Source organism: Pradoshia sp. Z3_51, from assembly GCF_058215915.1.
In genome coordinates this window covers 1-80,908 of sequence record NZ_JBZAJC010000014.1, presented here as the reverse complement: position 1 = coordinate 80,908, position 80,908 = coordinate 1, and the positions used below count along the sequence as shown (strand labels likewise).

The 80,908-nt window shown below is 37.6% G+C and carries 79 protein-coding genes, 1 pseudogene and 1 riboswitch; of the genes and pseudogenes, 50 read left to right on the top strand and 30 right to left on the bottom strand.

Going from position 1 to position 80,908, the window contains the following annotated elements; all coding sequences use genetic code 11:
* Window positions 1–412, top strand: a 412-nt coding sequence (locus AC4BHA_RS17415; protein WP_490558975.1) for a class I SAM-dependent methyltransferase, incomplete at its 5' end; no start/stop codon positions are given.
* Window positions 413–492: 80 nt separating this feature from the next.
* Here the strand turns inward: AC4BHA_RS17415 and AC4BHA_RS17410 are convergent.
* Window positions 493–1,677: a M20 metallopeptidase family protein gene (locus tag AC4BHA_RS17410; protein ID WP_066108069.1), complete on the bottom strand. Its 1,185-nt coding sequence runs from the start codon at window positions 1,675–1,677 to the stop codon at window positions 493–495.
* Window positions 1,678–1,934: 257 nt separating this feature from the next.
* The gene (locus tag AC4BHA_RS17405; protein ID WP_066108066.1) at window positions 1,935–2,675 is read right to left on the bottom strand and encodes a MerR family transcriptional regulator; all 741 of its coding nucleotides are present in this window, start codon (window positions 2,673–2,675) and stop codon (window positions 1,935–1,937) included.
* Window positions 2,676–2,762: 87 nt separating this feature from the next.
* On the opposite strand from AC4BHA_RS17405, the gene AC4BHA_RS17400 reads away from it, so the two are divergent.
* On the top strand, window positions 2,763–3,458 hold the full coding sequence (locus tag AC4BHA_RS17400) for a CPBP family intramembrane glutamic endopeptidase (protein ID WP_066108063.1): 696 nt from the start codon (window positions 2,763–2,765) through the stop codon (window positions 3,456–3,458).
* A gap of 250 nt (window positions 3,459–3,708) precedes the next feature.
* Complete coding sequence (locus AC4BHA_RS17395; RefSeq protein ID WP_066108060.1) at window positions 3,709–4,218, top strand: GNAT family N-acetyltransferase; 510 nt, start codon at window positions 3,709–3,711, stop codon at window positions 4,216–4,218.
* 143 nt (window positions 4,219–4,361) lie between these two features.
* Here the strand turns inward: AC4BHA_RS17395 and AC4BHA_RS17390 are convergent, their stop codons facing one another.
* Window positions 4,362–8,768 carry a S8 family peptidase gene (locus AC4BHA_RS17390; RefSeq protein WP_180350015.1) on the bottom strand — a complete coding sequence of 1,469 codons (4,407 nt, stop codon included), beginning with the start codon at window positions 8,766–8,768 and terminating at the stop codon, window positions 4,362–4,364.
* Between the two features lie 934 nt (window positions 8,769–9,702).
* On the opposite strand from AC4BHA_RS17390, the gene AC4BHA_RS17385 reads away from it, so the two are divergent.
* Complete coding sequence (locus tag AC4BHA_RS17385; RefSeq protein ID WP_139063869.1) at window positions 9,703–10,398, top strand: GntR family transcriptional regulator; 696 nt, start codon at window positions 9,703–9,705, stop codon at window positions 10,396–10,398.
* A gap of 383 nt (window positions 10,399–10,781) precedes the next feature.
* Window positions 10,782–12,134 carry a branched-chain amino acid transport system II carrier protein gene (gene brnQ / locus AC4BHA_RS17380; protein WP_373925501.1) on the top strand — a complete coding sequence of 451 codons (1,353 nt, stop codon included), beginning with the start codon at window positions 10,782–10,784 and terminating at the stop codon, window positions 12,132–12,134.
* 104 nt (window positions 12,135–12,238) lie between these two features.
* Here the strand turns inward: brnQ and AC4BHA_RS17375 are convergent, their stop codons facing one another.
* A complete protein-coding gene (locus tag AC4BHA_RS17375) occupies window positions 12,239–12,991 on the bottom strand; it encodes a DUF975 family protein (protein ID WP_139892683.1) in 753 nt (250 codons plus the stop codon).
* A gap of 187 nt (window positions 12,992–13,178) precedes the next feature.
* Between AC4BHA_RS17375 and AC4BHA_RS17370 the strand changes: the two genes are divergently transcribed.
* The 12 genes from AC4BHA_RS17370 (at window position 13,179) to AC4BHA_RS17315 (ending at window position 24,298) form a co-directional block, all read left to right on the top strand.
* A complete protein-coding gene (locus AC4BHA_RS17370; protein WP_490558974.1) occupies window positions 13,179–14,426 on the top strand; it encodes an acyl-CoA dehydrogenase family protein in 1,248 nt (415 codons plus the stop codon).
* The gene (locus tag AC4BHA_RS17365) at window positions 14,404–15,183 is read left to right on the top strand and encodes an SDR family oxidoreductase (protein ID WP_490558973.1); all 780 of its coding nucleotides are present in this window, start codon (window positions 14,404–14,406) and stop codon (window positions 15,181–15,183) included. The genes AC4BHA_RS17370 and AC4BHA_RS17365 overlap by 23 nt, the downstream gene beginning before the upstream one ends.
* 33 nt (window positions 15,184–15,216) lie before the next feature.
* On the top strand, window positions 15,217–16,827 hold the full coding sequence (locus tag AC4BHA_RS17360; protein WP_490553509.1) for a long-chain-fatty-acid--CoA ligase: 1,611 nt from the start codon (window positions 15,217–15,219) through the stop codon (window positions 16,825–16,827).
* 36 nt (window positions 16,828–16,863) lie between these two features.
* Complete coding sequence (locus AC4BHA_RS17355) at window positions 16,864–17,433, top strand: TetR/AcrR family transcriptional regulator (protein WP_490553494.1); 570 nt, start codon at window positions 16,864–16,866, stop codon at window positions 17,431–17,433.
* A gap of 137 nt (window positions 17,434–17,570) precedes the next feature.
* Complete coding sequence (locus tag AC4BHA_RS17350; RefSeq protein WP_139892680.1) at window positions 17,571–17,969, top strand: acyl-CoA thioesterase; 399 nt, start codon at window positions 17,571–17,573, stop codon at window positions 17,967–17,969.
* 32 nt (window positions 17,970–18,001) lie between these two features.
* Window positions 18,002–19,072, top strand: coding sequence for a phosphotransferase family protein (locus tag AC4BHA_RS17345; RefSeq protein WP_180350014.1), 1,071 nt, complete (start codon window positions 18,002–18,004; stop codon window positions 19,070–19,072).
* 1 nt (window position 19,073) lies between these two features.
* Complete coding sequence (locus AC4BHA_RS17340) at window positions 19,074–19,820, top strand: 2-phosphosulfolactate phosphatase (protein WP_139892678.1); 747 nt, start codon at window positions 19,074–19,076, stop codon at window positions 19,818–19,820.
* 1 nt (window position 19,821) lies between these two features.
* Window positions 19,822–20,589, top strand: a complete 768-nt coding sequence (locus tag AC4BHA_RS17335; RefSeq protein WP_490553490.1) for an SDR family NAD(P)-dependent oxidoreductase — start codon at window positions 19,822–19,824, stop codon at window positions 20,587–20,589.
* Window positions 20,574–21,383 (top strand): enoyl-CoA hydratase/isomerase family protein, encoded by an 810-nt coding sequence (locus tag AC4BHA_RS17330; RefSeq protein WP_490558972.1) that lies wholly within the window; start codon window positions 20,574–20,576, stop codon window positions 21,381–21,383. Before AC4BHA_RS17335 ends, AC4BHA_RS17330 begins: the two co-directional genes overlap by 16 nt.
* A gap of 19 nt (window positions 21,384–21,402) precedes the next feature.
* A complete protein-coding gene (locus tag AC4BHA_RS17325) occupies window positions 21,403–22,383 on the top strand; it encodes a quinone oxidoreductase family protein (RefSeq protein WP_490558971.1) in 981 nt (326 codons plus the stop codon).
* A gap of 225 nt (window positions 22,384–22,608) precedes the next feature.
* The gene (locus AC4BHA_RS17320) at window positions 22,609–23,409 is read left to right on the top strand and encodes a DUF368 domain-containing protein (RefSeq protein WP_066108029.1); all 801 of its coding nucleotides are present in this window, start codon (window positions 22,609–22,611) and stop codon (window positions 23,407–23,409) included.
* Between the two features lie 181 nt (window positions 23,410–23,590).
* Window positions 23,591–24,298: a DUF4352 domain-containing protein gene (locus AC4BHA_RS17315; protein WP_490558970.1), complete on the top strand. Its 708-nt coding sequence runs from the start codon at window positions 23,591–23,593 to the stop codon at window positions 24,296–24,298.
* 81 nt (window positions 24,299–24,379) lie between these two features.
* Here AC4BHA_RS17315 and AC4BHA_RS17310 read toward each other — a convergent pair whose 3' ends face one another.
* The 3 genes from AC4BHA_RS17310 to AC4BHA_RS17300 all read right to left on the bottom strand — a co-directional run bounded on the left by AC4BHA_RS17310 (window position 24,380) and on the right by AC4BHA_RS17300 (window position 26,206).
* Window positions 24,380–24,814: a ferritin-like domain-containing protein gene (locus tag AC4BHA_RS17310; RefSeq protein WP_066108023.1), complete on the bottom strand. Its 435-nt coding sequence runs from the start codon at window positions 24,812–24,814 to the stop codon at window positions 24,380–24,382.
* 156 nt (window positions 24,815–24,970) lie between these two features.
* Entirely contained in the window at window positions 24,971–25,456 is a 486-nt protein-coding gene (locus AC4BHA_RS17305) for a QueT transporter family protein (RefSeq protein WP_066108019.1), read from the bottom strand.
* Between the two features lie 7 nt (window positions 25,457–25,463).
* A riboswitch (PreQ1 riboswitch) is annotated at window positions 25,464–25,508 on the bottom strand.
* Window positions 25,509–25,675: 167 nt separating this feature from the next.
* Window positions 25,676–26,206: a DoxX family membrane protein gene (locus AC4BHA_RS17300; protein ID WP_148631075.1), complete on the bottom strand. Its 531-nt coding sequence runs from the start codon at window positions 26,204–26,206 to the stop codon at window positions 25,676–25,678.
* 374 nt (window positions 26,207–26,580) lie between these two features.
* On the opposite strand from AC4BHA_RS17300, the gene nadE reads away from it, so the two are divergent.
* Both nadE and AC4BHA_RS17290 read left to right on the top strand, forming a co-directional pair.
* Entirely contained in the window at window positions 26,581–27,399 is an 819-nt protein-coding gene (nadE, locus tag AC4BHA_RS17295; RefSeq protein WP_066108014.1) for an NAD(+) synthase, read from the top strand.
* A gap of 328 nt (window positions 27,400–27,727) precedes the next feature.
* Entirely contained in the window at window positions 27,728–30,487 is a 2,760-nt protein-coding gene (locus AC4BHA_RS17290) for a GTP-binding protein (protein ID WP_139892676.1), read from the top strand.
* Window positions 30,488–30,554: 67 nt separating this feature from the next.
* On the opposite strand, the gene AC4BHA_RS17285 is transcribed toward AC4BHA_RS17290, so the two are convergent.
* A complete protein-coding gene (locus AC4BHA_RS17285) occupies window positions 30,555–31,619 on the bottom strand; it encodes an AI-2E family transporter (RefSeq protein ID WP_066108011.1) in 1,065 nt (354 codons plus the stop codon).
* 199 nt (window positions 31,620–31,818) lie between these two features.
* A complete protein-coding gene (locus AC4BHA_RS17280; protein ID WP_490553482.1) occupies window positions 31,819–32,673 on the bottom strand; it encodes an STAS domain-containing protein in 855 nt (284 codons plus the stop codon).
* 247 nt (window positions 32,674–32,920) lie between these two features.
* On the opposite strand from AC4BHA_RS17280, the gene AC4BHA_RS17275 reads away from it, so the two are divergent.
* The 3 genes from AC4BHA_RS17275 to AC4BHA_RS17265 all read left to right on the top strand — a co-directional run bounded on the left by AC4BHA_RS17275 (window position 32,921) and on the right by AC4BHA_RS17265 (window position 35,186).
* Complete coding sequence (locus AC4BHA_RS17275; RefSeq protein ID WP_490553481.1) at window positions 32,921–33,739, top strand: basic amino acid ABC transporter substrate-binding protein; 819 nt, start codon at window positions 32,921–32,923, stop codon at window positions 33,737–33,739.
* A 71-nt stretch (window positions 33,740–33,810) separates the two neighbouring features.
* The gene (locus AC4BHA_RS17270) at window positions 33,811–34,467 is read left to right on the top strand and encodes an amino acid ABC transporter permease (RefSeq protein WP_066108002.1); all 657 of its coding nucleotides are present in this window, start codon (window positions 33,811–33,813) and stop codon (window positions 34,465–34,467) included.
* Entirely contained in the window at window positions 34,464–35,186 is a 723-nt protein-coding gene (locus tag AC4BHA_RS17265) for an amino acid ABC transporter ATP-binding protein (protein WP_148631073.1), read from the top strand. Before AC4BHA_RS17270 ends, AC4BHA_RS17265 begins: the two co-directional genes overlap by 4 nt.
* A gap of 34 nt (window positions 35,187–35,220) precedes the next feature.
* Here AC4BHA_RS17265 and AC4BHA_RS17260 read toward each other — a convergent pair whose 3' ends face one another.
* Together AC4BHA_RS17260 and AC4BHA_RS17255 are read right to left on the bottom strand one after the other, a co-directional pair.
* Window positions 35,221–35,388, bottom strand: coding sequence for a hypothetical protein (locus tag AC4BHA_RS17260; RefSeq protein WP_175354307.1), 168 nt, complete (start codon window positions 35,386–35,388; stop codon window positions 35,221–35,223).
* 63 nt (window positions 35,389–35,451) lie between these two features.
* On the bottom strand, window positions 35,452–35,685 hold the full coding sequence (locus AC4BHA_RS17255) for a hypothetical protein (protein WP_066107998.1): 234 nt from the start codon (window positions 35,683–35,685) through the stop codon (window positions 35,452–35,454).
* 281 nt (window positions 35,686–35,966) lie between these two features.
* Here AC4BHA_RS17255 and cls point away from each other — a divergent pair, with 281 nt between their 5' ends.
* The 3 genes from cls to AC4BHA_RS17240 all read left to right on the top strand — a co-directional run bounded on the left by cls (window position 35,967) and on the right by AC4BHA_RS17240 (window position 41,207).
* Window positions 35,967–37,421: a cardiolipin synthase gene (cls, locus tag AC4BHA_RS17250; protein ID WP_066107992.1), complete on the top strand. Its 1,455-nt coding sequence runs from the start codon at window positions 35,967–35,969 to the stop codon at window positions 37,419–37,421.
* A 159-nt stretch (window positions 37,422–37,580) separates the two neighbouring features.
* The gene (locus AC4BHA_RS17245) at window positions 37,581–40,343 is read left to right on the top strand and encodes an ATP-binding protein (RefSeq protein ID WP_490553477.1); all 2,763 of its coding nucleotides are present in this window, start codon (window positions 37,581–37,583) and stop codon (window positions 40,341–40,343) included.
* A 21-nt stretch (window positions 40,344–40,364) separates the two neighbouring features.
* Window positions 40,365–41,207, top strand: a complete 843-nt coding sequence (locus tag AC4BHA_RS17240; protein WP_257469175.1) for a CheR family methyltransferase — start codon at window positions 40,365–40,367, stop codon at window positions 41,205–41,207.
* A gap of 830 nt (window positions 41,208–42,037) precedes the next feature.
* Here the strand turns inward: AC4BHA_RS17240 and AC4BHA_RS17235 are convergent.
* A complete protein-coding gene (locus AC4BHA_RS17235; protein WP_490558969.1) occupies window positions 42,038–43,180 on the bottom strand; it encodes a SpoIIE family protein phosphatase in 1,143 nt (380 codons plus the stop codon).
* 202 nt (window positions 43,181–43,382) lie between these two features.
* Window positions 43,383–43,736, bottom strand: a pseudogene (locus AC4BHA_RS17230) (DUF4064 domain-containing protein).
* Between the two features lie 160 nt (window positions 43,737–43,896).
* Between AC4BHA_RS17230 and AC4BHA_RS17225 the strand changes: the two are divergent.
* Genes AC4BHA_RS17225 through AC4BHA_RS17215 form a run of 3 tightly spaced genes read left to right on the top strand, consistent with a single transcriptional unit; the run spans window position 43,897 to window position 44,994 of the window.
* Entirely contained in the window at window positions 43,897–44,145 is a 249-nt protein-coding gene (locus tag AC4BHA_RS17225; RefSeq protein ID WP_066107980.1) for a spore coat associated protein CotJA, read from the top strand.
* Window positions 44,142–44,405, top strand: a complete 264-nt coding sequence (locus AC4BHA_RS17220) for a spore coat protein CotJB (RefSeq protein ID WP_066107978.1) — start codon at window positions 44,142–44,144, stop codon at window positions 44,403–44,405. Before AC4BHA_RS17225 ends, AC4BHA_RS17220 begins: the two co-directional genes overlap by 4 nt.
* Before the next feature lie 19 nt (window positions 44,406–44,424).
* On the top strand, window positions 44,425–44,994 hold the full coding sequence (locus AC4BHA_RS17215; RefSeq protein WP_066107973.1) for a manganese catalase family protein: 570 nt from the start codon (window positions 44,425–44,427) through the stop codon (window positions 44,992–44,994).
* 574 nt (window positions 44,995–45,568) lie between these two features.
* Here the strand turns inward: AC4BHA_RS17215 and qoxD are convergent.
* The 5 genes from qoxD to AC4BHA_RS17190 form a co-directional block, all read right to left on the bottom strand.
* The gene (qoxD, locus tag AC4BHA_RS17210) at window positions 45,569–45,856 is read right to left on the bottom strand and encodes a cytochrome aa3 quinol oxidase subunit IV (RefSeq protein WP_066108542.1); all 288 of its coding nucleotides are present in this window, start codon (window positions 45,854–45,856) and stop codon (window positions 45,569–45,571) included.
* A 4-nt stretch (window positions 45,857–45,860) separates the two neighbouring features.
* Entirely contained in the window at window positions 45,861–46,457 is a 597-nt protein-coding gene (gene qoxC / locus AC4BHA_RS17205; RefSeq protein ID WP_139892674.1) for a cytochrome aa3 quinol oxidase subunit III, read from the bottom strand.
* A complete protein-coding gene (gene qoxB, locus AC4BHA_RS17200; RefSeq protein ID WP_490558968.1) occupies window positions 46,454–48,397 on the bottom strand; it encodes a cytochrome aa3 quinol oxidase subunit I in 1,944 nt (647 codons plus the stop codon). The genes qoxC and qoxB overlap by 4 nt, the downstream gene beginning before the upstream one ends.
* Before the next feature lie 21 nt (window positions 48,398–48,418).
* A complete protein-coding gene (gene qoxA / locus AC4BHA_RS17195) occupies window positions 48,419–49,312 on the bottom strand; it encodes a cytochrome aa3 quinol oxidase subunit II (RefSeq protein ID WP_490558967.1) in 894 nt (297 codons plus the stop codon).
* A gap of 321 nt (window positions 49,313–49,633) precedes the next feature.
* Window positions 49,634–49,777 (bottom strand): BA3454 family stress response protein, encoded by a 144-nt coding sequence (locus tag AC4BHA_RS17190; RefSeq protein ID WP_066107964.1) that lies wholly within the window; start codon window positions 49,775–49,777, stop codon window positions 49,634–49,636.
* A gap of 303 nt (window positions 49,778–50,080) precedes the next feature.
* Between AC4BHA_RS17190 and AC4BHA_RS17185 the strand changes: the two genes are divergently transcribed.
* Window positions 50,081–50,710: an HAD family hydrolase gene (locus AC4BHA_RS17185; RefSeq protein WP_187393499.1), complete on the top strand. Its 630-nt coding sequence runs from the start codon at window positions 50,081–50,083 to the stop codon at window positions 50,708–50,710.
* A 100-nt stretch (window positions 50,711–50,810) separates the two neighbouring features.
* Here the strand turns inward: AC4BHA_RS17185 and AC4BHA_RS17180 are convergent, their stop codons facing one another.
* A complete protein-coding gene (locus AC4BHA_RS17180; protein WP_148631062.1) occupies window positions 50,811–51,173 on the bottom strand; it encodes a VOC family protein in 363 nt (120 codons plus the stop codon).
* Window positions 51,174–51,357: 184 nt separating this feature from the next.
* On the bottom strand, window positions 51,358–51,675 hold the full coding sequence (locus tag AC4BHA_RS17175) for a DUF948 domain-containing protein (RefSeq protein ID WP_066107955.1): 318 nt from the start codon (window positions 51,673–51,675) through the stop codon (window positions 51,358–51,360).
* A 153-nt stretch (window positions 51,676–51,828) separates the two neighbouring features.
* On the opposite strand from AC4BHA_RS17175, the gene AC4BHA_RS17170 reads away from it, so the two are divergent.
* The 5 genes from AC4BHA_RS17170 (at window position 51,829) to AC4BHA_RS17150 (ending at window position 55,425) form a co-directional block, all read left to right on the top strand.
* Window positions 51,829–52,398 carry a general stress protein gene (locus AC4BHA_RS17170; RefSeq protein WP_225983649.1) on the top strand — a complete coding sequence of 190 codons (570 nt, stop codon included), beginning with the start codon at window positions 51,829–51,831 and terminating at the stop codon, window positions 52,396–52,398.
* Between the two features lie 561 nt (window positions 52,399–52,959).
* Entirely contained in the window at window positions 52,960–53,358 is a 399-nt protein-coding gene (locus tag AC4BHA_RS17165; protein ID WP_066108539.1) for a ferritin-like domain-containing protein, read from the top strand.
* 106 nt (window positions 53,359–53,464) lie between these two features.
* Window positions 53,465–54,604, top strand: coding sequence for a zinc-dependent alcohol dehydrogenase (locus AC4BHA_RS17160; RefSeq protein ID WP_066107947.1), 1,140 nt, complete (start codon window positions 53,465–53,467; stop codon window positions 54,602–54,604).
* A 198-nt stretch (window positions 54,605–54,802) separates the two neighbouring features.
* A complete protein-coding gene (locus AC4BHA_RS17155) occupies window positions 54,803–55,282 on the top strand; it encodes a metallophosphoesterase family protein (protein WP_139892670.1) in 480 nt (159 codons plus the stop codon).
* A 17-nt stretch (window positions 55,283–55,299) separates the two neighbouring features.
* Window positions 55,300–55,425 (top strand): hypothetical protein, encoded by a 126-nt coding sequence (locus AC4BHA_RS17150; RefSeq protein WP_258188260.1) that lies wholly within the window; start codon window positions 55,300–55,302, stop codon window positions 55,423–55,425.
* A gap of 193 nt (window positions 55,426–55,618) precedes the next feature.
* Here AC4BHA_RS17150 and AC4BHA_RS17145 read toward each other — a convergent pair whose 3' ends face one another.
* Entirely contained in the window at window positions 55,619–57,172 is a 1,554-nt protein-coding gene (locus AC4BHA_RS17145) for an ABC-F family ATP-binding cassette domain-containing protein (RefSeq protein ID WP_139892669.1), read from the bottom strand.
* A 228-nt stretch (window positions 57,173–57,400) separates the two neighbouring features.
* Here AC4BHA_RS17145 and AC4BHA_RS17140 point away from each other — a divergent pair, with 228 nt between their 5' ends.
* Window positions 57,401–57,907, top strand: a complete 507-nt coding sequence (locus AC4BHA_RS17140) for a hypothetical protein (protein WP_490558966.1) — start codon at window positions 57,401–57,403, stop codon at window positions 57,905–57,907.
* Window positions 57,908–57,987: 80 nt separating this feature from the next.
* Here AC4BHA_RS17140 and AC4BHA_RS17135 read toward each other — a convergent pair whose 3' ends face one another.
* Together AC4BHA_RS17135 and AC4BHA_RS17130 are read right to left on the bottom strand one after the other, a co-directional pair.
* Window positions 57,988–58,170, bottom strand: coding sequence for a YfhD family protein (locus tag AC4BHA_RS17135; protein WP_139892667.1), 183 nt, complete (start codon window positions 58,168–58,170; stop codon window positions 57,988–57,990).
* 86 nt (window positions 58,171–58,256) lie between these two features.
* Window positions 58,257–58,385 carry a YfhE family protein gene (locus AC4BHA_RS17130; RefSeq protein WP_139892666.1) on the bottom strand — a complete coding sequence of 43 codons (129 nt, stop codon included), beginning with the start codon at window positions 58,383–58,385 and terminating at the stop codon, window positions 58,257–58,259.
* A gap of 131 nt (window positions 58,386–58,516) precedes the next feature.
* Here AC4BHA_RS17130 and recX point away from each other — a divergent pair, with 131 nt between their 5' ends.
* Entirely contained in the window at window positions 58,517–59,350 is an 834-nt protein-coding gene (gene recX / locus AC4BHA_RS17125) for a recombination regulator RecX (RefSeq protein WP_139892665.1), read from the top strand.
* A 13-nt stretch (window positions 59,351–59,363) separates the two neighbouring features.
* The gene (locus tag AC4BHA_RS17120; RefSeq protein ID WP_066107926.1) at window positions 59,364–59,681 is read left to right on the top strand and encodes a YfhH family protein; all 318 of its coding nucleotides are present in this window, start codon (window positions 59,364–59,366) and stop codon (window positions 59,679–59,681) included.
* A 42-nt stretch (window positions 59,682–59,723) separates the two neighbouring features.
* Here AC4BHA_RS17120 and AC4BHA_RS17115 read toward each other — a convergent pair whose 3' ends face one another.
* A complete protein-coding gene (locus AC4BHA_RS17115) occupies window positions 59,724–59,885 on the bottom strand; it encodes a small, acid-soluble spore protein K (protein ID WP_302621346.1) in 162 nt (53 codons plus the stop codon).
* Between the two features lie 84 nt (window positions 59,886–59,969).
* On the bottom strand, window positions 59,970–60,950 hold the full coding sequence (locus AC4BHA_RS17110) for a metal-dependent hydrolase (RefSeq protein ID WP_066107920.1): 981 nt from the start codon (window positions 60,948–60,950) through the stop codon (window positions 59,970–59,972).
* A 185-nt stretch (window positions 60,951–61,135) separates the two neighbouring features.
* On the opposite strand from AC4BHA_RS17110, the gene mutY reads away from it, so the two are divergent.
* Window positions 61,136–62,215: an A/G-specific adenine glycosylase gene (mutY, locus tag AC4BHA_RS17105; RefSeq protein WP_490558965.1), complete on the top strand. Its 1,080-nt coding sequence runs from the start codon at window positions 61,136–61,138 to the stop codon at window positions 62,213–62,215.
* Between the two features lie 73 nt (window positions 62,216–62,288).
* On the opposite strand, the gene AC4BHA_RS17100 is transcribed toward mutY, so the two are convergent.
* Entirely contained in the window at window positions 62,289–62,513 is a 225-nt protein-coding gene (locus tag AC4BHA_RS17100) for a mother cell protein YfhS (RefSeq protein ID WP_066107915.1), read from the bottom strand.
* A 138-nt stretch (window positions 62,514–62,651) separates the two neighbouring features.
* On the opposite strand from AC4BHA_RS17100, the gene AC4BHA_RS17095 reads away from it, so the two are divergent.
* The 5 genes from AC4BHA_RS17095 (at window position 62,652) to AC4BHA_RS17075 (ending at window position 66,217) form a co-directional block, all read left to right on the top strand.
* Window positions 62,652–62,846, top strand: a complete 195-nt coding sequence (locus AC4BHA_RS17095; protein WP_225983705.1) for a gamma-type small acid-soluble spore protein — start codon at window positions 62,652–62,654, stop codon at window positions 62,844–62,846.
* Between the two features lie 151 nt (window positions 62,847–62,997).
* On the top strand, window positions 62,998–63,252 hold the full coding sequence (locus AC4BHA_RS17090) for a YgaB family protein (protein ID WP_066107909.1): 255 nt from the start codon (window positions 62,998–63,000) through the stop codon (window positions 63,250–63,252).
* 355 nt (window positions 63,253–63,607) lie between these two features.
* Window positions 63,608–64,138 carry a nucleoside tri-diphosphate phosphatase gene (gene ntdP, locus AC4BHA_RS17085; protein ID WP_066107906.1) on the top strand — a complete coding sequence of 177 codons (531 nt, stop codon included), beginning with the start codon at window positions 63,608–63,610 and terminating at the stop codon, window positions 64,136–64,138.
* A 56-nt stretch (window positions 64,139–64,194) separates the two neighbouring features.
* Window positions 64,195–65,943, top strand: coding sequence for an ABC transporter ATP-binding protein (locus AC4BHA_RS17080; RefSeq protein WP_148631058.1), 1,749 nt, complete (start codon window positions 64,195–64,197; stop codon window positions 65,941–65,943).
* A 70-nt stretch (window positions 65,944–66,013) separates the two neighbouring features.
* Window positions 66,014–66,217 (top strand): hypothetical protein, encoded by a 204-nt coding sequence (locus AC4BHA_RS17075; protein WP_490558964.1) that lies wholly within the window; start codon window positions 66,014–66,016, stop codon window positions 66,215–66,217.
* A 329-nt stretch (window positions 66,218–66,546) separates the two neighbouring features.
* Here the strand turns inward: AC4BHA_RS17075 and AC4BHA_RS17070 are convergent, their stop codons facing one another.
* The 3 genes from AC4BHA_RS17070 to AC4BHA_RS17060 form a co-directional block, all read right to left on the bottom strand.
* Window positions 66,547–67,629, bottom strand: coding sequence for an FUSC family protein (locus AC4BHA_RS17070; RefSeq protein WP_139892660.1), 1,083 nt, complete (start codon window positions 67,627–67,629; stop codon window positions 66,547–66,549).
* A 539-nt stretch (window positions 67,630–68,168) separates the two neighbouring features.
* Window positions 68,169–72,647, bottom strand: coding sequence for a glutamate synthase-related protein (locus AC4BHA_RS17065; protein WP_490558963.1), 4,479 nt, complete (start codon window positions 72,645–72,647; stop codon window positions 68,169–68,171).
* A gap of 326 nt (window positions 72,648–72,973) precedes the next feature.
* Complete coding sequence (locus AC4BHA_RS17060) at window positions 72,974–74,266, bottom strand: glutamate-1-semialdehyde 2,1-aminomutase (protein ID WP_140462200.1); 1,293 nt, start codon at window positions 74,264–74,266, stop codon at window positions 72,974–72,976.
* A 164-nt stretch (window positions 74,267–74,430) separates the two neighbouring features.
* Here AC4BHA_RS17060 and AC4BHA_RS17055 point away from each other — a divergent pair, with 164 nt between their 5' ends.
* The 6 genes from AC4BHA_RS17055 to perR all read left to right on the top strand — a co-directional run bounded on the left by AC4BHA_RS17055 (window position 74,431) and on the right by perR (window position 79,153).
* The gene (locus AC4BHA_RS17055; protein ID WP_140462201.1) at window positions 74,431–74,853 is read left to right on the top strand and encodes a potassium channel family protein; all 423 of its coding nucleotides are present in this window, start codon (window positions 74,431–74,433) and stop codon (window positions 74,851–74,853) included.
* A gap of 61 nt (window positions 74,854–74,914) precedes the next feature.
* Window positions 74,915–75,385, top strand: coding sequence for a thioredoxin-dependent thiol peroxidase (gene bcp / locus AC4BHA_RS17050; RefSeq protein WP_139892656.1), 471 nt, complete (start codon window positions 74,915–74,917; stop codon window positions 75,383–75,385).
* A gap of 119 nt (window positions 75,386–75,504) precedes the next feature.
* Window positions 75,505–76,614: an aminopeptidase gene (locus AC4BHA_RS17045; protein ID WP_148631054.1), complete on the top strand. Its 1,110-nt coding sequence runs from the start codon at window positions 75,505–75,507 to the stop codon at window positions 76,612–76,614.
* Between the two features lie 456 nt (window positions 76,615–77,070).
* Window positions 77,071–78,027, top strand: a complete 957-nt coding sequence (locus tag AC4BHA_RS17040; RefSeq protein WP_490558962.1) for a D-2-hydroxyacid dehydrogenase — start codon at window positions 77,071–77,073, stop codon at window positions 78,025–78,027.
* Window position 78,028: 1 nt separating this feature from the next.
* Window positions 78,029–78,580: a cob(I)yrinic acid a,c-diamide adenosyltransferase gene (locus AC4BHA_RS17035; RefSeq protein WP_066107883.1), complete on the top strand. Its 552-nt coding sequence runs from the start codon at window positions 78,029–78,031 to the stop codon at window positions 78,578–78,580.
* A 129-nt stretch (window positions 78,581–78,709) separates the two neighbouring features.
* Window positions 78,710–79,153: a peroxide-responsive transcriptional repressor PerR gene (gene perR / locus AC4BHA_RS17030; RefSeq protein ID WP_066107879.1), complete on the top strand. Its 444-nt coding sequence runs from the start codon at window positions 78,710–78,712 to the stop codon at window positions 79,151–79,153.
* Window positions 79,154–79,210: 57 nt separating this feature from the next.
* On the opposite strand, the gene AC4BHA_RS17025 is transcribed toward perR, so the two are convergent.
* Window positions 79,211–79,567 (bottom strand): YgzB family protein, encoded by a 357-nt coding sequence (locus AC4BHA_RS17025; RefSeq protein WP_066107876.1) that lies wholly within the window; start codon window positions 79,565–79,567, stop codon window positions 79,211–79,213.
* Between the two features lie 141 nt (window positions 79,568–79,708).
* Here AC4BHA_RS17025 and AC4BHA_RS17020 point away from each other — a divergent pair, with 141 nt between their 5' ends.
* A complete protein-coding gene (locus AC4BHA_RS17020) occupies window positions 79,709–80,590 on the top strand; it encodes a nucleotidyltransferase-like protein (RefSeq protein ID WP_066107873.1) in 882 nt (293 codons plus the stop codon).
* The last annotated feature ends 318 nt before the right edge of the window (window positions 80,591–80,908 follow it).

Below are 80,908 nucleotides of genomic sequence, written 5' to 3'. Positions count from 1 at the left end.
AGAGCGGGCTAAAGAGAGTGGATTAACAATTAACTTTATACATAAAAATATATTTGAATTAGCTATTGATGAAGGAAGCTATGATATTGTGTTTGATTCAGGATGCTTTCATCATATAGCACCTCATCGGAGGGGTACCTATAATAATTTAGTTAAAAGAGCACTAAAAACAGATGGCTTGTTCGGCATTACGTGTTTTCTTGAAAATGGGAAGTATGGCGGATCAGATATAACCGATTGGGATGTGTATAGATTTTGGAGCCTAAAGGGAGGTTTGGGGTTTACAGATCAAAAATTAAGAGACATATTTAAGGATCTGAAGGAAATCGAAATAAGAAACATGAGACAAACAGATTCAATGAATGGTGTATTTGCTGAGGAAGGTTTTTTAACAGCTATATTTAAAAAGTAAATTTAAATATTATAAAATATAATAGATTTAAAAGAGTGTGGCATCGTTTAAAGAACTTTGCCACACTCTTACTGCGTTCTCTATTGATGCGCTTTTAACCACATCATTGCCGTATAAGCATGCATGGCGGCACCGGTTGGTAGGATATCTTCATTAAAAACTACCTGTGGATGGTGCATGGGAAGTCCATAATGAGGGTCCTCTTCTTTTGTGCCGGCTCCCAGCAAAAAATAAACGGTAGGTACTTCATAACAGTACGAAGCGAAATCTTCAGAACCCATGCCTCCGCCTTCAAAAGAGATGACAGATTGTTTACCGACTACATCACTCACATAAGAGGACAATTGATTGGCCAAGTCTTTATCATTCGTTAAGGGCGGAACAGATGCAACAATCTCTATTTTAGCTTCACCTCTAAACATTTCAGCTGTTGATGTTACTATTTTCTCCATCCTTTTGTAAATGAAATCTCCTAAATCCACATTTAAGTAACGAATCGTACCTTCTAAGATGGCTTGGTCAGGGATTACATTATGTGTACTTCCTGCCTGAAACTTTCCAATCGTGATAACCACCGATTCGGTTGCTGAGATTTCTCTTGCTATGATTTCATGGATGGAGGTATAGATATGCGCTGCAATATTAATTGGGTCAACGCCGGTTTCAGGCATGGCTCCGTGACACCCGACACCTTTAACAGTAATTCTAAAGATTGTACAACCTGCGATTGCGGTTCCAAGCCCATATAATACCGTATTAGTTGGTGTACCGGAATGTACATGTAAGGCCATTGCTGCATCCACTTTTGGATTCTCCAAAACGCCCGACTTCAACATTAATTTTGCGCCCTTGAAGCCTTCTTCATTTGGCTGAAATACGAGCTTAACGGATCCTTCTAGTTCGTTCTCATATTGTTTTAATAATTTGGCAGCTCCTAGTAGCATAGTTGTGTGCATATCATGCCCACAGGCGTGCATATTTCCATTTGTTGCTTTAAACGGGTAATCTGTCTCCTCTTTAATCGGCAGAGCATCCATATCAGCCCGCAAAAGAAATGTTTTTTTTGCATCAGGTTTCCCTGCCAGTGCTACAATCCCACTTTCACAGATTTCTTTTGGTTCATAGCCAAATTCCTTTAACTTCTCCATTACGTATTTCGTGGTTTGAGGAAGATGGTCGCCTACTTCAGGATTTTGATGAATTTCTCTTCTATATTTGATTAATTCCTCTTTCATAGCCCGTGCATTTTCTAAGAATTGATTCATACATACCTCCTGTATGCCTTCATAGTTTGTTTCTTCGTATTTTGTGCATTGCAGGCAGTTTATATTACCGTTCTTCAATATAAATTGGAATAAAGTTCATAAATTTAGTAAAGGGGTTAAGAAAATAAATAGAGATCTAAAGAGTCTCTAGATTTGATTAACTTTATATATAAAAGCCGAAAATAACATAGATTAATTATCAGCATAGCAAATAGAGTTTACTCTAAGCCTTGAATAAACAAGCGAGGGAGACAAATCTAATGGCTAGTCTCTAAATCTGTTAAATAAGCAATGCATCGTTCTGCAAATTCTAGTACATGATTAGGAATTGGGTATAAGCCTGTTTCTTCTGCGGGTTTTTTTCTGATTTCCCAAAACTGATTCATTAATTCCTCATTCCCTTGAAATGTATCATTTGATAGTTTAATTAAATCAGAAGCAATTTGGGCTCCTATTTCAGATTCGGGTTTAACTTTGTTTTGAATACAATACTCAATTTGTTTTAGTAAGAACATATACTGTTGCGTTGTTTTATCATTGCTGCTTAGATTTGGTATGGATTTCTGTAAAAGTAGCTTTTCATCCTGATGGAAGTAATCAATCCATTTTTTTGAGTTATTTTGTGAATTTTGAACCAGTTTTAAAACATCTTCCCATGATAAGGATTCTTGCAGCTCGCTCATATTAATTAATGATGTAGTATTAGAAATGCTTGTTTGAATATTCGTGAGTTGATCTTGTAGATAATTGTAGTGTGAGATGAGAATTTGTTGGAAGGATAGACTGTCTAATATATCGCGAATAGTTTCTAACGGAAGTGAAAGGGATTTGAGAATAATGATTTTTTCAAGTTTGAATAAATCATCTTCTGAATAAGATCTCCTCCCGTTATCTGCTTTATAACTAGGGGTAAGCAAATTAATCTGATCATAATAACGCAGGGTGCGAACGGATATATTTCGCTGCTTAGCTACCTCTCCTGTCGTCCATTGTTTCATTTCATTTCCTCCTGAAAAAAACTTGCAGGTGACGTAACGTCATCTAATATAGTTGGATTATACCATATATAGGGAGAGGGCTATCGGATGAAAATGAACTGGAAAGAACAAGATGATTGGGGGCTAAAGGAATTCATATTATTAATCCTTTTGGAATTTGTGTTTGTAATTGGTTTTGTGAAATTGATATTTAAACCAATTATTACCAATTGGCTCGAGAATGATTTATATTCAGGGACATTAATTGGACTAATAATAGCCATTATTTTAATTTCAGGTGTTTATTATATTGCTCTTAATCCGAAAAAATTATCTTGGAACGAGGTAGGGATAAAATCATTTAATGTGAAAGTTTGGAAGCTTATTATTCTGTATTCAACTATTTTATTAGTTGGTTCGGTGATTATAATCTTGTTTACTAGTCTTATAGGTAATTCGTGGGAGAATAACAAAACAGAGGCTTTACAGCAAAATGTAACTTTATTCACCTTTTTAATTGCTTTTATCTCCGCAGCTATTATATCTCCAATATATGAAGAAATCTTTTATCGAGGATTTTTATATCGCTGGCTGCGTACACGGATAGGATTTGTTGGAGCCATTTTACTTAGTTCAATCATTTTTACGATCGTACATATTCCGACCTATAATGTGATGCCAGTAAATTTCTTCAGTGGTATCATTTTTGCGCTGGCATATGAACGAACTAATTCAATTTGGCCAGCGGTTATCATTCACGGTTTGACTAATGGGATTATGGTTCTGCTGACAAGCTTCAGTTAAGGAGGTTGCTCCCGAGAGTTGAAAGATACCGTGTAATTATCCAGGTTTCCAAAGCTGATACTATTAAGTAATGGCCATTTGAGGCGATATTGAACAATTAATTTAGATTCATAGGGATATATCAACAGGTGAGATGAAAGGTATTAATTCAAAAAGGATTAATACCTTTTTATGTTGAATTATAAATGGTAGTAAAAGCTCGAATTTGTAGAGGGAATCTTCGGAACAGGGGAAATTGGAGGTGTGGAAAGTGGTTAATATTTTAAAAGCGAATGCAAGTCATGTTGAGGGGATTGCGAAAGTATGCAGTGATGGGTACTGGGCAACTTATAACGAATTACGATCTGAAGAATATATTAAGAGAGTTATAAAAGAGTTTTATAATCATGAAAGAATTCTGAAGGAAGTAAGTGAAACTGGGGTAGAATGGGGTGGCTATTTTGTTGCTGTTGAGGAGAACAAAGTCATTGGGGCAATTGGAGGCGGTATGATCGATAAGACTTCTGGGGAGGTCTTTGTCTTATATCTTAACCCCAATAGACGTAATGAAGGAATTGGGACAAGGTTATTAGATGTTCTTACAAAACAACAAAAAGAGGAATTTCATGCAACTGAGCAATGGGTATCTGTAGCAAAGGGAAATCAAAAAGGAATTCCTTTCTATGAAGCAAGAGGATTCATTTTCAATAATGAACAAAGAGGATACGGAAATACCAAGGAAGAAAACTATATCTCATTAAGATATGTTCGTAAGATATAACTGTAATTTTTGATGAAAAGGGAAGAATGTATATGAAAAATAAGATTGTGTTTTATATCTTAATCATCAGTTTAAGTATAAACTATTTTAGAACTGCTCAAAAAAGAAAAGCACAAGTGCATCGGCACTTGTGCTTTAATCGTTTACTGCGGAGCGTTAATATATAATAATCCTTCCGCTCTTTCAATCGTTTTATTGCCATAGTCATCTTCTGCGGTTACTTGAACGGCTGCCCCGTTTGCTTTGATATTTTTAGTGGCAGTATAGTAGCCGACATAGTGTCCTTCCGATGTCTCACGCATTGGAAGCTCAAGTGCATTTGAGACGCCAAGGTTTGTGACTGGAGCAAGGATTGAGAAGGTAGCGTCTAGCCCAGGTTCACTATCAAATTCGATTTTGACAGAATCGCCGCTTTCCAATACTTTGTCCTCAGCAGGAAGTATGTTGGAAAGTTCAGGTGCCGTATAATTGGCATCAATTGTGATGATCTTTTTAATGCTGTTGCCTGCTTTATCCTTAGCTTGAACAGTAATCTCATTTATACCTTCATCAAGAAGGATACGCTTGCTGAATTTCCCGTCGCTTACAGTTGCAGTTTGACCATTTACTTTAACCCAATCCAGATTGGCATCAGCAATTGTTCCTGTAACTGTAACGGTTTCTTTATTTGTTTTAGAACCATCTGTCGGTGAAGTAATAGTCAGTTCAGGTTTATCCTGATCAAGTGTAATCGTAACTGGTTCAGATGGGTCTGTTGAACCGACATCAGTTTTTGCTTTAGCAGTCAGTGTATTTGCACCATTTTTCAACTCGACTGCAACTGAGAAGTCGCCACTTGCATTCGTTTCCGTAGTAGCAGTTTGTTCTCCATCATTGAATAAATCAATGGTTGTTTCAGGAGAAGATTTACCCTCAACTGTCACAGATTTTTTATTCGTAAATGCTCCATCTTTAGGAGAAGTGATGGATGGTACTTGTAATTCATAGTTGACGGTCGCACGGATCATGTAGTTTCCTTCAGCCTCTGGTGATTGAGACCATGCACCGCTTACACCTTGCCAGCTGCGTTTAGCATTTGGACCGTCCTCATCAGTTGCCAAGCCAGGTGAATTAGGATTTGCTTTTGTTTGTGTATAGACAATGAAGAAGTCTCCTTCTACCATGATGCCGTGTTCGGCAAGGTCAACATGTGTCCAAGTGCCGTCACGTAAAGCTGTCTCGTTGAAAGGACCTGCCAATTTAGTACCAGGACCGCCGTTTGCACCACTGGCATCATAAACGGATACTTGGAATTCAGTACCGCCTGGGACTGGCCATTCCATATCCCAGAAGCGAAGGAGTGCACCAGTTACTAGAGCTTGATCTTCCCCTTCTTTTAATGACATTTTAACAGCCCAGCTATTGCCTGCCGCATTGAAGGATCTGGCATTTTCAGCTGTTCCATCATCATACTTAATCTCACCTGCATAGCCAATGAATGGACGTAACTCAACATTTTTAACGACTGGTTCGCCTGCTTCAATGGTTACAGTTGTTTCGGAACTGTAGTAGGATGGTGCAACAAATTTTAGTGTGTAGGTACCCTCGTATGCAGTAAGGGAATACTCGCCATCTTCATTTGTAGTCACAGGCGTAATGGCAGCATCTTCCACAAGGTAAACTGTGGCGCCTGCAACAGGATTTCCTGTTACTTTATTTGTAATTGTACCGCTGACAGTACCTTTAGGAATTTCCTGTAGTGTAAAGTTTGCGGTAGCAACTCCACCATCTTCAACACGTACTGCTTGTGTTTGAGATTGGAATCCATATGTTTCTGCTTGAACAGTGTAATCACCTGTTGCGTGCGTTAATTCATAGGATCCATCCTGTGGGTTGGTGTAAACAGAACGGCCAGTTTCAAGAACGGTTACCTCTGCTTGAATTGGTAAAAGCAGTGGTCCCGGGCTTTCATTGCTAGGTTTTTCATTTTTTGAACTATCTTTTTCAGATATTGGTTTGATTTTTGCTGCGTCTACTTTTTCTTTTGCTGCTTTTTTGTCGTCTTTAGGGTCTTTAGCTTTTGTATCTTTGATTTTAGTATCAGTAGCTTTTGTATCTTTCTTCACACCATGTTTAGCTTTTGACGAAGGTTGGATAGGAGTTGCCGATAATTTGACATCATCCAAATACCATCCAGCTTTCTGGACAGACCCATCAGTTGTAACATTGAAGGAAATGTAGATGCGTTGTCCTGCATATTCGCTTAAGTCAACTTCGCCATCAATCCAACCATCGGATGTTTGGTTGAAACGAGCTGCCTGTGTCCAGTTGGTACCATCAGTAGAAATAAATACATGCCCAAAGTCATAGTTTCTTTCTAAATCAAACCATTGTTTGAACTGTAAGTAGCTGGCTCCTTCAGGAAGATCAATTGGTGGCATTTCCAGGCTCATATTAGAGCTGTTTGCATAGTTTCCTGTCAGATTTGTTGCATATACCTTTTCACCAGAGAATGCAGCGCCAGGGCCTGTTGTTGGTACTCCCCATTCCCATGAATTATTTGTACCGTAAGATGTCCATCCGATTGGGTTTTGTTCAAAATCTGTTTCATAGCCAACTGTAATACCCGGAAGTAATTCTATTGGATAAACAGCTGTTTCTTTTGAATTGCCTCCAAAGTCATATGCGATAAATTGGTATTCTGTTGAATCACCGGTTAAATCAGCACCAGGTATGGTTGCTTCGTATTCACCGGATTTATAATTTCCGCTTACACGTTCCGCAGCGACTTCAGTCCAGCTGCCATCTGCTTTTTTATATTTCAAAACGACAGATGTTACGGATACATCGTCCGTAGCGGTTGCGCTAAGAGGAAGGTCCATTTCTTTATAAGAAGTAGTCACAGGCTCTGTTTCAATTTCAGGTGCATGAGTATCATCACCTTCCTTGGAGACAGTTCCTTTAATTTTTCCTAAACCACTAACAACTGAAGAGACAGCATCAAAAGCATTTACCAAACCGTGACCATATCCATAGTTAGGTGACTCTGGATAAGCGCTGTCAGTTAATGGTGTTGCTGTTAAGTCCATAATCTCTTCCATTTGATCGACAGTTAAGCTCGAATCAGCTTGTCTAAGCAGGGCAACTACTGCGGCCACATGAGGCCCGGCCATTGATGTTCCATTATAGGAAGCATAATCGTTTCCAGGTATAGCTGAGCGAATATTTACACCTGGTGCAGCTATATTTGGTTTCATGACTCCTTCATATGGAGAAGGTCCCCTTGAAGAAAAGCTTGCCAAAGCATTATTGATATCTGTTGCGGCAGTTGCGTAAGATTCAGGATAATTGGATGGAGCTGCTATAGTTCCTGCTCCTCCTCCGTCATTTCCTGCTGAAAATTCAGGGAAGATATCCGCATTTTTCCATGCTTGAACCATTGGACGGAACCATTCGTCCAATCCTGGTCCGCCACCCCATGAGTTGTTTACGACATCTGGTGCGTATTCAGGATGTGGAGTTCCATTAGCATCTTTAGGAGCTAATACCCATTCACCTGCTTCTAACAAATCAGCACTCGAGCCTCCACCTGATGCAGAGAGAGCTTTAACCGCTATGAATTTAGCGCCGGGTGCTACGCCGATTTGGTTAGTACCGTTTGAATCTGATCCGACCATTGTTCCAATTGTATGTGTACCGTGACCATTATCATCAAATGCTGCAGGGCGGTTTGTAGAAGTAGCATCAAACCAGCTGAACTCATGGGTCGGGTTGTCTGGATTAGCAGGGTTGTACCCACGGTATTTTGTCTTTAGGGTAGGGTGATCCCATTGCACACCAGTATCTATGCTGGCAACGACTGTTCCAGCTCCATCAATTCCCATTGCCCATGTTTGAGGTGCGCTGATTTTTTCGATATTCCATTCAATCGAGGAGACTTCTGCCTTTGTCTCTGTTTTAGAAGGTTTCTCCTTAATATTGGACTCGATTAGTGGTTTCTCAGCTTTGGATTGTTTAACAGGTTCTACAAGGTGTACTTTTTCATTCGGTAAAAGTTTTTCTACTTCAGGAAATGCGGCAATTTGTTCCATGACTTCTTTTGTAGCCGTAACAGCCATACCATTAACGATGTAGAAGGATTGAATATCTTTAACCTTACCGGCTTTTTCTTGTTTCTCTAAATAGTTTTTTAGCTCATGCTGAGTTTCTTCAGCAGTTGCGCGCAGATTTGTAACGATGGAAGATCGTTTTGTCAAGGTCGTCTTGGCTGATGAAAGCTTTTGTTTTTTTGCAGTAGCAGTAGCTTCTTTTGCTACCTTGGCAGTGTCGACCTGCTCTTTAAGTTTAATTAAGAAGGTGACTTTTTCTTCTTCCTTAAACTCATTTTGAAGATCTTTGGAGATTTTGTTACTGCTATTCTGTATAATCGTAGATTTTGCTGAACTATGGATGGATTCTGAGGAAGCAGTAGAAGATGGTGAAGACGTAAATCCTGTAGTTAAGAGCAATGATGGAATGAGCATAGATGTTAGAATGAGTGACGACAGTTTTTTTCTCTTTGTTTTCAACAAGTATTCCTCCCTATACTAGATTATTAAATTGCCAATATGCCAAGTATTTTTTCACCTCCCTGTTAAGTAATATCGAATTATGTAATCCTGCTGATATTTCTACTATAACGAATTGAAGTAAACAAATGCTGTCACTAAATGTCGCAAGTATACTATGGAAATTGAAAATGAATCATTGGATGTAGTTTGGCTACAGCTGTAGGTGTCATTCTAATTAGGAAATGATTAGAAAAGAATATACTTATACCTGATTTCATATGGAGATAGTTGTATGAAAAAGGAGGGAGGAAGAATTTTAATATACTATTATAATAAAAATAAGCCATCTGACTTATTAAGCTATTTAATTACTAGTCTTTCTTTGTCTTATTCAAAAAAAGACTGGGGATTAAGGTGGGATATTTTGTTACTTATATGAAATAAGGTGAATCCAACTCTCACCTTTATCCCAGAAAAATATTCAGAATCGGTAGTTTTAATTTATTTAGATAAAGAAATAGGCTATGTTTATTGTTGGAAGATGTCGAACTATAGCAGGATATTTAGAGGATACTGACATAACTGATGTAGAATATGGTTTATGTGCTTTTGTCTTATGCTTGTTGGAGGCCAACAGGATGTTGGTCACAAAGACGTTGCCACACGATGTGGCGTATTTAGTCTTTGTTCCTTGATGCAGTCGTTTCAGCTTTTTATTCAATCTAGCTTCAGGGCCTAGGAGCTCGGGACATAAGCAAAGCCACTGCGGGGGGAAGTACATCCCCTACGTGCCTTTGTCTTATGCTCCTCGCTCCTGACCAAGGCCCTTCAGCTTTTTTGTTTTGAATTGCTTGAAAAATTAATGAAATTTGATGATAATTAAATAAAACATGTATACTGGCTACATGCTGATGTTGGTAGAGAATATTTATACGCTTTATATAAGGGAGAAATCATGATGTTAACAGTGACACCCAAATTACCTGGAGAAAATAATAAACATTATTCGTACAGAATTATTAAGAATGGCATTATGTCTCTAGAATTAAAACCAGGACAAGCAATCAGTGAAATTGAGCTGGCTAATGAATTAAGGATTTCTCGTACTCCAATCAGGGAGGTAATCGGAAAATTAAAAGAGGAACATTTGGTTGAAGTATGGCCGCAGGTCGGTTCATACATATCAAAAATTGATTATAAATTGGTTAAAGAGGCGGCCTTTATGCGCTCTGTACTAGAAAAAGAGGTTCTTAAGTTAGCCTGCGAATCTATTTCTGATGAAACATTATTAGAGTTAAAGAAAGTTATCAGTTTACAAGAAAATTTTATAGGAAAAAAAGGAATGGAAAGAACTTTTCATGAATTGGATCAGGAATTTCACTCCCTATTTTATAAAGATCAGGAAAAAGATCATATCTGGGATGCAATAAATCGGTTAAGTACACATTATAATCGAATCCGATTGCTATCTGAAATCGAATATGATTATACAGATATTATTAAACAACATAAAAACATTATTGATATTATTGAAAATAAAAAAGTTGATCAAATAGATGAGGCTGTTAGTCACCATATATTAGGACCAGAGAAATATTGGAATAGTTTGCTGGAACCGGATAGCCAATATGCTGAATACTTTGTAGAATAATCTCATATGTCCTTATCATCAATGGTATATTGGATTATTCGATCAGCCCTTATTCATGGAATAAGGGTTTTTACTGTTTAAAAGGGTAATATAAACTTAAATTGGATGTATGTACGTTTTCCCCCCTTTAAATATAATAGATTGATAAAATTTACCGTTACTTTAGTTTCTCTAATACCCTTGCAAATATAGAGGACAGTTACTATAATCACCGATATAGGAAAAACGGTGAATGTTAGAAGAAAAGTGGGAAAGTTGAGAAATAGGGCGAAATGTCTGAATAATCTTGACAAATGTGTTAAAATGGGTAATGTTATATTAAAAGATGTTAGAATTATTAGAAAATTTAAAATGTTCAACCAGATAGAAACGGAGGGTTTTAATTGGGTAATATGAAGAGTAAATCTACAACACTAGCGATTGGCTTTATGCTCTTTGCCTTATTTTTTGGGGCTGGAAATCTAATATTCCCAGTATTAATGGGACAAATGTCAGGGTCAAATGTTTGGGAAGCTACATTTGGCTTCATCATAACTGGGGTGGGATTGCCTCTGTTAGGAGTATTGGCAATTGGGTATTCTGGCCAAAGCGATTTATATACGATGGCTAAACGTGTACACCCAATGTTTGCTATTATATTTACTACAGTTCTTTACTTGGCAATCGGGCCTTTATTTGCGATGCCGAGGACAGGAACGGTTTCATATGAAATTGGTGTTAAACCTTTAATCGGTGATATGAATAGCACAGTAGCAATGGCGCTTTTCACTGTAATCTTTTTTGCTATTACTTGTTTCTTTGCATTAAAACCAGGAAAAATTATAGATATAGTTGGTAAAATGTTAACACCAATATTATTATTTTTTATCGCTTTATTGATTCTAGCAGCTTTGTTTAATCCAATGGGAAGCCTGACAGCTCCGGCTGAACAATATACAGAAAACGCATTCTTTAAGGGTTTCCAGGAAGGTTACCTAACAATGGATACATTGGCATCCTTCGTATTTGGAATTATCATTATTAATGCAGTTCGTTCAACAGGGATTCATGGCAAAAAAGAAATGATGACAAGTGTTATGAAATCTGCTTTCATTGCAGCCGGTTTACTTGCGGTAATCTATGCAGGGCTAGCATATTTAGGTGCTACCGGTGTGGAAGAGATTGGTGCATTTGATAATGGGGGTGCGATATTAGCAGCAGCATCTCATTATTATTTTGGTTCTTATGGAAGATTAATTTTAGGACTTGCTGTTATTGCAGCGTGTTTAACGACTAGTATCGGTCTTGTGACGGCTTGTGCGGCCTACTTTAATACATTGGCTCCGAGATGGTCCTATAAAACATATGCTATTGTTTTATCGGTATTCAGTGCATTAGTTGCCAATGTGGGACTTGCCGACTTAGTGGCTATTTCAGTACCTGTCCTGACAGCTATTTATCCTTTGGCTATATGCTTGATTTTCCTTACATTCATGCACAATGTATTTAAAGGTTTTTCAGAAGTATATATTTGCAGTTTGGCATTAACCTTTATTGTTAGTTTGTTTGATGGTTTTAATGCAGCGGGTCTGCAAATAGAAGCAATCAATAATTTATTTGCTTATTTACCGCTTTACTCCGTGGGATTAGGATGGATTGCACCAGCCATATTGGGCGCTATTATTGGTTATCCGATTGGTATGATGAGACAGTCTGCTCCCATAATGAATGAAGTTCCAGATATGCAGAAAGACTAGTTAGTACATGTAAAGCCAGCGTGAGACACCGCTGGCTTTTATAATTTACTTTTTTACCAATAAAGAAAATAATCCCGGCTCTATGATGGAGCTGGGATTATCTTTTATTCTACACGCTTAGCAAGGTCGATATGATCGGCAGCAGAATTATGAGTAGAAGGCAGTGGATTCTGTATAAGAGATCCTTCTGATGGCTTTACATAATCATCATAGAAGACAGCTAATGAAGTAGTTATAAAAGGTGCAAGGTATATAGCAATACCAAAGATTGTGATATACCCGATAATCAGGCTTGCCATGCCGCTTAAATATACTCCATCATTTACAGTATCAGCACCAATAGCAATAGATACGATTCCGATAAAAATTAATACGATAGGGATAATAAACCATGGTAAAAAAGATAGGTATAGTACAAATAAATCTTTCTTTTTACCATTCATGATTCGTCGGCTTTCTGTAATCGCTTGAAGAGCGGTTAAATCGGAACGGTCACGCAAGATAAATAAAGTCATAGAATAGGCTAACGCTTTAATGATGCCGGGTATAATTAATAAAACTGACCAGAGTAAGGTAAATAAAAAGATTAAAAAGTTTGTTAAGGCATTCCTGAAATAGTTCAATTTAAAACCATCAAATAGTGTTTCAATAGAAGGATTTTGCTGCCTCTTTATGGCTAAGTGGAACCATTGATATCCTACAGCCAATGGGCTTGATATAAAGAAAAATGCAAGAATAAAAAGAAATGATTCAGCAACTCTGCTAACAAGGAGAGTTATGAAAAAAACTCCTATCGCAATTCCCCAGTAGCCAGTTAATTTTTGTTTGGCTGTGTTTTTAATCAGTTTGATATTCATTTTACAACTCTTTCCTTCTTCCTGTGTGTTTATTACTATTTATAAGAATAATATAATCTGACTGAATTTGTAAAACTATGTAAGTATTTGTAATTTTTGGATAATTAGTTGGAATTTAAAAGAGCATCAAGTATAATTGGGAGTAATTAACAATACCTACCGGTCAGTATGTGAAAGGAGTGAAGGAATGGATTTTTCCTATTCGAGTAAGGTGATTGACTTGGAGAGACAGTTAAGTGATTTTATGAATGAGTATGTATATCCTAATGAAGGATTATATGAGGTTCAGTTAAATGAGCAAGAATCACGGTGGAGTCAGGTGCCTCCGATTATGGAAGACTTAAAATCAAAAGCTAAAAATGCAGGGCTTTGGAATTTATTTCTGCCTGAGAGTGAATATGGTGCTGGTCTGACCAATTTGGAATATGCACCTTTATGTGAAATAATGGGACGCTCATTAATCGGCCCTGAAATGTTTAATTGCAGTGCTCCTGACACAGGTAATATGGAAGTATTAGAAAGGTATGGGACTGCTGAACAGAAAGAGGAATGGCTTAAGCCTTTATTAGCTGGTGAAATACGTTCCTGTTTTTCAATGACTGAGCCAGATGTCGCTTCATCAGATGCTACGAATATTGAAGCAAGTATTGCAAAAGATGGAGATGGCTATATCATTAATGGTCGCAAGTGGTGGTCTTCAGGTGCAGGAGATCCAAGATGTAAAATTGCAATTGTGATGGGGAAGACGAACAAAATGGCAAATCGGCATGAACAGCAATCTATGATTCTAGTACCTCTTGATTCAAAAGGAGTAAAAATTGAAAGAATGCTTCCCGTTTTTGGATATGATCATGCCCCTCATGGACATGGAGAAATTACATATGAAAACGTTAGGGTACCTGCTGAGAACATAATTTGGGGAGAGGGAAAGGGATTTGCGATTGCACAAGGAAGGCTGGGTCCAGGAAGAATTCATCATTGTATGAGGCTGATTGGGGCAGCAGAGCGTTCGCTTGAAATATTATGTAAGCGTATACAAAAAAGAACTGCCTTTGGACAGCCGCTATCTAATCAAGGAGTAATAAAGGAGTGGATTGCAAACTCAAGAATTGAAATTGAGCAGGCAAGATTATTAACTCTAAAAGCAGCTTATATGATGGATACGGTTGGGAACAAAAAAGCGAAGACCGAGATTGCGATGATCAAAGTCGTTGCTCCAAATATGGCTTTGAAGGTTATCGACAGGGCTATACAGGGACTTGGGGCAGCAGGAGTTTCAGAGGATTATCCTTTGGCAGCTCATTGGGCAAATGCAAGAACATTGCGATTAGCTGATGGACCCGATGAAGTTCACCGTGCACAGATTGCCAAGCTAGAGCTTAAAAAATATCTAGGGGAGGAACAAGCTGATCATGAACGTTTTACAAATGTTTGATTTAACCGGTAAGACAGCGATTATCACAGGAGGCGGACGTGGGCTTGGAGCCCATATTGCACAGGGTTTGGCAGAAGCGGGAGCAAATATTGTTCTATGTTCACGCAAGATTGAGGCTTGCACCGAGGTAGCAGATCATCTGAATAAAGAATATGGAGTTGAAACCTTGGCCTTAAAATGTGATATCACGAATGCGGAAGATATTCATAGTGTCGTCTCAGAAACACTAGATAAATTTGAAGATATTGATATTCTTGTCAACAATAGCGGTGCCTCATGGGGAGCTTCTGCATTGGATATGCCGCTTGAAGCCTGGAATAAGGTTATCAATACTAATTTGACAGGTACCTTCCTGATGTCCCAGGCAGTGGGAAAGGTGATGATGGAACAGAAGCGAGGAAAAATAATCAATATTGCTTCAGTTGCGGGGCTCGGTGGAACTCATGCTGACATGATGGATACTGTTGGGTACAATGCCAGCAAAGGAGCTGTCCTTACTTTAACAAAGGATTTGGCAGTGAAATGGGGGGAATATAATATTCATGTTAATGCAATCGCACCTGGTTTTTTCCCAACCAAAATGTCTCAGGTCTTACTCGAACGCGGAAAAGATGCAATTGAATATATGACACCGCTTGGAAGGCTTGGAAATGATGAAGACCTCAAGGGAGTTGCTTTATTCCTAGCCTCTGCTGCATCCAATTATATAACAGGTGAGGTATTGGTAGTTGATGGCGGAAAACACGCCATGGTTTAAATAAAAGATGAAGGAGATTTGACTATGGAAAATATGAAAAAGAAAGCTTGGCTTACGCAATATCCGGAAGGTATTGCATCTGAAATCGAAATTCCGAACAAATCACTGCCAGACATTCTTCATGAAACGACAATCCATTACCCCACAAACAATGCCCTATCTTTTTTTGGAAGAAAAATGACCTATCAGGAACTTTTAGGGACATCCAATCGCTTCGCCGCAGCACTTCAGAATAATGATGTTAAAAAGGGTGATAGGGTGGCAATAATGCTGCCAAACTGTCCTCAGTATGTGATTGCCTATTATGGGGCCCTATCGATGGGAGGAATTGTCACACAAATCAACCCCATGTTAGTAGCTAGAGAACTGGAATATATATTGCAGGATTCCGATGCTGAAACGATTGTTGTCATGGATGCATTCTATCAAACTGTTAAAGCGGTTCAATCTACTACGAATCTCAAAAATATTATTGTAGTAAGCCTGCAGCCATCCGGGACAGAATTTGGAGATGATTGGACATTTGAGCGATTTATCTCTGAAACAGTCATGCCAGTAGAGCCAGTAGTTATTGATCCGAGTCATGATGTTGCTGTGCTCCAATATACAGGTGGCACTACGGGGAGATCGAAAGGAGCCATGCTCACTCATCGTAATTTAGTTGCCAATATCTATCAAACAAAGGAATTTTACAAGAAGATGGTAAATAAGGGGAAGGAACGGTATCTGACTGTCATCCCATTATTCCACGTATTTGGTATGACGGCCTGTATGAATAATTGCATATTAATGGCGAGTGAAAACATATTGCTACCCCGTTTTGATTTAGAAGAGGTCCTTCAAACCATAAAACAGGAGAAGCCAACTATATTCCCTGGCGTACCAACCATGTACGTGGCGATCAACGCTCATCCTAAAGCAAAGGAATATGGGATTGATAGCATAAAAATTTCCAATAGCGGAAGTGCTCCTATGCCTATGGAATTAATGAAGGAATATGAATCAAAAACGGATTCTAAGATTTTGGAGGGTTATGGTCTTTCGGAAGCATCACCCGTTACGCATTGTAATCCGGATTTTGGTGTTCGTAAACCTGGAACAGTCGGAATTGCCTTCCCATCTACAGATTGTAAAATCGTGGATGTAGCTACAGGGGTGGAGGAGGTCCCGGTTGGCGAACTGGGAGAATTAATTGTCAAAGGTCCGCAGATTATGAAAGGTTACTGGAATATGCCTGAAGAAACGGCCGTTGCTCTCCGCAATGGATGGCTGTATACAGGGGATATTGCCAGGATCGATGAAGATGGATATCTAACGATTGTTGACCGTAAAAAGGATCTAATCATTGCAAGCGGTTATAATATCTACCCTCGTGATGTAGAAGAAGTCCTGTATGAACATCCATCCGTACAGGAAGCTGTTGTAATTGGAGTTCCGGATGAGTATCGCGGAGAAACAGTCAAAGCAATTTTAGTATTAAAAGCGAATGAGTCAGCTACGGATAAAGAGATTATAGAATACTGTAAAAATAATATGGCGGCCTATCGAGTGCCGACAATAGTAGAATTCCGTGATGAATTACCAAAAACAAATGTCGGAAAAATACTTCGCCGGGCTCTGAGGGAAGAAGTCAAAACAAAGTAAGGGTGACATGAATACACACGAACTGGGGTCTTGATGATGAAACAAAAAATTAAGAACACCAGCATTTCTTTATTTGAACAAAAGGGTTTTGCAGAAACATCCATACAGGATATTGTTGATTCTTTGGGAGTTACAAAGGGAACCTTTTATTACTATTTTGCAAGTAAAGAAGAATTATTGATGAATATTCATCTCGATTATATTAATGGATTAATTGAAAGACAGGAAGCGATCCTAAATACCTTGAGGAAAACCTGTAGACAAAAAATACACGATATAGCGTATTTACTAGTGAGTGATATTCGAACCCAAGGTTTAAGTGCAAAGGTGTTTTTCCGGGAAATGAAACTATTATCCGATGATAAGCTGGAAGAGATTTTGCCAAAGCGTGATCAATTTCGATTTAATATTGAAGATTTAATTAAGCAGGGAATGAAGACAGGAGAGCTACGTTCAGATTTAAATCCTACCATTGTTACATTTGGTATTCTTGGAATTTTGAACTGGAGCTATCAGTGGTTTAACCCTGAAGGAGTTATTTCTGAACATGAATTAGCAGACATGTTTGTAGAGATGATCATGAAAGGAATTGAAAAAGGGGAGTAGGAAATCACGACTCCCTTTTTTTTGAATAAAATTGCTTAATTGGAGCTGGTCGGTGTATAGATTACGAATATCCTCCGAGGCATACAGCAGGGTATAAATATAGCATGGATACTGTAAATGGGTAAAAGGAGGCCGCTATGGAATCAATGGTAACCGTCCGTTTTTCGGAAACAGATGCACTTGGTCATGTGAATAATACAAGTTATTTCATCTATTTGGAGGAAGCTCGTCTTCATTTTTTGAAGGAAATGGAACTGGATTTAAAAATAAGAAATTGGTCATTCATTTTGGCCTCGACTAAATGTGATTTCCTCTCTCAAGCCTATTTTGATCAAATATTAAAAATTAACACGACTGTATCCAGAGTGGGGACAAAGAGCTTTCAGCTTGAACATGATATTTACTGTGCCCAAACCGGTAACCCAATTGCCAAAGGGACTGCCATCCTTGTTCAGTTTAATTTTGACAAACAGGAAAGTGAACCGATTCCTGAAATGCTAAAAGAGAAACTGTTGAGGCTGGTCGAAGCTGTTTAATGAGTCCGATTTTTGAAAGAGGTGAGATAGACATGAACCAAGGAGTTAGTAAAGATACGATTCCCGTACGAAGTGGAGAAGAATTGCACCAGCATGTACTTGAATCATTTCTGCGGAGTAAGATTAGCGATTTGCCAGAAGGAAACCTGGAAATTGAACAATTCTCGGCAGGTCATTCAAATTTAACCTATCAATTGAAAATAGGCACATGGGAAGCTGTTTTAAGGAAACCGCCGCTAGGGCCTGTAGCTCCAAAAGCCCATGATATGCAAAGGGAATACAGCATCCTCTCAGAAGTATATCCTCTTTTCAGTCCGGCTCCAAAACCAATCCTTTACTCAGATGATGAGCATGTTGTTGGGAGTCCGTTTTTTATTATGGAACGAAAGCAAGGTTTTATATTTGATACTTCTGTTCCTGAAGGCATTAAACCTTCCCGTGAACTCTTTCAAAATTTATCAAAGGAAATGGTAGCACGACTTGTTCAGCTTCATAGCATTTCCTATCAGGAGACTAGATTGAAGGAAATCAGTAAGCCTGATGGCTTTATGGAAAGACAGACAAATGGATGGATAGCACGTTATGAACGAGCAAAAACAGATGATATTCCACATATACAAGAATTAGAGAAATGGTTAGTAGACCACATTCCAGCTTCATGTGATGCTTCAATTATTCATTATGACTATAAATTGAACAATGCGATGTTTAATGAGGATGGGACGGAAATGGTCGGTCTATTTGATTGGGAAATGACGACGGTCGGGGATCCGCTCGCAGATCTTGGAGTAGCTATGAGCTATTGGGCAGAGGGGGACGATTCTGAAGTATTGAAGAAAGGACTGGGGAAGCCATCTGTTACGATTCGAGATGGATTTTATACAAGGGAACAATTTATTTCAGAATATGCAAGACAAAGCGGCCGTGATGTCTCCAATATGAATTTCTATTTAACATTTGCCTATTTCAAATTAGCGGGGATTTGTCAGCAAATCTACTATCGTTATCATAATGGCCAAACAAAGGATCCGAGATTTGCCAGCTTTGATAAGTATGTAAAAACATTGATTGAGCATGCTTATTTACTTACAAGGAATCAATAAGATGCTGAAAGTTCATGTCCTGCTGACCAAGGAAGATATATCACCAGAAAAACTGGCCTCAGGCAACAAGATAGCTGTTGTACTAGATATTCTCCTGGCCACAACCACGATTGTAACAGCTTTGCAGAATGGAGCAACAGAGGTTATTCCCGTTCTAAATCAGGACGAAGCTATTAAAGTAAGCAGACAATTTGAGAACGGACAAGCCTTGATGGCTGGGGAATTACATGCAGAACCAATCGATGGATTTTTTTATCCAGGACCGGTTAAAATTAGCACGCGTATCCATGGTAAAACCTTGATTCTTTCAACTACTAACGGCACAGTGGCTCTACATAAAGCGGCATATGCAAATCTAGTGTATATATCCTCCTTGCTTAATAATGCTGCCGTGGCACAGGCGATACTGAATGATAGCAAGGATGAAACTATTGTCGTGATTTGTTCAGGAAATTCAGGAGAATTCAGCCTAGAGGATTTCTATGGTGCCGGCCATTTAATTGCAAATATAACCTGCAGAACCAATCAAGGGATTGAGCTGAATGACGCTGGAAAAGCTGCATTGGCTTTTTATGACAGCCATTCATCTAATTCATACTCAGTTCTGGCGGCATCCAGAGTTGGATTGCTATTAACCAAATACGGATTAAAGGAAGATCTTCTGTTATCAAGTACAAGTGGATGTTATGAGATTGTTCCTGTGTTTAAAAATAATCGCGTTATATTAACGGTAAAAAAGGAGGTATAGGATGCGATTTCATGAGCAAGTTGCCGTGATCACTGGCGGTGGCAGCGGGATAGGAAAGGCTACAGCTCTGCGTTTGGCTAAAGAAGGAGCAAATGTCATTCTAGTTGGAAGAACCTTAGAAAAGCTTGAAAGTGTTGTTGATGAAATTAATAATCAAAGCCATCATATCCAGGCAACCTGTTTTGCGGCCGACGTTACGAAAGAAGAGGAAGTAACCGCGTTGTTAGATTTTATTGAGGATCATTTTATGGACTTGCATGTGGTCATCAATAATGCAGGTGGTTCAGTGCAATCAAAAATAATGGATACGGCCGTAGAGGCTTGGGATATCGTTCAGGAAGTGAATTTGAAGAGTGTGTTTTTGGTTTCAAAAATACTTGGAAAGTTTATGATGGAGCAAGCTAACCGTGGAGGTAATAGGGCATTTGTTAATATAGCGAGTCTATCAGGCCATAAAGCTGCTGCTCATATACCTCATTATAGTTCTGCAAAAGCAGCTGTGTTGAATTTTACGAAGGCACTTGCTTTTGAAATGGCACCATATGGTATCCGTGCAAACTCCGTATCACCTGGATTTGTTGAAACACCGTTGACAGAATGGTCTTTAACGAATGAACGGTTTGTGAAATCAATAGAACGCAACACAGCATTGAAAAGAGTAGGAACCAGTGAGGAAATAGCTAATGTTATTGCCTTTTTAGCATCGAGTGAAGCTTCATACATGACTGGTACAGATGTACTGGTCGATGGGGGATGGATGATCACTTAAAAGAGAAAGGGAGATGGATGATGGAACACTTATTAATAAAAGAAATAGGTTCAGTATTAGTATTAACATTAAATAGACCTGAAAGCTTGAATGCTTTTAGTCCGGAAATGATAACAGGACTAATTAGTGAATTAAAAAAAGCTGATAAAAATCTTAATGTGAAAGTGATTATTTTAAACGGAGCAGGCCGGGCGTTTAGTGCCGGCGGAGATGTAAAAACGATGGGAACCAAATCAGCAGCTACTACCTACGAGTATTTAGGAGTCATAAATGAATGTATTTTAACGATGAAGGAGATTGAAACTCCTATTATTGCTGCGGTACATGGTTTTGCGGCAGGGGCCGCTTTTAATTTGGCGCTAGCCTCCGATTTGATTGTGGCCGCTGAGGGAAGTAAGTTCGTTTTAAGTTTTTCACAGGTTGGCCTTATTTCGGATGCAGGAGGTTCCTATTTTCTTCCACGCTTAGTTGGTCCGCATTTGGCGAAACAATTTTTCTTTTCAGCTGAACCTATACCAGCAGAACGTTTATATGAACTTGGGGTTATTAATAAACTTGTACCTTTGGAAGCTTTGCGTGATGAGGCGATTCAATATGCGACTATGTTATCCCATGGTCCAGGAAAAGCATATGGGCAAATGAAAAAACTGATTGATTATTCTTTTACGGCTACTCTCGAAGATGTCCTAGAGAGAGAACGTATCACTCAAACGATGATGATAGCCACGGAGGATCATCAAGAAGGTGTATCTGCATTTAAAGAAAAAAGAAAGCCGCAGTTTACCGGCAAATAAGAGAAAGGGAGTATGTATTATGAAAGCCATTCAATTTACTGAGTACGGAGGACCAGAAGTATTAAAAATGGTCGAATTAGATAGGCCGAAACCTGGCCCATATGAAGTATTAATTGAAATACATGTAGTTGGTGTGAATTATGCAGATACTGCCAGACGCGAAGGCCAATATGTTGTACCAACCAAACTTCCTTTTGTGCCAGGAGCAGAAGTTGCCGGGGTTGTAGTCGAAACTGGCTCAGAAGTGACAAACGTAAACATTGGAGCAAGAGTGGTCACGCTGATTGAATCTGGAGGATATGCTGAGTATGCAGTTGCAGAGGCTCGGTCCGTAATTCTCCTGAAAGAAGAACTGGATTTAAAAGAAGCGGTCGCCCTCCCACTTCAAGGTTTGAGTGCCTACCATATTTTAAAAACAATGGGGCAGTTGCAAGAGGGTGAAACCGTTCTCGTTCATGCAGCAGCTGGAGGAGTTGGGACTTTAGCAGTCCAATTGGCTAAATTAATGGGCGCCGGTAAGGTAATTGCAACTGCCAGCACGGAAGAAAAGCTGGAGCTTGCACGTTCTCTGGGAGCTGATGTATGTATCAACTATACAAAAGAGGGTTGGTATAAAGACGTGCTGGAAGCGACAAACGGCCGTGGAGTTAATGTGGCGCTCGAAATGGCTGGCGGTGATGTTTTTAAGGAGACACTGAAATGCATAGCTACGTTCGGGAGATTGGTGATATATGGTGTCGCAAGCGGAGAACAGGCCGTGATGCACCCCTCATCCTTAATGGCGAGAAACCAGTCGGTCATTGGATTCTTTCTTCCGCAAATTATGAGAAAACCAGAATTGCTGTTGCCGAGCATGCGTGATCTTTTTTCATTCCTAGAAGAGGGAAATTTAAAATTAATAATAGGTGAAGTCCATCCGATTGAGGAAGCAGCGAAAGTACATGAGCTACTGCAATCGAGGAAAACAACAGGAAAGGTAATACTCCAGGTTCGTCGTTAAGGTGATGATATTCTCGCAAAGCATGCAGTTCTAGCATGCTTGTTTTTTATTATAATAAGAGTAAGTATAAATGTGACATTATTTGATATTGCTATATTGATATGTTTTATATCTATTATAGTGAAGTAAAGAAGCATCATTAAATTTGTATTATGTGCCATTGTTTTTACTAGTTCTTATTTTGTAAACTATTATAGTGAAATAAAAAAATAAGGACTGAAGATAATGGAATGGAAAAACATATATCGTGGTATGTTAATGGGAATCAGTGATTTAATTCCCGGTGTAAGTGGAGGAACCATAGCGTTTATATTAGGTATTTATGATCGCTTATTATTATCAATCAGTGGCTTTTTTAGCCGTGATTGGAGAAGGTATCTGGGCTTTTTATTGCCACTCGCAATCGGTATGGGGTTTACTATACTGACGTTTAGCCGATTGATTGATTATTTGCTGGAGCATCATCATGAACCGACACAATTCTTTTTTGTAGGGTTAATCATCGGTGTACTGCCATTTATTATAAGACAGGCAGAGGTGAAAAAACACTTTACAGGAAAGCATTTTGTGGTTGTCGTTTTGGTCGCGATCATGATGGCAGCACTAGGTTTCCTGAAGCCGAATGAATCTGTTGTTATATCTGATGTAACGCTTTTATCTGGGCTTGGATTATTCTTTTCCGGCTGGCTTGCAAGTATGGCTATGCTGCTTCCAGGTATTAGTGGCTCGTTTATATTATTGTTGCTCGGTGTTTATTCAACTGTTATTTCTGCTTTATCAGATTTAAACTTTACAATTATTATACTTGTAGGGGCTGGAGCAGTGGTTGGCTTTATTGTGAGCAGTAAAGCAATTAGCTTTTTACTGAGGGCATATCCACATATGACGTTTGCAGTCATAATGGGGTTGATTATTGGATCTATATTTGTAATCGTTCCTGGATTGCCAACAGGAATAGGTACTATACTGCTATGTTGTATAACTTTTGTGGCAGGTCTTTTGGTAACGAAAATTTTTACGAAGTAATAATTGACTAGAAAGTATAAGGATTGTCTCGGACAATCCTTTTTTATTTTGTTTCGACTGCACTGTTAAAACAATTATGTGGGATAGATAGGAAAAGGGCGTTTATGCTTAGAATATTAAGACATAAGCAAATGTATAGATTAACTACAATTTTACAATAAAAAGTATTGGAGGTTGAATCGTGCAAAAGGGACTGAGGTTTATATTTTTGGCATGTCTTATTTTAGGAGTATCAGCATGTGGAAGCGAAAAAGAAGAGACGATAAATAAGGATAATAAAAAGAATCAAACTACAGAAGATGTAAGTACGGATAATAAAGAAGGTACCGAAGATAAAGAAACAAAAAATGGCGTGGCATCAAAAGGAGAAGAGCCATCTGTATCCTCTGAGGTGTATCAAGATCGATTTAATTCTGGCAATATGGGTGTGAAAAAGATACTATATGAAAATTTAAAAATGAATGACACTAAAAATATTGAGGACGTAATCATTACGTTAGAAGGTATACAGTATGCTGAGATAACCCCATCAGAGAAAACTAAATCAAAGTTCAAAAATTTAAATGAAAGAGACCGTATCATACTTACCATGAAAATAAAGCTTGTGAACAATTTCAAACAACCATTAATATTTAAATCCATTCGTTCTTTTTTAAGAGGGAACGATAATCAAATAACCTATCTGCCAGAAACAAATCTGGAGCCGAGCCAACAAGGAGAAATTGCTGCCGGAACATCTAGTGAAAAGCTTCATGTCTTTTTAATAGACAAGGATTTGTTCTTAATTACACGAAATTTAAAATTGGAGTTTGGGCCATTCCTAAACAGTGAAGGTAAAGATTTATTTAATGGTAAAAAGACAGAATTTGAAATCCCATTACCGAAGTAATAGCTATAAAAAGAACCGTAATTCTGCTTGTCAGAATCACGGTTCTATCCCTGTGTTAAACATGTTGCAGATTGTTAAGAATTAATCAAATCTGGAGTCACTAAGAATGCGGCCAATCTCTTCCATATGGCCTGTTTCATCGGAGATAAGATCTTCTAGTTTGACAACTAATTCAGTTAAGCCTAATTCCTCAGCTTGTTTCTTGCGTGTTTCGTAGCGATCTATTGTATCTTTTTCTGCCTGATAGGCAGATTCAAGCATTACCTTAACATCAGTGGTTTGTTTAACTTCTGCTGGTGTTACAGTTGGTGTTCCACCCAATGTACTGATTTTTTCTGCAAGATATAAAGCATGTCCCTGTTCATCGGCTATTTCACCTTCAAAGAAAGGTTTCAGTGTTTGTCTGTATAAACCAGAAACCATTGCCGCATAGCTAGAATACATGATTGATGCAGCATATTCGTTTGCTAGATCTTCATTTAAACCATCTATTAATTCTTTTAATTTTTTTTCCATTCTATAATCCACTCCTTCTATATTCTATAATTCAAATGTACCCTACTTTACTACATATTAAGCATTTTTTTTGTGGCAGGATTTTGAAATGTTCAGGGAATATTTTTACATAATAAAAAGCCTGATCCGATAAAGGACCAAGCTTGGATTATTAAGTCAGATTAATTTTGAGAAATTAATACGTTTATTGAGAGCATACATAATTGGAGCACCAATTGTCATGACTGCTAATTCTCCAGCTGCGGTTGTTGCCCATGCAAACCAGAAAGGAAGTTTCAAAACAATATTTAACTCTATAGCAATTAAGAACATGGTAAAAGTAAAAACGAATGTATTAATAGCCATCCTTGCCCAAATATTGCGGACAAATCGGAAGGTTAGAATCGTGATTGTTAATGCTAGTATGGATTGGCCAACACCAAATATTAAATCATATGCACCCATTGATGAGAAAAAGAGGTTAGAGATAAATACTCCTATCACAATCCCATACATGTATTTTTTATTAAATACAATCAAGTGATTGAACATTTCAGGTACTCGAAACTGAATGTTCGAAAATGCGATTGGCTGTACGATTATAGTGACAGCAATATATAAGGCTGCCAAAACTCCATTTACAGCAAGCGTTCTAATATTCATTTTTTTCTCTCCCTTAGTTTTTTATCGTGGGATGGTTACGAACCACGTTTAGTATTTCCGAAGACACCAAATAATCATAAGCATAATAAGATGCCTAGTCAACAAAGAATTGTAGTTGCATCATGTTCGAAACATCATCGTATAGTTATGATCGACTGGCATAAATCAATAAAAGACGCCGAGAGAAATCTCGGCGTCGTCTCTTATTTAATCGTTAGTTTAATGACTTGGAGTTAATTTTTTTGTATTGATTGGTTTTATGTCATCCTTTTTGAAGATAGTTTTACGAATCCAGGGAAGAACGTAATAGTCTCCACCGAATCGGCCGGCATTTGCACCTGCTACAAGAATAACCATTCCCAGTATGATGTAGAGCGGGTTAGTAGATACTGTTCCGCCAAATAAAAACATAAAATTCATTAATAATCCAAAGAAGGCAGCTGTAGTTGTTAAGACACCAAGCAGTAACCCAAGCCCAACTAGAAATTCTCCCCATGGAATTAAGATGTTGATTAACCCTACGTTAGGAATCGCAAATTTTTCAATGAATGAACCATAAATCGGATACAGTGCCCCTCCGTCTGGCCCAGTTACAGGATTAGCAACAATATTTCCAAGGAATCCAGATGCATCAAATGCTCCGCCTTTAATTTTCTCAAATCCATGAATCATCCATTCATAACCAAGATACAGTCTTATAATCAATAATAGTCCGGAGGCATATTTATTAGTTCGTAACCAATTCATCATTTTAAATCACTCCCATATGGATTTAACTGGCTCTAATCCGCGGTTTTTAGTTCCAGTAACTTTCTATACCTTATTTATATACCATATGCTTGATAATGTGGTGCATTATCCCTGTGTTTCTTTTTTTGTACAAAAATATGTGAACCTTTTAAGTTAATACTAAAAACAACTTTACAAACGTGATATTGTTCGTTCCTTCACAAACTTTTACATAATGAACCAATTAGTGTTGTATTAGAATGAAAAATAACACTCTTAATTAAATGAGCTATTTAAAAATTTATATATAAGAGTAAAATATATTTAATGATAAAAGGTTAGAAAGAGAACATTTAAGGAAAATAATAGTATAGGTGTTTGAAGGAGGAATGGGAATGAGCTTACAATCAGTTATTATTGAAGCATTACATGTTAAACCGGAAATAAACCCTAAAGAAGAAATCAAAGACAGAGTTGGGTTCCTAAAAAGTTACTTAAAGAAGAGCGGAGCAAAAGGATTTGTTCTAGGAATCAGTGGCGGTCAGGATTCTACATTGGCAGGACGTCTGGCTCAGATGGCTGTGGAAGAACTGCGTGAGGAAGGGGTTGCGGCTAAATTTATTGCTGTCAGACTTCCATATGGAGTACAGCAAGATGAAGATGATGCTCAGCGTGCTCTGCAATTTATTAAACCAGATGAAAGTATTACTTTTAATGTCAAGTCTACTGTCGATGTCATTACAGATCAATACAAAGAAGCAACTAATGAAGCATTAACCGATTTTAATAAAGGGAATGTGAAAGCAAGGCTTCGTATGATTGCGCAATATGCCATTGGTGGACAAAATGGACTTCTGGTAATAGGTACAGACCATGCTGCTGAGGCAGTGACAGGTTTTTATACAAAATATGGAGACGGCGGAGCTGATGTTCTTCCTTTATCGGGTCTCTCTAAGCGCCAGGGCAGAGAATTGCTTAAAGAATTGGGAGCTGAGGAAAGACTTTATATGAAAGAGCCGACTGCCGATTTGCTGGATAATAAACCGCAGCAAGCTGATGAAACAGAGCTTGGCTTAAAATATGATACGATTGACGACTATTTGGAAGGCCGTAAAGTCGATGCTGAAGCTGCATTAAAAATTGAAAAACAATATTTAAAAACAGAACACAAACGTCAAATGCCTGCATCCATTCACGATAATTGGTGGAAATAACTAACCAAAAAGTAAGCCTGTGATTTTCATAATCATGGGCTTATTCTATTGTAAGGTGAAATGAATCGTGATTAAGATAACGATATACTGGTATAATTAATTGGAGAAAAATAAAAAACACGAATTGTTTTAGTTAATTTTCTGAGGGTATAGGATATAATCTATTAATATATTTATTTCAAATATGACAAATGTTCCATTTTGCTATCATATTGTATTGAAGATGAAACTTTACCGAAACCGTTTTGCAATCAAATTTTATTACACTATATAAGTTATAAACTATTCTATTGAACAAATTTGTGTGAGAGAACCAGGGAGGGGTCGTATGATGAATAATGAAAATAACTTGATTGAAAAGTCCTTATATAAAACCTTATTAACAAACGATAATGCGGCGAATCCGTTGCTTATAATAAGTGAAGAATTTTTGGCAGAACAACAAAAGGAATTGCCTGAGCTATCAACGCTTAGATTTGCTCAGGGAGAGCTTTATTTCCATTATAAAGACTATGAGACATCCATTTTTAAATGGGAAAAGGTTAGCAATGACCTGGCGCCTTGGGCTATAAAGAATATGGCGGATGCTTACTTTGCAATGGCTATGTATAAAAACGCTGAAGAGCTATATAAATCTATCGAATCAGACTCGATTATATTGAATACCGAAGTTGGATTGCAATTATTTGCTCTATATACGAAATTGGATAAAACTGAACTGGCTGATAAAACGATTAAAAAGGTAGTTAAGTTGAATCCAGATGACTCTCAAGTAACAGAAATAGCACGTTCATTCTTTGAAGAGCAACGTGATTGGAATAGTGCAGTTGAACTTGCAGTAAATGAATCCATCCGTACGGAGTCATTGCTTTGGTATGATGTTCTGCAGTCCTATATTGATCAGGGTGTAACGAAAAATATGGAACCTGGCTATTTTTACCAAGTATTACATAAGCTCTATTCCATAGATAGCGGTCAATTTGAACAACTTGCAGTATCTCTTTGGAACAGCTATAAGGGCGAACCGGCATATTTGCAATGGGTTCAGGGATTTAATGATTTACTGCAGGATCTGGAACTTGTTCATCCCGAACCATGGTCAGATTTATCTTTCTTATTTAAAGAGGGTTACTTCGAATTAATTAATGGACATAAATTATTAAAAACATTAAAGGGCTTATTACCAAGTTTATTACGTAACTGGATTCGCATAACAGATAGGAAGCATGCTCTTTTAGCTTCTTCTGCTATATTGGCATGGAACGATAATTTTCCTGGTATGATAGGTCAAATAGATATTGATCATGCAGAGAGAGTATTAATGCAGGCTGAAAATAACCGGAATGGCTTGGAGGATAGCGTTCGATTATTTGAGGAAATTGATCAATGGGCAAATCAAAATAATTTATCTGTCAGCGAAAGACAAAAATGGATTATTGATGAATTATTAGATGTAAATGTACAGCATATTATGATTGCCGGAACTAGCGGTAGCGGTAAATCTGCCTTAATTCATTCTATTTTAGGAGAAGAGTTATTTGATAAACCAACTTCATCGGCTATCATGTTTAAAAATGCCGAAGAAGAAAGCATAATGGAAGTGACAGACTCTTCGATTAATCCACTAAATTTAGAGGAACTTGAAGATAAGGTTTCAAACAGAAACTTTGTTGATAACAAGCCAAGTATCATTGAATACCATCTTCCGAGTCAATTCTTGGCCGAAAATCAAATAGCAATCATCGATACTCCCGGATTCAGTATTGCAAATAATAAAATCCAGGAAGTACGCCGTTATTTGAATATGGCAGATGGTCTTTTACTTGTATTAGATGTAAATGATCCATTTACAAACAAAGAACGCGAAATTGTTATGGCCCTTCATGAACAAGTGCCAGATCTGCCAATTCATTTCTTATTAAATAAAATGGATCTTGTTCACAATGATCAGGAGGCTATTCGTATAGTGGATGAAGCTTGGTCCAGAATCAGTCCTTACCTGCCAAATGCTACAATTTTTGCTCATTCTGCTCATTATAGAAGCAATAGGCAGCTTTCAGATTTTGCTGAATTTATTAAAATGAATCTAACAAGCAAATATAAGGAAAGCGCTCGTACTGCTAAGCTGCTTCACTTTGTACGTGAGACTATATCAAGCTTGCTGGACCAACGATTGGAAAGGGAAGAAAGCTTGATTGAATCCATTCATTGGAATGAGGACCTTTTAGCAAAACTAAATGGTGCGAAGAATCAGATGGAGGATTTGGAGAAAGAAAAAGCAGTATTGTTGCGTAAGACGTTTAAACAAAGGAAGGAAGCCATTCGCCTTGATGTGGAGGCGGCGGTACCTAAAATTCTCCGAGCCAGCAAAGATTTAATTACAGAGGACAGTGATTTCCGCAAGATTCATATAGACTTAAATGAGAAAATGAATGTACGGATTCAGGAATACCTGGAGAATACGATTTTGCCTAAGTATTTTTATTCCTTAAAGGATTGGATTACCGAAGCGGAAGTAGAGTTAAAAGAGAGTCAGGCTTATTTAAAAGAAATGGCTGAAGGCTTCAATGCCATTTATCAGGAAGAACGAATGAAAATGGAATGTGATTTCAGAGTGCTGGATGACTGGCGCAGGGATGCAAACCGAATGACGAGCGGTGTACAAATGGAGACCATTAATATACTGCTTCGCCACACACCGCAACAATTATTATTGAAGAGTGCAGGCATGTTATTCGGATCGATTGCGAATAAAAGTGTTATGTACAATAAATATACAACGTTGATTGAAACACAGGATTATACAGAGGTTGCTCAATTGATTGCAGATAAATTCCTGCTGCAATTTGATATGTTTGAAAAATCGATTACTCGAGATGTTTCAATGTTCTTTGCAGATCCGACAGAAGTAATGAATGGTGCAATGTCAGATACGAATGAGAAAATTGCTGAACATAATGGCGTACTTGAGAAGATGCGTTCTCAGCCAGAATTGTATCGTGACCCATTAAAGCTATACGAATTGCGATTACGACAATACGAATGGATTTTAATTGGTCAAAAAGAAGTTCAAACTATTTCAAGGTAAAAAAAGGTGATTCAGGATGGTGGTTAAGCCATCCTGAATCACCTTTTTTATGTGAAGTTTAGGAGCTTTAAGATGTTCGCAGTTTATAGAATTTAATGAAATTTTTAACAATAACCTTTACTACTGAATAAGTAGGTATAGCTATGAGAATTCCTATAAATCCGTATAAGGAACCCGCTACAAGCAGCAATAATATGACCGTCAGCGGGTGGATATCCAAACGTTTTCCCATTACCTGAGGTGTAACGAGATGACCCTCAAGCTGCTGGACAATGACTAATAATATCAGAACTTTAAAGGCTGTAAATGGGCTGATTAATAGACCTGATATAATCGCAGGGATGGTTCCAAGGAACGGTCCAAGGAAAGGTACAACGGTCAGTAAAGTTGCAAAAATAGCTAAAATTAATGCGTTCTCAAGCCCAATAATTAGATATCCAATATACATAAGGATGCCATCGACTATTGCAACGATAAATTGACCGACGATATAAGTGGATAAGGTTTTATCAACATCCATTAAAATTCTGTTGCCCTCGTCCTCTACATTAGCAGGGATATGCTTTAATAAAAAGGGTCTGAGTTTATGCCCATCCTTAAGAAAATAAAAAACAATAAAGGGAACAATTAAAAGTACAGTGACTATGCTCGTAACTGTCGAAAATATGGTTACAGCATGATCGGATAATACTTTAGGAAAACTATCCGCATATTCTTTCCCGTATTGAGTGAGCTTGTCTACGGAAAAATAGGTTGAGGCGGCATTCTCATTTATAATTTCCTTTGACTGGGATGTGATTGTTTCTATTCTGTCCGGTATTTTATCGATGAGTTCTTCGCTCTGAGAAACAATGACGGGCCCCAAGAAATGGACAGTAGCATAACCCATTCCGCCGATTACTGCATAAATGAGAAGTATACTGATAGTAATCGGCATATACTTACTCAAAAAATGAACGACCGGCCTCAATATATAATATAAAAGCCCAGCTATTAAAATCGGAAAAAAGATGGTTATAATCAGTTTTTGAAAAGGCCATATAAAGTAATCAATCTTCCCTAATAAATAGATAATGATTAGTATTAAAATAGTGCCGGTTGCATATTTATAAAAAGGTTTATTAAACCACATAGAGCACCCCCAAATGTTAAATTAATGTCTTCACATCTATACCCTTAATTGGTTTAGTTATACTCCAATGTCAGGTAAATAAATGGCACCGCATAACCTGAGAAAACAAACAGCGATTATCATAATAATAAAGTGATAATCGCTGTTTAATATTCTAATATATTAATTTGGTGAACCTTTCATCATCGATGATGACAAATTATTGTTCTTTAATTATAATACCTAATTTAGTAAATGCCTGATTTACGCTGCTTTCTGTTTGGATACATGAAAAATCAATTCCAAGCTGTATGCTTGTTTGTGCCACCTCGGCACGAATTCCTGTCATGATTACCTCTACACCGATTAATTTGAGTGCTTCTATCATTTGAAAAAGGCGGTGTGCTACCAAAGTATCAACGATAAAAACCCCGGATAAATCAATAATTAATGTGGAGATTTGATTGTCTGCACTTTGCTGAAGTGTACTTTCATTTATAGCTCTGGCCCTGGTGGAATCAATATCACCCACTATCGGCAATAATCCGATATTTTCAGTCAATTTAATCACAGGAGAACTTAACTCATTGATTAGGTTGGATTGTGAGTGGATTCGCTTTATCAATATGTTTGTATAGTTTTCTGTATAGCTATGTGTAAGTTGATCTATTGTAGAATTAAACTTTTCCTCCCAGAAAAAAATATCTCTAAAGGTAATATCCAAGCTGGTCATGTCGATAAAGTTTTTTGTGTATTTCCATATAACTCTTCTTAAAAGCCCGGCAGCATTAATAGAATTACTTAGAGGTGTACCGGATTCAAGGCGTACCTCTGCAATAGATAATGTGCGTTCTTTTATTATATAATCTCTCTCTTCTTCTGATTGAAACAAGCTGTTTGCTATTAAAAACAAATATTCTTTAAACTGCTTCTTTAATGCATTAATTGTATGGATAGATCCGTTAAGAGAATAATCTGCTTCAGTACTCTTCGGCATTAGTGAATACCAATCTTCAATTATTTCATCTGAATGAGTAATCAAATAATCATATAAGGCTTTTGATTTAGTTTCCATAATGACCTCTTTTCTTTACCATTCTATATTCAATATTTTGCGTGTATTATGAGAAAAACACAATTAATTAATTACTATTTTTGGAAGAAAAACATGGTTTATTTTAAAGGAATTTGTAGTTTTGACTTTTAGTGTCATAAAATACAAAAAAATCAAAATTAAATTGCGTATTCTTGTAAGCAACCTTATAATGTTATTCATAGACTTTTCTGAATATTTAAAACAGAAAACAAGAGGGGGCGTCATTTTGAAAAAGAAATCATTATTTATGTTTATTATGATAGCTATTATTACTGTCATTGCAGCTTGCGGTTCGAAAGAGGAAGAGAGTGCCGGCGGTGAAGGCGGTACAGATAAGACGTTGAGAGTCGTGACTGATGCGGCATATTCACCATTTGAATTCCAGAAGGAAGGTAAATTGGTTGGTTTTGACGTTGATATTGTGAATGCTGTGGCGAAGGAAGCCGGTTTTAAAGTGAATATTGAACATGTAGGATGGGATCCATTATTTGTCGAGATTAAAAACAAAAGGGCAGCGTTTGGGATGTCAGCGATCTCAATAAATGATGAACGGAAAAAAACATATGATTTCTCTGTTCCATATTTTTTATCAACCAATAAAATTCTTGTCCCAGAAGGCAGCGATATTAAATCTGCACAGGATTTAAAAGGGAAGAAAATTGCTGTTCAGGCTGGTACGACAGGTCAATTTGCGGTTGAAAAGGTAGTAGGCAAAAATAATAAAGACATCAAGAAGTTTGAAACAACTGTACTGGCGATTATGGATATGAAAAAAGGCGGTGCAAAAGCTGTTGTAGCTGATAATGGCGTTGTCGAGGAATACGCTAAAAATAATCCTAAGGATAAGTTTGTGGTAGTAAAGGACCCGAATGCATTTGACAATGAATACTACGGTTTAATGTTTCCGAAGGACAGTAAAGATAAGGCTGTCGTAGATAAAGCTTTAAACGAAATTTTAGAAAATGGAACATATACTGAGATCTATAAAAAATGGTTTGGAGTCGATCCAGATCTTGAAACATTAAAAGCTCAGCAATCGAAATAATAAAGGTGTGAGAGGACTGCGTATCACAGGTGTTGCTGTGCTACGCAATCTTTGTCTAAGGGGGAACAGATGTGGATTTCAGGTGGGATATTATTGAAATTTATGCTCCATTGTTAATGAAAGGAACACTATATACAATTGGACTCTCAATAGCTGGTATTTTAATAGGTTCGATTCTTGGGTTATTAATCGGTCTTGGTAGATTGACCAAAAGGAAATGGTTATCTATTCCCCTAAATTGCTATATTGCTTTTTTTCGTGGGACTCCAATATTTGTCCAACTCCTATTAGTTCACTTTGGTGTTGTACCAGCATTGACAGGAGAGACAAATGCCATACTCGCAACTATTCTTGCCCTCTCATTAAATTCAGCTGCATACATAGCTGAGATATTTCGAGGAGGCATTCAGTCGATTGATTCGGGACAAATGGAGGGAGCCAGGTCGCTTGGGATGTCTCATGGACAGGCTATGAGGTACGTTATTTTACCACAAGCATTTAAGCGCATTATTCCGCCTCTGGGTAATGAGTTTATTGTATTGATTAAGGAGTCATCTATAGCCGCTGTTATCGCAGCTCCAGAATTAACGTATTGGGGTAGAGCTATGGCGACTGAATATTATCGGGTGTGGGAGCCTTATTTAACATCCGCTGTGATTTATCTCATCCTTACGCTTTCTCTTAGCTTGTTATTAAATCGATTGGAAAGAAGGATGGAGACAAAATGATAGATGTTAGGAATTTGAAAAAAAACTTTGGATCCAATGAGGTATTAAAAGATATATCTATTAGGATTGAACCTCAGGAAGTTGTAGTAGTGATAGGTCCCTCTGGTTCAGGGAAATCCACCTTTCTTCGTTGTTTAAATTTACTGGAGCAAATAACGGACGGACATGTCATTATAAATGGAGTAGATCTTGCCGATAAAAAAATTGATATTAATAAGGTACGAACCAAAACAGGAATGGTATTTCAACATTTCAATTTGTTTCCTCATAAAACGGTACTGGAAAATCTAATGCTGGCACCTACCAAGGTGAAAAAGGTTCCTGATGAAGAAGCAAAAAAACATTGTTTGGAGCTCCTTCGAAAGGTAGGTCTATTAGATAAGGAAAATGCTTATCCAGATTCATTGTCAGGTGGTCAGAAACAAAGGGTCGCCATTGCACGTGCATTGGCAATGGAGCCGGAAATCATGTTATTCGATGAACCAACTTCAGCACTTGATCCGGAAATGGTTGGAGAGGTCCTTGAGGTTATGAAAGAGCTTGCGCACGAAGGAATGACAATGGTGGTTGTTACACACGAAATGGGATTTGCGCGTGAGGTGGGAGATCGGGTTGTTTTTATGGATGATGGATATATCGTTGAAGAAAATGAACCGACCAGTTTATTTGAAAATCCGCAGCACAATCGAACAAAGCTGTTTTTGAGTAAAGTTTTATAATGAAAAAGGGACTGCAATAGCAGTCCCTGAGTCGTTATACACCTGTACGTTTACGTTGGTTGTTTGGTTTCTTTGTCAGTTGGCTTTGCAATTCTTTTGTTTTTTTGACAGGTCCGTTTACATGGCTGCCGGCTTGATTTGATTGTTGCTTAGAAGCAAGTTTTTGTTTAATCGCTTCTTGAAGACTTACTTTTTTAGACATATTATAATGAACTCCTTAAATGGATTTCCTTTATAATATCCCCAATAAGCCATAACATCAAGATTAGAACTCATCCAACTTTCTACCCTTGGTTAATTTTTCGAATTCTTCCATTGATTCTGGTGTTTCATCTTTATTGCTCACATGGTAAGGGTTTTGACTTTGGTTAAATCCGGGCTGCAGGCTGCCGGTGACAACTCCCATTTTAGTAGCTTTAGAATCATTTATGATGGATTCCTGTCTGCCATCTGGATTTGGTTCTGGGTTAACGTGGATTTGATCACTGTTTCTGGGCAATAGGAACATTCCCTTCTTTTTGTGTATTCATTCTATAAGTTCCCTAAACTTCTTTTATTCATACAATTTTATGGAGTAGTCAAGGTTGTTATTTAATGCCATTAACTGAATAATAACCTCAGATTATTGGCATATTATTGGATAAATATTCAGAAGCGAAAGGCAACCTTCAAAATTAGGTTGCCTTTTGATAATTGATATAGTTCAGTAGGTTTTTTAATACTTTATCGTTATAATATTTATATTAGGTTAGATAATGTTTCGGTTGGAGTTGTAGATGAATGGGAATAACTGATAGCTATGTATGGCAATTTTTAATAGCAATCAATTTGATATTTGCTATTACTATAACCTTTTTAGAAAGGCGTAATGTCAGCGCTTCATGGGCGTGGTTAATGGTTTTGAGCTTTTTTCCAATTGGAGGCTTTATTCTGTATATTGTTCTAGGGCAGAATTTAAGTAAAAGGAAAATATTCACATGGGATAAACGGGGCTATGATTACTTAGAGCAGCGTATCGCTGAACAAAAAGAGCACATGAAAAATATGGAAGAACCATTTAATACTTCTATTACACAGAGGTATAAGGATTTAATTTTAATGAATATGAAAACAGACCATGCTGTATATACCAATGATAATGAAGTTGAAATTTTCACAGATGGCAAGGAAAAATTCAATGCCTTATTTCAGGATATTGCTAGTGCCAAAAAACATATTCATGTTTTATATTACATTATCCAAAACGATACATATGGAAACAGGCTTCTGGATGCGTTGATTGAAAAGGCTAAAGAAGGTGTAGAGATACGGCTGATTTATGACGACGCCGGTTCCAGGAGAATCTCTAAAAAGCGAATAAAGAAATTAAGAGAAGCTGGCGGAAATGCAGAAGCGTTCTTTCCTGGGAAATTACCGCTTATTAATCTCAGAATCAACTTCCGAAACCATCGGAAGCTTGTCATCATTGACAGGAAAGTAGGATATCTTGGTGGATTCAATGTAGGTGAAGAGTATTTAGGACTTGATCCGAAGTTTGGTTATTGGAGAGATACCCATTTACGGATCATCGGAGACGCTGTGAATGATTTACAGTCTCGTTTTATGCTCGATTGGGCTCAGGCTTCAGGAGATAAAATGGAATGGACGGAAGATTACTTTAAATATAGCAAGCAACACAACGAAAAAGGGGTTGGGCTTCAAATTGTTACCTCTGGGCCTGATTCTGAGAGGGAACAAATTAAAAAAAGCTATATACGTATGATTTTGGATGCAAAAGAGTATATATATCTGCAGACGCCTTATTTTATACCGGATGACAGTTTGTTGGACGCCATCAGGATTGCATCCATGTCAGGGGTGGACGTCAGAGTAATGATACCAAATAAACCAGATCATTTATTTGTTTATTGGGCCACTTATTCATACGTTGGAGAATTATTAAAGGCTGGTGCAAAGGTGTTTTTATATGAGAATGGGTTCTTGCATGCGAAAACTATGGTGATAGATGATCGATTGGCAACTGTTGGAACAGCCAATATAGATGTACGCAGTTTTCGATTGAATTTTGAAGTGAATGCAATTATATATCATGCAGACACAGCTGTTCGCCTAAGGGATACATTTGCAGATGATTTAAAACAGAGCCATGAACTTACATCAGAAATTTATAATAATCGTTCCCTTTTAATTCGGTTTAAAGAGTCTTTATCCAGATTATTGTCTCCAGTTTTATGAATAGAAGTAAATATGTACTGTTTTTAAAGACACTAGGGCGAGTTAGTGTCTTTTTGTTATGGTAATGCAGTATAATATTGGTATGTTTTTTAAAACATTCTAATCATACTCCTTATTAATAGATAGTAGAGAGTTTGGAACAGGGGGAGGGGTACACACATGACATTTAAGCAAAAAAATTTAGTGGGTTTTGGCTCAATACTAGTGATTATAATTATATTGATGGTCATAATTGACGGTAGATTGAGCAGCTCTAGAGAAGATTTACTTGAAATAGTGGATGATCGCTACCAAAAGGTTAGTTATATTAATGATATTCAAAGAAATTTTGCGGAATCGGAGCGTACTCTTAATTTATTGGGACAGGATTCGCGTACTCCAAGTAAAGAAGAATTGAGCGCAGCCTCTGAAACAATAGATCAAAATCATATATATATCGAAGACCGTTTTAGAAAATTAGAAAGCATTGCTAATACGGAAAAAGGCGAGGCCTTGTTGGCGGAGTTCCGTGCATCATATGAGAACTATACAAAGCTAGAAACACAATTAATCACTGATATGCAAAAAGGGGTATCAAACTATGATGTCGTAAGGGCAGAAAAAGATAAAGCAAGTGATAATGTACTTGCTGTCATTGCAAATTTCGTTGATTTTCAAGAAAACCTTATGGATGACGCACTGGTGCGTGCCGACGGTAAATATGAACAAATGCAGACGATTATTATCAGTTCTCTAATTGTTACAATTGTTCTAACGTTATTTTTGGCTTATTGGGTAATCATGACCTCTTCACGGGAATTAAATAGAATTACAAAGGTGATCACTAATGTCGATCTAAGTGATACCACGACTATGCCGAGGATTGAAGTAAAAGTAGAGGATGAAATTGGCCGAATTGCATCTGCTTTTAATAGGATGTCAGCTTCATTGGAGACATTTAGTAGAAACGAAAAAGAATATACTCAGGAAATTGAGAATCAAAGCTGGGTGCAAACACAAGTTGCCGAAGTTGCGGAGATGTATCAGGGTATCTTTAAAGTTGGACAGCTTGCAGATGAATTCATTAATAAAATTACTCCAATCATGGGAGCAGAACTGGGTGCTTTTTATTTAAAAAGTGAAACTGAGGATGACCATTTTTATAAGGCTGCCTCTTATGGTGACGGAGGACGTGATGGATTTAGTTTTGGAGAAGGTGTAATCGGCCAGGCGGTTGCTAATAAAGAAGTTGTATTACTTGATGATGTTCCGGGAGATTATAAACTTATTACAACAGGGCTTGGAGAAATTAAACCGAAATCTATTGTCATTGCTCCAGTATTATACGAGAATAAAGTTATTGCTGTTTTGGAATTTGCAAGTATTAAAGGCTTTACTGATTTAGAATTAAAAACGATTAATCATATGCTTGATAATCTTGGTATGGCTATTAAGAGTGTACTGAGCCGGATGGAAGTGGAACAATTACTAAATGAATCACAGGCGATGACAGAAGAATTACAGGTTCAGGCAGAAGAATTACAAACACAATCTGAAGAACTTCAGATGCAATCAGAAGAATTACGTATGATTAATGAACAATTAGAAGAACGCAATCAGGAAGCAGAGCAGAAATCGAGGGAACTTGAGATTTCTAAAGAGGAGCTTGAGGTTAAAAATGAACAGCTCCTTCAAAGTTCAAAATACAAATCTGAGTTTCTTGCGAATATGTCTCATGAATTGAGAACGCCTCTGAATAGTATTTTAATATTATCTGAAATGCTGGTCGATAAAGAGCCTGGTGAATATACAGAGGATGAAAGAGAATTTGCAAAAGTGATCCATACATCAGGTAATGATTTAATGGCACTCATTAATGATATTTTGGATTTATCTAAAATTGAGGCTGGTAAGCTGGAAGTCTTCTTTAATGAAACCAATGTTTGTGAGGTTATTGAGAGCTTAGAACGAGTCTTTTCTCCTCAGGCAGAACAAAAAGGTCTGGAACTGGTTATTGGAAAAGAAGATGACCTGCCTTCCATTTTTTATACGGATGAACAAAGAATGCAACAAATACTAAAGAATTTATTATCCAACGCTGTGAAGTTTACGGAAAAAGGTTCGGTTACTATGAAGATGGAAAAAGTGAGAAATACTCGAGAGAAAGAACTTCTTGATGGTATTACGGAAACCGACTTCTGGATGAAAATTGTTGTAACCGATACAGGTCCTGGTATTGCTGATGATAAACAACAAATTATTTTTGAGGCCTTCCAGCAAGCAGATGGAGCAACAGCCCGTAAGTATGGCGGAACTGGATTAGGATTATCGATTTGCCGAGAATTTACAAAGTTACTTGGCGGATATGTAACTCTAGAAAGTGAAGAGGGCAAGGGAAGTACATTTACTGTGTACTTGCCGAATCTGCCGGATGGAATGACTAATAAGAACAGTAAAGTGAACGATGACATTATTCATTTGCCAATTGCAAATGATGTAATGGAGCAAATTGCTGTTCAAAAAGAAGTAATAGATCCTGAGGAAGAAGAATTATTAATTTTGGATGTCTTTAATGGGAAAAAGGTATTAATCACGGATGATGACCATCGTAATATATTTGCTCTACAAAAAGCCCTGGAAAGTAAAGGTGTTCAAATCATTGTTGCCCAAAATGGAATCGAATGTCTTGAAATCATTAAGGAGCAAGATGATTTAGATATGATTCTTATGGACATTATGATGCCTGAACTCGACGGTTATGATACGATGAGACATATACGTGCAAATCCTGAATTTACATCGATTCCTATCATTGCATTAACAGCTAAAGCAATGAAGGGAGATCGAGAAAAATGTTTGGAAGCTGGTGCAACAGACTATATCAGCAAACCAATCAATTTAGAACAGCTATATTCAGTGATGTCTGTTTGGTTAACGAAATAGGAAGAAGGGAGCTGCATAGTGTTGGGTTATCCATCATCTATAGAAGAACGCGAGAATTTAGAAATTGATTTATTGCTAGAGGCAATCTACCGGATGACAGGGTACGATTTCCGTGGTTATATGCGTTCATCAATTGCTCGCCGCATAAAAAATCGACTGAATAAGGATCACCTGACAACTGTTTCCGAGCTTCTAGTACGAGTGATTCATGAAGAAGGGTATGTAAATAATCTTCTGAGTGACTTTTCGATTAATGTTACAGACATGTTTAGAGATCCAGATTTCTTTTATGCTTTTCGCAAGAAGATTGTTCCTAGATTGAAGGACCTCCCAGAAATACGGATATGGCATGCGGGATGTTCGACCGGTGAGGAAGTATATTCGATGGCAATCCTGTTGGAAGAAGAGGGATTGGCTGATAAAACAAAGATTTATGCGACGGATATGAATGAAAAAGTTATTGAAAAAGCTCGCCAAGGGGCATTTCCCTTAAAAAGAATGCAATCTTATACGAAGAATTATTTGCAGGCTGGCGGATTGGATGCTTTTTCTAAATATTATAAGACCGATATGCAATATGCATATTTTCGTCCATCCCTATCAAGAAATATAGTTTTTGCCCAGCATAATTTAGTGACGGATGGATCATTTAATGAATTCCATGTGATTATTTGCAGAAATGTCATCATATACTTCACATTGGAATTGCAGGCGAAAGTATTCCAACTATTTGATGAAAGTTTAAGTCCTGGCGGCTTTTTGGGGCTTGGTAACAAAGAATCCCTAAAGATCATGGAGTTGGCTGATACGTATATGGAACTAGATATTAATCAGCGGCTTTATAGGAAAAAATTATATTCATAATAGGATTTATAAAAGGAAAAGGAAATCTTCAAACTGTTCTGACACAGGTTTTTTAGTGTCAGTCGGGTTTAAGGTCCCCTTTTTATCTATATAGCAGCATATAAAAATCCTTTTATTTTGACAGCCGTGATCTTCTGCTATTGCCTTTAGTTCGATAAGAAACTTTTCCAAACGGTTTTTTCCACCGTAAAGTATTCTTCGTGGGAGCATACAGCTAATATACATTTATCATTATGGTAAAACATAAAGTCTTCTGGTAGCTCAGGACCAATCCAATCAAAAAGGGAATTACAACGTTCTTTCAAAAATTGTCTTGTAGCATTATTCATTTTAAAATAAAAAACGTATGCTGTATCTTCAGAAAGTCTTGTGATTTCTCATTCTTTTTGTATTCTTTTTTCGATTATATGTTCTTCAATGTCGGTTACCAAATTATCAATGAGAGTAAATCTATTTATTGCTTATAATCTTTGCCCTTTATATTTTTATTTACCATTAACATATTAATCTCCCCTAAATACTATATCTGCTTATTTACTACTCTTTACCTCTCTCTTACGGGGTATTTTCGGATGAAGCACTTGATATATTTATCGATTGACATTAATAGTTGGCTTCAAAGCTTGGTGATTTAAAAACAAGTGTGTAAAAAGGTTGATGTTGTCCGTAATCATCAATTAAGCAATAACAATTCCTGTATATGGTCTTGTCATCAATCCAAAAAGAGGACATTTTGATCTTTTGTCAGATGAGAATGCTTATATCAAACAAAAAGATAAAGAACAGACTCCATTAGAATCTGTTCTTTATCTTTTTAGAAAAGTTGATTTTTATCCCCTTACAAGGATGACACACATATCATCATGCTGATTTGCCTGTTTCTCCTCAGGAAGGATAACATTTAAAGGAGCCACTGCTTCTTTTTCTGACCATTGATACTTTCCTATTTCTCGCAAATGTGCCAAGGCTTTAGTTTCATCATTATCAATAGCCTCCGCCACACCGTCAGTATATATTAAAGCCTGAAAACTATCAGTATAAGGAATAGTTATTTTATTTATATGCATTTCCTCGAAAAATCCAATTGCTGTATTTCGCTGTCCCATTTCAATTAAGTCTTTCCCATCGATATAAAGGTAGCCCGGTGGATGGCCGGCATTGACATATTCAATCGTCTTTGATTTCGTATCTACCAATAAATAAATACCTGTTAAGTAGTAGGATGTTAACTTTGTTTTTTCCTCCAGTAAAGTCATACAGCGATTCAATTCGAGAATGACTTTTTCAGGATCAACCACATTCCGTACCGCTTCACGAAGGATAGAGGAGATATACATACATACTAATGATGCAGGTATGCCATGCCCCATCATATCAAACATAAATATGGCATAGCGATCCTGATCAATCTGCTGCCAATAATACATATCACCTGCGAGGTTAAAGGATGGCTTATAGGACCTCGTTATTTTGATTTGATTATTTAATATGGGCTCACTTAACAAGCTTCTCTGCACCTTTGTAGCGAGATCAAGCTCATAGCTTATTTTTTCATCCTGATTTTTATGCCAATCTTTCTCCTCTTTTAAACGGAGAGCAGCACGTATCCGAGCCAATAGCTCTACCTTATTAATAGGCTTCATTAGATAATCTGATCCACCGGCATCCAGTGCTTCCGCGAGTTTATGGGTATCACCTAATGCGGTCACAAAAATAACAGGTATATCTTTATATTCCTCCGTTGCAGTGATTCGCCTGCAGGCTTCGATTCCATCAATTTCTGGCATCATAATATCCAAAAGAATTAAATTAAAGGAGCTTCTGCCGTGATTTTTACTTAAATCTTCTTCTAAAATATGAATCATTTCATTTGCTGATTTAGCCAGCTTAATAGACCTGTATCCTGCCTGCTTTAAGATGGTCTCAATTACAAATAAATTCACTTTATTATCATCTACCACAAGTATTGACATACTTTCTTTCACCCATCTTCTAAAATACTAAATCTTATATTAATTATGGTATGTCACTTTTACTTAAAATACAAATAGTTGAAACTAGGGGGTAAATGGTTAGGTTATTACACTATTAAAAATGATAAATTAAAGTCTGCAATTAAAGAATGAATAGAAAAAAGGACTTATCGCCAATGGATAGGATTCTATTCAAAAATAATTATGTCACCGGTATTAATTTTTTGTTTTTTTTCAATAAACCCATTAATCCTGCTATCAGTAAAAGGATTCCCGGAAGTATATAGAAAGCCGAAGTGCAAATAAATCCACCAATAGCCGCAATAAGCATAAAGGAGCCTCCTAATTTAGGGTTGCTTTTGACAACAACTAATCCAATGATCGCAAGAATAGAACGGTTAACCATCCAAGATTGATGATTGTACTTCACCTGTTTTATTGAGTACAGAATCTAAACCCCAACAAATAATGCTATACCAGCTGCGAAAATCCCCAAAATACCATCAAGTAAACCAAGAAAAAATTCTGTAGTTCTGCTCTTTTTGGAAACCTCCATTTTTTACCCACTACCTGATATTCTGAAATATTATTTGAAAGAATTAAATTGTTGATTTTTTTTGGATACTGAAAACTCTGTTAAACAATTAAATGTACTAAATCAGTTTGTATGCTCATAGCCTGAAAGGAAAATGAATTTTAAAAAGGATGGTGTAGCTATGACTGAGCAAAATCGGCCTGAAAAATCGCACATGAAATCTTATACACCTTTTCACAGTCGATTTGATCCGTGCAGACCAATTGGTAAGAAGTATTACTCTACTCCTCCTAATTTATTTCTCGGATTTCAACCGCCGAACCTGCCTCAATTTTCACCAAAGGAGGCATTATTCAAGGGCACACTCTGGCCTGTATTTTATGACTTTTATGAAAACCCCTATGAACATAAAAGGAGGGATTCTCAGTGAAGCCCCAATTACCTGATGAATATTATCAGCTATTAGAGGAAATTCAGGCAATCGACTTTGCTTTAGTGGAGCTAACCCTTTATTTAGATACTCATCCCAATGATTTAGAAGCCATGCAGCAATTTAACGAATTCTCTCATCAGAGCAGGCAGCTTAAACAGCAGTTCGAAAAAAAATTCGGCCCACTTCAACAATTTGGTAATAGTTATACGGATGCCAATTGGAGTTGGGGAACTACTCCGTGGCCTTGGCAAATATAAAAGATGAGGTGATTACAGAATGTGGTTTTATGAAAAGAAATTGCAATACCCTGTTAGAGTCAGTACCTGTAACCCGACTTTAGCCAAATATTTAATTGAACAGTATGGAGGGGCAGATGGAGAGTTAGCAGCCGCTCTTAGATACCTGAATCAACGATATACCATTCCTGATAAAGTGGTAGGCTTGCTAAATGACATAGGCACAGAAGAATTCGCGCATTTGGAAATGATTGCCACAATGATATATAAACTCACAAAAGATGCTACTCCAGAGCAGATGAGAGACGCTGGTTTGGCAGACCACTATGTTGATCATGATTCTGCTCTTTTTTACCATAATGCAGCAGGTGTACCATTTACAACTGCATACATTCAGACAAAGGGAGATCCTATCGCAGATTTATATGAAGATATTGCCGCTGAGGAAAAAGCAAGGGCTACCTACCAATGGATTATCAATATGTCAGATGATCCAGATTTAAATGATGGCTTACGATTTTTAAGAGAAAGAGAAATCGTTCATTCTCAGCGATTCCGTGAGGCAGTACAAATTATTACAGATGATAGGGAAAAGAAGAAGATATTTTAAACGATTTATCAATAATAAAAAAAACCTGTGTTGGCTGTACAACACAGGTTTTTCTTAAGGCCAACAGGATGTTGGTCACAAAGACGTTGCCACACGACGTGGCGTCTTTAGTCTTTGTTCCTTAATACAGTCGCCTCAGCCTTTTAGTCAATCCAGCTTCAACGGCTAGAAGCTCAGGACATAAGCATGACCACTTCGGGAGGAAAAAGCGCCTCCCTACGTGCCCCTGTCTTATGCTCCTCACGGGCCAACAGGATGTTGGTCATGAAGACGTTGCCACATGACGTGGCGATTTTAGTCTTCGTTCATTAATCGAGCCCTTCAGCCTTTTAGTTAATCCAGCTTTAACTCCTAGTCCCTCGAGTCATAAGGATAGCCACTGCGGGAGGTTAGGGCGCCTCCCTGCGTGCCTTTCCTTATGCTTGTCGGGCCTGACCAGTCGTCTCAGCCTTTTAATCAATCTAGCTTCAGGGCCTAGGAGTTCGGGACATAAGCATAGCCTCTGCGGGGGAGGAACGTCCCCTACGAGTCTCTGTCTTATGCTCCTCACTCCTGACCAAGGCCCTTCAGCTTTTTAGTGGGCGTGGCCCCAGATCATGGTTAGGATGGTTCCGAAGATGACTGCGTGTGCGACGAATAGAGCATAGATAATGTTTAGATAGATTGTTCTTTTTTCTTTAGATTCATTAACATGCATGAATAAAAAGAGTTGTACAGCTGTTTGAATAATAGCGGTTATGGATAAGATCACCATTCCGGCCGTAAAGGATATATCATAAAAGGCTACGGATAACGCAATGATGGTTAGAATTAATGATATGACATAACCCAAAACATGTTTAAGTGGAAATAGTTGTTTTATCATCCTATATCAACTCCTTCAAATAAACGAAGCTAAAGATGAGAATCCAGATTACGTCAAGGAAATGCCAGTATAGGGAATAGATAAAAGATTTATTGGCTGTTTCTGCCGTAAATCCTTCTCGTATGACTTGAATGAGTATACATAATCCCCAGAATAACCCGAATGTTACGTGGGCTCCATGCGTACCGAGCAGCATGAATAAGCTTGATAAAAATCCGCTTGTTTGCATGGTTGCGCCTTCTTCGATATAGGTCATAAATTCAAAAATCTCTACACCTAGGAAGACAAGACCAAGCAGCATGGTAATAATAAAAAATGTAATCATCGGTTTTTTCAAATTAAGTCTCATACTATGAATAGCTAGCCCGCAAGTAAAGCTACTTGTTAAAAGGACAATCGTTTCAATAATGACGCCTTTAATTTCAAAAATTTCTTTTGCTGTAGGACCATCGCCCGTACCATTAAAGAGTGTATAATAGGTTGCGAATAACATAGAAAACAATGCAATCTCAGCTCCAAGGAATAACCAGAAACCAAAGATTCTTAATTGATTTTGTTCTGTACTGTATTCCAGTGGAAGGGAAGAGTCTATCTTCATAGTTTTTCACCTCGCAGTACTTTTTCAGTTCCTTCTATTTCCTCTACAGAAACATAATAGCCAGGATCTCGTTCAAAGGATTTAGCAGCCATTGTGATAAATACACCAATCCCAAATATAATAGCTGGAATCCACCAACTGAATACTAGGCAAAAACCAGAGAGAAAGAAGAATATACCCATAATGGCTGGTTTTCCTGTATTGCTTGGCATGTGAATAGGCTTTATTTCATCTTCGTAAAGCGGTTCATTATTAATTTTGGAATACCATAAAGGGTCGACGTCCTTAACGTTTGGCATAACCGCAAAATTATAGAATGGTGCCGGACTTGGAATTGACCATTCTAATGTACGTGCATCCCATGGATCCGCATGTTTGTCACGAGGACTTTTGAATGCACTATAGATGATATTATAGATAATTAATCCAAAGCCGATTGCTAACCCTACGGCTCCAATACTTGCAGTGAGATTCAGTGGGCCATAGCCTGTCGCTTCAGAATAGGTATACATCCGGCGCGCCATACCATCCAGACCTAAATAGAATAGAGGCAGGAATGTTACATTAAAGAATATCGCAATCAGCCAAAAACTAATTTTTCCGATTTTTTCATTTAAGCGGAAACCGAAAACTTTCGGGAACCAATAATAAGTACCTGCAATCATTCCAAAGACAGTACCCGGAATTAATACATAATGGAAATGGGCGACTAGGAACATTGTATTATGGTACTGGTAATCCGCACTTGACATTGCGAGCATAACGCCCGTTACACCACCGATTGTAAAAATCGGTATAAAGGCCAGCGAGAATAGCATGGCTGTAGGGAATACAATTTTCCCTTTTCGTAGAGTAAACAGCCAGTTGAAAATCTTAATACCGGTTGGTACAGAAATAGCCATCGTAGCAATCGCAAATATGCTATTAACCGTTGCATTGTGGCCCATTGTATAGAAGTGATGGGTCCATACAAGGAATGATAGCAATGAGATGGCAATCATACTGTAGACCATTGATTTATAGCCGTATAGATTTTTACGTGCGAAAGTAGAAATGACATCGCTGAAAATACCGAAAGCTGGCAATATAACAATGTATACTTCAGGATGTCCCCAAATCCAAAAGTTGTTTGCCCAAAGCATATCCATACCGCCATTGGTGGTTGAGAAAAATTGTGTTCCAAAAAGTCGGTCAAACATCATTTGTGCAAGTGACACAGTAAATGTCGGGAACGCAAACAAAATAATGATACATGTGATTAATGCAGACCAAGTGAACATTGGCATTTTCCAAATAGACATACCCGGAGCTCTCATTTTGATAATGGTTACGATAAAATTAATGCCCGTCATCAATGTACCAAGACCGGATAATTGAAGAGCAATTGCATAATAATTGTGTCCGACAGTCGGACTGAATTCATTACTTGCCAAAGGGAAGTAGGCACTCCAACCTGCATCTGGAGATCCGCCAATAACAAACGATAGATTGTAAAGCATAGCTCCGACAAAGAATAACCAAAAGCTGATAGCGTTGAGTGCCGGAAAGGCAACGTCACGAGCTCCAATTTGTAAAGGAACAACGATATTCATGACTCCCAATACAAATGGCATAGCCATAAAAAGAATCATAATAACTCCGTGAGTAGAGAAAACTTCATTGTAATGCTGTGACTCCAGGAATGTCATATTTGGAGTTGCAAGCTGCAAACGCAGCATTAATGCGTCAACACCACCGCGAAATAACATAAGGAACGCAGCAAGGATATACATGATCCCAATACGTTTGTGGTCTACTGTAGTTAACCATTCACGCCACAGCCATCCATATCTTTTGGTATAGGTCAGATAGATAATGATTGCCAACATGGCAACAACAATGCTAACCATAGCACCATAGATAAGCGGATCGCCTGTAACAAAGAATTCATCCCATTTCATGGTCTAATCCCCTTTCCTGATTTATTCATGATTATGTTCGTTCGTTTCTGTATCTGTTCCATCTGTAGCATCATCATTGCTTTCATGGAATGGCCATACAGGAGCCGGACTGAAATCAAGGTGTGTGGAAGAGTAAGTGGCTCTGCCCATTACTTCCATATCAAGCAGTTTGTTAAATTCCTTCTCAGTTAAAGGTTCGGCAGTTTTTTGGACCTCATCTACCCAGCTATCAAATTCTTCTGGAGATATGGCTAATGTTTCGAACTCCATTTGTGCAAAGCCTTCTCCACTAAAGTTGGCGTTTCTTCCAAAATAGGAACCTGGTTCGTCTGCAACGATTCGTAATGTAGTTACCATATCGCTCATTGCGTATTTTTGACCTGCCAGCTGGGGAACCCAAAAGCTAGTGATTGGTCCAAAAGAATATAAACGGAATTCAATCTCCCGATCTGTTGGAATGTTGACATAATTGACTGTTTCGATTCCTTCTTCGGGATAGCTGAAATGCCATTTCCAGTTGGAAGAAGATGCATAAATCACTAAAGGCTCTTCGTCTTCATATCCAGCTGGTGTACTTTCCACCTGAAAAGTGGTGATGACCGTAACAACTGAAAGTACGACTACTATAATGATAGGGATGGCAGTCCATATAATTTCAAGCCACTTATTTCCTTTTTCATATGGCGGTACATAGTCTACGGGCTGTTTAGATGCTCGATATTTCACAATCATATAGATAAAAAGAGCGTAAACAACCACTAAAATAACAGCCATCACGATCATAGAAAAAATAATCGTATCGGATTGAATTTTTGCTTGTGGCCCTTTTGGATTCAGTACCATTAAAGGGTTACAACCTGCCAGTGCGAATAAAGCAGCAAAAGACATACTGAATAAAGTCCATTTCTTCTTCATGATAGTCTCCTTTCTTGAAAATTATTTATATTATATAAATAAAGTATTATACTATTATGATAAAATTTAAAATAATGAAAATTCAACTGATAACCCTCGTTTTTAATAAGTTTTTATATGAATTTTTGATATGAAATAGAAGTTATATAGAATATTATATTTTTTTGATATAGTGATGGGAAAGAGAGGGTTAAAAGGTAGGTTTTGGCCTTGGAGTGTTTAAGTGAATGCTGATTCCGATAAAGAATAAATGGGTAAATATAAAAAGAACAAAAAAATAAGCTACCAATCGGGAATCGGTAGCTCGGATAATTGAGTCAATTATTTAGTTTCCGGTGTCCATTGCTTACGGACTTGTTCATAGGCTAACTGTCTGATTTCTGATTCATCAGTGTCTCTTGGTGCAAGGACATTTGTTTGATAGTTTTTCCCCATGAAATCTATTAATACTGTAACATTTACCATATAAATCTACTCCTTTTGTTCGTTTAATCAATAGTTAATAGACGCATTAAATGCATCATTTTTGTTCATCTAAAATTGGTTTTCCAAGGTTTTAGAGTAAAAGTGAAGTGATGTTTTTCTAATGGACGGTATGTTGTTGAGAGGATGAATGTACTATTCCCGTTTTTTGAAAAATATAAACTTAGCAATTGGCAATTGGAATAAATTGAGAGGTTAAAGGAATTATATAATAAAATTGGCAATAATTCCATATGTTTTTTGTTTATAAATAAAAATAAAAATAAAAAAATTGGAGGGATTTTTTTGTCTGTATTGTTATTTGATCTCGATGGTACATTAGTTGAGACAACGAGATTAAGTATACCTATTATTCAAGCGGAAATCAAGAATTATCCACACCTAAAGGTCCCTAATCCTAAAAAGATTCAATCTGCGTTTGGTTTACCTCATAAAGAGTTTTGGGAGCTTTTAACACCTGATGCCACCGAACAGGAAGTAAGAATGATTTCTGAGCGTTCAGAGAAAGAATTACTGGAAAGCTTAAAAACTGAAAATGTACTGCTTCCCTATGCCAGAGAAGTGTTAACTGAACTAAAAAGAAGAGGGCATATTTTATCAACAGCAAGTAATTGTTCAACTGCATATTTAAATGAAATACTAAATTCACAGCAAATTAAAGATTTATTTTATGAGCCTTTGTGTATTGAAAGGGTCGGCGGCCGTAAGAAAAAGGATATTTTGTTAGCGCACTTTCAACATTTAAATAAATCGGATGCTTTTATGATAGGAGATCGTTCGTCTGACATTGAGGCGGCAAAAGCCCATCATATACCAGCTATAGCTTGTCACTTTGGATATGCTGAGGATGGTGAACTGGATAGAGCGGATTATCATATTTATTCCTTGAAAGATTTATTAGAGATATTCAACTAAACATTTATAAGGCCAGTTTATTAAAAACCAATTCGCCGTATTCATTTGATACGAAAAGCTTAAGTGACTTGACTTTAAGCTTTTCGTATATTAAAACTCATCATAATTCTTGAATCAGTTCTATCCTGTTCCCAAACGGATCTCTAAATTCAAATCGTTCAAAGCCTGGTATGGGTATACCCTTTATTAGTTGAATGTTTTGTTCATGTAACACCTGTTCCCAATATGATAAATCCTCGACTTGATAGGCTAAATGAGCCTTTGTTTTTAATCGGTCAATTCCATCTTCCGTACCTACATGTACATCCTGATCTCCAACGGATACCCAAAACCCGCCGCGTCCCTTTAGTGAATTAGGCTTTTCTTTTTCAACCAGACCGAGAATCCCACAATAAAAATGTTTTCCTTCTTCTTCATATCCTTTTGGAATGGTTATCTGAGCATGGTGTAATCCCAAAATCATAAAATCGTCCCCCTTTTGCAATAAACATTTCACCTTTCATTTTGTATCTTCAATTACGAGCTTGGAAATTCGGAGTCATTATCGTTTCTGATAAGCTTTACTTCATGCTAAAAATAATTAAAAAACGCATTGAAATTCGGATGGAATTCAAATGCGTTTCATGGTCAATCTAATATGAGCTTTTTTATTTATTTGAGATTAGTTTTGCCACAGGTGTACTTTTCCATAATCTTTTTGCAGAAGGGAGAATTCCCTTTGCCTGATTGATTGGATAATTAATGGCGCTTTTTTTATATTCAACATCACTCATGATTGCTTGTTGCTTTCCTGTTAAACGATCTGTTTCATGTTTAATGCTATCCGTTTGTTGTTGTATTCGCGTAACAGTTGCTTGTATCTCATTAATTGTAGGTGTTGATTCTTTGAACGTTCGAAAAGCATATATACCGAGATATACAATTGATCCAACGATAATAGCTAAACTAATCCAAACGATGATCATGCACAGTCCTCCTTTGAAATATTTCCTTATCATAACTATATCTTACCCATTATTGAGCGTTTAGTAACTAATGACTTAGAAAGAAAAAGGATTAATAAGTGCTTAAGCGGGTATTGAACCCATATATTAACTTTTAGAGAGGGGATGATGGGAATGGATAAAAAAGTAATTGGTGTTTATGATAATGGTCAGGATGCTGTACGGGAAGTGGAAAGATTACAGAAGCAAGGGTATCAAAAAGAAGATATTTCCGTAGTAGTGAAGGACAAAGAAAAGGCAGATAAAATCACATCTAAGACTAATACAAATGTTGACAGTGGTCTTGCAGCTGGGGCAACTACAGGTGGAATCTTAGGAGGATTAACAGGATTATTGGCAGGTGTCGGTGCACTGATAATCCCTGGTATTGGGCCAATTGTTGCAGCAGGGCCGATTGCTACAACATTGGGAGGAATTGCAGCAGGCGCTGGAGCTGGTGGATTGACCGGTGCGCTGGTTGGATTGGGTATTCCTAAAGATACAGCTGATAAATATGCTACTGATGTAGAAAAGGGGAAGATTCTTATATTAGTCGACTCCGAATCACAAAAGAAATATGCAGCTCGCGATACGTATGAAAGATCTGATGATCCATTAGTGGGAGCACAGCGCGAAGTGAAAGTAACAATAAATCCAGCCACGGGTGGAGATCCCAATTTAAGAGGAAAAGATAGTTATAAATAATATATCTATAAGTGGAAGTCATCGATTCCTTGATGGCTTCTTTCTTTTTATGCATTGAAAAACGAACCAAGCATCTGCCTGATTCGTTTTAAAATAATTTTGAAATGTAAGTAACAACTTCTCATTTATTAGTATTCGTTTATGTGTGTGATGTAAATTGCCGCGGTTATCTATTCCACTTGGACGTTTTTACTTAGACGATATAAGCCCTACCTCTCTTATATCCTTACGGCTCCGAAGCCGTTCCAGTGTGAATAAGTGTTCCGAAAAACATAAATTGCAGAATGCCATATTTATTTACATATCTATGTGTAAGTCACTACTTTAAAATTATATCTTCTAAGTATATACTTTATAATTTCGTTTGTCAAATATGTTTTTTACAGAACGACGTCCGAAGATAACCACGATACTTGTTTAACCGCTATTTCTCATATACCCAAATAAAAATGATAAAAAACCTGTAGGTTATCTTACTTAGGTAGAAATTGTTCAAAGGAAACACGCATAGGATAGGTCATAAGGAAAAATGGGGAGGTTACATAATTGAGACAACAATCGATGAATGATTTAGTGAAACAAACCCAAAGGGCTATTAATGGAGAGTACAGTGCTATACAGTGTTATGAAAAATTAGCCCGACTAGCACCAACAGAAGATGAACGGCAGCGAATATTGGAAATCAGAGAGGATGAGATTAAACATTTTAAACAACTGGTACTACTATATACAGGCATAACAGGGAGAGATCCAAAGCCAAAACAGACAGAACCTTGTGAGGATGATTATTTACGGGGGCTTGAAGCGGCTTTAAAAGATGAGCAGCGTACCGTGGATTTTTATCTTTCAGTTGCAGACGGAACCATTAATTTAGCGGCAAAGAAGTTGTTTAATCGTGCAGCTAAGGATGAACAACAGCATGCAGTATGGTTTCTTTATTATTATATGAAGAATAAATGAAAAGGGCTAAATTGGAATTAGAACACATAATTTAAAAATGTCCTGCATAAGAGTCCTCCTATTTGGGAATAAGGTAACTGTACTAAACTGAATGGGAGGATGAAATATGAAAGCAGTCACATACCAAGGGGCCAAAAAAATTGAGGTTAAAGAGGTTGAAGATCCGAAGCTTGAAAAGAATGATGATATAATCGTCAGAATTACTTCTACGGCCATATGTGGTTCTGATCTTCATATCTATCAAGGGAATATGCCGATTAGAGAAGGATATATAATTGGACATGAACCAATGGGAATCGTAGAAGAAGTCGGTCCTGAGGTGACAAAAGTCAAAAAAGGCGACCGGGTAGTTATCCCTTTCAACGTATCCTGCGGGCAATGCTATTACTGTCAGCATGAGATGGAAAGTCAATGTGATCATACCGAATCCAATCCACATCAGGATACAGGCGGATATTTTGGATATACAGAGCGATATGGGAATCATCCCGGCGGACAAGCAGAATATTTAAAGGTTCCATTTGCGAACTATATGCCGTTTGTCATACCGGAATCCTGTGAATTAGAGGATGAGTCATTATTATTTATGTCTGATGTTTTGCCTACAGCTCTTTGGAGTGTGGAGCATGCGGGGGTAAAACCGGATGATACTGTGGTCGTACTTGGCTGTGGCCCAATTGGTTTAATGACACAAAAATTTGCTTATATGGCTGGTGCTAAAAGGGTTATAGCTGTTGATCACTTGGATTATCGATTAAAACAAGCTGAGAAAATGAATAAAGTAGAGACGATTAATCTTAATAATTATGATGATACAGGGAGCTATATAAAAGAAATTACACAGGGTGGAGCTGATGTGGTCATCGATTGTGTTGGAATGGATGGTAAGAAATCAGCTATTGAAAAAATTGAGCAAAAACTAAAATTGCAGGGAGGAACGTTAAGTGCTATTCAAATTGCCACGAAGGCGATAAGGAAATTTGGTACTTTGCAGCTTACCGGTGTTTACGGATCTGTTTATAATATGTTCCCGCTAGAGAAATTTTTTTCACGCAATATTACGATGAAGATGGGACAAGCTCCTGTTGTTCATTATATGCCTCGATTATATAAAATGATTGAAGAAGGAAAGCTCGACCCTACTGAAATTGTAACTCATAAGTTACCACTTCTGGACGCAGCGAAAGGGTATTCGTTATTTAATGAACATGAAGATAATTGTACGAAGGTTATATTAAAACCATAACTAAGATAAAACAAAGCATTCCTCCAGCAGTAATAGAATGCTTTGTTTTATTTTAAGGTATAATTTTACATAAAAAGGGAGACTGACATGAAAATTGGAGTGATTGCTGATATTCACGGGAATGAGCCTGCCTTAAAAGCGGTACTATCTAAGCTTGATTGAAGGAGGGATATTGAAAATATCTATTGTCTGGGAGATATGATTGGAATCGGACCGAATACCAATGACGTTTTGGATATTCTATTTACAAGAAATGATGTATCCATGATTACGGGAAACCATGATGAAGCGGTTTTAGCACTTCTAAAAGGAGAGGAACATCCACAAAGCCACTCCCATGTAAAAGAGCATCATCAATGGATAGCAGAGAGGATGGATAAGCAATTCATCCGGAAGTTGGAAGGGTTGCCTAGGGCAATCAATTTAACTGTCGAAGGGAATTCAATTTTGTTTATTCATTATCAGATTGAGCCAACGAAGCTAAATGACCATATAAGCCAAGACCCTTTTAGCAGAATTGTTGAACCAAGTCTTAAGAATATAAGGACTTTATTTAAAGGATGGGAAGAAAAGTTAATCTGTTTTGGTCATCATCATCCACTTCATTTCTTCAGAAGTGAACGTACTGTCTTTCTAAATCCAGGCTCTTTAGGTTGCAATTCAAAGCCTACTGCCTAGATATAGCGGGAGACAAAGTGGTTATCTCTAACGAAGATGCTACCTATGATAATACAAAATATTTAGCTTCATATGAACGGCTTCAGGTCCCGGATCGTGATTTTATTCTTAAAATTTTTCATGGCAATCAATTAAAACAATAACTCTTAATTGCTGATCTGAGATTATTAAACAACTCCATTTCTATATCCTAGGTTACTGGAATTATTTCCGACTAATTCCTTGCCTATGCCAAGGCTAAGGCAGGGGGTAAAGAGTATAAAGTAAATAAAAAACCCGTTAACCAGGATGTAAATATCCAAAGCTAACGGGTGTTTAAGGTATAGCGTCGTTACATTAAAATACTTTAGTTGTCCAAGATTCACAGTTCCAAACATCTGTAGCTATGTCCTGATAGAAGTCAGGTTCATGGCTGATCAGTAGAATACTTCCCTTAAAGGCCTTTAATGCGCGTTTTAATTCTTCTTTAGCATCCACATCAAGGTGGTTGGTTGGTTCATCGAGAACAAGTAAATTGTTTTCACGATTGATTAGTTTACATAAACGAACCTTCGCTTTTTCTCCACCGCTAAGTACTTCAACTTTACTTTCAATATGCTTGGTAGTAAGGCCGCACTTCGCCAGAGCAGCACGAATTTCTGCCTGATTATAGGAAGGGAACTCCTGCCAAATTTCTTCGATACAGGTATTATTGGATGTTTGTTTTACTTCTTGTTCAAAATATCCCATATACAAATGTTCGCCAAGCTCAACCTGGCCAGAGATTGGTTTAATTTCACCGAGAATACTTCTGAGCAAGGTAGTTTTTCCAATCCCATTGGCACCGACGAAAGCAATTTTTTGTCCACGCTCCATACGTAAATTTAATGGTCTGGATAGAGGCTCATTATACCCAATGACAAGATCCTTTGTTTCGAATATAAGTTTACCGGATGTACGTGCTTCGCGGAAATGAAATTCTGGTTTCGGTTTTTCTTTCGCCAGTTCAATGATATCCATTTTTTCAAGCTTTTTCTGACGGGACATGGCCATGTTTCGAGTAGATACACGAGCTTTATTACGTGCAACGAAATCCTTGAGGCCGGCAATCTCTTGTTGCTGTCTTTTATAGGCGGCTTCAAGCTGTTGCTTTTTCACCTCATACACTTTCATAAAATCATCATAATTTCCAACATAACGGGTCAATTCCTGGTTCTCCATATGATAAACAAGATTGATAACACTGTTTAAGAATGGAATATCATGTGAAATTAAAATAAAGGCATTTTCATAATTTTGAAGATAACGTTTGAGCCACTCGATATGCTGCTCGTCAAGATAGTTGGTCGGCTCATCTAAAAGTAATATATCGGGTTTTTCAAGTAATAATTTTGCGAGAAGGACTTTTGTACGCTGGCCACCGCTTAAGTCCTGAACATCGCGCTCAAGCCCAATTTCATCGAGGCCCAATCCTCTTGCTATTTCCTCAACCTTTGCATCAATGACATAAAAGTCGTTGTTAGTGAGGACGTCCTGCAGTACACCTGATTCCTCAAGTAAGACTTCTAATTCCTCAGGAGAAGCTTCCCCCATCTTAGCAAAAATTTCGTTCATTTCATTTTCCATATCAAAAAGATACTGAAATGCTGTTTTCAGTACATCGCGTATGGTCATACCTTTTTCAAGAACAGCATGCTGGTCAAGGTAACCAGTACGAACTTTCTTAGACCATTCAACTTTCCCCTCATCAGGCTCCAGCTGTCCGGTTACAATATTCATAAATGTAGACTTTCCTTCCCCATTTGCTCCGACAAGGCCAATATGTTCGCCTTTTAATAAGCGGAAGGAAACTTTGTTAAAAATGGCTCGGTCACCAAAGCCATGGCTTAAATCTTTAACGGATAATATCATTTATCTATACTCCTGCCTCTTAATTGTTTGTAATTAATGGGTCTATACGCATTTAATAGTACAATATTTCACGATAAAAGCATAGATAATCAATTGATTAACAGTAATTGTAAAATTAATGGGTTCATACTTAGAAGGGGCAGTATTTACGAATGCTCACATAAGTTGTATGATGTTTAATGCAACAATTAGAATAATTCGAAAATAGCGAAAAGAGGGTAAGAGAGTATGAAAAAGGGATTGTGGTTATGCAGTATTATGGCCTTGATGCTTGTTATCGTCATGGGTTGTTCATCAAAAGAAGAGACAAAAGAGGAAGTGGGCACTAAAGAATCAGCGGATGTAAAAAGTGACTTATTAGATTTCTATCTTTCCATAGTGAATGTGATTAATGGAAGTGATCGTGATTTAAATACCTATGAGGGAGCAGAGAATCCTTCTGTCTTAACAGAGGAAGATAAACAAAAAGCTGCTGCTTCAGCAAATTCTGTTGTGGATGCTTTGGAAGATGTGAAAGTTCCTGATAGTTTAGAAAAATATAGCAAGGATTTTGAAAAGGCTATAAAGACTATTTCTGATTCATATAGAGAAAAAGGAATTCAATTGTCCGGTACAGCTGAACCCAATATGGATAAAGCAAATGAGCACTTTAATGCTGGAAGTGAAAAAGTTAACGATATTTTTAAAGCAGAGGATCTTATCGCGCCTAATTTAGATGCTGAAGTAAATGGTTAATAAACGCAGGCACCCAGTCGATTGTTTAATCGGTTGTTTTTTTGATTCGCTTGGGAGTGAAAATTCCCAAGCGAATCAGTTTATTTCCTGGATTTAGCGCGTGCATCAGCTGCTTTTGATCTGGCTTGTGCAACGAGATCATCATGATCAGCTAATGCCTCAGAAAATTCTACATCTAATCCGTCAGATTTTATGGAAGGCGGCGTGTTTCCACTTGCCATCCTGTTTCTGCCGTGAAGTAAGTTATGGTTATATCTGCCCATTTTTGATTACCTCCCAAATGAAGAATATCTTCCTGATTAGATTGCAACAAAATCCAAGCCATTATTCTGGTAAATAAAAGGTTAGTTTATGGACGAATTCCTTTAGATCCTGTAAACCCAGCCGCTCGATCTGCTGCTTTAAATTCCCTTTTGTAACGAACTTCTTGAGTAGAGGTCAGGCGATTTTTCATTTGATCTCGCTTTTTCTTATCCATGAACATTCTCCTTTTCAAAGTAGTGTCATTCCTATAATTTCCATAATTAAATGTTTTAATTCATTTTCTAAAATCAAAGAAAGGACTAAGATAAGGATATATGCTACATTAAAAGAGGAGGCGAGCTAACGATGCCACTTATCTCAAAAATTGAACAACAAAAAAAGAATAAAAATCGTTTTAATATATACATAACAGAAGAAGGACAGCCTGAAAGATACGCATTTAGTGTGGATGATGACTTACTTGTCCGCATGCGGCTATCGAAGGGGATGGAAGTCGATGAATTATCCATTATGGAAATTCAGTACCGTGACCATATCCAAAAAGCATTTCAGTCTGCTGTCAATTATCTATCTTATCGTATTCGTTCAGAGCATGAGGTTATTTCCTATTTGAGTGAAAAGGAATGGGAACAGGCGGTTATTGATGAAGTAATTCATAAACTGCGTGAGTATAGATATGTTGACGATGAGGAATATGCGAATGCATTTGTACGAACCCAAATGAATGTCAGTAAAAAAGGACCTGATGTCATCCGGACAGAGCTGCTCAATAAGGGAATCTCAGAAAAGGATCAGCAGACTGCATTAAGTCAGTATACGAATGATTTGCAAAGAGAAAATGCTGAAGAATGGGCCAGTAAGACATTAAAAAAAAGTAAGGGTTCCATGAAAGAAGCAAAACAGAAAACAATCCAATTTCTTGTACGGAAGGGTTTTTCAATGAGCCTGGCCAAATTGGTGACTGAAGAGTTAGCGGTTGATGATAAGAATGCTGAATGGGAAAGTCTTGTAAAAACAGCGACTAAATTTCACAGAAAGTATGCTCAACTGGATGACTATTCGTATAGTCAAAAAATGAAAACAGCTCTATTTAGAAAAGGTTTTGATATGGATTTAATTTCTCGTTTTGTAGAACTGGGCAAAGAGCGAATTGATAACGGAGATTTTGAATTGTACTGAGAGGGGTAAAGAAATGCAGGAGAAAAAATTCAGTGAGATGTCAGAGCATGAGCTTAGACAAACAATCGCAGATTTAAATGAAAAAGCAAGAAAGGCTGAGCAGCTTGGGATGGTTAATGAGTTTGCCGTACATAAAAGGAGAGCCGTTATGGCAAAGGCTTATACATTAGACCCGGCTGATATTATAGTCGGTGAAATGTATGGTATAGATGGAGCGCCTGGAGAATATTTTAAGGTGGAGTATTTAAAAGGTGTGTTTGCCTGGGGGTATCGTCTTCAACAAAATGAAGAAGAAGGGCTGCCTATTTCCTTGCTAATGAAATTAAAATAAAACGAGAAAAAAAGAGCTTTCTGTAGAAAGCTCTTTTTGAATTTATTCAGAATCCCGTTCTCCAGAGGCATGCATTCGCTCCTGTGGACGAGTATTTGTAGTGCCATCTGCTCGTTTTGAAGCATACTCTGGTTTGGCTCGGGGTTCCCCATTAAATTTATTATCATGCTCATAAGGAAAGCCTTTTGCTTTATTTCTCAAGATTCTCTCACCTTTCATTCTGGGATGATGGATGCCTTATTAGTATTCTAAAATGGCTCCCACCCATTCATGAGAAAGCTTTCCTGATTATCCAGTAATCATATTTAGTTTCTTTTGAAGCTTTTCTTCTGTAAAAACCCATCCAGTAAATGAGTTGATAATAGTTAAATCATCATCTAAATGAACGACAGCCACAAAGGGATATCGTCCTCTGCTCCGATAACGTAAATCAATGAATCGGACAATGTGCATTCCCTCCTGATAGTCCATTTCCCATCGGTATACCGGAGAAAAAGATACAAAGGCAGAGAGATTCACATCCTTTAGAGCAGCATCCAGAATTGGACTTTCCGGTAAAGGAATACGATCAAATGTATCGTAAAATTGTATTTCACGATTTTCAGCTACCCCAACATAATATTTATCAGGCGTTGTAACAGCTACCTTCCAGCGGTGATAACGCATGGTTGGGGAAAGTGTAATTCGCCGAGCGTCAGGGATTTGTAAACGAATCTGAGCCTTTAAGCTTCTGGATTCTGTTATCCGAGCAATATAATAACCGATAATAATTACATACATTATTAAGAATAAAGTTCCTGGATCAAAGCCGAATGTCCATAAAATAAGACCTACAATATGAATTCCGAAGATAAAGGGATCAAATGTATTAATAATCCCGAGCGCGACCCATTTTGAGGACAGGGGGCTTAGAGCCTGTGTTCCATATGCATTAAATATATCTACAAATACATGCAAAAATACAGCGAAAAAGGTCCACAACCATAGATGTAAGGTATTCGCTTCCGGAATAATAAGGGCAATAAGAGCCGTAATTAATATAGGCCAGAGAATTACAAATGGTATGGAATGTGTCCTTCCGCGATGATTGCGTATATATACTGCATTATTTTTCATTTTTAGAACCGTATCTATATCAGGTGCCTGGGAACCAAGGATTGTACCGATCATAACGGCCGTTGCTGTTCCTGTATGGGAGGCGACCTGAGGATCCAGGGTGGCTAATCCACCAAGTGCTATACCCATTACAAGATGAGTACCGGTATCCATAATACATCCTCCTTTTCTACTGACTTATAAAGGAAACTACTATTTTTATCCAATATTAATTACTTTTCATACCAGTCATGTTGTTTTAAAATGAAGGGAATTAAAAAATCAAGGGTAAACCTATTCAGTATGATTACTTAATTTATTCCCTATTCCATTAATTTTTAACATAAACAGGAGGAAACGTGAAGACACTTGTAAGTTGCAATATAGAACAATTCAGAAAAGATCTTATAGATTGGTTTATTCAGGAACAAAGACAGCTACCGTGGCGATTAAATAAAGATCCCTATCGTGTCTGGGTTTCTGAAATTATGCTTCAGCAAACCCGTGTGGATACCGTTATTCCTTATTACGAACGTTTTATGGAATGGTTTCCGACACTTGATGATTTTGCTGATGCTGATGAGGAAAAATATTTAAAAGCATGGGAAGGTCTAGGCTACTATTCTCGGGTTCGTAATTTGCATAGTGCAGTTAAAGAGGTAAAGGAAAACTACGGTGGAATTGTGCCAAACACTCCTGAAGAAATTAAAAAATTAAAAGGTGTCGGTCCATACACTGCCGGTGCGATATTAAGCATTGCTTATGGTGTTCCGGAGCCTGCAGTTGATGGAAATGTCATGAGAGTCATTTCCAGGATATTAGAAATATATGATGACATAGCGAAGCCTGCCACCCGCAAACTATTTGAATCAGCTGTACGTGAATTAATTGATACCGAACATACGTCAGAATTTAATCAGGCATTGATGGAACTTGGCGCTCTTATATGTGTTCCTGGTAAACCTGCATGCTTATTATGTCCGGTAAGAGAGCACTGCTGGGCATTTGATAAAGGAATCCAGCAGGAGCTTCCGGTAAAAACTAAAGCTAAAAAGACCAAAATTGTTCATTTATCGGCACTTGTGATAAACGATGAAAGTGGAAGAATCCTGATTAGGAAGCGGCCGGAGACAGGTCTTCTCGCAGGGTTGTGGGAATTCCCAAGCTATGAAACAACAGGAGATGTGAAAGAACTTAAAGAAATGATTGCGGAACAGAATCAAGTTGAATTAAATCAATTAACTCCAATCGGTCATATCAATCATGTATTTTCACATTTGACATGGGAAATTGATATCTATACAGCCACTGTGAATAATTTGGAGAACTTTAAAAGCAATACACATAAATTAGCATATGTGAAAGATCATGATTTTCAACAGTATGCTTTACCTGTATCTCATCAAAAAATTTATGAAACATATGTATTTAATGGTTAAAAAATAACCCGGCATCAGCTACCTGCGAAAAGATAACAATCTTCAGGTATAGCTGATGCCGGTTCTATTTTAATTAATCGTAGGAAACACGCGTTCCTTTTGTCCAGGTTGCTTCCTGTCTCTTCAGGCCGCCTCTTCTTTCAATTTCCTCAATAATTTCTCTTTGAATGGTATGTCCCTCTATATTTAAATAGGGCATAATCTGCTGAAATGAATGATGGTAAAATTCCAGTTCATCTTCCTTCCATTCACTTTTAGGAATCATGGATAACTCTGACATATCTCTTCCTACAAACATAATAAAGCCTCCTCTTTTCCTGTTTTAAATTTCTATATAGGATGCCGCTATATAGTGAAGCAAAAACAAGGAAAAAAATAGAAACACTCTTTTTGTATATGAAAACCTCTGTTGGATACATTAATAGGTGTGGAGGTGATATTAATGGCTAACAACAGTTCAAAAACAAATGCAAATCAAGTGAGACAACAAAACGCACAATCTGCAGGTCAAAGCCAAGGTCAATTTGGTTCTGAATTTGCAAGTGAAACTGATGTGCAATCTGTGAAACAAGCAAACGCGAAAGCAGAGAAAAACAAAGCTAAAAACTCCGGTAACTCCGGACAACAATAATGTAAAACCTTTAATTAAAGCACTTGCCCGTAGCGGGCGAGTGCTTTTTAACGGCTCGACAAAACCTCTTAGAAGGCTACAGAAAAAGTCAAAGGTATTTTCTGCTTATTAGAGAAATGTATTATTATACTGATTTTGGGTGGTGTAGAGCATGAAGAGTTTTGAAGAGTTAGTTAATGAACAAATGGTCATTATGGATAAGCTTTTACATATGCAAACAGAACTTGACCGTTATATGGAGCTAGAGGAGGAACTGAGGAATCGAAAGAATGATGAAGATTTACTATGTGTCCAGGACGATATAAGTGAGATGAAAAGAGAATTAGATACAATCCAAACGATATTTATGCAATTAACAGAAAAAGTGATTGAAAGCTATCAGTCAAAATCTGCCCCGAAACTATAAAATATAAATACAATTCATCATTATTTAGGGCATCTCTATAGGTGTTCTTTTATTTTTATTCTCCGCTTCTGTTTCCTTCATTCATTATGACTCATGTTTGTAAACGATTAATTTTGGTTATAGGATTAATATTTCATTCTAAAAAAGAGCTGGTTAATGGCGATTTGTTTAACAATTTATAGCTTATCCGCTTTTCATGGTGGCTCTTTGTTTTAAAATTGTATGTGAATCGTTATAATAATAGAAGAATACGGAAAAAAGCATCTTAATTTAACGGTTAATATATTGTCAATTTGAACACAGAGACGGTATATAAGTGCCCTGCCCTATAGGGAGAGAAAGTAGGTAATACAACGTGCGAGTACCGAGAGAAGGAGAAGAAATCCAAATACACAGTTACAAACATAATGGACATATACACCGGGTTTGGCAAGAGACGACCATATTAAAGGGTACCCAATTTATTGTAATTGGTTGCAATGATCGGACTCTTGTAACCGAATCTGATGGTAGGACATGGCTCACAAGAGAGCCAGCTATTACCTACTTTCACTCACAGTATTGGTTTAATATCATCGGCATGCTTCGTGATGACGGTATTTACTACTACTGTAATTTAAGTTCTCCATTTGTATTTGATGGGGAAGCGGTTAAATATATCGATTATGATCTTGATATAAAGGTATATCCCGATATGACATATAACCTGTTAGATGAAGATGAGTACGAAGAGCATAAACTTCAAATGGGTTATCCGAATGTCATTGACCATATTCTCAGGAGAAATGTGGAAAAGCTGATTAGTATGATTCGAGCGAAAAAAGGGCCGTTTTCTCAGGAGTTCGTTCATAATTGGTATAACCGATATTTAACAATTAAAAGTTGAAAAGAAGCCTGTCTCTTTTATGGACAGGTTTTTATGCTTGATGGGAGAGACATTTGATGAATAGTATAAAAAGATATATGAGGTTTGTAAGGCCTTATAAGTGGCAAATCATTGTGACAATCCTAATCGGGATAGTTAAATTTGCGATTCCTTTGCTGACTCCTGCCTTATTGGCATATGTGATTGATGATATAATCGGTGCCAATGCTTTGCAAAAAGGAGAGCAATTAAGGAAGCTCTATATGTTAATGGCAATCATGTTTTTCATTTTTGTGGTAGTTCGGCCTCCAGTAGAATATTACCGGCAATATTTTGCCCAATGGACAGCAAGTAAAATCTTATTTGATATCCGCGATAAAATGTTCAGTCATATACAAAAGTTAAGCTTTAAATATTACTCTAATGCTAAAGCAGGAGAAATTATCTCCAGAGTGATTAATGATGTTGAAGAAACTAAGAATTTTGTTATAACCGGCCTTATGAATGTTTGGTTGGATCTAGTTACAATTTTAATAGCAGTTGGAATTATGCTTACCTTTGACGTAAAATTGACCATTGTATCGTTGCTTCTGTTACCGCTCTACTCATTCTCCATTAAATATTTCTTTGGTAAATTAAGAGAATTAACCCGAGATAGATCACAGGCGCTTGCTCAAGTACAGGGCTATTTGCATGAACGTGTACAAGGGATGGCCGTGATTAAGAGCTTTGCGATTGAAGATCATGAGCAAAAGCAATTTAATAAAGTGAATGGAAACTTCTTGAAAAAAGCGTTAGCTCACACAAGCTGGAACGCTAAATCGTTTGCTGCAGTCAATACAATTACAGATATTGCTCCTCTAGTTGTCATCCTATTTGCCGGATACCAGGTCATTAATGGGAATATGACATTAGGGACTATGGTTGCCTTTGTCGGCTATATCGATTTATTGTATGGACCTTTGCGTAGATTGATGAACTCATCTACCACATTAACGCAATCACTGGCATCAATGGACCGTGTGTTTGAATTTTTGGATGTTCCGTATGATATTGAGGACAAGCCTGATGCACGTCCATGTAAAGATGTACAAGGGACCATTACGTTTGATCATGTATCATTCTCTTATGGAGAAGATGAGACTCAGGCACTGAAGGATATTAATCTTGAAGTGAAAAGGGGAGAAACAATTGCGCTTGTCGGGATGAGCGGAGGAGGTAAATCTACTCTGGTTAGCTTGATTCCACGATTTTATGATGTGACACAAGGGCGTATACTATTGGACGGAGTGGATATCCGAGATGTTCAGGTACGCTCACTTCGGGACAATATTGGAATGGTGATGCAAGACAGTATTTTATTTAGTGAATCGGTTCGTGAAAATATTTTACTGGGTAGGCCAGATGCGACAGATAAAGAAATCTATGAAGCTGCCAAAGCAGCAAATGCTCATGATTTTATCTGCAAATTACCAAGTGGATATGAGACAAAAGTAGGCGAGAGGGGCGTCAAATTATCAGGAGGTCAAAAGCAGCGTATTTCTATTGCACGTGTGTTTTTGAAGAATCCATCCATTATTGTGTTGGATGAAGCAACCTCTGCTCTTGATTTGGAAAGTGAGCATCTTATTCAGGAAGCACTTGAAAAGCTCTCCCGTGACCGTACTACATTTATAGTGGCTCACAGATTATCTACCATTACACATGCTGATCGAATTGTTATGGTTGAACATGGCCGTATAATAGAAGTGGGAACACACCAAGAATTAATGGCTAAACAAGGAGCTTATTATAGACTCTTTCAGGTTCAACAGTTGGATGCCTAGCTGTTCTACTGAGGTATGTGATGGAGGGTATAATTGAGTAATCAAGTATATGATGAGCACGGGGGAAAGGATGTATCAATTCCAACACGAGGCGCAAAGAAAGAACAAGATAGATAAGATATATGCCATTTTATTTATTATATCTATTTTGATAAACGTGATTTTATTGTTGATGGATGGTGATATCTTCCGGGGAATAACCGTTCTCTTAATTTATTCTACTATTCTTTACTATGATTTACGAAAAAAAGTTTGGGCAGTCATTTTCGTATAATGTATGGTGTGGATGCATATAGTTTTATTGTTTATTATATTTCTAGTTATGATAAAAAATTGAACAGTAAGGAACTTTTTGACTAACTGGGATATACAAGTACAGCCACTTCCTTTCTGGAGGTGGCTGTTTCACAATTCAATAATAGCAACAATCCCTACGAAAAAATACGAGAATAAAGAACGGCATAGGTTTTGGATAGAAGGAGGTTTTTTGATCGAAAGGAGAACCACCTTTTTGACTATCAGATAAGATACAGTGCAAAACCAATGGAATGAAAAAGGCATCCCAAAGCCTTTTTGCTGGCCTTGGAATGCTTTAAGTGATTGTTATAATTGATCATCATCATTTATCTTAATCGATTTGTTCTCTGATTTGTGATAAGAGTGAAAACTGTTAACAAGCATTTCGAGATGCTCTAAGTAGTCACCATATTCAAGCATAGATGAGATTAGCGTAACCATATGGTAGTGAACGGGGGAATCCTCGTCTGTATTTAATCGGAAACCTTTAACAATATCAATCAGTAATTGTTTGTTATAAGTGTCCGTAGATTCCTCAAGCATTAGTCCCGGCTTTACTTTACCTATAAATTTCAGATGAATATGTTCATGTTTTCTCAACAACAAATCCAGTTGATGATGAACCTGGATTTGAAAATCCTCAGGCATTTGATGGAATTCGTTTTCAAAGCGATGTAATCTTTTTAAGATATCCAATGATCGTTTGTTTGTTGCTATCATATAACGGTAGATTACGAGTTTACGGGATTTGGCAACCGTATTTTTCCTGAAAGTTTCACGCTCTTCTTTATATAGAGCGTACAAGCTATCGGCCTTTGTGACATTCTCTTTAATACGATTAATGTCCTTTTTCATCATAATATGTTCAGTTGAGCTTCTAGAACCAATTCTGATCCATTGTAGAATATCGTCTGTGGTTGTGCTAATTCGTTTATAAAGCTTTGTCTCATACTTTGGAGGAAGAAAGACAAGGTTAACAATAAACGCTGATAGAATACCGATTAAAATGGCAGCAACTCTCCAAAAGGCGAATTCAGTAAAATTACCGTCTTGTTGCTCCATAATCAAGATTAAAGTTACAAGCGAAATTGTCAGTTGATTTTCATTTTTCAGCTGTAAGTTGATTACAATTGTTATAATGGCTGCCAAACCAATTAATAAGGGATCATTACCAAATAATAATACAAACGATATCGCGATTAGAAATCCGATAATATTCGCTTGTATTTGATCAATTAATGTCCTGTACGAACGGTATATGGTAGGCTGAACGGCAAATACAGCCGAAATCCCGGCTAGTACGGGAGCCGGTATATTAAATGCTGTCGCAACATAGATGGCTATCACAATGGCTATTCCCGTTTTAAAGACTCGGGCACCAACCTTCATAAATAATACCTCTTCCTTTTATTCATAGTTGTTTACGAATATTTATCTATTTTTATCTCGAACATGACTGTACTATACAGGGTTTCGTCTTCATGTTCAAGATATACAGGCAAAATACTTCTTTTGTTTACTTTCCCCTTTAGACTAAAAGGCATGCATTGAATACGATTTTTTCAAGATTCATCAGGTATACGCTATATGGAGAGAAGGAATATATAGATTTTTCAATGAAAGGTTTATGTGTTCATAAAATATAAAAAAGAATTGAGAACGGCTTAATAGAAAGTTAAGAAATGAAAAGAAAAGAGGCCGCCGCTTTAATAAAGCGAAACGGTCTCTTGAGGTTCGAAAATAATGTATCATCCTGATATAAATTGATATATGGCCCATAACTGACCACCAGTCGCCTCAGCTTTACTCGTGTATTCTAGCTTCAACTCCTAGCCCCTCGAGTCATAAGGAATAGTCACTACGGGAGAAAAGCACTCCCTACGTGCCTCTTCTCTTATGCTTGTCGGGTCTGGGCAGTCGTTTCAGCCTTATTCTGTAGATACAGATGGGTCGGCTTGGGTTTTAACTGGGACGATTTGGAGGAAGTGCTGGCTTGGGTTGCCTAGCAATTGGGCCAGTTCTTCCGCTTCAGCCTGTTGACCATTTTCTCTAAGAATAGTTGTATAGCGTGTAAGTAGTTCAGTTACATCATTTATACCTGTTTCATTTAATTTTTCAACAGAGACGAGGGCTCCTTTTGCAATTCTGCGTTGGAGCGCATCTTTTGTAAGGCCTCGTTCAGGCAAATGACGTTGATAAATGACACCGCCTGTCATTCCTGCGCAAATCCATGGACCCGGGTCTCCAAGAACAAGTCCTCGGCCGTTTGTCATATATTCGAAGGCAAAGCCCTTAATATTTGAATAAACGCCAATGTTTCCATGTTCTTGTACAGGAATATCCCGTTTTAAAGAACCTCCGACAATCATGTCAGCACCAGACAGACGGATACCTGCGCGCGCATCAGCGTCACCCTGAGCAATTAATAGACCTTTTTGTGCACCATATCCAAAGCCTTTTCCGACGGAACCATTATAGAATTTGTCATCCTTGCCGATTCCTTTAAGAATTGCAATTGTTCCTCCAAATGAGGTTTTGCCGGTGCCATCCTGAGAACCGCCATCAACTGTTATCGTAATGCCTTCTGTATTGTATGCACCAAGTCCATTTCCAGGTATGGAACCTTTATAGGTTAGATTAACAGGATCCATTTTGACATAGGAACCATCTAATCTGCCTCTTACCCGGTGGCAGGAAACACGGCTTCCAAGTACGCGCTGAATAGAATTGATATTTTTAAATTGTCTGGATTGAAGCAGATCATTTACACTTGCATCCAGATATTCTGCACCGACTGCGGCCATTTGGACGATTAATTCGTCCTTTGTAGCAGCAGCTTCGAGATGTGTGATCTGGCCAAGCTCAATCGTTTTAAGTAAGTATTTTAAATCCAGCATTTCTTTTCCTTTTGTTTGTACTAATAAATCGGAACGCCCGACAGCTTCTTGGAGATTTGTGATTCCAAGTTCAGCCGCAAGTGTTTTTAATTCATTGCCAAAAGCACTGAATAGGTTGATGATTCCCTGGACGGCTAAATCAAATTGTCTAGGAACAAATCTCCTTAGCCCATGTTCCTTTGCTTCCACTTCAGAATCAATTTGAGTAGCAATCCCTACATGGCATGTATCCAGGTGGCAGCCTCGACATGTTGTACAGCCAATAGCAATCATAGAGAGGGTTCCAAAACCTACACGGTTTGCTCCAAGTAGCATAACCTTCAGTACATCCTTTGCACTTTTGAGGCCACCGTCAGCCCAAAGCTCAACATCCTGTCTTAGACCGGCTTCAAGCAAGGCATTATGAGCAGCTTTAACACCAATCTCCACTGGTAATCCAACGTTTTGAAGGGCATGGATACGAGCGGCTCCGGTACCGCCGTCAAATCCACTTAGCGTGATAATATCAGCACCAGCTTTTGCTATCCCGACAGCAATTGTCCCAATATTTGGAACAACAGGTACTTTAACAGCCACCCTTGCCTGATCATTGGCTGTCTTTAACTCATGGATCATTTGAGCTAAATCTTCAATAGAATAAATATCATGGTTGTTTGAAGGTGATATTAAATCGGATCCAATCGTTGCATTACGTGCTTCGGCAATTTTTGATGTTACTTTGGATCCAGGAAGATGACCGCCTTCACCCGGTTTAGCGCCCTGTCCGATTTTGATTTCAAGTAAATTAGAGGAATTCAGCAATTCCGCATTTACACCAAAACGACCGGAGGCAATTTGCTGACCGCGAGTTCGCGGGTATTTACCAAGCATATCTTTAATTTCTCCGCCTTCACCATTCATGCTAATCATATTAAGGCGATCGGCACCTTCTGCATATGCGCGAAAGGCTGTTTCATTTTGTGAGCCGAACGACATTGATGCAATTACAAATGGTAGACTGTGATCGCCAACACCAATATTCACTGTTTCTGGATCAACTTTTTGTTCGGTTTTCTTGAAATCTGTTAAATGGCGAATAGTTGTGGGATTTTGTTCTTCCTGTTCAGAGATTTTTTCTCCAAAGGCCTGATAATCTCCAGTTGAAGCCACCTCACCAATTGCTTTCCAGATTCGCGGGAACAGATGAAAGGTCTTGCCGACACGTTCTTTTTCATTGGCATAATCAATTGCACGCTGTTTCGCATCTTCCTTCAATTTATCAAAATTATAGATTAATTGATTGGATCCAAAGAAGTTCACGATTTGAAGGATGTCTGCTATTTCTTCCTGTAGTCCAATCGAAGAGAATAGTCGTCCATATCCGCGAAGTTCATGAATTCCAAGTGTTGAAATGACCTTTTCTAATCCTTTAGATAAAGAGTTATATAAATTAATTACTGGTTTCGACTGCTCATCTGATACGGTACGGAACATATAATATGGATTAATCAAATTAGCTCCTAATCCGTAAATCACCACAATGTCATGCAAGTTACGAATGGCAGCAGAGCGAACTAAAATGGAACAGTCTCTTCGTTTTTCTGCTTTTACTAATGCTCTATCGACTGCTGCGACTACAAGGGCAGGATCCAACCAAAATTGCTCAGCCTGATGGGATAGTTCATCATCTAGGCAAAGTAATCCACAGCCGTCAGTAACAAAGGTAAGAGCCTCTTTACTGATACGATCTAGAGCTTCCTTAATCGTTTCACCCTCCGTGAATGTCATGGATATCGTTTTCAATTCTTCTGTATCCATAAAAAATTGGTGAATTTGTTCATAAGAAGGTTGTTTTGCAAACTGTGCACAAGTGTGTCCAGCTTTTCCTTCAGCTAATAGAGGCGTTAATAGCTCAATCACTGTGTTTACAGATTTTTCATCTGTAAACAGAGAAGGGCGTTTACCGATAATGGTTCGGGTCGAAAAATGTTCCATTTCTCGGTCGCGATCTATCGCAGGGTTTGTAACAACTGCAACACTTTCTTTAATAAAGTCTGCAATATTCTTACGCTCAGGATTGAGTGCTGCCAGTGGAGCATCGTGACCAAGTGAACGGATTGGTTCTGCACCTTTTTCAGCCATTTGTTCAATTAGTTGAATATGGTCACGTTCCCATCCGAAAGCTTTATATTGTCCGTTTTGGATTTTGTCCTCTTCCTGTGCAAAAGTATGCTCTTTTACATCAGGAGGATTTAAGCGATTACGAGATTCTGTAAAGTTAAGTCTCTTGTTAAATCTTTTGAATACTTCTTCCTGATAAGTGATATATTCATATAGTTCTATTGAATCGCCATTCCACTTTAATCCGACCTTTTCTCCTGGACCAATTGGTTTAGGATTGGCTACATATTCTGTTGGTGAAATAACACCTGGTTCAGAGCCAAACAAATAAGAGGTTGAAGTTTCCATCATCCATAAAGGACGTAGACCAAGTGCATCTACAGAGAAAGCAGCTTCATTGCCGTGGCGGGAAATGATTCCTGCCGGACCTTGAGCGAAATGGCCCCAGCTTTCACGCAAATACGTATATAGATCCTGAAGATGATCGGGATATTCCTTCATTTCATTAATGATTGGAGGGAAGACAATATCAAGTGCTTCAAATAGAGAATACCCCTCACGGTAGATGAATGTTTCCAATGTACGACTTAAATCCTGTGAGTCACTGCCGCCGTTTACTAATGGAACACCAACCATTTGCGCTTCATCGCGTAATTTGGCGATTGTATTGATTTCACCATTATGTCCAAGGACGCTAAATGGTTGTACGCGAAAAAAGCTGGATAGTGTATTAGTGCAATAGCGGTTATGTCCAAGTGTCATCGTTGATGCGACGAGTGGACTTGCAAGGTCTGGATAGTACTTAGGTAGAATATCGCCGGCTCCCATCACTTTGTAGATGGCATGATATTGGCTAAGCGAAGATACGTGGATGTGGTCATTTTTCTCAATTGTAATTGTGAGATCAAATAACAGAGATGAAAGGTCAGTTTGTTTTAAATCTTCTTTTGCTATAAAAGCAACTTGAAGAAATACAGGGTTTTCCTGTAATGCTATTGGTCCCAATGCATCGGTGGAATAAGCTTCATCAGATACATAAATTTCTTTTAAGTCTTTTTCGTTTGCCAGTTTGATTATTTCCTCAATAGTTTGTTGTTTCTCAGCCTCACGTTTAATAAAAAAGTGGCCCACTACAAAATGGTTATGATCCGCAAGGTCTGTATCAGCACCAGAGTTCTTTAGCTTCTCCTTCCATAATTGACGGGGGATATCTATGTGAATGCCGACACCATCGCCTTCGCCGTTAATAAAACCGGCCCGATGGTTCATGGTAACCAGGGCATCAATACACGCAAAAATATTATCACGGGTAGGTATTTTTTTCTTTTCAATACATGCAATAATTCCGCAAGCATCATGTTCTGATTCGTGGTAATTCATAAACGTACTAGGATTCCATCTTTTGTTCATACGTTGGGCAACTATAAGCTTGCGCCTATTCGATGCCGGTTCACCTCCTGCTTTAAACTTGTGGTTTTTTAGATTACTTTGGAAAACGAACGAGGAAGGAAATACAGTTTTGAGGGTAATAAATAATCAATACTAGTATGATTTATATTATCATTAGAATTTTCAGAAATCAATTAAATATACATTTTAGTTTTTTTGGAAAATAAACATTATCTGGTTATTAAAATCAAAATATCTTAATGTAAACGCTTTCAACAACGTTAAAACATCAATTCTACCGTGATTAGTAGAATTGATGATATGCATAAATATTCAAAAATTTGTATTTATAATAATTTGAATGCTTGATTTACAGCTTTAATAGTAGTTTCTATGTCTTCTTCTGTATGGGCTGTCGTTAAGAACCAGGCTTCATATTTTGATGGAGCCAAGTTAATCCCTTGTTCCAGCATAAGCTTAAAGAATCGGCCGAACACTTCGCCATTCGTAGCTTCAGCTTGAGCATAGTTACTGATATCTTCCTTAGCATCAGTAAAATAAACCGTTAATGCACCTTTTAATCGATTTACTTTAATAGAAACATGATGGTCTTCCGCTGCCTGAAGGATTCCTTGTTCCAGCATCGCCCCAAGTTGATCTAGTCGTTCATATACTCCTTCTTCCTTCAATACTTCAAGGCAAGCAATACCAGCTAGCATGGAAGCGGGATTTCCGGCCATCGTCCCTGCTTGATAGGCTGGGCCGAGGGGTGCGACTGTTTCCATAACCTCTTTTTTGCCACCGTAAGCACCAATCGGTAAGCCGCCGCCGATGATTTTTCCGAGCGCCGTCATATCAGGCTCAACACCAAGAAGGTTTTGTGCACCACCGTACATAAAACGGAAGGCTGTAATTACCTCATCATAGATAACAAGTGCCCCTGCTGCATGAGTAATGTCATTAATTGCTTCAAGAAAACCAGGGTTTGGTTCAACAATCCCGAAATTACCGACAATCGGTTCAACTAAAACGGCCGCGATTTCATTTCCCCATTTATTGATTGCTTCCTTATAGGCATCTATATCATTGAACGGCACTGTAATGACTTCCTGAGCAATGCTTTTTGGTACACCGGCGGAATCGGGAGTTCCAAGTGTGGAAGGGCCTGATCCGGCAGCGACTAAAACAAGATCGGAATGTCCGTGATAACAGCCAGCGAACTTAATAATTTTATCCCGTCCTGTATACGCTCGTGCTACACGAATCGTGGTCATAACCGATTCAGTTCCGGAATTTGTAAACCGTACTTTGTCCATGGATGGGATGGCTTCCTTAAGCATCTTGGCAAATTTAACTTCAAAAGGAGTAGGTGTTCCATAAAGAACGCCGTTTTCAGCTGCCTTTGTAATTGCTTTGGTAATATGCGGATGGGCATGCCCGGTAATTATAGGTCCGTAAGCGGCAAGATAATCAATATATCGATTGCCGTCAACATCCCAAAAATACGCGCCTTTTGCTCTTTCCATTGCAACTGGAGAACCCCCTCCAACGGCTTTGTATGATCTAGATGGTGAATTGACACCGCCGACGATGTGCTGCATAGCTTCAGCATGCAAACTTTCAGATTGAGCGTGGTTCATTTTATTTCTCCTCCTTCGTATGTAACTGCTTCATTTTAGCACTGGAATTCTTTGTTTGTACAACATGGTCACCTAAGCAATGGATTCGTGTACAAGCAATCATAGGTATGCCTGTAAGAGCGTATATATTACAAATGCGGTTGTAATAAAAAGGGGTGTTACCTTTGTTTTATATTATCCTTGCTGCGGTTGTTATCACGTTACTAATGAGTTTGAGAGGATTATTGATGCCAACAGACCCAACCCGGGCTGAACGGATATCACTCGATTATCTTTATTGGATCATTACGGTGTACTTCACTTTTTTAATAGGTTTCGGAATCCTATACGTATTGGTTGAAATGAAATTTGGAACGGTTATTCATTTGAATGGTTTACCTATTGAGGGAGGTTTGTTTCAAAAGCTTGCCTCTTCCTTCTATTTCAGTACTATGACTCTTCTCTCGGTAGGGTATGGAGATATGGTACCTGTAGGATTTGGCAGATGGATTGCATCAATGGAAGCTTTAATTGGATATGCGTTACCGGCAGCTTTTGTCGTAAGGACTGCCATAGACTTTGAACATGCAAAAACAACCCGAAATTAGGTATAGTAATAATAGAACGAGCTGTTCTTAATTATTTTTATCTAACAGGGGAGTGAGCTTTATGAGTAGTATAGTTGGTGAGAAGGCGCAGGATTTTAAGCTTCAGGCAAGTAATGGAAAAGAGGTTACATTAGCTGATTTTAAGGGGAAAAATGTAGTTCTCTATTTTTATCCAAAGGATATGACACCGGGATGCACGACTGAAGCATGTGACTTCAAGGAAAATCACACATCATTTGCAGAATTGGATACAATTATTGTTGGCGTTAGTCCAGATCCGGTTGAAAAGCATGAAAAATTTAAAACGAAATATGATCTTCCTTTTATCTTGTTGTCAGACCCAGAACATACATTGTCAAAAGCGTATGGAGTATGGGTATTAAAAAACAATTTTGGAAATGAATATATGGGTACGGAACGTTCTACATTCGTTATCAACAAAGAGGGTATAGTGGTAAAAGAGTGGCGTAAGGTGAGAGTGAAAGGGCATGTGGAAGATGCCTTAGCATTTATTAAAAATGAATTATCATAATTTAGATTGTAAGCAGGCATGAAATAATGCCTGCTTTCTTTATAAATAAAAAGCTCTCTGGAGGAAAAATATGTATATTGATAGTAGGTGTTTAATAAAGAGAACAGGGGAGATGACGTATGAAAGATCCACGAATTAAAAAAATGGCAAGACAACTGCTAACCCATTCTGTACGGTTAGAGAAGGGGCAAAAAGTGTTGATTGAAGGTCACTACATAACGAAACCTTTGTTGGTAGAACTTGTCAATCAAACGTATGAGCTAGGAGCATACCCATTTGTACAAATGCTCGATGATGAGATTCAAAAATATATGGCAAAAGGGTATAGCCGGGAACAGTTGGAAATCATGGCTAATTGGGATTTGAAAAAATTTGAAGACATGGATGCTGTCATTATTGTGATCGGAGAAGAGAATGATGCGGAATTTGCTGAGATTCCGTCAGAGAAATTTCAGCTGAGCGGAGAAGTAATGAAGCCAGTCGTTGATTACTATATTAATAATTGCCGTTGGGTATTATTGAACTATCCGACTAAATCACTTGCTCAAAAAGCAGGGATGAGCACAAGTCAATTTGAAGATTTTCTGCTTGATGTTTGTACAATTGATTATGCCAAAATGCAGAAGGCAATGGAGCCATTGAAATCTCTAATGGAGCAAACAGATCAGGTCAGAATCACGTCACCGGGTACAGATCTTTCTTTTTCTATAAAGGGAATTCCGGCAGTGATGTGTTTCGGAGAAAGAAATTTACCTGATGGAGAAGTATATACAGCCCCCGTTAAAAATAGTGTAAACGGAACGATTACCTTTAATACGCCTTGTCCTTATCAAGGGACTACCTTCAGAGATGTCAGTTTAACGTTTAAAGATGGAAAAATAATTGATGCAAGAGCAGATCAAGCGGATAAAATCAATAAAATATTTGATATAGATGAAGGTGCCCGTTATATTGGAGAATTTGCCTTAGGCGTAAACCCGTTAATAACAAATCCAATGGGAGATATTTTATTCGATGAGAAAATCTGTGGAAGCCTGCATTTCACACCGGGATTAGCCTATAAAGCAGCCGACAATGGAAATATATCTTCTATTCACTGGGACATGGTGCTTATCCAGCGAACTGAATTTGGCGGAGGAGAAATCTATTTTGATGGTCAATTGATTCGAAAGGATGGATTATTTGTACTACCGGAGTTAAAAGGATTAAATCCTGAATCACTTTTATAGTGATTGTTTTTAAAATCTATGGCAAAAGACCAAGCATAACAAGCTATTTTGAATAAGATAGAATCAGGGAATACCTCCTCATACAACTATTAGAAGGACAGCCGGAACTGGCTGTCCGTTTTTTTATTTAGTTTCTGCTTTTATGTGAGCTAGCTTAAAACGCTCGAGACATAAGTGGAGTTGCTGCGGATGCCAACAGGATGTAGGTCACAAAGGCGTTGTCACAGGACGTGGCGAATTTAGTCTTCGTTCATTGAACTAAACCGTTTCAGCTTTTTATGTAATCCGGCTTCGACTCCTAGCTCCTCGAGACATAAGTGTAGGCATTACGAGAGGAAAGAACGCCTCCCTTCGTGCCTCCTCTTATGCTTTTCGAAGCTGAACAGTCGTCTCAGCACTTTATACTGGTAAAAGATGTTATTATGTTAGTGATGTGTGGATGAAGGGGGTATTTGGATGAAGGTTGTTTCTGCAATTTATCCTCCGGGGGAAATTAGGAAACGTTTGATTGAGTCATACAAAGAGCATGAGTTTCATTTTTGTAAAGGTATCAAAAATGCAGGTTCTGTTATTAAGGATATGGATGTGCTCATAACATATGGAGAAGATGTGGATGAGGAAACAATCGACCAGGCGTTACGCTTGAAATGGATTAGTGTAATGTCAGCTGGGATTGAAAAATTGCCTTTCGAAAAAATTAGAGAAAGAAATATCCTGGTAACAAATGCGAGAGGGATTCATGCGATACCTATGGCAGAGTACGCCATGGGGATGATGCTTTCATATATAAAGCAATTCCCGATCATGGCAGAGAATAAAGATAAACGTATATGGGACAAGAGGCTACCTTTCGGTGAGCTGAATGGGAAAAATCTTCTTATATTAGGTACTGGCGCAATTGGAGAAGAGATAGCTAGATTAGGAAAAGTCTTTCGGATGAAAACGATTGGGATGAATCGCAGCGGGGTTTCCGCCAGTTCATATTTTGATGATATTATTACGATGTCTCAAATTGAGGATGCTCTCCCGAATGCAGATTTTATTATATCTGTACTACCTAGTACATCAGAAACTAAGGACCTCTTGAAATACAAACATTTTGAAATGATGAAAAATATAGCTATGTTTATCAATATTGGTCGTGGAGATTTAATTAAAGAAGACACGATACATGAGGTGTTAGAAAATCAAGTTATAGGTCATATGGTGCTTGATGTTTTTCCGAATGAACCGTTAAATGAAGATAATAAGCTATGGTTATATCCTAATTTGACTATCACACCGCATATTTCTAGCGTTTCAAAAAATTACTTGCCACGCGCATTTGATATATTTGAGCAGAATTTTCAGCGGTTTGTTAATCATAAGGATGATAACTATGTGAATAAAATTGATGTAGGAAAGGGGTATTAGAATGAAAATTTATACAAAAACCGGAGATAAGGGTCAAACCTCTCTTGTTTATGGTACGCGTGTATCCAAAACTGACCAACGTGTAGAGGCGTATGGAACATGTGATGAAGGGAATTCTATGATTGGACTTGGGATAAGCTATTTAAATGATGTAGAGTTCTCAGGGAAAGATAAGTTATTAGAGGAGTTCCATAAAATACAAACTGATTTATTTCACGTTGGTGCAGAACTAGCTACTCCATACGGCAAAAAAGTTGGCTGGGTTATAAAAGAAGAGTCGATTGATGAATTGGAAGCCTATATTGATGAACTTAATGAGGAATTACCTCCATTCAAGAATTTTATACTTCCAGGTGGACACCCAGCTGGAGCAGCTTTTCATGTGGCGAGAACAGTGATACGTAGAGCTGAACGAAATTCAGTTGCTCTCGGAGAAGAGGTAAATCCTTTAGTTATAAAATATTTGAATAGGTTATCCGATTTCTTGTTTATTGTTGCCAGATATGTAAACTATAAATTAGGAAAAATGGAACCAACTTTACATAATTCTTGAGACAAGAGTTTCCAACACCCTGGATATAATATATCTGAATGAGGTGCTGGAAATATTGACAACTCAACCAATCATCAAGTAAACTTATTGTAACAATTACAAAGTGAGAATAATATAAAAAAGGAGTGCATGACGGTGTCTCAACCACAACTTAAAGAAGCGTTAGATACTTTGAAACAAACTGGTGTCCGCATGACTCCGCAACGTCATGCCATACTCGAGTATATAATAACTGCCCATGCGCATCCAACAGCTGATGATATATATAAGGCGTTGGAAGGCAAGTTTCCTAATATGAGCGTAGCGACAGTATATAATAATTTACGTGTGTTTAAAGAGGTTGGCTTAGTAAAAGAGTTGACGTACGGAGACTCATCCAGTCGATTTGATTTTGTGTCATCAGATCACTATCATATAATTTGTGAAAAGTGCGGAAAAATAGTTGATTTTCATTATCCAGGTCTTGATGAAGTGGAACATCTTGCATCGCATGTTGCGGGATTTAAAGTAACACATCACCGAATGGAGATTTATGGTGATTGTCCGGAATGTTCTGCTAAAGAAGTTCATTAAACCAGATAGGGAAGTTAAATAAAAAGAAAAAGCTGGACGTTTGCCAGCTTTTTCTTTTTATTTATTTTTTAACTTTTTCTTATTGTAATCCTCGTTAAATTCTTTACCTTCCAAGTCTTTATCAAGTGTTAATGGTTCTTTACAGTACATACACATATCCACTCTGCCTAATATTTTTGTATATTTATTACAATTTGGACAAACAACTTGAACAGCTTTTGTGGAGAGCATACCTATCCAGAAATAGACGGCCATACTTGCAAAAATAGCTAATAGCCCGAGTACCATAAAAATAGTCATAACCAGTGGTGAGTTTCTAAAGAAAATACCTCCGTACATTATGATAAAGCCTATAAAAATTAAGCTGAGTGCAAATGTTCGTATTTTATTTATCTTACTTGAATACTTTGCCACCGTTTTTCCCCCTTTTATCTTCTATAATATACCATAATATCCAAAGAATTTAATAACAATAGATATTAAAATAGTGGCAGGAGTCTGTCGAATATTGTTGAATAGATAAGGAGAGCGAATTAAATTGTGGAGGAATGGAACATGGAGGATATCCTAAGACCCGTTTATCAAGAAAGAGCCAGCAACCCGGATACAAAAGGAGTTTTATTAATTGAGAAGAACTCTCCTGAGAGTTCAATTACAGATACATTTGATTACATTTTATTAATCATTACAGATAGTAAGGATAAGCAACCGGTCTTTATTAAACATTATGCTTACGAAAATAAAAAATCAGCACTCCACATCGTAACAGATGAAAAGTTAAACGAGTGGAGGTTATTAGGATCCAATAAAAAAATTATTGATTGGATATACCATGGGAAAATTGTTTTTGACCGTAATGATTATCTTGCCTCATTAAAAAGAGAATTAAATGAATTCCCTTTCTATGGAAGAAAAGTAAAAAAAGGTATAGAGTTTGCGCGTTTAATTAGAAGTTATATGGAAGGTAAAGAATTGTTTGATCAAGGGAACTCTCTAGATGCGTATAATCAAATAATCCATGCACTCCACCACCTTGCAAGATTAGAGATCATTGAAAAAGGGTTTCACCCAGAAGTAACTGTATGGAATCAGGTGAAGCAAATTGGTCCTGATATTTATAAATTATATGAAGAGCTGGTTTTTAGCGAAGAAAGTCTTAATCAAAGACTAGAACTTCTTTTCCTTGTTAGTGACTTTTTTATTCATACAAGAACAGAATCCGGGTCTGGGCATATATTAGAAATTATAGGTGAAAGAGGAGAAGAGTACTGGTCATTTGATGAGCTGTATGGACATCAAGAGTTATGCTATTACGGAGAGGACTTAAGGATATTAATTGAGTACTTGATTGATCGTGGCTATATTGATGTTGTACTAGAAAACACTAAGGGAGCAAAGCTTTTTCATAGGTTTTATAAAATTCATAAAGAAATTTAAAAAATTATATTGACCAAATGATTTTAGGGTGGTATATTAATAAACGTCGCCGCTGAGGTAAACAAAACGAAGCGAGACGGCAAAGAAAAAATGAAAAAAAGTTGTTGACTTACGATTCTAACGATGATAAGATAAGAAAGTCGCTCTTTTACAAACGAGCTTGAAATGTTAGTAAATTACATTAAAAGAAATGCTTGACAACAAAAAGTTATCTTGATATAATGTAAAAGTCGCTAACACGACAGATTGTTCTTTGAAAACTAAACAAAACGAAACGCCAAGCAAGTCTAAAAACAAGAGATTTTTAAAATCTCGTCA

Coding starts and splice junctions, on each gene's coding strand:
- bcp (WP_139892656.1), top strand. CDS start 74,915: ATGAGTAGTATAGTTGGTGAGAAGGCGCAGGATTTTAAGCTTCAGGCA.
- AC4BHA_RS17310 (WP_066108023.1), bottom strand. CDS start 24,814: ATGGAAAAAAAATTAAAAGAATTAATAGATGGTTTAAATGAAGATCTA.
- AC4BHA_RS17355 (WP_490553494.1), top strand. CDS start 16,864: ATGAAACAAAAAATTAAGAACACCAGCATTTCTTTATTTGAACAAAAG.
- AC4BHA_RS17135 (WP_139892667.1), bottom strand. CDS start 58,170: ATGGGCAGATATAACCATAACTTACTTCACGGCAGAAACAGGATGGCA.
- AC4BHA_RS17345 (WP_180350014.1), top strand. CDS start 18,002: ATGAACCAAGGAGTTAGTAAAGATACGATTCCCGTACGAAGTGGAGAA.
- AC4BHA_RS17040 (WP_490558962.1), top strand. CDS start 77,071: ATGAAGGTTGTTTCTGCAATTTATCCTCCGGGGGAAATTAGGAAACGT.
- AC4BHA_RS17180 (WP_148631062.1), bottom strand. CDS start 51,173: ATGATTTTGGGATTACACCATGCTCAGATAACCATTCCAAAAGGATAT.
- AC4BHA_RS17160 (WP_066107947.1), top strand. CDS start 53,465: ATGAAAGCAGTCACATACCAAGGGGCCAAAAAAATTGAGGTTAAAGAG.
- qoxA (WP_490558967.1), bottom strand. CDS start 49,312: ATGAAGAAGAAATGGACTTTATTCAGTATGTCTTTTGCTGCTTTATTC.
- AC4BHA_RS17330 (WP_490558972.1), top strand. CDS start 20,574: ATGGATGATCACTTAAAAGAGAAAGGGAGATGGATGATGGAACACTTA.
- AC4BHA_RS17260 (WP_175354307.1), bottom strand. CDS start 35,388: ATGTCTAAAAAAGTAAGTCTTCAAGAAGCGATTAAACAAAAACTTGCT.
- AC4BHA_RS17320 (WP_066108029.1), top strand. CDS start 22,609: ATGGAATGGAAAAACATATATCGTGGTATGTTAATGGGAATCAGTGAT.
- AC4BHA_RS17305 (WP_066108019.1), bottom strand. CDS start 25,456: ATGAATATTAGAACGCTTGCTGTAAATGGAGTTTTGGCAGCCTTATAT.
- AC4BHA_RS17190 (WP_066107964.1), bottom strand. CDS start 49,777: ATGGTAAATGTTACAGTATTAATAGATTTCATGGGGAAAAACTATCAA.
- AC4BHA_RS17065 (WP_490558963.1), bottom strand. CDS start 72,647: ATGAACAAAAGATGGAATCCTAGTACGTTTATGAATTACCACGAATCA.
- AC4BHA_RS17130 (WP_139892666.1), bottom strand. CDS start 58,385: ATGGATAAGAAAAAGCGAGATCAAATGAAAAATCGCCTGACCTCTACT.
- AC4BHA_RS17400 (WP_066108063.1), top strand. CDS start 2,763: ATGAAAATGAACTGGAAAGAACAAGATGATTGGGGGCTAAAGGAATTC.
- AC4BHA_RS17375 (WP_139892683.1), bottom strand. CDS start 12,991: ATGAATATCAAACTGATTAAAAACACAGCCAAACAAAAATTAACTGGC.
- AC4BHA_RS17170 (WP_225983649.1), top strand. CDS start 51,829: ATGGATAAAAAAGTAATTGGTGTTTATGATAATGGTCAGGATGCTGTA.
- AC4BHA_RS17145 (WP_139892669.1), bottom strand. CDS start 57,172: ATGATATTATCCGTTAAAGATTTAAGCCATGGCTTTGGTGACCGAGCC.
- AC4BHA_RS17280 (WP_490553482.1), bottom strand. CDS start 32,673: ATGGAAACTAAATCAAAAGCCTTATATGATTATTTGATTACTCATTCA.
- AC4BHA_RS17100 (WP_066107915.1), bottom strand. CDS start 62,513: ATGTTTGTAGGAAGAGATATGTCAGAGTTATCCATGATTCCTAAAAGT.
- AC4BHA_RS17045 (WP_148631054.1), top strand. CDS start 75,505: ATGAAAGATCCACGAATTAAAAAAATGGCAAGACAACTGCTAACCCAT.
- AC4BHA_RS17090 (WP_066107909.1), top strand. CDS start 62,998: ATGAAGAGTTTTGAAGAGTTAGTTAATGAACAAATGGTCATTATGGAT.
- cls (WP_066107992.1), top strand. CDS start 35,967: ATGGGAATAACTGATAGCTATGTATGGCAATTTTTAATAGCAATCAAT.
- AC4BHA_RS17360 (WP_490553509.1), top strand. CDS start 15,217: ATGAAAAAGAAAGCTTGGCTTACGCAATATCCGGAAGGTATTGCATCT.
- qoxC (WP_139892674.1), bottom strand. CDS start 46,457: ATGAAGATAGACTCTTCCCTTCCACTGGAATACAGTACAGAACAAAAT.
- AC4BHA_RS17350 (WP_139892680.1), top strand. CDS start 17,571: ATGGAATCAATGGTAACCGTCCGTTTTTCGGAAACAGATGCACTTGGT.
- nadE (WP_066108014.1), top strand. CDS start 26,581: ATGAGCTTACAATCAGTTATTATTGAAGCATTACATGTTAAACCGGAA.
- AC4BHA_RS17120 (WP_066107926.1), top strand. CDS start 59,364: ATGCAGGAGAAAAAATTCAGTGAGATGTCAGAGCATGAGCTTAGACAA.
- AC4BHA_RS17155 (WP_139892670.1), top strand. CDS start 54,803: ATGATTGGAATCGGACCGAATACCAATGACGTTTTGGATATTCTATTT.
- AC4BHA_RS17060 (WP_140462200.1), bottom strand. CDS start 74,266: ATGAACCACGCTCAATCTGAAAGTTTGCATGCTGAAGCTATGCAGCAC.
- AC4BHA_RS17035 (WP_066107883.1), top strand. CDS start 78,029: ATGAAAATTTATACAAAAACCGGAGATAAGGGTCAAACCTCTCTTGTT.
- AC4BHA_RS17110 (WP_066107920.1), bottom strand. CDS start 60,950: ATGGATACCGGTACTCATCTTGTAATGGGTATAGCACTTGGTGGATTA.
- AC4BHA_RS17140 (WP_490558966.1), top strand. CDS start 57,401: ATGAAAAAGGGATTGTGGTTATGCAGTATTATGGCCTTGATGCTTGTT.
- AC4BHA_RS17340 (WP_139892678.1), top strand. CDS start 19,074: ATGCTGAAAGTTCATGTCCTGCTGACCAAGGAAGATATATCACCAGAA.
- AC4BHA_RS17290 (WP_139892676.1), top strand. CDS start 27,728: ATGATGAATAATGAAAATAACTTGATTGAAAAGTCCTTATATAAAACC.
- AC4BHA_RS17245 (WP_490553477.1), top strand. CDS start 37,581: ATGACATTTAAGCAAAAAAATTTAGTGGGTTTTGGCTCAATACTAGTG.
- AC4BHA_RS17020 (WP_066107873.1), top strand. CDS start 79,709: ATGGAGGATATCCTAAGACCCGTTTATCAAGAAAGAGCCAGCAACCCG.
- AC4BHA_RS17075 (WP_490558964.1), top strand. CDS start 66,014: ATGTATCAATTCCAACACGAGGCGCAAAGAAAGAACAAGATAGATAAG.
- AC4BHA_RS17385 (WP_139063869.1), top strand. CDS start 9,703: ATGATGTTAACAGTGACACCCAAATTACCTGGAGAAAATAATAAACAT.
- AC4BHA_RS17235 (WP_490558969.1), bottom strand. CDS start 43,180: ATGTCAATACTTGTGGTAGATGATAATAAAGTGAATTTATTTGTAATT.
- AC4BHA_RS17405 (WP_066108066.1), bottom strand. CDS start 2,675: ATGAAACAATGGACGACAGGAGAGGTAGCTAAGCAGCGAAATATATCC.
- AC4BHA_RS17265 (WP_148631073.1), top strand. CDS start 34,464: ATGATAGATGTTAGGAATTTGAAAAAAAACTTTGGATCCAATGAGGTA.
- AC4BHA_RS17370 (WP_490558974.1), top strand. CDS start 13,179: ATGGATTTTTCCTATTCGAGTAAGGTGATTGACTTGGAGAGACAGTTA.
- AC4BHA_RS17285 (WP_066108011.1), bottom strand. CDS start 31,619: ATGTGGTTTAATAAACCTTTTTATAAATATGCAACCGGCACTATTTTA.
- perR (WP_066107879.1), top strand. CDS start 78,710: ATGACGGTGTCTCAACCACAACTTAAAGAAGCGTTAGATACTTTGAAA.
- AC4BHA_RS17165 (WP_066108539.1), top strand. CDS start 52,960: ATGAATGATTTAGTGAAACAAACCCAAAGGGCTATTAATGGAGAGTAC.
- AC4BHA_RS17300 (WP_148631075.1), bottom strand. CDS start 26,206: ATGATGAATTGGTTACGAACTAATAAATATGCCTCCGGACTATTATTG.
- AC4BHA_RS17175 (WP_066107955.1), bottom strand. CDS start 51,675: ATGATCATCGTTTGGATTAGTTTAGCTATTATCGTTGGATCAATTGTA.
- AC4BHA_RS17080 (WP_148631058.1), top strand. CDS start 64,195: ATGAATAGTATAAAAAGATATATGAGGTTTGTAAGGCCTTATAAGTGG.
- AC4BHA_RS17215 (WP_066107973.1), top strand. CDS start 44,425: ATGTGGTTTTATGAAAAGAAATTGCAATACCCTGTTAGAGTCAGTACC.
- AC4BHA_RS17325 (WP_490558971.1), top strand. CDS start 21,403: ATGAAAGCCATTCAATTTACTGAGTACGGAGGACCAGAAGTATTAAAA.
- AC4BHA_RS17365 (WP_490558973.1), top strand. CDS start 14,404: ATGAACGTTTTACAAATGTTTGATTTAACCGGTAAGACAGCGATTATC.
- AC4BHA_RS17335 (WP_490553490.1), top strand. CDS start 19,822: ATGCGATTTCATGAGCAAGTTGCCGTGATCACTGGCGGTGGCAGCGGG.
- recX (WP_139892665.1), top strand. CDS start 58,517: ATGCCACTTATCTCAAAAATTGAACAACAAAAAAAGAATAAAAATCGT.
- qoxB (WP_490558968.1), bottom strand. CDS start 48,397: ATGAAATGGGATGAATTCTTTGTTACAGGCGATCCGCTTATCTATGGT.
- AC4BHA_RS17070 (WP_139892660.1), bottom strand. CDS start 67,629: ATGAAGGTTGGTGCCCGAGTCTTTAAAACGGGAATAGCCATTGTGATA.
- AC4BHA_RS17225 (WP_066107980.1), top strand. CDS start 43,897: ATGACTGAGCAAAATCGGCCTGAAAAATCGCACATGAAATCTTATACA.
- AC4BHA_RS17410 (WP_066108069.1), bottom strand. CDS start 1,677: ATGAATCAATTCTTAGAAAATGCACGGGCTATGAAAGAGGAATTAATC.